This is a genomic window from Calyptranema fuscum S582 (genome assembly GCF_055793305.1).
The window spans coordinates 1-115,343 of sequence record NZ_JBSLYH010000018.1 but is presented as its reverse complement, the minus strand read 5'-3'; the positions used below and the strand labels follow the sequence as shown (position 1 = coordinate 115,343).

The 115,343-nt window shown below is 48.1% G+C and carries 96 protein-coding genes, 1 tRNA gene and 1 pseudogene (1 of these 98 running past the window's edge); 49 read left to right on the top strand and 49 right to left on the bottom strand.

Features of this window, described 5'->3' with window-relative positions; translation table 11 throughout:
- Positions 1 to 253, bottom strand: partial view of a D-glycero-alpha-D-manno-heptose-1,7-bisphosphate 7-phosphatase gene (locus ACR6Z4_RS14315; protein WP_479717966.1) — the start only. The gene continues 359 nt to the left of window position 1, outside the view; only the first 253 of its 612 coding nucleotides appear in the window; its start codon is at positions 251 to 253; its stop codon lies off the left edge, out of view.
- A gap of 102 nt (positions 254 to 355) precedes the next feature.
- Entirely contained in the window at positions 356 to 1,321 is a 966-nt protein-coding gene (locus ACR6Z4_RS14310; protein ID WP_479717965.1) for a glycosyltransferase family 9 protein, read from the bottom strand.
- A gap of 980 nt (positions 1,322 to 2,301) precedes the next feature.
- On the opposite strand from ACR6Z4_RS14310, the gene ACR6Z4_RS14305 reads away from it, so the two are divergent.
- From ACR6Z4_RS14305 to ACR6Z4_RS14285, 5 genes are all read left to right on the top strand, one after another.
- Entirely contained in the window at positions 2,302 to 3,453 is a 1,152-nt protein-coding gene (locus tag ACR6Z4_RS14305) for a DegT/DnrJ/EryC1/StrS family aminotransferase (RefSeq protein ID WP_479717964.1), read from the top strand.
- 10 nt (positions 3,454 to 3,463) lie between these two features.
- Positions 3,464 to 4,351, top strand: coding sequence for a cyanoexosortase B (gene crtB / locus ACR6Z4_RS14300; RefSeq protein WP_479717963.1), 888 nt, complete (start codon positions 3,464 to 3,466; stop codon positions 4,349 to 4,351).
- A 233-nt stretch (positions 4,352 to 4,584) separates the two neighbouring features.
- Entirely contained in the window at positions 4,585 to 5,322 is a 738-nt protein-coding gene (locus ACR6Z4_RS14295) for a cyanoexosortase B system-associated protein (RefSeq protein ID WP_479717962.1), read from the top strand.
- A 43-nt stretch (positions 5,323 to 5,365) separates the two neighbouring features.
- Positions 5,366 to 6,667, top strand: a complete 1,302-nt coding sequence (locus ACR6Z4_RS14290; RefSeq protein ID WP_479717961.1) for a polysaccharide biosynthesis/export family protein — start codon at positions 5,366 to 5,368, stop codon at positions 6,665 to 6,667.
- Between the two features lie 99 nt (positions 6,668 to 6,766).
- Positions 6,767 to 8,947 (top strand): GumC family protein, encoded by a 2,181-nt coding sequence (locus tag ACR6Z4_RS14285; RefSeq protein WP_479717960.1) that lies wholly within the window; start codon positions 6,767 to 6,769, stop codon positions 8,945 to 8,947.
- Positions 8,948 to 9,147: 200 nt separating this feature from the next.
- On the opposite strand, the gene ACR6Z4_RS14280 is transcribed toward ACR6Z4_RS14285, so the two are convergent.
- The gene (locus tag ACR6Z4_RS14280; protein ID WP_479717959.1) at positions 9,148 to 11,337 is read right to left on the bottom strand and encodes a protein kinase domain-containing protein; all 2,190 of its coding nucleotides are present in this window, start codon (positions 11,335 to 11,337) and stop codon (positions 9,148 to 9,150) included.
- A 434-nt stretch (positions 11,338 to 11,771) separates the two neighbouring features.
- Between ACR6Z4_RS14280 and ACR6Z4_RS14275 the strand changes: the two genes are divergently transcribed.
- From ACR6Z4_RS14275 to ACR6Z4_RS14225, 11 genes are all read left to right on the top strand, one after another.
- Positions 11,772 to 13,286, top strand: coding sequence for a sensor histidine kinase (locus ACR6Z4_RS14275; protein WP_479717958.1), 1,515 nt, complete (start codon positions 11,772 to 11,774; stop codon positions 13,284 to 13,286).
- A gap of 257 nt (positions 13,287 to 13,543) precedes the next feature.
- On the top strand, positions 13,544 to 14,848 hold the full coding sequence (locus tag ACR6Z4_RS14270; RefSeq protein ID WP_479717957.1) for a TAXI family TRAP transporter solute-binding subunit: 1,305 nt from the start codon (positions 13,544 to 13,546) through the stop codon (positions 14,846 to 14,848).
- Positions 14,849 to 15,059: 211 nt separating this feature from the next.
- Positions 15,060 to 15,389, top strand: coding sequence for a hypothetical protein (locus ACR6Z4_RS14265; protein WP_479717956.1), 330 nt, complete (start codon positions 15,060 to 15,062; stop codon positions 15,387 to 15,389).
- Between the two features lie 19 nt (positions 15,390 to 15,408).
- Positions 15,409 to 15,831 (top strand): hypothetical protein, encoded by a 423-nt coding sequence (locus ACR6Z4_RS14260; RefSeq protein ID WP_479717955.1) that lies wholly within the window; start codon positions 15,409 to 15,411, stop codon positions 15,829 to 15,831.
- Between the two features lie 67 nt (positions 15,832 to 15,898).
- Positions 15,899 to 16,210: a glutaredoxin 3 gene (gene grxC, locus ACR6Z4_RS14255; protein ID WP_479717954.1), complete on the top strand. Its 312-nt coding sequence runs from the start codon at positions 15,899 to 15,901 to the stop codon at positions 16,208 to 16,210.
- Positions 16,211 to 16,720 carry a tRNA adenosine(34) deaminase TadA gene (tadA, locus tag ACR6Z4_RS14250; protein ID WP_479717953.1) on the top strand — a complete coding sequence of 170 codons (510 nt, stop codon included), beginning with the start codon at positions 16,211 to 16,213 and terminating at the stop codon, positions 16,718 to 16,720.
- A gap of 173 nt (positions 16,721 to 16,893) precedes the next feature.
- Entirely contained in the window at positions 16,894 to 17,676 is a 783-nt protein-coding gene (locus ACR6Z4_RS14245) for a lysophospholipid acyltransferase family protein (RefSeq protein ID WP_479717952.1), read from the top strand.
- Positions 17,677 to 18,096: 420 nt separating this feature from the next.
- Positions 18,097 to 18,873 carry a hypothetical protein gene (locus tag ACR6Z4_RS14240; protein WP_479717951.1) on the top strand — a complete coding sequence of 259 codons (777 nt, stop codon included), beginning with the start codon at positions 18,097 to 18,099 and terminating at the stop codon, positions 18,871 to 18,873.
- 193 nt (positions 18,874 to 19,066) lie between these two features.
- Complete coding sequence (locus tag ACR6Z4_RS14235; RefSeq protein WP_479717950.1) at positions 19,067 to 19,660, top strand: hypothetical protein; 594 nt, start codon at positions 19,067 to 19,069, stop codon at positions 19,658 to 19,660.
- A 105-nt stretch (positions 19,661 to 19,765) separates the two neighbouring features.
- A protein-coding gene (prfB, locus tag ACR6Z4_RS14230; RefSeq protein WP_479717949.1) for a peptide chain release factor 2 occupies positions 19,766 to 20,894 on the top strand; the annotation gives its coding sequence in 2 pieces (ribosomal slippage) (positions 19,766 to 19,840 and positions 19,842 to 20,894; 1,128 coding nt in all).
- 9 nt (positions 20,895 to 20,903) lie between these two features.
- Positions 20,904 to 23,309, top strand: a complete 2,406-nt coding sequence (locus ACR6Z4_RS14225) for a single-stranded-DNA-specific exonuclease RecJ (RefSeq protein WP_479717948.1) — start codon at positions 20,904 to 20,906, stop codon at positions 23,307 to 23,309.
- A 428-nt stretch (positions 23,310 to 23,737) separates the two neighbouring features.
- Here the strand turns inward: ACR6Z4_RS14225 and ACR6Z4_RS14220 are convergent, their stop codons facing one another.
- The 10 genes from ACR6Z4_RS14220 to ACR6Z4_RS14175 form a co-directional block, all read right to left on the bottom strand.
- On the bottom strand, positions 23,738 to 24,091 hold the full coding sequence (locus ACR6Z4_RS14220; protein WP_479717947.1) for a thioredoxin family protein: 354 nt from the start codon (positions 24,089 to 24,091) through the stop codon (positions 23,738 to 23,740).
- Between the two features lie 49 nt (positions 24,092 to 24,140).
- Complete coding sequence (locus tag ACR6Z4_RS14215) at positions 24,141 to 24,854, bottom strand: NnrU family protein (protein WP_479717946.1); 714 nt, start codon at positions 24,852 to 24,854, stop codon at positions 24,141 to 24,143.
- Positions 24,855 to 25,114: 260 nt separating this feature from the next.
- Entirely contained in the window at positions 25,115 to 27,040 is a 1,926-nt protein-coding gene (locus tag ACR6Z4_RS14210) for a serine/threonine-protein kinase (RefSeq protein WP_479717945.1), read from the bottom strand.
- A 33-nt stretch (positions 27,041 to 27,073) separates the two neighbouring features.
- Positions 27,074 to 27,727: a V4R domain-containing protein gene (locus ACR6Z4_RS14205; protein WP_479717944.1), complete on the bottom strand. Its 654-nt coding sequence runs from the start codon at positions 27,725 to 27,727 to the stop codon at positions 27,074 to 27,076.
- A 68-nt stretch (positions 27,728 to 27,795) separates the two neighbouring features.
- Positions 27,796 to 28,284 (bottom strand): globin family protein, encoded by a 489-nt coding sequence (locus ACR6Z4_RS14200; RefSeq protein ID WP_479717943.1) that lies wholly within the window; start codon positions 28,282 to 28,284, stop codon positions 27,796 to 27,798.
- Positions 28,285 to 28,372: 88 nt separating this feature from the next.
- The gene (locus tag ACR6Z4_RS14195; protein WP_479717942.1) at positions 28,373 to 28,687 is read right to left on the bottom strand and encodes a hypothetical protein; all 315 of its coding nucleotides are present in this window, start codon (positions 28,685 to 28,687) and stop codon (positions 28,373 to 28,375) included.
- Positions 28,684 to 29,367 (bottom strand): V4R domain-containing protein, encoded by a 684-nt coding sequence (locus tag ACR6Z4_RS14190; protein WP_479717941.1) that lies wholly within the window; start codon positions 29,365 to 29,367, stop codon positions 28,684 to 28,686. Before ACR6Z4_RS14190 ends, ACR6Z4_RS14195 begins: the two co-directional genes overlap by 4 nt.
- A 1,336-nt stretch (positions 29,368 to 30,703) precedes the next feature.
- Positions 30,704 to 31,180: a globin family protein gene (locus tag ACR6Z4_RS14185; RefSeq protein ID WP_479717940.1), complete on the bottom strand. Its 477-nt coding sequence runs from the start codon at positions 31,178 to 31,180 to the stop codon at positions 30,704 to 30,706.
- Positions 31,181 to 31,750: 570 nt separating this feature from the next.
- Positions 31,751 to 32,236 carry a 2Fe-2S iron-sulfur cluster-binding protein gene (locus ACR6Z4_RS14180; RefSeq protein WP_479717939.1) on the bottom strand — a complete coding sequence of 162 codons (486 nt, stop codon included), beginning with the start codon at positions 32,234 to 32,236 and terminating at the stop codon, positions 31,751 to 31,753.
- A 20-nt stretch (positions 32,237 to 32,256) separates the two neighbouring features.
- Complete coding sequence (locus tag ACR6Z4_RS14175) at positions 32,257 to 33,213, bottom strand: hypothetical protein (protein ID WP_479717938.1); 957 nt, start codon at positions 33,211 to 33,213, stop codon at positions 32,257 to 32,259.
- Positions 33,214 to 33,656: 443 nt separating this feature from the next.
- On the opposite strand from ACR6Z4_RS14175, the gene ACR6Z4_RS14170 reads away from it, so the two are divergent.
- The 5 genes from ACR6Z4_RS14170 (at position 33,657) to ACR6Z4_RS14150 (ending at position 41,556) form a co-directional block, all read left to right on the top strand.
- Positions 33,657 to 34,658 carry a LysR substrate-binding domain-containing protein gene (locus ACR6Z4_RS14170; RefSeq protein WP_479717937.1) on the top strand — a complete coding sequence of 334 codons (1,002 nt, stop codon included), beginning with the start codon at positions 33,657 to 33,659 and terminating at the stop codon, positions 34,656 to 34,658.
- Positions 34,659 to 34,787: 129 nt separating this feature from the next.
- A complete protein-coding gene (locus tag ACR6Z4_RS14165; protein WP_479717936.1) occupies positions 34,788 to 36,350 on the top strand; it encodes a protein kinase domain-containing protein in 1,563 nt (520 codons plus the stop codon).
- Positions 36,351 to 36,442: 92 nt separating this feature from the next.
- Entirely contained in the window at positions 36,443 to 37,870 is a 1,428-nt protein-coding gene (locus ACR6Z4_RS14160; RefSeq protein ID WP_479717935.1) for an ABC transporter substrate-binding protein, read from the top strand.
- 133 nt (positions 37,871 to 38,003) lie between these two features.
- Complete coding sequence (locus tag ACR6Z4_RS14155; RefSeq protein WP_479717934.1) at positions 38,004 to 39,413, top strand: ABC transporter substrate-binding protein; 1,410 nt, start codon at positions 38,004 to 38,006, stop codon at positions 39,411 to 39,413.
- A 241-nt stretch (positions 39,414 to 39,654) separates the two neighbouring features.
- A complete protein-coding gene (locus ACR6Z4_RS14150) occupies positions 39,655 to 41,556 on the top strand; it encodes an alpha-amylase family glycosyl hydrolase (RefSeq protein ID WP_479717933.1) in 1,902 nt (633 codons plus the stop codon).
- Positions 41,557 to 41,883: 327 nt separating this feature from the next.
- Here ACR6Z4_RS14150 and ACR6Z4_RS14145 read toward each other — a convergent pair whose 3' ends face one another.
- Positions 41,884 to 42,579 carry a Crp/Fnr family transcriptional regulator gene (locus ACR6Z4_RS14145; protein WP_479717932.1) on the bottom strand — a complete coding sequence of 232 codons (696 nt, stop codon included), beginning with the start codon at positions 42,577 to 42,579 and terminating at the stop codon, positions 41,884 to 41,886.
- Between the two features lie 341 nt (positions 42,580 to 42,920).
- Here ACR6Z4_RS14145 and ACR6Z4_RS14140 point away from each other — a divergent pair, with 341 nt between their 5' ends.
- Genes ACR6Z4_RS14140 through ACR6Z4_RS14130 form a run of 3 tightly spaced genes read left to right on the top strand, consistent with a single transcriptional unit; the run spans position 42,921 to position 45,400 of the window.
- Positions 42,921 to 43,934 carry a DALR anticodon-binding domain-containing protein gene (locus tag ACR6Z4_RS14140; RefSeq protein WP_479717931.1) on the top strand — a complete coding sequence of 338 codons (1,014 nt, stop codon included), beginning with the start codon at positions 42,921 to 42,923 and terminating at the stop codon, positions 43,932 to 43,934.
- Between the two features lie 30 nt (positions 43,935 to 43,964).
- Positions 43,965 to 45,095, top strand: coding sequence for a WG repeat-containing protein (locus ACR6Z4_RS14135; protein WP_479717930.1), 1,131 nt, complete (start codon positions 43,965 to 43,967; stop codon positions 45,093 to 45,095).
- Positions 45,095 to 45,400 (top strand): hypothetical protein, encoded by a 306-nt coding sequence (locus ACR6Z4_RS14130; protein WP_479717929.1) that lies wholly within the window; start codon positions 45,095 to 45,097, stop codon positions 45,398 to 45,400. The genes ACR6Z4_RS14135 and ACR6Z4_RS14130 overlap by 1 nt, the downstream gene beginning before the upstream one ends.
- Here ACR6Z4_RS14130 and ACR6Z4_RS14125 read toward each other — a convergent pair.
- Positions 45,397 to 46,182, bottom strand: a complete 786-nt coding sequence (locus ACR6Z4_RS14125) for a TPM domain-containing protein (RefSeq protein WP_479717928.1) — start codon at positions 46,180 to 46,182, stop codon at positions 45,397 to 45,399. The genes ACR6Z4_RS14130 and ACR6Z4_RS14125 overlap by 4 nt on opposite strands.
- A 201-nt stretch (positions 46,183 to 46,383) precedes the next feature.
- On the bottom strand, positions 46,384 to 46,962 hold the full coding sequence (locus ACR6Z4_RS14120; protein WP_479717927.1) for a hypothetical protein: 579 nt from the start codon (positions 46,960 to 46,962) through the stop codon (positions 46,384 to 46,386).
- Between the two features lie 589 nt (positions 46,963 to 47,551).
- Here ACR6Z4_RS14120 and argC point away from each other — a divergent pair.
- Both argC and ACR6Z4_RS14110 read left to right on the top strand, forming a co-directional pair.
- A complete protein-coding gene (gene argC / locus ACR6Z4_RS14115) occupies positions 47,552 to 48,610 on the top strand; it encodes an N-acetyl-gamma-glutamyl-phosphate reductase (RefSeq protein ID WP_479717926.1) in 1,059 nt (352 codons plus the stop codon).
- Positions 48,611 to 48,829: 219 nt separating this feature from the next.
- Complete coding sequence (locus ACR6Z4_RS14110) at positions 48,830 to 50,581, top strand: multicopper oxidase family protein (protein WP_479717925.1); 1,752 nt, start codon at positions 48,830 to 48,832, stop codon at positions 50,579 to 50,581.
- A 235-nt stretch (positions 50,582 to 50,816) separates the two neighbouring features.
- Here ACR6Z4_RS14110 and ACR6Z4_RS14105 read toward each other — a convergent pair whose 3' ends face one another.
- A complete protein-coding gene (locus ACR6Z4_RS14105; protein ID WP_479717924.1) occupies positions 50,817 to 51,767 on the bottom strand; it encodes a GDP-L-fucose synthase family protein in 951 nt (316 codons plus the stop codon).
- A 53-nt stretch (positions 51,768 to 51,820) separates the two neighbouring features.
- The gene (gene gmd / locus ACR6Z4_RS14100; protein ID WP_479717923.1) at positions 51,821 to 52,900 is read right to left on the bottom strand and encodes a GDP-mannose 4,6-dehydratase; all 1,080 of its coding nucleotides are present in this window, start codon (positions 52,898 to 52,900) and stop codon (positions 51,821 to 51,823) included.
- A 717-nt stretch (positions 52,901 to 53,617) separates the two neighbouring features.
- Here gmd and acnB point away from each other — a divergent pair.
- Positions 53,618 to 56,245: a bifunctional aconitate hydratase 2/2-methylisocitrate dehydratase gene (acnB, locus tag ACR6Z4_RS14095; protein ID WP_479717922.1), complete on the top strand. Its 2,628-nt coding sequence runs from the start codon at positions 53,618 to 53,620 to the stop codon at positions 56,243 to 56,245.
- Positions 56,246 to 58,144: 1,899 nt separating this feature from the next.
- On the opposite strand, the gene ACR6Z4_RS14090 is transcribed toward acnB, so the two are convergent.
- From ACR6Z4_RS14090 to ACR6Z4_RS14075, 4 genes are all read right to left on the bottom strand, one after another.
- On the bottom strand, positions 58,145 to 60,127 hold the full coding sequence (locus ACR6Z4_RS14090; RefSeq protein WP_479717921.1) for a PatA/PatG family cyanobactin maturation protease: 1,983 nt from the start codon (positions 60,125 to 60,127) through the stop codon (positions 58,145 to 58,147).
- Between the two features lie 39 nt (positions 60,128 to 60,166).
- A complete protein-coding gene (locus tag ACR6Z4_RS14085; RefSeq protein WP_479717920.1) occupies positions 60,167 to 61,648 on the bottom strand; it encodes a serine hydrolase in 1,482 nt (493 codons plus the stop codon).
- A 56-nt stretch (positions 61,649 to 61,704) separates the two neighbouring features.
- Complete coding sequence (locus ACR6Z4_RS14080; protein WP_479717919.1) at positions 61,705 to 62,193, bottom strand: hypothetical protein; 489 nt, start codon at positions 62,191 to 62,193, stop codon at positions 61,705 to 61,707.
- A 322-nt stretch (positions 62,194 to 62,515) separates the two neighbouring features.
- Positions 62,516 to 63,409, bottom strand: a complete 894-nt coding sequence (locus tag ACR6Z4_RS14075; protein WP_479717918.1) for a helix-turn-helix domain-containing protein — start codon at positions 63,407 to 63,409, stop codon at positions 62,516 to 62,518.
- Positions 63,410 to 64,503: 1,094 nt separating this feature from the next.
- On the opposite strand from ACR6Z4_RS14075, the gene ACR6Z4_RS14070 reads away from it, so the two are divergent.
- Positions 64,504 to 64,842, top strand: coding sequence for a hypothetical protein (locus tag ACR6Z4_RS14070; RefSeq protein ID WP_479717917.1), 339 nt, complete (start codon positions 64,504 to 64,506; stop codon positions 64,840 to 64,842).
- 55 nt (positions 64,843 to 64,897) lie between these two features.
- Here the strand turns inward: ACR6Z4_RS14070 and ACR6Z4_RS14065 are convergent, their stop codons facing one another.
- The 8 genes from ACR6Z4_RS14065 to ACR6Z4_RS14030 form a co-directional block, all read right to left on the bottom strand.
- A complete protein-coding gene (locus ACR6Z4_RS14065) occupies positions 64,898 to 65,350 on the bottom strand; it encodes a DUF3592 domain-containing protein (protein ID WP_479717916.1) in 453 nt (150 codons plus the stop codon).
- Positions 65,351 to 65,912: 562 nt separating this feature from the next.
- Positions 65,913 to 66,398 carry a PIN domain-containing protein gene (locus tag ACR6Z4_RS14060; RefSeq protein ID WP_479717915.1) on the bottom strand — a complete coding sequence of 162 codons (486 nt, stop codon included), beginning with the start codon at positions 66,396 to 66,398 and terminating at the stop codon, positions 65,913 to 65,915.
- Entirely contained in the window at positions 66,395 to 66,640 is a 246-nt protein-coding gene (locus ACR6Z4_RS14055; RefSeq protein WP_479717914.1) for a UPF0175 family protein, read from the bottom strand. Before ACR6Z4_RS14055 ends, ACR6Z4_RS14060 begins: the two co-directional genes overlap by 4 nt.
- 314 nt (positions 66,641 to 66,954) lie before the next feature.
- Positions 66,955 to 67,170: a hypothetical protein gene (locus ACR6Z4_RS14050; RefSeq protein WP_479717913.1), complete on the bottom strand. Its 216-nt coding sequence runs from the start codon at positions 67,168 to 67,170 to the stop codon at positions 66,955 to 66,957.
- Between the two features lie 414 nt (positions 67,171 to 67,584).
- Positions 67,585 to 67,884 carry a hypothetical protein gene (locus ACR6Z4_RS14045; protein ID WP_479717912.1) on the bottom strand — a complete coding sequence of 100 codons (300 nt, stop codon included), beginning with the start codon at positions 67,882 to 67,884 and terminating at the stop codon, positions 67,585 to 67,587.
- 280 nt (positions 67,885 to 68,164) lie between these two features.
- Positions 68,165 to 68,326 carry a hypothetical protein gene (locus tag ACR6Z4_RS14040; RefSeq protein WP_479717911.1) on the bottom strand — a complete coding sequence of 54 codons (162 nt, stop codon included), beginning with the start codon at positions 68,324 to 68,326 and terminating at the stop codon, positions 68,165 to 68,167.
- A 14-nt stretch (positions 68,327 to 68,340) separates the two neighbouring features.
- Positions 68,341 to 69,345 carry a hypothetical protein gene (locus tag ACR6Z4_RS14035; RefSeq protein ID WP_479717910.1) on the bottom strand — a complete coding sequence of 335 codons (1,005 nt, stop codon included), beginning with the start codon at positions 69,343 to 69,345 and terminating at the stop codon, positions 68,341 to 68,343.
- A 261-nt stretch (positions 69,346 to 69,606) separates the two neighbouring features.
- A complete protein-coding gene (locus ACR6Z4_RS14030) occupies positions 69,607 to 70,335 on the bottom strand; it encodes an HNH endonuclease (protein WP_479717909.1) in 729 nt (242 codons plus the stop codon).
- Positions 70,336 to 70,875: 540 nt separating this feature from the next.
- On the opposite strand from ACR6Z4_RS14030, the gene ACR6Z4_RS14025 reads away from it, so the two are divergent.
- The 3 genes from ACR6Z4_RS14025 to ACR6Z4_RS14015 all read left to right on the top strand — a co-directional run bounded on the left by ACR6Z4_RS14025 (position 70,876) and on the right by ACR6Z4_RS14015 (position 73,599).
- Entirely contained in the window at positions 70,876 to 71,868 is a 993-nt protein-coding gene (locus ACR6Z4_RS14025; RefSeq protein ID WP_479717908.1) for an ABC transporter permease, read from the top strand.
- Positions 71,869 to 72,230: 362 nt separating this feature from the next.
- On the top strand, positions 72,231 to 73,253 hold the full coding sequence (locus tag ACR6Z4_RS14020; protein WP_479717907.1) for an aromatic ring-hydroxylating dioxygenase subunit alpha: 1,023 nt from the start codon (positions 72,231 to 72,233) through the stop codon (positions 73,251 to 73,253).
- Between the two features lie 103 nt (positions 73,254 to 73,356).
- The gene (locus ACR6Z4_RS14015; RefSeq protein ID WP_479717906.1) at positions 73,357 to 73,599 is read left to right on the top strand and encodes a lipopolysaccharide assembly protein LapA domain-containing protein; all 243 of its coding nucleotides are present in this window, start codon (positions 73,357 to 73,359) and stop codon (positions 73,597 to 73,599) included.
- A 161-nt stretch (positions 73,600 to 73,760) separates the two neighbouring features.
- Here the strand turns inward: ACR6Z4_RS14015 and ACR6Z4_RS14010 are convergent, their stop codons facing one another.
- The 3 genes from ACR6Z4_RS14010 to ACR6Z4_RS14000 all read right to left on the bottom strand — a co-directional run bounded on the left by ACR6Z4_RS14010 (position 73,761) and on the right by ACR6Z4_RS14000 (position 76,964).
- Complete coding sequence (locus ACR6Z4_RS14010) at positions 73,761 to 74,762, bottom strand: hypothetical protein (protein WP_479717905.1); 1,002 nt, start codon at positions 74,760 to 74,762, stop codon at positions 73,761 to 73,763.
- A 201-nt stretch (positions 74,763 to 74,963) separates the two neighbouring features.
- Positions 74,964 to 75,974, bottom strand: coding sequence for a hypothetical protein (locus ACR6Z4_RS14005; RefSeq protein ID WP_479717904.1), 1,011 nt, complete (start codon positions 75,972 to 75,974; stop codon positions 74,964 to 74,966).
- A 321-nt stretch (positions 75,975 to 76,295) separates the two neighbouring features.
- Positions 76,296 to 76,964 carry an Npun_F0813 family protein gene (locus ACR6Z4_RS14000; protein ID WP_479717903.1) on the bottom strand — a complete coding sequence of 223 codons (669 nt, stop codon included), beginning with the start codon at positions 76,962 to 76,964 and terminating at the stop codon, positions 76,296 to 76,298.
- Between the two features lie 224 nt (positions 76,965 to 77,188).
- Here ACR6Z4_RS14000 and ACR6Z4_RS13995 point away from each other — a divergent pair.
- Both ACR6Z4_RS13995 and ACR6Z4_RS13990 read left to right on the top strand, forming a co-directional pair.
- Positions 77,189 to 77,262: transfer RNA gene (locus ACR6Z4_RS13995), tRNA-Arg, on the top strand.
- 62 nt (positions 77,263 to 77,324) lie between these two features.
- Complete coding sequence (locus ACR6Z4_RS13990) at positions 77,325 to 77,921, top strand: DUF4126 domain-containing protein (protein ID WP_479717902.1); 597 nt, start codon at positions 77,325 to 77,327, stop codon at positions 77,919 to 77,921.
- 106 nt (positions 77,922 to 78,027) lie between these two features.
- Here ACR6Z4_RS13990 and ACR6Z4_RS13985 read toward each other — a convergent pair whose 3' ends face one another.
- From ACR6Z4_RS13985 to tmk, 3 genes are all read right to left on the bottom strand, one after another.
- Positions 78,028 to 78,975 (bottom strand): hypothetical protein, encoded by a 948-nt coding sequence (locus tag ACR6Z4_RS13985; protein ID WP_479717901.1) that lies wholly within the window; start codon positions 78,973 to 78,975, stop codon positions 78,028 to 78,030.
- 347 nt (positions 78,976 to 79,322) lie between these two features.
- The gene (gene holB, locus ACR6Z4_RS13980) at positions 79,323 to 80,273 is read right to left on the bottom strand and encodes a DNA polymerase III subunit delta' (protein WP_479717900.1); all 951 of its coding nucleotides are present in this window, start codon (positions 80,271 to 80,273) and stop codon (positions 79,323 to 79,325) included.
- A complete protein-coding gene (gene tmk / locus ACR6Z4_RS13975) occupies positions 80,243 to 80,929 on the bottom strand; it encodes a dTMP kinase (protein WP_479717899.1) in 687 nt (228 codons plus the stop codon). The genes holB and tmk overlap by 31 nt, the downstream gene beginning before the upstream one ends.
- A 645-nt stretch (positions 80,930 to 81,574) precedes the next feature.
- On the opposite strand from tmk, the gene ACR6Z4_RS13970 reads away from it, so the two are divergent.
- From ACR6Z4_RS13970 to ACR6Z4_RS13960, 3 genes are all read left to right on the top strand, one after another.
- On the top strand, positions 81,575 to 81,922 hold the full coding sequence (locus tag ACR6Z4_RS13970) for a hypothetical protein (RefSeq protein WP_479717898.1): 348 nt from the start codon (positions 81,575 to 81,577) through the stop codon (positions 81,920 to 81,922).
- 296 nt (positions 81,923 to 82,218) lie between these two features.
- On the top strand, positions 82,219 to 84,099 hold the full coding sequence (locus ACR6Z4_RS13965; protein WP_479717897.1) for an ATP-binding protein: 1,881 nt from the start codon (positions 82,219 to 82,221) through the stop codon (positions 84,097 to 84,099).
- A 373-nt stretch (positions 84,100 to 84,472) separates the two neighbouring features.
- Entirely contained in the window at positions 84,473 to 85,351 is an 879-nt protein-coding gene (locus ACR6Z4_RS13960) for a YihY/virulence factor BrkB family protein (RefSeq protein ID WP_479717896.1), read from the top strand.
- Positions 85,352 to 85,368: 17 nt separating this feature from the next.
- Here ACR6Z4_RS13960 and ACR6Z4_RS13955 read toward each other — a convergent pair whose 3' ends face one another.
- Together ACR6Z4_RS13955 and ACR6Z4_RS13950 are read right to left on the bottom strand one after the other, a co-directional pair.
- The gene (locus tag ACR6Z4_RS13955; RefSeq protein WP_479717895.1) at positions 85,369 to 85,539 is read right to left on the bottom strand and encodes a hypothetical protein; all 171 of its coding nucleotides are present in this window, start codon (positions 85,537 to 85,539) and stop codon (positions 85,369 to 85,371) included.
- Between the two features lie 8 nt (positions 85,540 to 85,547).
- Positions 85,548 to 85,889, bottom strand: a complete 342-nt coding sequence (locus ACR6Z4_RS13950; RefSeq protein ID WP_479717894.1) for a hypothetical protein — start codon at positions 85,887 to 85,889, stop codon at positions 85,548 to 85,550.
- A 548-nt stretch (positions 85,890 to 86,437) separates the two neighbouring features.
- Between ACR6Z4_RS13950 and ACR6Z4_RS13945 the strand changes: the two genes are divergently transcribed.
- Positions 86,438 to 87,721, top strand: coding sequence for a Glu/Leu/Phe/Val family dehydrogenase (locus ACR6Z4_RS13945; protein ID WP_479717893.1), 1,284 nt, complete (start codon positions 86,438 to 86,440; stop codon positions 87,719 to 87,721).
- A gap of 216 nt (positions 87,722 to 87,937) precedes the next feature.
- Here the strand turns inward: ACR6Z4_RS13945 and ACR6Z4_RS13940 are convergent, their stop codons facing one another.
- Complete coding sequence (locus ACR6Z4_RS13940; RefSeq protein ID WP_479717892.1) at positions 87,938 to 88,873, bottom strand: cation diffusion facilitator family transporter; 936 nt, start codon at positions 88,871 to 88,873, stop codon at positions 87,938 to 87,940.
- 590 nt (positions 88,874 to 89,463) lie between these two features.
- Here ACR6Z4_RS13940 and ACR6Z4_RS13935 point away from each other — a divergent pair.
- A complete protein-coding gene (locus ACR6Z4_RS13935; RefSeq protein ID WP_479717891.1) occupies positions 89,464 to 90,351 on the top strand; it encodes a Cof-type HAD-IIB family hydrolase in 888 nt (295 codons plus the stop codon).
- Positions 90,352 to 91,019: 668 nt separating this feature from the next.
- Here ACR6Z4_RS13935 and ACR6Z4_RS13930 read toward each other — a convergent pair.
- Complete coding sequence (locus ACR6Z4_RS13930; protein ID WP_479717890.1) at positions 91,020 to 92,432, bottom strand: Tudor-knot domain-containing protein; 1,413 nt, start codon at positions 92,430 to 92,432, stop codon at positions 91,020 to 91,022.
- A gap of 247 nt (positions 92,433 to 92,679) precedes the next feature.
- Positions 92,680 to 93,486, bottom strand: coding sequence for a hypothetical protein (locus ACR6Z4_RS13925; RefSeq protein ID WP_479717889.1), 807 nt, complete (start codon positions 93,484 to 93,486; stop codon positions 92,680 to 92,682).
- 717 nt (positions 93,487 to 94,203) lie between these two features.
- Between ACR6Z4_RS13925 and ACR6Z4_RS13920 the strand changes: the two genes are divergently transcribed.
- Together ACR6Z4_RS13920 and ACR6Z4_RS13915 are read left to right on the top strand one after the other, a co-directional pair.
- A complete protein-coding gene (locus tag ACR6Z4_RS13920) occupies positions 94,204 to 94,584 on the top strand; it encodes a DUF1304 domain-containing protein (RefSeq protein WP_479717888.1) in 381 nt (126 codons plus the stop codon).
- 312 nt (positions 94,585 to 94,896) lie between these two features.
- Complete coding sequence (locus ACR6Z4_RS13915; protein WP_479717887.1) at positions 94,897 to 95,649, top strand: glucose 1-dehydrogenase; 753 nt, start codon at positions 94,897 to 94,899, stop codon at positions 95,647 to 95,649.
- 283 nt (positions 95,650 to 95,932) lie between these two features.
- On the opposite strand, the pseudogene ACR6Z4_RS13910 reads toward ACR6Z4_RS13915, so the two are convergent.
- The 4 genes and pseudogenes from ACR6Z4_RS13910 to ACR6Z4_RS13895 all read right to left on the bottom strand — a co-directional run.
- Positions 95,933 to 96,097: pseudogene (locus tag ACR6Z4_RS13910) on the bottom strand (molybdopterin-dependent oxidoreductase); the annotation flags it as partial.
- Between the two features lie 217 nt (positions 96,098 to 96,314).
- Positions 96,315 to 96,623: a hypothetical protein gene (locus ACR6Z4_RS13905; RefSeq protein ID WP_479717886.1), complete on the bottom strand. Its 309-nt coding sequence runs from the start codon at positions 96,621 to 96,623 to the stop codon at positions 96,315 to 96,317.
- A 380-nt stretch (positions 96,624 to 97,003) separates the two neighbouring features.
- Positions 97,004 to 98,506 (bottom strand): S8 family peptidase, encoded by a 1,503-nt coding sequence (locus ACR6Z4_RS13900; protein ID WP_479717885.1) that lies wholly within the window; start codon positions 98,504 to 98,506, stop codon positions 97,004 to 97,006.
- A gap of 109 nt (positions 98,507 to 98,615) precedes the next feature.
- Positions 98,616 to 98,807, bottom strand: coding sequence for a hypothetical protein (locus ACR6Z4_RS13895; protein ID WP_479717884.1), 192 nt, complete (start codon positions 98,805 to 98,807; stop codon positions 98,616 to 98,618).
- Positions 98,808 to 99,299: 492 nt separating this feature from the next.
- Between ACR6Z4_RS13895 and ileS the strand changes: the two genes are divergently transcribed.
- Together ileS and ACR6Z4_RS13885 are read left to right on the top strand one after the other, a co-directional pair.
- Entirely contained in the window at positions 99,300 to 102,122 is a 2,823-nt protein-coding gene (gene ileS / locus ACR6Z4_RS13890; protein WP_479717981.1) for an isoleucine--tRNA ligase, read from the top strand.
- Between the two features lie 581 nt (positions 102,123 to 102,703).
- Complete coding sequence (locus tag ACR6Z4_RS13885; RefSeq protein WP_479717883.1) at positions 102,704 to 104,509, top strand: ABC transporter ATP-binding protein; 1,806 nt, start codon at positions 102,704 to 102,706, stop codon at positions 104,507 to 104,509.
- A gap of 199 nt (positions 104,510 to 104,708) precedes the next feature.
- On the opposite strand, the gene ACR6Z4_RS13880 is transcribed toward ACR6Z4_RS13885, so the two are convergent.
- On the bottom strand, positions 104,709 to 105,626 hold the full coding sequence (locus tag ACR6Z4_RS13880) for an NAD(+) kinase (protein WP_479717882.1): 918 nt from the start codon (positions 105,624 to 105,626) through the stop codon (positions 104,709 to 104,711).
- Between the two features lie 907 nt (positions 105,627 to 106,533).
- Between ACR6Z4_RS13880 and ACR6Z4_RS13875 the strand changes: the two genes are divergently transcribed.
- The 3 genes from ACR6Z4_RS13875 to ACR6Z4_RS13865 are packed head-to-tail and all read left to right on the top strand — an operon-like array spanning position 106,534 to position 108,379.
- A complete protein-coding gene (locus tag ACR6Z4_RS13875; RefSeq protein WP_479717881.1) occupies positions 106,534 to 107,328 on the top strand; it encodes an LmeA family phospholipid-binding protein in 795 nt (264 codons plus the stop codon).
- Between the two features lie 21 nt (positions 107,329 to 107,349).
- Positions 107,350 to 107,994, top strand: a complete 645-nt coding sequence (locus tag ACR6Z4_RS13870; protein ID WP_479717880.1) for a MotA/TolQ/ExbB proton channel family protein — start codon at positions 107,350 to 107,352, stop codon at positions 107,992 to 107,994.
- A complete protein-coding gene (locus ACR6Z4_RS13865; protein WP_479717879.1) occupies positions 107,978 to 108,379 on the top strand; it encodes an ExbD/TolR family protein in 402 nt (133 codons plus the stop codon). The genes ACR6Z4_RS13870 and ACR6Z4_RS13865 overlap by 17 nt, the downstream gene beginning before the upstream one ends.
- A 351-nt stretch (positions 108,380 to 108,730) precedes the next feature.
- Here the strand turns inward: ACR6Z4_RS13865 and ACR6Z4_RS13860 are convergent, their stop codons facing one another.
- A complete protein-coding gene (locus ACR6Z4_RS13860) occupies positions 108,731 to 109,420 on the bottom strand; it encodes a DUF305 domain-containing protein (RefSeq protein ID WP_479717878.1) in 690 nt (229 codons plus the stop codon).
- 160 nt (positions 109,421 to 109,580) lie between these two features.
- Here ACR6Z4_RS13860 and ACR6Z4_RS13855 point away from each other — a divergent pair, with 160 nt between their 5' ends.
- From ACR6Z4_RS13855 to ACR6Z4_RS13845, 3 genes are all read left to right on the top strand, one after another.
- Positions 109,581 to 109,814 (top strand): hypothetical protein, encoded by a 234-nt coding sequence (locus ACR6Z4_RS13855; RefSeq protein WP_479717877.1) that lies wholly within the window; start codon positions 109,581 to 109,583, stop codon positions 109,812 to 109,814.
- Between the two features lie 36 nt (positions 109,815 to 109,850).
- Entirely contained in the window at positions 109,851 to 111,287 is a 1,437-nt protein-coding gene (locus ACR6Z4_RS13850; protein WP_479717876.1) for a TldD/PmbA family protein, read from the top strand.
- Positions 111,288 to 111,353: 66 nt separating this feature from the next.
- Positions 111,354 to 112,694 (top strand): TldD/PmbA family protein, encoded by a 1,341-nt coding sequence (locus ACR6Z4_RS13845; RefSeq protein WP_479717875.1) that lies wholly within the window; start codon positions 111,354 to 111,356, stop codon positions 112,692 to 112,694.
- Positions 112,695 to 112,960: 266 nt separating this feature from the next.
- On the opposite strand, the gene ACR6Z4_RS13840 is transcribed toward ACR6Z4_RS13845, so the two are convergent.
- On the bottom strand, positions 112,961 to 113,476 hold the full coding sequence (locus ACR6Z4_RS13840) for a DUF1003 domain-containing protein (RefSeq protein WP_479717874.1): 516 nt from the start codon (positions 113,474 to 113,476) through the stop codon (positions 112,961 to 112,963).
- Positions 113,477 to 113,591: 115 nt separating this feature from the next.
- Here ACR6Z4_RS13840 and ACR6Z4_RS13835 point away from each other — a divergent pair, with 115 nt between their 5' ends.
- Positions 113,592 to 114,704 (top strand): AI-2E family transporter, encoded by a 1,113-nt coding sequence (locus ACR6Z4_RS13835; RefSeq protein WP_479717873.1) that lies wholly within the window; start codon positions 113,592 to 113,594, stop codon positions 114,702 to 114,704.
- A gap of 2 nt (positions 114,705 to 114,706) precedes the next feature.
- Here the strand turns inward: ACR6Z4_RS13835 and ACR6Z4_RS13830 are convergent.
- On the bottom strand, positions 114,707 to 115,343 hold a 637-nt coding region (locus tag ACR6Z4_RS13830), incomplete at its 5' end, for a thiamine pyrophosphate-dependent enzyme (protein ID WP_479717872.1).

Genomic DNA, 115,343 nt, shown 5'->3' with positions numbered 1-115,343 from the left:
CTTCAGATGCCAGCAACCCACTTAAACGTTGATGCAACGCTTCGACATGACTGAGAGGGTAATAGCCCCGAGCCGGTCCCGCTTGATTAGAAGCCAGACAACAGAAAATCCCCAGATCGTTTAACCGCCGAACCGCCTGCGCCGCTCCCGGCACCAGGTTTAAATCCTCGATCTGGTGAATATAGCCCGCTTCAATATTTAAAACACCGTCTCGGTCGAGAAATACCGCTGGCTTTCCCCCCCCATGCTTCATCGCTTGATCCTTTCAGTCTTAAAACTGGGTAAGCAAAAAGGTCGTCGCCATAGCCTTTCGCTTTAGATGAGTGGTCTGAACTTTCTCCCCAGACTTTCTTCTCTAACTTTCTCCCCAGACTTTGGCTAAAACGGTTTGGGGTGCAATGTCAGACATCTTGCCCGTGGGAGACTTGATACCCAGGAATTTATCGCTAGCAGGCAGCAGTTTTGCCGGGTCGGTCGGACCAAACAGCGCCAGAGTATAAACCTGAAGTGCCACTGCCAAGTGCATAGGAGCACTATCGGTGCAGATCATCAAATTAGCACCTGCAATCATGGCAGCCAGCTTGCCAATATCTGCGGGACTGATGATCTTAAGACTCGGACAAACTCGTAGCAATGCCGCCACAAATTCTTTGTCTTCCGGCCCCTGTACCACCACGATTGGCAGTTCAGGTTGCCGTTTTTGGAAATCTCGGATGATCTGTTGCCAATTTTCCACCGGATAGATCTTGTCAATGCCCTTGACTTGTGCCAATTGGCTCGATCCGCCATGAACAATGACATACCCACTACCTGCGATTCCCAGTTTTTTCTGCTCGGCGTCTGCCCAGTCTAGATCTGACTTAGGAATGCTAATGGATAAGTCGGGGCAAGGCGTCTGAATATCCAGACCCAGTAACAGGTCGTGATACATACTGGCAGCATATTGCTCAGTTTTTAAAGGAATGGGGTTTGTTAAAAACATGCTCCCCAAGCTGCCGCCATAACTGATTCGATAGGGAATACCCGTAAGCCAGAGTAATAGCCCTACTCCTGAGTTTTGCCCCAGAGACAGAGCAACATCGTAGGAGCGATCGCGCAAGATACCCAACAAATTTGCCCAATCTGCTGGACTGTTGCGATCTTTGAAGTTAAATCCAATGACATCATCAACCGACTTACAGACTCGATAAGCACCCTTAGCCCTCGGTTCTACAACAACATCTATTTCAGCTGCCGGATAGGTCAGCTTGAGATCGTCGAGAGTAGGGAAAAAAAGGATTTGGTCACCAATCCCACCAGGGACAAGAGCCACGACTCGCATAAAAAGTTTTTACACTTACGTTTATTGTCAGGATTAACGTAGCATCTTTTCGGAGTGTTAACTAACCCTCTGAGCGATTAAACTGCTGAAATGCCCGAAATCGACCCCTAATGAGATGGATGAAACGGTTTGTGGGCGCTTGCTACACGGTCGGATCAACGGGTTCAAGCAGCTCCCCTGATTCTCTCTACAAAAAGTATCAACTCCGTCACATTCATTATCAATTCAGAGTAATCGGCGTAGGCTTGCGGATTTTATCAATTCCACTTCGTTTTGGACGAGCGACGGCGGAGCCGTCGCTCGTCCAAAACGAATGACAGAGGAATTGATCGGCGATCCGATGTCGTCCTAAAAAAGTAACGATTTTTTGTGGCGAGGGCTTTTTGTGGCGAGGGCGTCGCCCTCGCCACAAAAAATCGTTACATAAATACCACTACCCGATCCGATAAGCGATTAAGACAGCGTGCAGGATTTTAACCATCGCGGCGGTTGTTCCCGGGCAAAGCCGTCCTTACGTTTTTAAAGATTTGATTAGGGCTAGGACGGTCTTGATCCGTAGAAAATTTAGCTGGTTGGCTGCCGGGGTTACTTTTCAAAACGCCCTCAAACCCTGAGAAAACCATCGGTGTCATGACGATTTTGTGTAAGCGATGGAGTTTTGTGGTCAAAAACGATACGGGTTATTGCCGCAGGGCTACGGACTCTTCTGGCATTGCCTGCTGGATTTGGTTTGATAGGTCTTTGGCGGGAAAGGGAATGCTAAGAAGAGAAAATTTTGTGAACAAAACTTTTTCTCCAGGTGTTGAGCCTATTCTTGCTTCATAGACTCTTCAACGTTTTACGGTGTTCAATTCACCTCTCCATCGACCATAAATAGTTTAGAAACCTTAACGTTTGACACCCTTAAACCCGTGCAAATCGCTACTACAGTCTCCCAAGTATCTTCAATGCATAGTTCTATCTCAAGGGCGATCCCCTTTATGGATCTCCAACTTATGCATCAGCCCATTCAAGCCGAACTGGAAAAAGCTGTCCTGTCTGTCATGCAACAGGGTGATTATGTATTGGGACAGGCTTTAGCAGAGTTTGAAACGGCGTTTGCTAACGTTTGTCATACCCAATATGGCATTGGGGTCGCTTCTGGTACAGATGCGATCGCTCTGGGGTTACAAGCTTGCGGCATTGGACCGGGTGATGAGGTAATTCTTCCTGCCAATACATTTGTAGCGACGCTCATCGGCGTTCTGCGATCGGGGGCAACTCCCGTATTTGTAGATTGCGATCCTAAAACCGCATTGCTCGACCTGATGGCAGCCGAAAAAGCGATCAACCCTCGAACCCGAGCCATTCTTCCAGTCCATCTCTATGGTCAGATGGTGTCTCCTCGGCAACTGCTCGATCTTGCCAGCACCTATGACTTGATGATTTTTGAAGATGCGGCTCAAGCCCATCTGGCAGAAAGAGATGGCTATCGGGCTGGTGCGGTTGGCACTGCTGCTGCGTTTAGCTTATATCCCAGCAAAAATCTGGGTGCCTTTGGCGATGGTGGCATTTTAGTCACCCGCGAATGGATCATCGATCAAACGATGCGATCGCTACGAAATTACGGTGCGCCTCGCAAGTATTACCATACCGACTACGGCACCAATAGCCGACTGGATACCGTGCAAGCGGCTATCTTAAACGTAAAATTGCCCTATCTGGCAAACTGGAATCGCGATCGCTACGACATTGCTCAACAGTATGATGCCTTACTAGAACCTCTCAGCCACCGGGGTATCGTCCCTCTAGAAAACCACAGTGATGCCGGACACGTCTATCACCTCTACGTCATTCGCCTGACCGAACAGTGCCCGATAGACCGCAACACCCTACAAGCTAAACTGGCAGAACAAGGCATTCAAACTGGCATTCATTACCCTACCCCCTGTCATCTGCAACCGGCGTTTCACCATCTCGGGCATCAACCCGGTGATTTTCCCCACTCAGAAGCACTCTGTCAGGAAATTCTCTCGTTGCCCATGTATCCGGGCTTGACCACGCCTCAAATTTCTCAAGTCGTTGCTGCGATTGAAACAATCGTTGCGTCAGCCCCGATTTCAGCGCAACAATCATACAATCTGTTGTCATAGGCTAACCATCATGGAAACAAGGCATCGGCTTACCCGAAACCTTGAACGTTATCTGCCAATAGGACTGGTAGCTGCACTATTGTTGCTGCTTTACGCGCCTTTAGTGATCTACTGGTACGATGGCTGGCTGAATAAATCTATTAGTATCGAGCACGAATATTTCAGCCATGGGCTAATCGGGTTACCGTTTGCGGCATATCTGGTGTGGCTCAACCGCAAAGAATGGTCAAAGTTGCCTGATCAGTCTCACTGGTCAGGCATTGCCATACTGATTGTTGGCATCCTTTGCTATCTCAGCAACTTAACCGATTTGCTGAACCTTTCACTTCCCCTTGTTTTGATCGGACTCTGTCTCTGGCTCAAAGGCATACCCGGTTTATCGCTTCAGGGCTTTGCACTGGTTTTAATCTTTTTTGCAACCCCGAATCAAATTCCCTATCTGATTGCGCCCTACACCTTACCCTTGCAGAGCTTCATTGCCAATATGGCGGGCTTTATCTTGCTGCAATTTGGCATGAACGTTCGGGTCGAGCACATTTATCTGTTTGTGAATGATCGGATTGTAGAGGTTGCCCCCTACTGTGCCGGATTGAAAATGCTATTTACCAGCTTTTATGTCGGGTTAATGCTGCTGTATTGGACAGGAAATTGGACATCTCGTAGCAAAACTATCCTGTTTTTTACTGGAATTGTTGCTGTTAGTGTTAGTGCCAATATTATTCGCAATACATTGCTGACCTTTTTTCATGGCACGGGTCGAGAAGCCGCATTCGATTGGTTGCACGAAGGCTGGGGAGGCGATGTCTATTCGGCACTAATGCTAGGGTTTTTAATGGTGCTGCTGAAATGGATTGAACGGCTGTTTAGTCCTAAACCCGAACTAGAACAAACGACCTGAGGAATGGGGGTAGTCCTAGAAATGTAATGATTTTCTGTAGCGCGGGCGTCGCCCGCGCCACAAAAAATCATTAGATGAATACCACTACCGAAGTGGGAAAGGATGACCCATTAAAATAAAAAACTAATTTTTGGTGTGAGAGTGGGGGCGCAGCCCCCACTCTCACACCAAAAACTACGAGTTTATTAATTTCGGTTTCTCACTGAAGTTCACTTACACAACGGTTAAATCCGATGGTGCCCCTGACTCAACCTTCTCGGCGATCGCAACTGATTAAAATTTGGATCGTTATTTTTATCCTGGCGATCGCCGCAGTTCATGCGATTCCAAACTACGTCACCGGGCAATGGCTCTGGGTCAATCCGCCGCAACTGGAAGCAACCTCCGAACTGCAAACCTTGCAAAAGCAAGGGTTAACGTTAGCAGGTTGGCAAAGTACGGATCATCGGATTGATGAAATTGGCGGTCATAAATGGTCTATCCAAACCCTCTCACCGGATATGCCCAATCCGCCGACCGATCTCCGAGGTCCCGTCATTTTAATGATGCGCCCGCAAACGTTCTACAAAGATCAGCCGCAGATAGACTGGACGGATGTGAATGGCATTGAGCACTGGACGGCGGATCATCACCAGACGCTGCAAATCTCCGTCCCCAGAGCAGATGCTGAGCCGGGGCAAACTAAAATTCGCGCCCAGTTTTTTAGAGGCTGGAACCAGAAACAAACCTATGCCGTCCTGCAATGGTATAGCTGGTCAACTGGGGGCAGTCCTTCCCCCGGAAATTGGTTTTGGTCAGACCAACTGACTCAACTCAGGTTTCGCCAACGAATGCCCTGGATTGCAGTCAGCATTTTACTGCCGATCAAACCCCTCGGAGACATCGAGTCCGTGCGACCCTTAGCAGAGTCTTTAGGGCAAACTGTTCAAGCTACTTTAATGCAGGGTCCGCTTAGGTTAGAGTCTACTTAATCCAAGCATTCAATCAACGGAGTTCGTCACTATTTCTAGTCTCATGATGAAAGCCCCCTCTCAGCTCCTGCGTCGGTTTCAGGCTATTTCTCTGATTCACCTGTATGCGATCGCCACCTATTTGCCGCTGGCGCTGTTGTTGTGGATTGCCCACTCAGCGACAACTCCCTCTGGTGCGATCGCCCAGACGCCTGAATCGTCTTACCCGCCGCCCACTGCCGATAGTCCACCTACGACTACCGAGCAATCCTTAGAAGATGCCAGGCAAAACCTCCTGACCCCGACCGGAGAAATCAGCCAACCCAGCCCCATACCGATTGAAACACCAGGATTTGATGTGAATTCTTCCTGGCAAGATCCGACGTTTAATAGCTATCGTCTGGGGCCCGGAGATACGGTCTTTTTTAATGTTAAACAATTTCCAGACCTGAGCTTTCAGGGGTCGCTCGACCTGCAAGGGAATGTGATTATCCCCCTGGCGGGTGTGCGTCGTCTTCAGGGGTTAACGATTCCAGAAGCAGAAAATTTAGTGCGCACAGAGCTGAATCGCTATGTGATTGACCCAGACGTCGAAGCGATTTTGACGGCTCAACGTCCTGTGCAAGTAACCGTTGCTGGGGAGGTTGCTGCTCCCGGTCTTTACGCCCTGCCCAATCCTCAAATTGCAGTGGCGATCGCCTCTGCCGGGGGCACTACTCGCTTAGCGGATCTCCGTGCCGTGAGAGTGCGTCGCTATCTTGATGACGGCTCAGTTGTGGAACGGAATATTGACCTGTATACGCCATTGCGAGAATCTAATTCCATTCCAGAAATTCGTTTGGAAAATGGTGATTCGGTGATTGTGACCAGTCTGGACGGGTTAGACGTAGACGATTACGATCGCAGCTTAATTGCGCGCACAACCCTGGCACAGCAGCAAATTACAATTCGTGTCTTAGATTATTCTGCGGGTACTGGCGGTGCCAGAGGATCCGCAACCTTAAGAAATATCGTTCTTCCTAACGGCAGCCGATTTTTAGATGCGCTAACCAATATTTCACCCAGTCTGGATAGAGCGGATATGGGTGATATTGCCTTAATCCGGTTTGACCCGATTTCAGGAAAAGCCATCACCCAGGAAGTTGATGGTCGTCATGCCCTGCGAGGCGACATGGCTGAGAATCCCCCCGTTGAGCATAATGATGTTATCGTGGTTGGGCGTAATCTCATCGCTCGTATTACCTACGCCCTCAATACATTTACCCAACCCTTCAGAGATGTGTTGGGCTTTGTTCTATTTTTTGATAGTTTGACAAATAGTGCCAGCGATTTGTTTAGACCATCCGGAGATGACGATAATGACTAGGCAACAGATAAATGAAGGATAAACCCTAATGTTTAGGTTCATCACTTCTGCTGTTGCAGCTTTAAATTTTGCAAACGATTAGCACTCTATTATGTAGTTATGGCTCCACCGTTTGTTAAGCGTTATTTAGTAGCTCTCGATCGACACAAATGGGCTGGAATAGCTGGGTTTGCCGTAGTTCTTGGTCTTTCTGGGGTTGCAGCCTTGCAACCCGCTCCTCCGGCCAGCTATCTGTCGCAAGCATTGCTGACCTATGCAACGCCTCCTGTCACCCTCTCTCAAACCGGAGCTGAGCTACAGCAACGTGGTCAGGGTCTGACCGCAGAAGCATTACTCTCCGATTACGTGATAGAGCTGGTTTCCAAAAAACTGGCGGAACAGCAGGTGCAAATTGATCCAAATCTTCTCCGGGTCAATGCCAAAGTAGTTGTTAACCCCGATCAAACCGAAGAGCAGCCTGGTTTTTATGTTTTAGTCAGCTATCAAGACTCAAACGATGAACGAGTGCAACTGGTTAATACACTACTGGTTGAGGCAATTATTGAGCAGAGTCGCCAATTTAATGCTCAACAGTTAGACAGAATTTTGACCAATTTGAATGAGCTATTGCCCAAGGTTGAAGGCGAACTGCGAGCCGCCGAACAAAATTTAGAACGCTATATCCGCACCGAGGGTCCCGCGATTCAAGCGGCTGAAGACGGCAATTTGCTAGGAGCCATTGCGGGTGGGCAAGAACAGCAGCGACAGATGATCTTAAGCATTCAAGGGATTGATGCTCAGATGCAAAGTTTGCAGGCGCGGTTGGGCTTATCGCCGGATCAAGCCTATGCCTCATCTGCATTGAGTGCTGACCCGATCGTGGCTGACTTACGCGCCCGGATTCACGAAAGTGAAACGCAAATGGCATTGCTGAGTCAGACCTTGCGCCCTGAACATCCCACGATGGTAGAGCTGAGAAACCAGCAACAGGCGTATGAGCAAATGTTGCAACAGCGAGTTGTCGAAGTGATTGGGGGTGGGCAGGCGGCTCCTTTGAATGCTGCGTCATCTATTCGGCAGGCCAGTAGTCTCGATCCGGCACGACAACAGCTGGCAGATACGCTGGTTAATCTGAAGACTCAACGCGACACGCTGGTCCAGCAACTATCTACCCTTCGATCTTCGGAACAGCAACTCCGGCAGGAATATTCTGGTTTACCCAATAAGCAACTCGATTTAGCCCGATTGCAACAGCAGGTTGCCCTAAAACAGTCGTTTTATGACCAGTTGCAAGCCCGCTTAACGGATGTCACGATCGCCCAAAATGAGACGGTTGGAAGCCTGGTCATGATTCAGGCACCCCGGACGGAGTTGGCGACCGAGCAGACCAGTAACCCGATTGTGATTTTGGTTGTCGGGGGCATTGTAGGCATTCTGGTTGGCGGCGGTTTGGTGCTGTTGCTCGATTCGTTGGATGCCACTTTCCACACCTTACCGGATTTGCAGAATGCTCTGAAACAGCAGGAAGTCCCGGTGTTGGGTCTGTTGCCCTTACTGCCCGTAACCGATGCAGATACGATTCCGGTGATTTTGGAACCCGATTCGCCTTATATGGAGCCTTACGAACGGTTCCGCAGTAATTTGCGACGGGCAGCGGTGGGGGGTAAGCCCCTGAAGTTGTTGTTGTTAACCAGTACGGTTAATAGTGAAGGGAAAACGGTTGCCGCTTACAATTTGGCGATCGCCTCTGCTAGAGCTGGTAAACGCACCCTGTTGATTGAGGCAGATTTGCGATCGCCATCCCAGGCAAAGGCATTAAAAGTCGCACCGGACCCCGAAAGCGCCATGGAACCTCTGCGTTATTACGGTCAGTTGAGCGATTGCATCCGTCTGGTTCCGGAAGTTGAGAATCTCTATGTGTTGCCCAGTCCGGGTGCCCAACGGCAAGCCTCAGCCATTTTAGAATCGAGCGAAATTCGACGATTATTGGACGATGTCCGAGGTCGGTTTGATCTGGTCTTGCTCGATACCCCTCCCTTAAGTCGATATAGCGACGCCTTGCTGTTGGAGCCGATGACGGATGGCATGATCTTGGTAACACGCCCTGGCTTTACCGAAGAAGGCTTACTCACCGAAGCGGTTGAGCAATTTGCCGAATCGGAGGATCTACAATTCCTGGGAGCCGTGATCAACGGAGCTGATATTGTCATTGAACAGAGAGAATTTGAAACCGAAGACGATCGCTTCCTGGTTGAAGACTTTGAAAGCCAGGAAGACCCTGATCGAGTCGGCATTTCATAAACATCTCATCAGACAGACCCGGCAGATATAGCAACCGTCGAGACGGTTAAATCAGGAAGTTATGTGAGAACCCGCGCTCCGCGCGGGTTCTCACATAACCTTTATCTTCATCAACCCCTCGACTGCTATAAACTCAGGGATTGGGGTTGGGAGTGCGGCGTCGCCGCACTCCCAACCCCAATCCCTACCTTTTTGTCATGTCAATCTTTAGCTTCGGGGGCTTCGGGATGAGCGGGGGCAATGGGTGCAGACGTGATATTGTCCACTGCCAGATTTAGTTGATACGAAATGGGATGAGACCCCGTAGCAACGATGACAAATTCATAAAATCCTGATTGCGTCAGTCTGCCAGACCAGACCAATTGTTGAGAATCTTCCAGAATCGCAGGCAATTGCGCCGTCGGACGAGGCAGATAAATAGAAAACTGGGCTTGCTTGGCATCAGTTTGCATATTGACCCGCATGATTTGCCCTTCCGACAAAGAGGCGATGTAGACTTTGCCCTCGCCTGGATTAAGGGTGCCACTGACCTGTGTACTAAATTGACCCTGAGCAAAAGTAATGGGTGCCAGCGTTTCACCCGCTTCGAGGGATTTGACGGTATCAAGGGCGATCGCCTGCCAGACCTGTCCGATCGGTTGGTCGATAAAAGTCTGGTTCCGGTATTGGGGAAACAGCTGAAAGAATCGTCCGTCTGTCAAATCATTCAACGAACGACTACCGACATATAAGCGATTGACACGGGTTTTCCAGGCTTCCCGATCCTGGGGGGTATAGCTTCCCAATTGACTCAGCGCTTCTGCGCTCAACTGTTGATCCAACGTATCCAGCCAGTCGCTGGCGATCGCATCCCACTTTTGCCGCCATTCTGCATCGTCTGGACTTGCTGTCAGCGTTCGTCCTTGTTGATCGGGATAGCGACTGTAAAAACTATCATTGGTCAGTTGTGTCAAAAATTTGGCGTCTACCCCCAACTCCTGATAACGTTTGACCAGTGCGGCTTTTCGTTCTTGCTCTTGTCGCGAAAAACTGTTTGTATCGCCGTTCGTGCCGTTACCGTCTGGGTCTACTCCTTGTCCAGATGAACCCAAGCTGGATAGCACGGGTATCCAGCGATCGCGAGTCCACCATATCGCACCGCTGACGGCACCACTGAGTAATATCACCATCACCCCGATCCACCAACCGGATGATCGGCGATGGGCGGGTGGGGTTGCTCTGGGTGCGTAAGCATTGGCAGCGGCAGCAGGTGAGACTGCCTTTGTGGGTAGAGCTGTGGATGGGTAGGGAGATGGATAGGCGGGTGCAGGAGGCGATGCAGGTGATCCTGCTTGAAAACCGGATGGTGCAGAGGACTGTAGAGGAGATGCCGTAGGCACGTAGTTGTTAGCGCCATTGAACGCCGCATACTGATCTGGCAGAGAGGGTGGTATCGACCCTGAAGAAGCCGGTTGGAGATTGAGCGATCGCATCACCTCTGCCGCAGATTGAAAGCGATCGCCCATATGCGGTGACAACATTCGTTCGATAGCCGCCCTGAGTGGTTGACTCAATAAGACCTGCGAGTACCACGCATGCGGTTGGCTGAGCAATTCTTGCGGCTCTTTGCCCGTCAGCAATACCAGTACCGTCATCGCTAAGGCATACAGGTCACTATGAGGAAACGCTTCGCCCAACTGCATTTGCTCGGCAGGGGCATAGCCTACTTTACCCAGTCGGGTTGCGGGAGTTGCGGCAACGTGACCCGGTTGGACAAATTCAGACGCGGCGATCGCGGCTACCTGTTTGACGCCACCAAAATCAATCAACACTGGCAATTGGTCAGACGTACGCCAGATCAAGTTGTCGGGGGCAATATCGCGATGAATGACGCCGACGGAGTGGATGTAGTGCAACACAGGCAACACATGACTCAAAAATTGCCGGATCTCCGCTTCTGTGAAGTAAAATCCTTGCTGCCGACGAGTTTCTAAAATTTGGCGATAGGTCTGTCCTTCGACATAATCCTGTACCAAAAACAGCCGTCCCTGATGATCGAAATTTGCCTGAAACATCTCTCGAAATTTAGGGATTTGTGGATGCTGTAGCCGATAAAGCACCCCGGCTTCTCGCTCAAATAATTCTTTTGCCTTCTGTAATGCCTGACTGCCCTGCACTTGAGGGGCAAATTCTTTCAACACACAGAATTCATTAAACCGATGCCGATCGGTTGCCAAATAGGTTTTGCCAAAGCCACCCTGCCCCAATTCTCGTTTCACTTCGTAGCGATCGCCCAATGTCATTCCTAGTTCAACCCGTTGACCGGCAGGCTCTAACTGCTCGCCACAGACAGCACAAAATCGGTAGTTGAGTTGGTTGGCATGACCTTTACGGCAATAGACAGATGGCATAAATGATGGGCGTCTCCTTAGCAAAGTCTGAAGGGTCAGTACTCGCGTTGCGAATACTAAATTTTGCAATATGGGGTGTGGGGACGCAGCCCCCATGCAGGGGTGTAACCCCTGCACCCCGTTGTAAAACTTTGAATCGAGTCTATCGGGGTGTTTCACGGGTCGGAGGCGAAGCCCCCGACCCATCCCAGAAATGCCCTGGATCGTCTGAGCGTGCGTAAATCCTGATGGTGTGCGGCAGATTGCACAGCACACCTGTAGAAAAACATACGCGATGAAAGCTGGCAGACTCCTAGCTTAGCTTGATCGATGGTGCGGATGCTGGAGTCACCCGATCGGGCAATTTCCGGCAGCTTGGCTTCCGTGCTTTATTGATCAGCAGTAGGGGTAACTATGTCCGGTTTAGATTGCTTTTGGCTGAAAAAACTTTATCTATGGCACCTTCAACTCGACGACCCGGATTGGCATATAAAGACGGATTGAAGCAAGTTGTCCGCCAAGGCAGCAAGTGGTTAGAGCGGTTTAAGAGCCCACCCGAATCGGCAGACTTTCGCGCATGGCGACACCAATTTTTGCGCGATCGCTTTCAAATTTGTTTGTGGATTGCGTTTCCGTGTTACTTCACCCTGGTGTTGCAAAACATCTATGAAATGTATCTACGGGCAGATGAATTCAACGAGCAAGTCACCCGCATGTTAGGGGACCCATCCTTTGCCGATCGCTGTCGAGACGTCTCAATGATCACCAATTGGGTCATTGGCATTTTGTTGATTGCCTGCTTTATTTTGCAAAAAACAGCCTGGGGCAAACGCTATCCAGCGCAGTCTTTTCTGTGTTTTTCCTGGTCTGTTACCCTGATCCCACAAATTATTGGGACACTCATGCAGTTGCCCACGATCGATCCATCAGGGTGGTCGCTGGTGTTTTTAGCGCAGGCAGCATTGATGCCAGTCAACTGGCGATTGCATTTGTTGTCGCAGGGAATCACACTTCTCTATTACGTGGGTGTGAATCCAGTTTTGGGTTTAACTCAGGTTGGTGATGTCCCGATTTACAATTCGGGCATTTTTATCTACCTGTTTTGGTTTTGTGCCATTTGTGATCTGGGAGTTTACATGTATGAACAACTCAAGCGGGCAGAATTTGAGTCGCAGCGGCAGTTAAAAGTATTTCTGCATTCGGTTTCTCACGATCTGCGAACACCCGTTATGGGCACATCTATCGTCCTGCAAAATTTATTGAAGACTCCGGATCCTAAAATTTCAATCGATCGATCTGTCCTGGAACGCTTACTGCAAGGCAGCGATCGCCAACTTACCTTGATCAATTCTTTACTAGAAGCCCACGATTGCGAAGTCCAAGCCTCTCACCTGCACTATCAACCATTGCCATTGCATACCCTGGTGACATCGGTATTAGCCGAACTCGGATCATTGCTCGACAAACACGACATTATTGTGATTAACCGGGTCAGTCCGGATTTGCCGTTGGTGTATGCCGATAGTGATCAACTGTGGCGCGTCTACTCCAATCTGATTACCAATGCGCTAAAACACAATCCTTCTGGGATTACGCTAACGTTAGATGCTGAGGTGATTTCAGCTTCACCCAAACGCGGGCAAGACGTTTTGGAGAAGCGATCGCCTCACCAATCTTTTCATCTCACTTCTGCTTCAGACGCTGAAAAGGGTGTCTGGTCTGCCTTACATCCTGCGACAAAACTCCTCCGCTGCACTGTTCAAGATAATGGCATTGGCATCGATCCTTACCAAAGCCAACACCTGTTTGAACTCTACAGTCGGGGCAAGCGTGCCCGCTATATGCCAGGAATCGGACTGGGGTTATACCTGTGTCGGCAAATTATTCAAGCTCATGGTGGACAGATCGATGTCATCAGTCGCCCCAATCAGGGGTCCACGTTTTGGTTTACCTTAAGGATCACAGATTAATTAACCTGTTGAGAGAGCGACAGCAGAGCCGTCGCTCTCTCAACAGCCAAATATAGTAATTGAAGGGTTAATTAGGACGGGGTGCAGGGGTGGAACCCCTGGCTGGGGGCGCAGCCCCCACACCCCCACTGTCCTAACCATCTACCCAATTGCTATAGAAACGGTATAAGGCTGGTGTAATCTACTTTCAAGCCTGACGACTCAATCCATAGGGCAGAATCTAGTAGAACCAAGGTAAAACCAAGGGCAAGATATTCATGCAGAGCAGGTTTACGCTTCCCCTAGTACTGCTCAGCGTTGTTGCAGCGATCGCCTTTGCGACCCTGTGGATGCGTGAGCAAAAGTATGTTTACCATCTCACCATTGCAACCGGCGGGAAGGATGGCGAATATTATGCCTTTGCCCAAGCCCTGGCTAAAGTGGTCACTCAGCATCATCCGCACATCCAGATCACGGTTAAGGAAACCAACGGCTCTTCAGACAATATGAAACTGTTGAGCCAGCAACAGGTAGACCTGGCGATCGTTCAAAGCGATACTCCCGTCACCCCTTCGGTCAGAGCTGTTGCCTTTCTCTTTCCCGAAGTGTTTCACCTCATTGCAACGTCCGACTCTGGAATTGAAACGATCGCGGATTTGCGAGGAAAACGGGTTGCCTTGATGCCCGAAGGCAGTGGTTCCTATGACTTATTTTGGATTTTGAGCCAGCACTATGGCATGACAGAAGCCGACTTTGAGCCTGTGCCATTGCCCCCAACCGAGGCTTACGACGCCTTGCGCCAAGGCAACGTTGATGCTCTATTTCGAGTCATTGCTTTGGGCAGTTCTTCTATTCAGGGACTCCTGCAATCTACCCAAGCCCAGTTGATCCCCATCGATCAGGTTGAAGCCATGCAACTGGTTTATCCCTATTTAGAGGCAACCCAAATTCCCAAGGGCACCTACGATGGCAGCGTTCCCCTTCCCGATCAAAATTTATCAGTTGTCGGGGTTCGAGCAATCTTAGTCACCCACGATGATGTCGATGAACAGGTGATCCACGACGTGACTCAAACCTTGTTTGAACTTCGTAACGAACTGGTGTCGATTTATCCCAGGGCTGCTCGCATCCATCTTCCCGAAGCCAATGAAAATTTAGGAATTCCACTCCACGCAGGTGCCAAAACCTATTACAACCAGGATCAACCTAACTTTTTAGTGGAATATTCCGAGCCGATCGGGTTGTTGTTATCCATGTCTGTCCTTTGTCTTTCCGGTATTTGGCAATTGCGACTGTGGCTGGTCGAAAATCAAAAAAACCGAGCAGATATGTATAACCTGGAAATTCTCGATTTATTAGAGCAAGTGCCAGCCATTGATAATTTGGAAGAACTGGAAGCCCTGCGACGCAAATTATTTGAAATCTTTCGCAAAGTTGTTGTCGATTTAGACAAAGATCGAATTTCACCGTCGTCTTTTCAATCGTTTACTTTTCCCTGGGAAGTCGCTTTAACCACTATTCGTCATCGAGAAATGATTTTGAAAAATACCACACTCATCCCTAGGAACGTATCGGAAACGTGATGAGACAGGTTAATGTTACTCATCTTTATATAGCAATCCTAAATCAGTTGTGAAAGCGCCCACCCGAAAGGCGAGTGCTTTCTAATAGCGGATCATTTTTACAAATTAAAGAGGAGTGCTGTATGTAGGCTCTAAGTCAGCTAATGGCTGCTAGAGCCATTGAGGATAAAGATATACTATAGGTGCAGCATGGCTTCAAGGGATTAAAGCAATGGAACCTAACCCGTCTGACAACAGTGCCAATCTCAGTTTTTTTGGGAGTGATGTTTCTCAACAGAACGTCTACAGTGCTTCGCAAGGGGTTAGCCGTGGGGATGTGCAATATGCTGCCACTGTTGAGACTCATATCCGTATTGAAATTGATCAAGAAGTCGCCAATCTGTTAAATTGGCTGGCAAAACAACAAGGTATTAGTCCTGAATTAGCGCTGAAAAAAGCGGTTGCAACGTCTGCCTATCTTCATGACATCACGACGAGCCAGGGAGGTAGACTTTTGGTTCATCGCAAAGATAATTCTATTGGTGAGCTTGTCTTGAAGTGAGTCTTCCAGTGATTGAGTCATGGTAATAGAACCTGAAGAACAAAGAATATCTCCCGAATCTTTGGAAGAACAGCGTGTTTTGATACTTCCAGATCAAGATAGGGTAAATCGTTTTGATCAAACGCAGAAAATAAATATTGAAAACCTCTTGCCGTCTCAAGTCGATACAGATATTAGATTAGAAGAAAGACAAGAGACAACGCGATCGCGGTTAGCTACATTTCTCATCAAAATACTAGCTGGAACATTAACGGCAAGTTTTGGATTAATTATCACTTTAACTATCATGTCAGGCTTTATAGATGAGAAAAAAATAGAATCCTTTGAAAAAACGAGTTCTTTAGTAAAAGATTTAATCACGTTTATATTAACGGCTCAAACAGGTTTAATTGGTACGGCTCTTGGGTTTTACTTTGGTTCTAGAGGCAGCAATGCAGATTAAATCAACGTAATATTTTGGTATAGACGATAGACATAAATCTGTAAAGCTAACGCAGGACATTATATTCATGCTGGACTTTTTGAATCCTCTTTTGGGTCGTCATCCTGAACAGGTAAAGGCAACTGTAGAAATCTACACCTGGCAAACCTGCCCCTATTGCATTCGTGCCAAGCTATTGCTGTGGTGGAAAGGGGTCAACTACACCGAATACAAAATCGATGGTGATGGTGCTGCCCGACTAAAGATGGCAGAACGGGCAAATGGACGACGAACCGTACCTCAAATTTTTATCAATAATCAACATCTAGGGGGGTGTGACGACCTCTATGCTTTAGACACCAAAGGCGGCTTAGATCCTTTGCTAATGCGATCGCCATAGATGCTCAAAATCCCTCCACCCCTGCTCAATACACCAGACTATTTGACTCATTACCACTGGATGAGTCGGGCGATCGCCCTTGCCCAGGCAGCCGGTGATGCAGGGGAAATTCCGGTGGGTGCTGTGATTGTCGGTGCCGATGGCACTCTGGTGGCGGAAGGTGAAAATCGGCGAGAGCGAGATCATGACCCGACTGCCCACGCCGAAATACGTGCGTTACAAGCGGCAGGGCGATCGCTCAAAACCTGGAAATTAAACCAATGCACGCTCTACGTCACTTTGGAACCCTGCCCTATGTGTGCCGGAGCCATCATTCAAGCTCGGGTTGGCACATTGGTCTATGGAGTGGACGATCCAAAAACTGGCACAATCCGAACGGTGTTGAACTTGCCCGATAGCGCCTGCTCAAACCATCGCCTACAGGTTTTGGGTGGAATTCTAGAATCCGCTTGTCGTCAGCAATTGCAGCTCTGGTTTGAACATCATCGCCAGCATAATAAACATTATTGAGCGGAAAACCATTCCCAAGACGATGCATATTTTGTAAAGTTATATGTATTTGTGCATACGTCAGACGATTCAGGACAGCGCTAGAACTGTCCTTAAGTAAGACGGCAGCTATCACGAAAAGGCTTATGTTAGATGCAATCAAGCAACTTCGATCAAGCCTTATGGTTGCCTTAATGTCCTTGAAAAAACCTGTAGAAACCGTGACTCTGAGTCAAACCCAATCGATTGATTCTCACCTGTCTTCCTGGTTGACACCTCTTGCCTATCCGCTGGCGTGCTGGGGTGTCCTTCCCTTTTACTTTCGTCGCATCGTGGTCAAAGGAAAAGAAAATTTACCAGCCACAGGTCCCATCATTTTGGCTCCGACTCATCGTTCGCGGTGGGATGGCTTGATGCTGGGATACGCCGCCGGACGTTGGGCGACCGGGCGCGATTTACGGTTTATGGTGACGTCAGACGAAGTCAAAGGCATTCAAGGGTGGTTTATTCGACAACTGGGTGGCTTCCCTGTTAATCCCAGACAACCAGCGATCGCCAGCCTGCGCCATGGAGTCGAGATCCTCCAGGATCAGCAAGCCCTGGTCATTTTTCCCGAAGGCGGGATCTTTCAAGACAACAAGCTACATCCGCTAAAGCAAGGCTTAGCCCGTCTCGCTCTGCAAGCCGAAGTCCTACAACCTGGCTTGGGCACAAAAATCGTACCGATTAGTTTGCGCTACAGTAACCCCTGGATTGGCTGGAGATGTGAGGTTGAGATCAGGATTGGTCAACCGTTATCGGCTTCTGACTACGCCGTAGGCTCTGCCAAACAAAAAGCACAACAGCTTACCAAAGACCTGGAAACTGCCATCAAAATCTTGGATGAGCAACAATTCTACGCAACCGAAAGTTCTACTTCTTCAGGCGTAGAAACGGTTGAAAGACAAAAGAATTTAGTTTTAACGCACCATCGTTGATCGATGTTTGTTCAACAACAGGTTGGCTTGAAATGCCATAGCGCGCGGCATTTAAACTGACCTGCCAGACCTCTTACAGATGCGTTTGGGTGGAGGCAAAGCTCCCGCCCAAACCAATTTCAAAAACTTAATTTGTAAGGGTCTATTGTTGTGAGCAATAGTCAAAAACTAGGCTTGCAAAATTTCACGACGTATATGGCGGTACCCGCTTGGGTTAATTACGGGGTGTAGGGGTGGAACTCTTATGCCCCGTAATTAATCAATTTGCATAGTGCTATTAAGGTGTTGTGAGAGAGTTGCCCTCCGCGCAACTCTCTCACAACACGCGTAATTTACTGATAGGCGAAGCACTATAGTTCTAAAAAATCATCACATAGATACCACTACCGTAGAGTATGGTTAAGGAGAAATTAAGCTAAGATGGCAACTCAACTGTCGTCAGCAGCAAGAGATGCCATGGAAACCTTTCATATCTCGGCTAAAAAAGTTGCCCGATTTCTGATTTCTATCGTGATCGTTCTGACAATCGCTAGTTTTGCTGCCAGTTTTGCTCACAATGTTTTAGGTATCACACTCAGGGGACTAGTATCTCGCCTTGATGTTGGTGTCGATTCTAGTTTACCAACTTGGTACTCTTCGATCACCTTACTTATTTGCGCCCTTCTACTCTTACTAATTGGCTTCATTGCCAGAAAAACCAAACAACCTTATATCGGCCATTGGTTCACTCTGTCTGCGCTCTTCACTTATATTTCTGTAGACGAAGTTGCAACCCTGCGTGAAACTTTTTTTCGGGCTTTAAAACCTATCATTCATACTGATGGTGTTTTTCAATACCGATGGACACTGTTTGCAATTCCCTTTGTGATTTTCTTTTCGCTGTCGTATCTAAAGTTCCTCACGCACCTTCCCAAAAAAATCAGACATCTGTTTATCTTGTCAGGCATCGTTTTTATTTTTGGGGCACTCGGCATGGAAATGATGGCTTCGTTAACCGACAGCCTCTATGGCACCCAAAATATGCTTTATGTAGCGATCACTGTGATCGAAGAGTTCTGTGAAATGGTTGGCATTGTGATCTTTATCTATACGCTGCTGTCCTATTTACAGATGCAAGGGATCCACGAAATCCGACTGTGCTTGACTCAGAATAGACAAAATCAGAGTTTGTTGAAAGATCGGGTGAGGCAGAATTAACTTCACATGGATAGAACAATTTCATAAAATCTGCGTATCGTTGTGATTTTGTAGTAGTTCTCACCAACCACCTATCTCACAACTGATTTAGAACTGCCATGTCTTTGGTTTGGTATTGTATGGATTAAGGCGATCGCAACTGTAAGCCTATGTTAGCCCTTATCTAAGCGCCAATCAGACACCAGTGGTTCTCATGAACGAGTATGAACTCAAACCTGTGTTGCGAAAGTCAGGGGAAGAGCCATTTCATCTGGATGGCATCCCTTCAGGGATAAACCTACTCGATTTTTGGCAATGGTCAAGTTCAGATCTCTTATCCAACTTATTAAGAGGACGATTGGCTGAGTTTCTTGTGGCGTCTGCTCTGGGAGTTGCCAATGGAACTCGGATTGAATGGGATGCGATCGATGTTATTTCCCCCAGTGGGGTCACGGTTGAAGTTAAATCTGCGGCATATGTGCAGTCATGGCCGGGAAAACCATCCCGCGTTGGCTTTGACATTCAGCAGAAGATGGCATGGGATTGGGCTACTAACAAGTTTGCTGGCAATCCAACCCGAGCAGCCGATGTGTACGTGTTTTGCCTGCTTGACCATCAACATTCAGAGAGCGTTGATCCACTAGATCTCAATCAATGGCGTTTCTTTGTGCTGGCGACGAAAGAGCTTGAAACTAAGCTGGGTCAGCAAAAACGACTCAGTTTTTCTACTCTTCAAACCCTCAATCATCAAGAAGTGAAGTATTTAGATTTGGCAGATGCTGTAGAGAGTGTAGCCAGAGACACATAGTCATTAGGACATAAACGTTGGAACGGAATATTGAGGTAGCTCACTGAGCATTAAGGCTACTATTGAAAATAGTATTTTTCTCGTTTTCTCAAGATTCCTAAAACTATGCTCGAAACGTTAGAGATTAAGCGCGAGGTAGAGGTGTTGTCTGACCGCCTGGGTAAAACCCAGGACTATCTTTGACCTGCCTGCCTTACACGCAAAAATTCACGACCTGGAACAAGTGGCAGCGCAGCCTGAATTTTGGAATGATCAGGGTGCGGCTCAAAAAACGCTCCAAGAATTAAATGATCTCAAGTCTCATGTGCAGCAGTTAGAACAGTGGCAAGCCAATCTAGATGATGCAAGAGCCATCCTGGAGTTACTGGAGTTAGAGAGTGATGAAGCATTGCTCCAGGAAGCTCAATCTAACCTTACCCACTTGAGTCATGAACTCGATCAGTGGGAGTTGCAACAGTTGTTATCGGGGCTTTATGACAAGGAAGGTGCGGTTTTAAGCATTAATGCTGGTGCGGGTGGAACGGATGCTCAAGACTGGGCAGAGATGCTGCTGCGGATGTATACGCGCTGGGCAGAAAGTCACGGTTATAAAGTCCATTTGATGGAGATCTCTGAGGGAGATGAGGCGGGTCTCAAATCGGCAACGATAGAAATTGATGGGCGGTATGCTTACGGCTATCTCAAAGCCGAAAAGGGAACCCATCGATTGGTACGCATTTCACCCTTTAATGCCAATGGCAAGCGGCAAACGAGCTTTGCCGGAGTAGAAGTGATGCCGATTTTAGATACCTCGGTGCAACTGGATATCCCTGAAAAAGATCTGGAAGTCACGACGACCCGTTCGGGTGGTAAAGGTGGACAAAACGTTAACAAGGTTGAGACGGCAGTCATTATTAAACATATTCCCACTGGAATTGCTGTGCGTTGCACCGAAGAGCGATCGCAATTACAAAATAAAGAAAAGGCGATGGCACGGCTGAAGGCAAAGCTGTTGATTATTGCTCAAGAGCAACGGGCGAAAGAAATTGCAGACATTCGCGGAGATATGGTGGATGCCGCCTGGGGCAACCAGATTCGCAACTATGTGTTTCATCCCTATCAGTTGGTCAAAGACCTGCGGACTGGAACCGAAACAACCGCGATCGCAGATGTGATGAATGGGGAATTAGATCCCTTTATCGAAGCCTGCCTGCGCCAGGAAAACCAAATGCTAGAAAATGGCACTACGGTGTAACCCAACGTCATGCCTGATCAACCTCCTCAATGGCAAATTAATGCAGCCGTTGACCTACCGGATTGGTTTATTCGGCTAGTTCAACAGGCAACGGGTGAAATGCCAGTGACTCATCTGGCGCAAATCCTTTGGCAGCGAGGCTTGCGAGATGCTGAAACTCTTCCTGGGTTCTTAAATCCTGAAGCCCACCATCCTACCAGTCCCTTTGCCTTTGGCGAAGAAATGGTGAAAGCTGTGGAACGACTGCGGCAGGCACGAGACCAAGGGCAACAGGTTGTGATCTGGGGTGATTTTGATGCCGATGGGGTGACGGCAACAGCCGTGTTATGGGAAGGATTGGGGCAATTTTTCTCGCAAAATCAGCAGTTGTTTTATCACATCCCCAATCGTCTGGTGGAATCTCATGGGTTGGCGATCGCCCACATTGACGCGATCGCTGCCCAGGGATGCAAGCTTATTGTCACCTGCGACACGGGCAGTACCAACCTCAAAGAAATCGAGCATGCCAATCGGTTAGGCATCGATCTGATCATCACGGATCACCATACGTTATTGGCAGAGCGTCCCCCCGTTTGCGCTTTGATTAACCCCCGTTCGTTGCTGCCCCATCCAGGGATGGCGATGCACCCGACGGGTGCATCGCCATCCCTGGAACCTGCATTGACCTCGTTCGCCCATCCTCTGGCAAATCTGTCGGGTGTGGCAGTCGCCTACAAGTTAGTCGAAGCGTTATACGCCACCTTGCCCGATGTGCCCGACCAACCGTTAGAAAACTTGCTGGATTTGGTTGCCATTGGGCTGATTGCAGATCTGGTCGAACTAACGGGCGATTGCCGATATCTGGCACAACGTGGCATTGAGCGATTGCAACACAATCAAACTCAGATTCCGCCCCCTCGTCCGGGTGTTTCTCGGTTACTGGAACTCTGCAAGCGCAGTGGCGATCGCCCTACCGATATTTCGTTTGGACTGGGACCCCGGATCAATGCAATTAGCCGGATTCATGGCGATGCCCGGTTTGGGGTTGAGTTATTGACCAGCAATGATGGCGATCGCTGTCGGCAACTGGCAGAAGAAACTGAATTAGCCAACACTCGCCGCAAAGCGTTACAAAAAGATGTAGCGCAGCAAGTCAAAGCGCGTCTGGCACAACTGGATTTATCGACGACCAGCGTCATTGTCTTGGCAGATCCACAATGGTCGGTTGGCGTGCTGGGTCTGGTTGCCGGACAAATTGCCCAAGACTATCAGCGACCTACCATTTTGTTGAGCAGCGAAGGAACTCTGGCGCGTGGGTCTGCCCGGTCTGTTAACCAGATTGATCTATATCAACTGGTCAAACATCAAGAACATCTATTGTGTAGCTTTGGCGGACACCCCTATGCGGCTGGGTTGAGTCTGTTGACTGATCAGATTCCGCTGTTTACTGAAGCGATTAATCGGCAACTGCGACAGCAACAATTGGCTTTTGGGATGTCGTCGGCTGGCGTCATTCGTGCCGATGTAGTTGTGTCGGTGGCAGACCTGGGGCAAGAGCTATTTCGGGAACTGAAGGTTTTAGAACCCTGTGGCATCGGCAATCCTCCGCCCCGATTGTTGATCCAAAATTGTTGGTTTAAAGAAGTCTGGAATCGCAACATTCAAGACTGGCGAGGTCGCAAAATTCGCTATATCAAAACGGAGTTTACCCTCTGGGATGAATCCAGCCCCGTTGGGTTTCCGGGGGTCTGGTGGGAGCATTACAAAGACGACATTCCAACCGGACGATGTGACGCGATCGCCGAACTCGACTACAACACCTATCACAAGCGCTATGAAATTCGTCTGATTGCGGTTCGTCCCTGCGATCAAAATTTGTCTGTAGCGTCTTCTGAGGCTGCCGACTGGATTCTAGACTGGCGCGGAAAAGAAACCGAGGTAGAAACGACCCTCTCTTACCCGGTTCTATGGCTCAAAACCTGCCCAACTAGCTGGGATGAACTTCAGGTCTGGTTTCGGTTAGCGTTACGAGAAGACAAATCCCTGGCGATCGCTTATCCTGCGCCAACTCATCCGCATCCGTTAGACCTCTGGCAACAATTAATTGGCATTGCCAAATACCTCAGCCGCACCCAACATTGTGCGACTCGCACCCAATTGTTGGAAAAATTAGACATTGGCGATCGCACTTTACAGATCGGCTTTAGAGGCTTGCAGCGGTTAGGATTTGAAATCACCTCATCGGATCAGGGCTTTCAATTTACCTGGAAAGCTCCCGCAGAAATGGCTCCAAACCCAGATCTACACCAGTCTGACTGGGAAACGGCAAGCCAAGCCTTTTTCTTAGCCGTCCAAGAAGAACAATTTCATCGCCAATATTTCTATGAAGTTCCCTTAGCCACGATTCAAGCGGCTGCCTATCAATTTACTCACTAAGGATCGCGGATTAAATAATTTCTATCAGTCAAGTTCTCTGTAGGGACGCACGGCAGTGCGCCCGTACCCAAGAATTTTAGGTTATCAAATCCACGATCCTAAACGACGTTGCATAGGCACACAGATTCAGCACCCTAATTCTTTAGAGGGCGACGGCGAAGCCGTTGCCCTCTAAAAATCAGCCATTACTAATAGGAGATTTCTGGGAATGCATCTACCCTTTGATCTGGGCTTCGACTTCGCTCAGCCCGCACACTCCGAGCGTCGAGCGAAGTCGAAACGCGGGAATTCAGGTATTTTCTTTCTCAGAAATCTCCTAAAGCTCTAGTGTTGCGAACACTAAAGTTTGCCCCATGGGGTATGGGGGCGCAGTCTTCATGCCGGGGTTTCACTCTGCACTCCCGGTGCAAACCGTTTAATGGAGTCTACTAGGCAGAACATTTCACTCGAAACGACTCAAGCACTAGCTGAAGGCTGTCGGCAGCAGACCGTAAATCATCCCGACTGCGAAAATCTTCAAGCCGATGAATTAGCGAACCCCCTTCAAACAGCAATAATGTCGGCAGGGTTTTTAACCGATACGTATTAGCCAGTTTAAGATTTTCATCAGCATTGATACTCACTACTTTGATGGGTTCGTTCACGTCGGTCTGAAGTTTCAGTAAGAAGGGATTCACAATCCGACAAATGCCGCACCAGGGTGCCCAAAAATTCACTACAACTGGTAGAGGAGAGTTCAGGACTTCGCTGGAGAAATTGCTTTCATCAACCGCTAAAACCATAGCCCTTTAATAACCTAATTTAAATTTTGATTTCTCATTTGGGATCATGCTACCAGGGTATGTTCCCTGTTGCACGAATTAAAATTGGGTGAACCCACCAAAGTAGACCGATAAATAGGGCGACACCTACATAGGAAGGGCGGGCAAACTCCCACACATCAAACGTTTGACGTCCCTGAAGGATCGCTAAAAAGGGAATCACAGAGGTGCAAGATTTCAAGTTTTCAAAGGATTCGCCATAGCGTGCAAGCAGTCGGCGATCGCCATGCCATACGCCAAACAAATGATGCAAAATCAACCCCACTGAAGTGACCACCATAAAACTTGTACCCAGCCACAATGTGTGGGCAATGCACCAGATAATTTGCCCGACCATTTGAGGATGTCGAGTGACTCGAATAATACCCGTTTCATAGAGATGCACCTCGGGTTTTTGGATGGCTGCAATCTCTAGCAAATTAAATGTTGCTGGATACAGAAAAATAAAGGAAATCACTGAGAGGCTCCAAACCACCGTCTCAATCCCGGCGATTCCCTGAACGTTCCAAAGGCGCGCACCATCATAACGATGGTTGATGAAATAAATAATCAGACCTGTCGCAAACGGGATGCTCACGAGTGCAAAAAAAACGCGGTACAGCCGTGCGCCAACCCACTGTTCTGCATATGGACGCAATGCGGCTAAGCCACTGTGAGCGATCGCAAACCCTACCAATAAACCCAACATGACAAAGTGGCTGGGCGTGAGCCAGGAATCAGTCATACATTAAAAAAATCTGAGAAACCTGGATATTAGCGTAAGGGGTAAGCGCAAAGGCGGCAAGGGCGATGCGAGAGAGCATGGCTAAATCCGGGTGTGAATTTGTCTGGGACACCTGCGGTGTCCCAGACAAATTCACACCCAAACCCAAGCTGGTGTAACGCTACGCTAAAAGTTTTACAACGGGGTGCAGGGGTGGAACCCCTGCGTGGGGGCGCAGCCCCCACCCCCCATGTGGCAACATTTAGTGGGCGCACCACTAGCTAAAACATCAAGTCCAGATCAAATTGCTTCAGGTCGAGGGTGTAGAGGCTACCGCGATCGCCATCCCAGGTGCTAATCAACAGACCTCGATGGTTGAAGGGTGCGATCGCCGTCATATTTTTTGGTCCACTAATCTGCCCGACGCGATGCCCAAATTCATCTAGCAGCACAATTTGACCCTGTGCATCTGCCAAGATAAACCCCCAACTCGTGGTTGCTAAAAACTTAGGAACAATGCCAACCCCCAGACGAGCAACCCGGTAAGGCTTCAGATCCAGCAATAAAACAGACTCTAAATCAGCCCGATCGGTTGCCAATAAGCGATATGGCATGGGCGTAGCTATAATCTGATCGAGATGCAACGGCAATGCCAGACTGCCAAAGCGATCGCCTCGACGGTTAAAGATTTCAAAGCGTGTGCTACATCCCGCATGTGCGTTTTCGCCCTGAGGGGTGCTGGACGCTCGGGGAATTTCACAGGCGATCGCTAAATGACGTGAGTCTGGTGCAATCAGCTGGATAATCCGAGAGATCTGCTTTTTGGATGCCAGCTCTATTTTTTCAGAACACAGGCTAACCGGATTTTTAGTGCTTTCTAACGGCAAAAACGAGAATTCTTCGGCGATTTCCACAGACGCCGGAACTGTTGCTAACCAGCGCCCCTTGCTGTCAATGGTGGCAATATAGTCTTGCTCAAACTCAGCGATCGCCTGTACACTCAGCTCATTTTCTAATTTCCGATGTTTGGCAATCAGATAGACGGCCCGCGATGTGATGGCAAAACACCCCTGAGGACGCAACAACAACGTTTGAATTGGAAATGGTAGCGTCACCGTTTTCTCGGCTTGCCATTCCAACTGGTTGGCGTCAGAAAAGCCCCCTAGCTGATTCAACTGAACACTAACATGGCTATTTCCGGCAGAATATAGTCCCATCCCTGGATGGCTGGGTTCCAACTGCGGCAAAAAATTCTCGGTTCGACTCGCGACTCCCATACAGGCGATCGCTTGCGGCAACGATTGTTGCTGTAGCGGCATAAACTCACAGGGTTTCAGTTGTACTGGTGGTTGCAGCAGCGGAGCCTGGAGAGTTTGCGTCGCCCCACCTACCTCAACCCCATCCCTATGCCACGCAGCTCGGATAGCGAGCAACATTTCTTCAGCCGATTTAAATCGTCGAGCTGACAACTTCTGTAAGGACGTCGTTAAAATCGGTCGCCATAGTTCAGGGATGGAGTCTGGTAACTTCAGCGGGCGATTGAGATGGGCAGACATGAGTTCAGACGGTGTCCCTGAAAACGGACGATAGCCCGTCATCAACTCAAACAACAAAATACCGACAGAGTAAATGTCAGACGAGATGGAATATTGACCGTAGAATCGCTCTGGAGCCATATAAGCAGGCGATCCAGTGTTGCCCGAATCTTGATACCCCATTTCTTGGCTGAGTTTGGCAATCCCAAAATCAGAAATGCGAGCGACCCAACCCTTTGGTTGCAGACTCAGCAAAATATTCTCGGGCTTAATATCGCAATGAACAATGCCCCGACTATGGGCATGTTGCAATCCTTCCAGAATATCCGTCACCAGCTTGATGCTATGCGGCAAGCTCAGACGGCAATCTCCTTCCATCAATCCGCGAAGCGTTCCCCCTTCGCAGTAGTCCATGACCAGATAACGCCCTGTGCGCGTGTGCTCCAGGGCATGACAAGTCACAATATTAGAATGTTGCAAGCTCAGTAAGAATCGTAACTCCCGCAGGAATTTGTGGGTTGGAAACCGTTGTTGTTCTAAGTTTTTGAGCGCTACCAAACGTCCAGTCTGACGATGAGCGGCACAATAAACTCGACCAAACTGCCCTTGCCCAACCAGTCCGAGGATACGATACTTCGAGCGCTTCAGTTCAGTGCCCAAATGCTTCGACACGATGATGACAAGCGGGTTTAGCTAGATGAATCTCTAACTGCAAAGTTGCTGCATGATGGCGTCATGTTCTAAATTGGTCACCATCGTTTCTGCCGGCTCTAACCGCTTGGGTAAACCTAAGACAAAACGGTTACAGTCTGCCCCCATAGATTCGCAGGTAGTTTGAACGCAGTGAAGCTCTCGACCTGTAAGCTGACTGAAGAAAGCGGTTAAAATTCCTGATTCCAAATGGCAGACGGGTTGATCTGTTTTGGGTGCATGTCTCGCAAACGGAGAATTCCAAATTTTAATCACCAAGAAGCCTCGATTTTGGTAGGTCTGATCGAGATCAATCTTGCCCCAACCATGAGTAATCCAACATTGCTGAAGAGCTTGCATAAACTCTACCATGCTCATATCAGCTAAAGAAATTCCGTAATAGTCTGAAATCTGTTCGCAAAACCGGGTGTAGAAGTTTTTACCCCACCAACGCCCGCAGTTAGATAACACCAAACGAGCTGCCTGACCCGTTTCTTTATCTAACCCTGAATAAATTGCCTGGATAAAGGTTTCAGGCAGTGCCAGAAGGCGATCGCCTTCTCGGTTTTCCAGCAACCCCATCTCCAGGTCACTGTGAACATAGGCATCAGTTGCAAAATAATTACCGGGGATGCGGTCATTCGTGAGCAAATCAGCAACGGAGATCATAGCGAATGTACCAAGGAAACTTTGATTTTAAATTCAGCAAAACGTTTGCTAATGAACTAATCAACTCATCAACCGATGGCTGACGGAGTCGCTTCTGTCTGACCCAACACCGTTGCCTGAGCCATCGTGAGCATGGGGCTGAAAAGACTCATTTGCTGGGGAGTAAAGTTCTGTTGCAGCTTTTGATCCAGCAAGCGGTAGAGAGCCGTGTCAACAACTTGGGTGTTGTAAACCTTGACGGTTTGTGCCAACCAGTTCAGCAGACGGTCTTGCACAAATTTTTCGTCATTCAACAGCATCCCCATGGAGCAGAACCGCAAGACTAACAGCGCATTTTTAATACTGCGTTCTAAGGTTTCTACTTTCTCTTGGGGCATTTCGGCCTGGAGTTGATCGGCAACCTGTTGCATGATGTCAATTTCACTGTCTCGGATCTTACGGTAGGTTTCTAGCCGTTCCGGAAGAGATTCGACATACTGACCTAAAAAAGCAAGCTCGTTGGCGTTGAGGTAGCGATTTTCTGCCTCGTCAAAAATAGTTTCAATTTGTGGGTGCATAGGGCAAAGTCCAGACGTAAACGACAGCAGTGGTAGGGTGCATACCTTAGGGCGAAAGCAGGTGCCAGAATCTTACAGGGCTACTGCTCTAAAACAAGTCAGAAAAGTCGTCTAAGGTGAATTTATCGACGCTAGGTGCCGATGAGGCAGGTACTTCAGGCACAGTTGGGACTGAAGCGATCGCCGCACCCTCCCAGTTGACCGATGAAAAGAATTGATGAACGGTCAGGATCAAGCTCAACGGTGCCCCTTCTGTTTGAGATGCGGTTAATTTCATCTCTTGCAATTCTGGTGGGTTATCGTCCCAATTAATTGCACTAAAAAATTTCTGCACGGAGAGCGTTAACCAGGGTTGGCTGTGGGGCTTCACCCCATTGGTTGAGTTGAGAGTCAGGCTGCTCATTTCAACATTTCTCCTGAACGCAACCGTTTTTCAATGTCTCTTGCGGTTGCTCCCTCATTCAACCAGAAGGACGCTGCATCAATCCGATCTTGCCCACCCAAGAGAAACTTGCAATAGGTTTCACCCATTGAATAGCACTGGATTTCAATGCAACTCAGTTGCTTTTTGACTAGCTCAGTAAAAAACCCAGCAAACAAGCCAGCGTAGATAAAGCAGACAGGCTTACCAACATCGCCCAGGGTGCGTGCAACCGCTGAGTCAAAGATGTTAATAAACATAAATCCTTGCTTGCGATCGCCCATATCCACTTCCCATCGTCCCCACCCTTGGGAGGTAAAGGGCCACCACCAGGTTTCTAAGAGAAACAGCAAATTGGTTTGCCGAACATTTCGTTCAAATTCTTGCTCAAACCACTTCTCAAAGAAAAAAGCATCCTTTTGCCCCCATTCACAGCCAATGGTGTACATGATGGCAGCCGAGGCATCACCGACCTCTTCTTCTAAGCCCTCGATCAAGCCAATAATGAAGTCTTCTGTGGTGAGCAAGTTATGGGCACCGTTCCAATCGACGATGGTGCCATTGTCGGGATCAAATTGAAAAAAGTCGCGAAACCCGTAATGGTTATGCTTTTTAGGATTTCTGAGTTTGATGTGGTTTTGAGCGGAAGTTGCAGTCACCATAAGTTCTTTGGACTCATTTCGATGATTTGGAGGAAATCTAAATACTGATTAAACCGATGTCACAGGTTGAGCTGTGATAGTTAAGCTTGAGCGCAATAAGCTGTGGTGATGCTTTACCCGGTATATAACTAGGCGCGACGCGTCTAGTGTAATGAATTCAAGCTTAAGCGGTACAAGGTGGATACAGGCTTAGGACAAAGACAATCGGTTGTTCTAAATTCTTACCTCTGTCTTCAGAGACTATTTAAGAAACAGCGTGTGCTTTTCCTGGTAAGAATTGTAAGCAACTCATAGAATCATCTCCCATCACTATGAATGTTCCCTAGAACTACACTGCCCTAACACTAATGTTTTGATTTCAGGAATCCAAAAAATATTTTGAGAAGTTTTTTAAAGCAAATGCAGTTAATTTCGATACACCCAAAATTGGGGTACGGAATCCTGATCTGTTGCTTGATAAAAATCTGATCGACTTTACCAATCACAGATCAGGTTCTGTGGAAAAAGCATAGCAGTTCAGAGAGTTTGCAGGGTAGAGAGCCAGATCACCTCGGAAGAAATACCCATCAGCAATTGGAATGAAAGATCTGATACCTGATTGAGTTTTTCTCATGACTAAGCTGAGCAAAGCATTGAGCATTCCTTGAGAATAACTTGTCCCAACAAAATGAGATCTCAGTGATCAATCTTTCTAAACCTATGAAAATGTTGATGGACGTTTAGAAATGCGCAAAGTAGAGTGCGATCGCTCAGCAAAAATTGGCTCAGATCGAAAATATCAGAGATTGGCGGATATCTCAGCACAACCCCCTATGAACCGCGCATTATTACACGCATTATTTCAAATGATTAAGCTCAACTGAAGCCGCACATCCAACCTAATTCCTGAATTCACTTAACTCCTTCATCGGGATTGACCCAATCCAGAACAGTTTTCGATTTCTTGACCTAAATTTCATAAAACGTAATGCAACAGCTCAATAGAGTGCCCATTTGAATACAGCTTTTTTCGGCATGAAATACAGCTTCAAAAAATTACGTGCCCTTTGAAACACAGACATAGCTTAGGATCCTCATAAAAATAACTTGAATAACTTTTTTGGGAGAGTGCGGCGGAGCCGCACTCTCCCAAAAAAGTTGTGGGTTTTAATTTTGTAAAGATCCTTAGGATCACAAATTCATTAAACCCCGGACGTTCATTTTTGGAAGCGCGGCGGAGCCGCACTTTCAAAAATAAATCTTCGGTTTTATTAAATCCACGATCCTTAGCAGGGGGCATTTTTTCCATTGGAAAAAATGCCCCCTGCTAAAATGCCCCTGAAATTGCGAGATACCCTTAGCTAGAAACGCCCAAATAACGGCGATTTAACTCCAAAATTGGGCAAAATAAGCCCGCTTGGATGGGAGTTAGCTGTTGTTTAACAACCTGTTGCATTAACTCATACGTGAGGTTGCAACTCTGCTGGGCATTAAATGCTCGCATAATGGTTTGAAACCAAGATAAAAAGCGTTCTTCCAGGGTCTTGGGGTCGTTGATCAGCATAGCAACGGCTGAATACCGTAAAACCCTTAATGTATCTCGCTTCCACTTGTTGGTTACATCTTCACTGCCATTCGACAGGAGCTTCGGATCAGCTGCCTTTAGCTTCGTCAAAACGGATTGCACAATTTCCGCTTCAGCACCTTGCAATTTTTGGTAGGTTTGCACTCTCAAATTGAACGACTGGAGATAGTTATCTAAAAATTGAAGTTCGTAATCGGTGGCATAACGACCATCTGTTTGCAAGCTAAGCTGCTCAATTTGACTCAACATGGATTAGGCTTCTCCTGGAAGTATGAACTTATGTTAACAATTCCCCTGCATTTGTTATTTATAGCAGTCGAGGGGTTGATTAGGACAAAGGTTGTGTGAGAACCTGCGCTCCGCGCAGGTTCTCACACAACCTCCTGATTTAACCGTCTCGACAGTTGCTATATATCTCATGTAGCGATCCTAAAACAGGGGTGAAAGCACCATAAATGACCCATTTCTGAAAGTACGAGTTCGATGCATTGCCAAAAATGGGGCATTGATTTTATTCATCTACCGATAGTGTTTCAAATCTGCTGTGTTTTTTTGGAAAGGCTCGCTCCGCGAGCCTTTCCAAAAAAACACAGCAGATCTAGTGCTTTGTCAAGTATTTTCTGACGGGTGAAGTGCCGCGCGAAGCGCGGCACTTCACCCGTTTTAACTGTTGATTTTTAATTGACAGACCACTAGTGTTGCAAACACGAAATTTTGCAACATGGGGGTTTGGGGGCTGCGCCCCCAAGAGGGGGTTTTTCCCCCTCCACCCCCTCTAAAACTTTTAAGGTGGTGTACTAGACATCGTCCATTTACGGATTAGGCTTCTGTGCTTTGAGCAAAGAATTCGCCGACTCGGAAACTGGGTGTTTCATTCAACTGCTTCAGCATTGAACGGGTGATGAGTTTACCTTCTTCTACCAGGACTTGACCTGTAATAGGGTGCAGTAAGTTTTGATCGGCTCGCCGCCCAATCAGAGCCTCAATATCTTGCAAAGAGTTGATATACATACCGGGAGGTAGTTCTACTACCACGCCGTTATCTAAGACGCGTGCCTGACATGCCAGGCGGGAGTTGAGTTTGCAAGATGTAATGACTTCCAGGGTTCGTTGCTCACGCCGATTGATGGCGGTTAACGCATCCATTCCTTCCATGACATACACATGGCAGGTGGCACACATCCCTCGTCCACCACATTCTCGCAACACATCTAAATCTTTATTGAGCAAAACAGAGAGCAAATTACCGTTGGTTTCGACAGAAGTCTCTTGAGCAATGGGTTCAAGTCGGACGATCTTTACCATGTGAAATCTAATCTCCTGCGTTAGTTAGGTTTTTCTGTCAGTAAAAGCATTTTTTGACGGTCATCGAGTGCTCTTTGCTCAATGATGCTAGGAAAGTCTCGGATCACTTTAGAGCAGCGTTGCACAAACGCGGCTATCCAGCTTTGTACCCATTGATGTTGCTCTAAGTTCAGCAATTGGGTTGCATTCGATGCTCCTGTGTCAACAAATGTAATTTGAGCCGATCGGTCGATTTGAAAACTATTCAGCCATTCCACTTCGGGTCGGGTCGATTTCCAATAGTTCGTGACGACTGTGGTTCCTAAATATTGGGTCGTGAACTGACTGAAATGGTTGAGCGCCGTCAACAGTTCTTTAATGCTGACCGGGTCGGGTGAAGGCGCAGTCGGCGGGATGCTAACCGTCTGGGGAGATGCAGTGGGTGGATTTTCAAGTGGTGAAACGGGCGCACTGCTTGCGGGATGGCGTTGAGCGCCGTTGTTCAAGTTATTCAGAACTGTGGCAGATGCAGGTTCTGTCGTTTGGGGAGTAGGCTGAAGTTTGGCTGGGTTGGGGTTTACCGTTGTTTCAGAACGACGTTTCCAATAGTTTTGATTGGATAGGGTAATGTTGCCTGCCAATAATCGGAAGGTGGCGATCGCATTGGCGGCATCGTCTTCTAGCTCGATTCTGAGTCGTTTGATTACCTTTTCATAATCGGCAATGACCAGTTCGCTACCCGTCAGCACGAGAAGAATGATGCTGCGATCGAGTTTGTAGATGTAGACTTGATGTCCGGCGAACTGGAATTCATAAAACTCGAAGCCAGTCGGCGTTGTTTCAACGACTTGCTGAATTCCTTGAGCTAAGGCTTCCCGTTGCTGGAAGTTGAGAGTTTGATCGACCCCATAAAAATAGGGGCGCGATCGCCCATCCATGAGGGCAACTCCCGCAATTCCTGGCAAATTCAAAAAATCCTGGACAACCTCCCGCTTCATAAGATGCTCTAATACTAAATTAATTACTTATTTCAGCAAGGCGGATGATGAAGGATTGTTGGGGGAAATCTGTCATCTTTGTAGTTTTATGTCGATCGGTCTTATCCTTCCACATCAAACTAATCAGCCCACATCGTTTGAGATATCTAAAACCTTGGTTACACGTTCCCATCTATCTAAAATCCAGTCATTAATAATGATTCTCCGTAAATTATGATTCTCCGTAGCCCAACTTACATAAATGTAATTTGCTAAGCCCTGTTTTTAGTCTCAATTGTTTTGAAAGATTACTAAACCTATGTTTTTGTTAACCTCACGCACAATTTAAACGACAAGATTCTCAGCCATGCTTTCTGTTAGGTTTTCACAGACTAGTTGCATCATCCCGGAACGTTTTCTCAGGCAATTTAATCGTTGAATGTTCTTTTTTAGATTTAGCACTTATGTCTGACCTTCCTTTCACTCTAGACCAGTTACGAATTCTTAAGGCGATCGCGGCTGAAGGAAGCTTCAAACGCGCCGCAGACAGTTTATACGTCTCGCAACCTGCCGTCAGCTTGCAGGTACAAAATCTAGAGCGTCAACTCGACGTTCCGTTGTTTGATCGGGGTGGTAGACGCGCCCAACTCACAGAGGCAGGATACCTGTTGTTGAGTTATGGGGATCGGATTTTGACCCTGTGTGAAGAAACCTGTCGGGCGATCGAAGATTTACAAAATCTTCAGGGTGGCACCCTGATTATCGGGGCAAGCCAAACCACCGGCACCTATTTGCTACCTCGGATGATTGGTTTGTTTAGACAACACTATCCTGAGGTTGCTGTACAACTCCATGTTCATTCGACTCGCCGTACAGCTTGGAGTGTAGCAAATGGGCAGATTGACCTGGCAATTATTGGCGGTGAAGTTCCTCCTGAATTACAAGACTCTTTAGAAATTATTCCCTATGCCGAGGACGAACTAGCACTTATTTTGCCTGTAATCCACGCTTTTGTGCGGCTTGGTACGGTTCAAAAAGACGATCTTTACAAGCTACAGTTTATCGCGCTCGATTCGCAATCTACGATTCGGAAAGTTATTGATCAGGTGTTAAGTCGTGCCGGAATTGAAACCCGACGGCTGAAGATTGAGATGGAACTTAACTCGATTGAAGCGATTAAAAATGCGGTGCAGGCTGGGTTAGGAGCCGCATTTGTTTCGGTTTCGGCGATTGAAAAAGAATTGCAAATGGGCGTTTTACATCGCTCTCGCATTGATGGCTTGGTCGTCAAACGAATGCTCTCTGTCATCGTCAATCCCAATCGCTATCGCTCGAAGGCTGCTCAGGCATTTATGGATAAAATCTTGCCGCAGTTTTCGACCTATAAGCCACCGGCACCGGATGCCGACCATGAGAAAAGCCATGAGCATGGGGCGGTTGAGTCGATTGAACCCCTGTCGTTGTAAGTAAAATGCCTTTAAACTGGGTGCAATTAGCGATCGCTCTTCGCTGCCTATAGTCTAGAGTCATTTTAAAATCGATATAATCCTTGCTTACAATGCTAAAGGCTAATTGCTAAAGGCTAGGCGTTGCCTATGGAAGTTTACTGTACTCGCCCAGGATGCCCACGACCTGTTAATCATTTTTCAGATCTTGATAACAACGCCACACTGAAAACAGTGCAGCAGAAGTTTTGTACGACCTGTGGGATGCCATTGATTTTGATCGGGCGCTATTTGCCGATCAGTTTACTGGGCAAGGGTGGCTTTGGAGCAGCATTTTTGGCACGCGATCGCTACACCCCTGGGATGCGCCAATGTGTTGTCAAGCAGTTTCAGCCGTCTGGAGATTTAAGTCCGGCACAACTAAAAGTTGCTCAAGAGCTATTTGAGCGAGAGGGCGAAGTGCTGGAAATTTTGGGCAACCGCCATCCAGAAATCCCAGATTTGTTAGCATTTTTTGAACTCGATGTGCCCACAACCCTTCCAGGCAAAACAGAGCAATTTTTCTACCTCGCCCAGGAATTTATTGACGGGGAGAATATGGAAGAAGAATTGGCTCATAAAGGGCGATTATCAGAAGCCGAAGTGCTTGAGGTGTTGACTGCGATTCTAAAAATTCTCAAGTTTGTCCATGACAACGGCTCAATTCATCGGGATATCAAGCCGTCTAATATCATGCGCCACCGCGATGGACGGATTTATCTGTTGGATTTTGGTGCGGTGAAGCAGATTGCGTCTGGGGCAGCCGGTGGCAATAAAGGATCTACAGGCATCTATTCGATGGGGTTTGCGCCTCCTGAACAGATGGCGGGGAATGTGGTTTATCCCGCCACCGATCTATACGCTCTGGGGGTGACTGCTATCACCTTGCTGACGGGTAAGCAACCCAATGAGTTATATGACCCCTATATCAATGGTTGGAACTGGCGGGCATTTGCGCAGGTGAGCGATCGCCTGGAAGGGGTTTTAAACCGAATGCTGTTAGCCTCCCCTAGCCAGCGCTTTCAATCTGCTGACGAGACCCTGGAAGCCCTTAAATCTCCAGTTAAACCACCGCCGCCACCGCCATCGCCATCCCCACCGCCACCGCCACCGCCATCGCCATCGCCCAGTCGTACCTCTGGTAAGCGTAAAGCCACGGCATCTGGTGCGGCGGCAGCTGCCCAACCCCAACCGGCTACTCCGGTGCCCAGTCCCCAGCCGCAGACGCAACCGCCTCAGCCTCAACCGATCACCCCGAACCCGCAAGCTCCCAATTTTCAACCTGTTCCAGCGCAAGCCAATCGACCCTCTTTTTCTACTCTGGAGATTTTGAGTGGTGCTGTGTTTACCGGGTTTGAGGGTGGGTTGCTAGCGATCGCCCTGGTCAGTTTTTTAGGAACACTGCTGGGGTCTGGCTTTTGGTTGCTTGTGATGGGGGCGTTGGTGTTTGCTCAAACCCAGCGCTGGATTGAGAAAGTTGATTTGATCATCATTGCCATTCTGTCGTTGATTGCCGCGATCGCCATTCAAAGTTTCAAAGGCTTTGCTATTTTGCAGGCGATCGCCAGCCCCATTCCTGCCATTATTTTCGTGGCAGTTTTAACGGGGTTGATTGCGATCATCATCACCATTTTGTTTCAACTGATTTATAGAATTCTCTCCAGGTTTCTGTGAGTTACCGGGGGATGCTAAAAAGGAAGGGATACCGATGGGCGACGGGCAAAGCCCATCGCCCATCCCCATCTTTTATCGTTTAGGGTACTCCTATGTCTCAGAAGAACGATACACCCGTTCTGATTTTGGCTCTGTTGATTACACTTGGGCTATTGGGTGGAGGTGCCTGGTGGTTTTTTAATCACTTCAATGTCGGCAATGTAGTTCCCTCAGGGTCATCGACTGGAACCTCTGGCAATGGGGGTGGATCGTTTTCATCCAATCCTCAGACGCTGCAATCACGCTTGAGCAGTGGGGATAATGTATTGGTGACAGACGGAGCCTCAGCCCAAAAACAAGCGGGTGTGGAAGCCTTTGCCGCCGGTAATTTTGATCAGGCGGTTACCAATCTGCAAGCGGCGTTGCAGGCAAACCGCAATGATCCAGAAGCGCTGATTTATCTCAACAATGCTCGGATTGGCAATGCAACGTCCTATGCGATCGCCGTTCCAGTGCCGATTGCCAATTCCCTCAATCCGGCGTTAGAAATTTTGCGGGGGGTAGCGCAAGCCCAGGATGAAATTAATCGGGCAGGTGGCATTAATGGTGTGCCATTGAAAGTACTGATTGTTAGTGATGATAATGATCCAGACGTCTGTAAACAAGTTGCCGCTGAACTGGTTCGGGATGCATCTGTGCTGGGAGTGATTGGGCATTTTGGCAGTGAGGCAACGCTGGCAGCGGCACCAATTTATCAGCAGGGTAAGTTGGTGATGATTTCGCCTACCAGTACGTCGATTCAGCTTTCGGGTGTGGGCAACTATATCTTTCGCACGGTGCCCAGCGATCGCTTTACGGCTAATACCCTGGCTCGCTATATGCTCAGCACGTTGCAAAAGCAAACTGCTGCAATATTTTTCAATTCGCAGAGCAGCTATAGCCAATCGCTCAAAGATGAATTTACAACGGCTCTGTATGGTGAAGGGGGGCAGATTGCGTCAGAGTTTGATATCAGTAGCAGCAACTTTGATGCAAACGCGGCGATCGCCCAGGCAAAACAACAAAATGCTCAGGTCTTGATCTTAGTGTCGAATACGGAAACCCTGGATCAAGCTCTTCAAGTCGTTGCCGTCAATCGGGGAGAATTACCGTTGTTAGGGGGTGATAGTTTGTATAACCCCAAACTCCTTCAGGTCGGTGGTGAAGCTGCGTTAAACATGGTGGTTGCCGTACCCTGGATTTTCCTGTCTAATCCTCAATCTCCCTATGCCCAAGCCTCTCGTCAACTCTGGGGCGGTGATGTCAATTGGCGCAGTGCCATGACATACGATGCGACCCAGGCTTTAATTGCTGGGATCAAGCAAAATCCGAGCCGTGACGGTATTGAACAAGCCTTGCACGCGCCGACTTTTTCAGTGAATGGTGGGACGGGTGCGATTCGATTTTTGCCCACAGGCGATCGCAATCAGGCAATGCAATTGGTCGTCGTGCAACCCGGTAATCGGTCGGGTTCTGGCTATGACTTTGTTCCCGTCCGTTAAGGACAATGGGCAATAGGATTGAGCTGGAATGCAGCAGCAGAAATGGGAGAGTGAGATGATGGGATGGCGAGCTGCAATTCCTAAATAGGAAGGCTCACTTTAAAGTTCAAATTTGGAATGTTGGTATAGTCCTATGGCTCAGAAGAACGATACGCCCGTTCTAATTTTAGCCCTGTTGATTACGCTGGGGTTGCTTGGTGGGGGTGCCTGGTGGTTTTTGAGCCACTTCAATGTGGGCAATGTTATACCAACGGGGACGTCGAGCACGGGATCGTCTTCATCCAATTCTCAAACCCTACAATCTCGATTTAGTAGTGGGAATAGTTTACTCGTTAGCGATGGAGCCTCAGCCCAAAAACAGGCAGGGGTGCAAGCGATCGCGTCGAGCAATTTTGATCAGGCTGTCAGCAGTTTAGAAGCATCATTACAAGCGAACCGTAATGATCCAGAGGCGTTGATTTATCTGAATAATGCTCGGATTGGCAATGCCAAGGCTTATGCGATCGCTGTTTCAGTGCCGATTGCCAATTCCCTTAATTCGGCGTTAGAAATTTTGCGGGGGGTGGCGCAAGCCCAGGATGAAATTAATCGGGCAGGTGGCATTAATGGCGTGCCATTGAAAGTCGTCATTGTCAGTGATGATAATGATCCAGATGTCTGTAAACAGGTTGCTGCTGAACTGGTTCGGGATGCATCTGTGCTGGGTGTGATCGGGCATTTTGGCAGTGATGCCACATTGGCAGCGGCACCGATTTATCAGCAGGGCAGAGTGGTGATGATTTCGCCCACCAGTACGTCAATCCAACTGTCGGGTTTGGGCAGTTATGTCTTTCGTACGGTGCCCAGCGATCGCTTTACAGCCAATACCCTGGCTCGCTATATGCTCAACACGTTGCAACAACAAAATGCAGCGATTTTTTTCAATTCTCAAAGTAGCTATAGCCAATCGCTGAAAGACGAGCTGACGACTGCGTTATATGGCGAAGGGGGGCAGGTTGTTGCAGAATTTGATGTGGGCAGTGGCAGTTTTGATGCCAATGATGCGATCGCCCAGGCAACGCAGCAAAATGCTCAAGTTTTAGTCCTCGCGTCCAATACAGCAACGCTGGATCAGGCACTTCAGGTAGTTGCCGTCAATCGCAGACAGTTGCCTTTGTTAGGGGGCGATAGTTTGTATAATCCCAAACTCCTTCAGGTTGGGGGTGAAGCGGCGTCAGAAATGGTCGTGGCTGTACCCTGGATTTTTCTTTCCAATCCCCAAGCTCCGTTTGCGCAAGCTTCGCGGCAGATGTGGGGCGGCGATGTCAACTGGCGCAGTGCGATGGCATATGATGCGGCACAGGCGTTGATTGCAGGAATTCGACAAGCTCCCAATCGAGACGGTATTGAGCAAGCATTACACGCACCGGGGTTTTCTGTAAATGGGGCAACGGGAGCCATTAAATTTTTACCCTCCGGCGATCGCAACCAAGCAATGCAACTGGTGATTGTACAACCGGGGAGTCGCTCTGGCTTTGGCTATGATTTTGTCCCTGTCCGGTAGAACGGGTTAAGCGATCGCGCTTCGCACCTGAATAGAGGATGGTTGTGGTGGGAGTGCCGCGCTTCGCGCGGCACTCCCACCACATTTCGTGGCTAGATTAAGCCATGCCAAAAGATGCCTGGATATCCTGCAAATCCTTACCCTGTCTACATCCTTAGATAGATTTTGATTGACGCGACCTGAGGGATCGGAGTTTACTGACCTTAGCTTGATTATTTGGTTGCAAAATCATTTCAAACCTATGGGTAATACTGCAAAAATTAATCCGAAAGCGATCGCTGAAGTTGCGGCTATCTCCGATAACACTCGCGAAGAACGCGATGAAATTGAATCGATTTACATTACGGATATTGAATTTCGTCAGGAAACGATCTACTTCGTTGTGGTCGATCGCTTTTATGACGGTGATCCTGACAATAGTCAGGGACCCAACCCCGAACTCTATGATCCAGACCGACAGGAATGGGGTAAATATTGGGGGGGCGACCTGCAAGGCATTATTGATAAGCTAGATTACTTACAAAATATGGGCGTTTCTGCCCTTTGGCTGACGCCTCTATTCGAACAAGTTGAATACTTAATTTTCGAAAGTGCCGCTATTCACGGCTATTGGACAAAAGACTTTAAGCGCATCAATCCCCGATTCATCGCCAAAGATGACGATCCATCCCTGTTCCGGGCTCAAGAAACAGTTTTCGATCGCCTGATTGCCGCACTCCACGAACGGGGGATGAAGCTGATTTTAGATATTGTTTGCAACCACAGTAGCCCTGCCGGAGAAGCGGGTATAAAAGGTGAGTTATACGACGATGGTACGTTGATTGCCAGTTTTGACGATGATGTCAACCATTGGTATCACCATTATGGGGATGTTACCGATTGGGAAGATGAATGGCAGGTACAAAATTGCGAACTCGCCGGACTTGCCACCTTCAACGAAAATAATCCGAAGTATCGTCACTACATCCAATCTGCGATCAAACAATGGTTGGATCGAGGTGTGGATGCTTTGCGAGTCGATACGGTCAAGCATATGCCCATTTGGTTTTGGCAAGAATTTACCTCAGAAATTCGCACCCACAAACCGGATGTCTTTATTTTCGGCGAATGGATTTATAACCATCCCAGCGACGGGCGTTCGGTCAGTTTTGCTAACCGTTCCGGCATGAGCTTGCTCGATTTTGGGCTATGTATGGCACTCCGGTCTGCCTTAGGCAAGGATGAGGAAAGTGGATTTCACCTGGTTCAAACAGTTTTAGATCAAGATTATTGTTACGACGGGGTCAACGAACTTGTTACCTTTGTTGACAACCATGATATGCATCGGTTTCAGTCGCTCAATCCCGATCCAGAGCGGTTGCGATTGGCGATCGACTTGATTATGACATCGCGTGGCATTCCCTGTATCTACTACGGCACCGAGCAATATCTGCACAACGATACGAATGCCGACGACAATATCTACGGCAACAACGATCCATACAATCGCCCCATGATGGAGCAGTGGGATACGGATACCCCGCTCTATCGCGATATCCGTTTGCTATCGGGGCTGCGTCGTCTTAATCCTGCGGTTTCTCTGGGCAGTCAGCAGTCGTGCTATCTCACCCCCAATGTTTACTGCTATATCCGGCGATATCGAGACTCCCGTTGTTTTGTGGCGATGAATAAAGGGGAACCCATCACGTTAGACCCCATGCCGGTGGATCTGCCCGATGGTGAATACACCTGTGTGTTAACCCGTCGCAAGGTCGAGGTAACGGCTGGACAACTGCACGATTTAGCGCTGGGGATGAATGAAATCTTGGTGCTGAGTCGGGTCGGCAAGCGGGTTAAAAGCAAAGTTACGGTGCGGGCACAGGTGAATGGAGTTGCCACACAACTGGGTGAACGCATGGTGGTGATTGGCGACTGTCCGGAGCTGGGCAATTGGGATTTAGGCAAAGCCTATCCGTTGGAATATATCAATTCCAATACCTGGTTTGGGGAAATTGCATTTGAGGAAAGTGCCGGTAAAGCGATCGCCTATAAGTACGCCATCATTCGTGAAGGCACAACACCCCTGCGCGAAAATCTGACCTGTCGCCGTTGGGTACTGGCAGACGAAGGTACGATTAAATGGCGCGACACCTGGGCAGCATAAAGTCGTAGATTAAAAACAAAAGACAGCGGCACAACGTGCCGCTGTCTTTTGTTTTTGAATTTATAGCAGTACGCATTGGGGGTTAGGACGGGGTGCAGGGGTAAAACCCCTGCGTGGGGGCGAAGCCCCCACATTCCTGCTTAACAAAGTTAGGGGTAATGGGTTGAAGAGCGGTGCGTAGCACCGCTTTTTAACACATCACGTTTAATACATCACTCAGGCACCCAATCAAAAGTTTGCAGGGGGTGGAGGGGATAAAACCTCCAATCCCCCATGTTGCAAAAATTAGTGTTTGCACGACTCGACATCATGGGTCTAGATCACGTCTTAGCGCTGCTGGATTCTCTGAGACTCAGCAGGTAAGCATAATAAATTGTCATCGTAAGAACGAATCAGACCTCGCTGTCGCAGCTTACCCATGAGGCGAGTGACGGTAACACGGGTGGACCCGATCGCACTGCCGATTTGGGCATGGGTTAGCATCCAGGGCAAGTAATAGCCTTCATCGCAAGGTTCGCCAAATTCTTCGATCAACAGGGTCAGGAAACCTAGCAGCCGATCGATGGTGCGCCGTTGACCCAACGTACTGAGCCATAGCAGTTTACGCTGATGCTGATAGCGGAACGCATCTAGCACTTCCCGGCGGAAATGAGGCCAATTGTCGAGATCATGCCAATAAAGCCAGATCACAGAGGTTTGCTCAACATGAGCCACACTTTGCAGTGTAAAAGGAGATTGTGCCACGATTTCAAATGGCTGACCAGCGCCAACAAATCCTAAAAACGCTTCTTCCGAATTAATCCGGGGTAGGCGAGAAGAGTTGCCAGAGGTAGCGCTCACTTGCGCTTCACCAACCAACCGCACCGCACCTCGCTGAACGAGATAAAGTAACCCCGGGCGAGCCGGAATCTTCTCGTCTTTGCCAAATGTTCGGCAGCGATAGTGCTCCTGTGCCCAATCGATAATCCTTTGCCACGTCAGAAATGGGCGAGCCGTCTCAGATTGTGAAGATACGGAGTACATAGGCAGGAGTTGTGGGAATCAGGAGAGATTTCAATGCTCTAGACTGAAGTTTGTGCTGATAAGCCTAGCTCAACTCCTACAGACTTAATCACCTAGCAGGGTAGAACCAGCTTAACTTCACATCCATCTATAAGGGTAGGGGAAATTACGGAGATTGGATCACTAACTTCATAAGTGGATTCATCAGGCTTATCGTATATTCCCGATGCCACTTTAGATTTTGAACAAGAACCTCCACAATGACTTCAGGGACAAACCGCTAGATTAAATGAAAGCCAGGTTTTAGTAAAAGCTGAGCCAAGCTGAACTCAATAGACTGTGAAAGAGCGATTTATGTTGCCGTGAATTTAAGCTTTTCTGAAATCCTACCGTTTTCTCTTCAATTCCGTTTACGTCAGCAGCTACAAAGTATTATTGATTCTCGACAAAAAAATACATTTAGTACGAATTTTAAAGGCTTTTCTAACGTCAATCTGTCTAACATAGACAGATTGCAATCGCTGCGTCAGATTCCATTCAATAAAGTGAAAGAGGTTGAGAAGGTTTGGTACGTATCTGCGATCGCGTTTCAGCTTGCTCAGATTGATCCTCGAAATTCAATGGAAATTGCTGAAGAAATCGTCGCTGATTTAATTAAACCGATTAACCTTACCCCCGATGCATTGCATGATCAAGACGCCATAGTTGAGGGCGACAAAATTTGGCAGCGGCTGCAACAACAGTCGGTAGTTTGGGTTAAACCACCGGGATGGATCGGTTGGCAATTAACTCCTGGTGGTGTCGCAGAATGGCTGCAACTGTTAATTGATCATTGCTTTAGCGCAAGCGATCGCCCCTTGTTTAACCCGCTTTATCCTATGTTTAATCCAGAAAATCACCGTCTCAGTGATCCTACTAATTCTCTATTCTTAATTCAGCATAGCCATGCTCGTTGTTGTTCGCTACTTCGTTTAGCAGATCGTGAACATTTAATTACATTGGCTTTCAGCCCGGATAAAACAGAGCCAGAATCGATCAGCTACCAGATTGTGGCACCCCACCCTATTCCCTGGCTTACGGATCAGACCCATAGCCACCTCACCCATGCTACGGAACACGCATTAATTGCCCATTTAGTCTCAACCTTAGATGGTCTTTGCTTTTTGCCAGATGCAGCATCGGTGTGGAAGTTGGCGCATACTCTCAGCCAGAGCTTTCAACGCTTTTACGCAGCCTGTCCCATGTTTGGAGACCGGAGCACGACAGATCATCGGGCGATCGCCCAATCTCGCCTGGGATTAGTGTTGGCAACGCAACGGGTACTGCGGTTCATCCTGGAAGATGTCATCGGGCAACCTGCGCCTACAGAATTGTGAACCGGCAAATCTAGTAAAAGGCAAAATCGAATGAAATCAAAATACCGCCTTATTTTGAGCTGTTGCATTGCTGGATGGACGTTTGCGGGTGCTGTCGCGCTTTTGCCCCCAGCGATCGCCCAAGTGGAGCCAGGGGCAACCGTAGAGTCAGGGGCAACCGTGGAGCCAGAAGCAACCACCGTTGAACTGCTGTCTGTCAGCGATTCCCTATACCCCGTCTTGATAGAAGGGAAAGTTGGCTATATCAACGCTACAGGCACGATTGTAATACCTCCTCAATTTGAGGTAGGTTATCTGTTTTCTGAACCTGATGCATTGCCCAATGGCTTACGGTTAGCTGCCGTTCAAATCGATGACAAGTGGGGTTATATTGACCCAACCGGGGCGATCGCCATTGCTCCCCAATTTGATGGCGCGGGTCCCTTTTCAGAAGGACTGGCAGTGGTTGCAATGGACGGCAAAACGGGCTACATCGACCACACCGGAACGGTGGTCATTCCCATTCAGCTGGATCCGGTATGGGCAGCTTTGCTAGAAAATTTTTCAGAAGGGTTAGCGGTCGTTCGAGTTGGCGATCGCTATGGCTATATGAATCCGCAAGGAGACCTGGTGATCCCGGCGCAGTTTGCCGCAGCGGGACCGTTTTCAGAAGGCCTGGCTTGGGTGGTGGTGGATGATCACGTCGGCTACATCGACCCGACGGGAACGATGGTGATTGCGCCTCAGTTTGATCTGGCTCCCGTTTTACCGGCGGGCAGCTTTTCAGAAGGCTTGGCTTGGGTCGTAGTGGGTGATCAGGTTGGCTATATCGACAAAACCGGAGCATTTGCGATCGCGCCCCAATACAATATCATTGCCACCTCGGACTTTTCGGAAGGCTTAGCGGCGATCGTTCCCACTCCAGGATATTTGCATGGCTATATTGATACCACTGGGAGCCTGATCATCTCACCCCAATATGATCTGGCAGGCGATTTTCATCAAGGCTTAGCCCCGGTGGTGATCGGTGATCATGGCGGTTACATCGACCCTACAGGAGCGCTGGTGATCGAAACCGAATCGACTAATCTGAGTATCTTTGTCGATGGGGTGGCATGGATTACAGGTGGACAAGAAAGTGCCTATATCGATCGCACTGGGCGACGGATTTGGAGTCCATAATGCTAATTTTGAAAGGATTCACCATTATTGGGGCGATCGCCGTTCTGCTGGGTGCTATCGTTCTCATCCCCCAAACCCTGATGTATTTGCACAACCCTCCTGCTGAACTGGTTTCTATTACGGGGTTGCTTTTAGAAATTTATATGGCAGTGTTGGCGATCGCGGCAGCTCTCGAAACGTTGCTCTGGCTCTGGCTGGCATTTGCAGAAAATTCTCTGCGACGAGAAAGATTGATATTGATGGGTTGTTTTACTGCATTAACGGTCGTAGCACTCGGATTGTTTTTGAAATTGCGCTGGGGTTAAAAATCACCCCCACCCCCACCATCACCGCCACTACTGCCACCCCCAAAATCACCGCCACTACCACCGCCACCGCCATCGTAGTGATTATGCCCATAGTGGGTGTTTGTGCTGCGCCCCGTTCCCAGCCATCGCCATTTCTTGGAATTGAGCATCATCCCGCCAATCACTAGCATGATGAAGAAAGCTAGACTGCCCGTATCGGTTGAATTCCCTTGATTTTCCAAGGGTTGGCTAGCTTGTGTTGCAGCCGTTGGGGATGTTCCTAATGCCCTGACTAAAGCCTGGGTGCCCGCTAATGTGCCGGCATCAAAGTGATTTTGCTTGAACTGTGGAGTAATTTGATAGTCAATAATCTCGCTAACCGCCGCATTCGAGAGGATTGGCTCAATGCCATAGCCTGTTTCGATCTCAACCCGGCGATCGCCAATTGAAACCAGAAACAATACTCCATTATCTGATTCATCTTTGCCAATTCCCCAGGTGTTAAACAGTTCCGTTGCAAATGCCTTCGGTGACGCGGATGGAGCGGTTTCCGGCACTGTTACCACGGCAATTTCGGTGCCATTGTCGGCTTCTAACTGCGTGATCATCTGATTTAATTGGGCTTCCGTTTCATCGGTCAGAATCCCTGCCATATCCGTAACCCATCCACCGTGGGTTTGCCGGGGATTGGGAACGTCCTGTACTGTTAATGCAGACACGGGTAGGGAAATAAGAGCAACTGCTAAACCGATGGCTCCAGTGGTAGCCATCCATCCATGTTGAAATAGAGATGTGTTCATAGCTTTACAGCGCTTCGCGCCTAGATAGATTACGTTTGTTGAGGGAGCTGTGCGGAGCGCGGCTCTCTTTCAACACCTTGTATTTTCCGAAACTGAGAATGGCTATAACTACTGGTGGATAAGCGATCGCCGGTTATGAGTGCGATCGCATCAAAATCATCACGTTGAGCCACCTTGCTACTAACTGGGACAGGTCTGATCCTATTGCGGTAACTCTGTCAGGCATCCAGCGCGTTGAAACTGCTCGATCATGTCTGGATGATAGTCGGCGTAATAGCTGGACGTTGCCGGATTATCAAAAGGGCGAGGGTTGGCATATTCATATCGCCCTGCCCGATCCTCTGAAACAAAAGTACTGACTAAAAAGCCACTGTCTAAAACAAACGTTAGATTTGTGTCGGTGTAAATTTTGCCATCCACAACCCTGCCCAAATAGAGGTCAGTTTCATCTAAATAGCTATCGATAATGCAAACTTCACCCTGGGTTGGGGTGGGAAAAATTATTAGATTTTCTTCGATCGCTGCCCAATCTCCCAGAAATGGGGCGATCGCCCCATCTACGTCAGACCAATCCTGCACCAGGGCATCCCGTTGCTGACGCTCCAGGGGACTACGGCGATCGCTATAAAAGCCCGTTTCCATCAAGTTAGGAATATCTTGCCGCAGGTCTTGAACCAGTCCCTCAATCTCCATGTCCGTTGGATAGCGCTGAGATTGGGCGATCGCAGGTAGCGGTAGCCATAACACAGCCAGGGTCAGGAACAAAAACTGGGGACGCATCAGATCAACCTATTATCCGGGGCTAATCTTCTACTTCATGTCCAATTCTAGAAATTTCGCATGCACTGAGGATCATGGATTTAATAACCTGAAATTCTTGGGTACGGGCGCACTGCCGTGCGTCCCTACAGAAAACTTGACTGATAGAAATTATTTAATCCGCGATCCTTAGGAATTTATTGTCCGGATGAACGCCGTCCGCCCCTTCAAACACTTTTGCGTGACATTTCGTATGACTTCTGCTTTAATCCCATTCCAAATCTGATTTTTGATACTACAATGCAGCTTATTTAGTACTCATTCAAAACAGCCCAGGTTTTGGAATTCAGCCCCCTCCAACGCGTTCGGATCTAGGTTTCAGCATCGGTCAATGGCGATCGCAGTTGATGAAACAATTCTAGTGAATGGGTCGAGTCTATGCCATTTGAAATGGCTATATCTTGGGTTGTGCTTCAATTTTGTTGTTAATTTTTTGCAAAGGCGCGCGAAGCGCGCCTTTGCAAAAAATTAACAACCGATCTAGAGCATCACCCTATCTTGTTTGTGTTTTCTGTTGATTGTTTCTATTGATTTTGGAAGGTTAAACATCATGGGTGATTCGGGACGCACGCCAGTGGGAATTGTGGGAGCGTCAGGTTATGGAGGAGTTCAGTTAGCCAGACTCTTACTGGATCACCCAAAACTGGAGCTAGCATATCTGGGTGGCGATAGTAGTGCAGGAAAGCAATTTTCTGAGCTTTATCCTCATCTTGTCGGTCAGATTTCACAAACGATTGAGCCAATTGATCTAGATGTCATTGGCGATCGCTGTCAGGTTGTTTTTCTTTCTTTACCTAACGGTCTGGCTTACAAAATGGCTCCACAGCTATTAGAAAAGGGCTGTAAGGTGCTGGATCTATCTGCCGACTATCGTTTTTTTGACCTGGAAACCTATGCTGCCTGGTATGGTGGCGATCGCACGGATCAGGCGATCGCCCGTACAGCTGTCTATGGGCTACCAGAGCTGTATCGCGATCGGATTGCCGATGCCCAGTTAGTCGGTTGTCCCGGTTGCCATTGCACGGCTGCATTGCTGGCGATTTCACCGTTATTGAAACAAGGCTTGATCATTCCCGAAAGTGCCATCATTGATTCTAAAACTGGAACTTCAGGGGGGGGACGACAAGCCAAAGTCAATATGTTGTTGTCCGAAGCCGATCAATCGGTCAGTGCCTACAATGTTGCCCGTCATCGTCACACGCCCGAAATCGAGCAAATTTGTAGTGACCTGGCAGGGCATGAAGTGTTGATTCAATTTACGCCTCACCTGATCCCGATGGTGCGGGGCATTTTGGCAACGGTGTATGCGACGCTGCGCGATCCCGGACTGGTGCGAGACGATTTATTGACCATCTACCAGGCGTTTTATCGCAATAGTCCCTGGGTGCGAATGTTGCCCAGTGGCACTTATCCGCAAACCAAGTGGGCAAATGGCACTAACCTTTGCTACATCGGCATTGAAGTGGATCCCCGTACCGATCGCGTGATTGTCATGTCAGCAATCGACAATTTGATGAAAGGGCAAGCATCACAGGCAATTCAATGCCTCAATCTGATGATGGGTTGGGATGAAACCTTGGGCTTACCCAAGCTGAGCTTCTATCCCTAAAGCTGATTAGGACAAAGGTTGTGTGAGAACCCGCGCGGAGCGCGGGTTCTCACAGTTGATAGATTGGTTCTACTCCTGACAAATTTTGCGTTTACCTCTGGTAGAGGCGCGAGCGATCGCATCTCTACCAGGAGTAAACGCTGTTTTTTTTGATCAGCTAATCATTCATTCTTAAATTTTCACTACTCAATAAAGCCAGAATTAGCAGAAGCGCTTAGAGTGGTGTCTGTATTCTTGCCCTCAAACCATGCCATTTTCTCTGATGTAAACAGCGATCGCCCTCAATTAGCTGAACTGGAGGATATACCCCATATGAACATGACCCGACGTGAGGCATTAAAACTAGGACTCATGGGTAGTGGCGCACTGCTTTCCCCTTTTGGATTTCCGGCGATCGCCCGGGCACAATCCAGCCCCTACGTTCCGCGTTTCCAGCAACCCTTCCAAATTCCTACCGTACTCCAGCCCGTTCGTAGTGATAATACCTTCGATTACTACGAAATCACGATGCAAAAGCAACAGGTCAACATTTTACCGGATCGACCGGGTACAGAAATTTGGGGTTACAACGGCAGCTTACCGGGACCCATGATCCGGCAACCCAAACGGCGACAGTCAATGGTGCGGTTTATCAACCAACTGGGCAGCAGTATTGAAAATGGGCAGGAAATTCCTTTAAAAACGTCTGTTCACTTGCATGGCATGGCATCTCTACCCCAATATGATGGCTATGCCGAAGACCTTACTCCACCGGGATATTACAAAGACTACTACTACCCCAACAACCGGGCAGCAACCCTGTGGTATCACGATCATGCCGTCCATCGCACCTCTCGCCACGTCTATATGGGGTTAGCAGGGTTGTATATTGTGGATTATGCGGCTGATGACCTTTGCAACCCCGCTGACTTAGATAATTTGCCGCAGGGAGACTACGATATTCCCTTAGTCATTCAAGACAAGCGCTTTGATCCTGATGGGCAGCTCGTTTTTGATGATCGCGGACATCGCGGCATTTATGAAGATGTGATTTTGGTGAATGGTGTTCCTTTTCCGCAAATGGAGGTGGCTCGGCGTAAGTATCGATTTCGAGTGTTAAACGGGTCTGCATCACGGACGTATGAATTAGCACTGAGTCGAGAAGCTGGACGGTTAACCATTGGTGACAAATTAACTGTGGTTGCCAGCGATGCTGGCTTGCTCAACGCCCCCGTCGAACTCAAGACGCCCTATAAGTCATTGCGGGTGGGGGTGGCAGAACGCTACGAATTTGTGATTGATTTTGCTGACTATCCCCCCGATACAAAATATGTTTATCTCAAGAATCTGGGGTTTGTTAATAATCTAGATGCTGAAGCTCAGGCAATTGTGCGGTTTAACTTAACGGGCGATCGCCCATCTGAGAATCCTCCCATTCCTGGCAAACTGGGTAAAGTTACCCCGATTCAAAGCTTGCTTTCCCAGGTCACTCGCACCCGTACCTTCCGGTTCGATCGCAACGGCGGCAGTTGGAAAATTAACAACCGCTTATGGGATCGAGGCTTTGTGGCTGCCGATCCGGGCTTATGCGATGTTGAAATTTGGGATCTGGTAAACACAGGCGGCTGGACGCATCCCGTTCACATTCATCTGGTTGACTTGCAAATTGTCAGTCGCAATGGGTCACCCCCCGCCCCCTACGAACGCGGCTGGAAAGATGTTTTTGTATTGAACGATTTTGAAACGGTGCGCGTCATTGCTAAATTTGGTCCCCATGTCGGCAAATACATGCTGCATTGCCATAACATCGTCCATGAAGACCACGACATGATGACCCAATTTAAAGTCGGTCAGGGCGGTCCCGAACCTACGTCAGTACCAGCAAAACCCCTACCTGCCCCTGCCATTGGTTCGACGCCGACGCCATCGCTAATTAGCACCACCGACTTTCCATCGAAGTGCTTTATTCCCGCTCCCGATGGGTGTCAGTAAGATACAGTGCAGCATAGTAATTTCCTGAAACGCTCACGCCGTGAGCGTTTCAGGAAATTACTGTCCAGTGATTGGCTAAGGATCGTGGATTTAATAAAATCGAAGATTTTATTAAATCCACGATCCTTAATTCATCTGTGGCACCTGCACCAAACGCCATACAGTAAATCAGCCATGCCTTTAAATGCAAGAAGGCGCGTCCTTTGGACGCGCCTTCTTGCTTATTGAATCGGTTTTAAGCCGCGTGCTGACGATACCAGTCGATGGTGTTCTTCAAGCCCTGCTTAAACTCGACCTCGGCAACAAAGCCAAATTTCTCTTTGGCCCGTTGGGTATCCAGACAACGACGAGGTTGACCGTTGGGTTGATCGGTTTGCCAGACCAACTCGCCTTCGTAGCCCATCAATTCACAAATCAGGGTAATCAGGTCTTTGATCGTAATTTCATAGCCTGTGCCCAAATTTACAGGTTCAGACTCGTCATAGAGCTGAGTACCCATGACGATGCCTCTAGCCGCATCGGTGGAATAGAGAAACTCACGAGTCGGGCTACCGTCTCCCCAGACTGGAATTTGCGCATCGCCGCGCAGCTGAGCCTCATGGACCTTACGGATAAGTGCCGGGATCACATGGGAGCTACGAGGATCAAAGTTATCTTCAGGCCCATACAAATTCACGGGCAGCAGATAGATGCCATCAAAATTGTATTGCTGCCGATAGGCTTGCAACTGCACCAATAACGCCTTTTTGGCAACCCCATAGGGGGCATTGGTTTCTTCTGGGTAGCCATTCCAAATGTCATCTTCCTTAAATGGAACTGGAGTAAATTTGGGGTACGCACAGATTGTGCCAACGCAGGTAAACTTTTTCACACCTGCTTCATAAGCAGCATGAATGAGTTGGGTTCCCATCATTAAGTTGTCGTAAAACAACTCAGCGGGTTTTTCTCGGTTGAGACCGATGCCACCGACATGGGCTGCCAGGTGGATGACGACATCTTGTTGGTCAACTGCCCGTTGACAAGCCTCCCACTGCCGCAAGTCATAGTCTTGCGATCGCGGTATGGTTATCTTAGCTGGGTCAGCTCCGGCTTGGCACAGTTGATCGACGACTTGACGACCAAGGAACCCGGCTCCGCCCGTGACCAAAATGCGCTGATTGGTTAGCTCTAACTTTGCTGAGGTCATGGCTTTAATTACGTTACCTGCGTGGGGTTAAGAGAATTCAATTCGCGAAAAGCTTACGGCATCACACCGCCTACCGCTTTGCGAACCGTGGCATAGTCTGAGGCAGATTGAGGCGTGTGACCATTCAAAGATGGTAATCCCAGCGCTTGCAAGTCAGCATCTACCATCAGTTGAACCAATTCGGGAAACGTTACAGAGGGTTCCCAACCGAGCTTTTGTTTTGCCTTAGTAGGATCGCCAATCAACAGATCGACTTCTGCCGGACGAAGATAGCGTTCATCAAATTCTACGTAGTCTTCCCAGTTCATGTTGACGTGACCAAACGCCAATTCTAGAAACTCTTTAACAGAGTAAGTTTCACCCGTAGCGACGACATAATCATCGGGTTCGGTTTGCTGAAGCATTAACCACATAGCGCGGACATAGTCTTTGGCAAAACCCCAGTCGCGTTTGGAGTCGAGATTGCCCATGTAGATTTTCTTTTGCTGTCCGGCGACGATGCGGGCAACGGCTCGGGTAATTTTGCGGGTCACAAACGTCTCACCCCGACGAGGAGACTCATGGTTAAACAAAATGCCGTTGCAAGCGAAGAGGTTATAGGATTCGCGATAGTTTACGGTTTGCCAGTGACCATAGACTTTGGCACAGGCATAGGGACTGCGGGGGTAAAACGGAGTCGTTTCTTTTTGAGGAATTTCCTGAACTTTACCAAACATTTCAGACGAGCCTGCCTGGTAAAACCGAACCTCAATGCCTGTCCGTTGTTGATAGTCGCGAATCGCTTCTAACAACCGTAAAACGCCCATTCCTACCGCATCGGCAGTATATTCAGGCGAATCAAAACTGACTCTGACGTGAGACTGTGCGCCTAGATTATAAATTTCAGTGGGCTTAACCTCTTCCAAAATTCGTCGTAGAGTGGTTCCATCAGTCAGATCCCCGTAGTGAAGGAAGAGACGAGCCTGCTCATTGTGGGGGTCTTCGTAGATGTGATCAATTCGGTCTGTATTGAATGTGGAGGTGCGACGGATAATACCGTGGACTTCGTAGCCTTTTTCTAATAAAAGCTCACTCAGATAAGAGCCGTCTTGACCCGTAATCCCAGTAATCAGGGCACATTTTTGCTGCGTCATCCTTATGTATTCCTTGTGAATCGACTTAGAAGAGGGTTAAGGCTGTGACCAGCCTATCACCAGAGACTATCTGACAATCGGGAAGAGTATTTGCAATTTGCAATCTCTCCAGTTCCAACTATAGCTATCCTATTCAGGATCATGAATTAATAAAATCGAGGGTTGATGTTTTACACCACAGCCACGCCGCAGTATTAACGATCAACAGTTGGTTTCTATTTAATTCAGGCCAGAATTGGAAGGTTTCGGCTTAGTGGGCGATCATTTTTGCGTCAGGCTATCCCTTAAAGAATTGATGAGACAAAACATTAGAGAAAATACTCAAATTAATTCAAAAGTTAGCCTGAAAAAACGGACAAAATGTAAAGGAAATGTATATTTCTCACAAAGAATCCGCATGATTCTTAAATGCACGCTGACTATACCCAGTAAGATTTCCTATGCCGTTGAACCGTAAACTGGGTTAATTGGCGATCGCCCTGCCCGGTTCAACCTACTAAACTTACCTGTCAATTGTGCATCACGTTACTGTAGAAGAGTAATGATTCTACGTAAGCTCATAAGACTTGGGCAAGGTTAACCATCAAATCCGTTAGATAATGACTCCTGGACAGAGATTGACTGGTCAGGAGTTGCACTGATGTGATTAAATTTCTTTGTCTCGTCAGTTGGTTGCGATCGCTATAGTGTGCTAGAGCCTGGAGAGGTGCTTTAAAAATGTTGGAGTCTTACCGTCAACATGTTGCAGAACGAGCGGCGTTAGGTATTCCGCCTCTGCCATTGACTGCTGAACAAACGGCTGATTTGTGTGAGTTATTGAAAGTGCCACCTCAGGGTGAAGAACAGGCATTGTTAGAATTGCTACGCGATCGCATTCCTCCGGGGGTAGACCAGGCCGCCTATGTTAAGGCAGGATTTTTGACGGCGATCGCCAAATCAGACGCAACCAGCCCGATTCTGACGCCGTTAGCTGCCGTTGAACTGTTGGGCACCATGATGGGGGGCTACAACGTCCACTCTTTGATTGAGTTGCTAAAGTCCCCAGACGCCTCTATTGCCCAAGCCGCCGTCGCTGCCCTCAGCAAGACATTGCTGGTCTACGATGCCTTTCATGATGTACAAGAACTGGCAGAGAGTGGCAATCGCTACGCCAACCAGGTTTTAAATTCCTGGGCAAATGCAGAGTGGTTTACCAGTCGGGCTAAACTGCCTGAAGCAATTACGGTAACAGTATTCAAGGTGCCCGGAGAAACCAACACCGACGACCTTTCCCCAGCACCCCATGCCACGACCCGACCCGATATTCCACTGCATGCGCTTGCAATGCTGGAATCTCGAATGCCAGGAGGGCTGGATATTATTGCTGAACTCAAGCACAAAGGTTATCCCATTGCCTATGTCGGCGACGTAGTGGGGACGGGATCATCCCGTAAATCGGCGATCAATTCCGTGCTCTGGTACATTGGCGAAGATATCCCCTGTGTGCCTAATAAACGCACTGGCGGCTTTATTTTGGGTGGCAAGATTGCCCCAATTTTCTTTAACACGGCTGAAGACTCTGGGGCATTGCCGATCGAATGCGATGTCACTCAGATGGAAACAGGCGATGTGATTACCATCTATCCCTACAAGGGCGAAATCACTAAAGTTGGGGCAGACGGTGACGCCGCCCAAGTAGTTGCAACCTTCCAACTCAAGCCCGACACAATTTTAGATGAAGTTCGAGCTGGGGGACGCATTCCACTATTGATCGGACGCACCCTTACCGACAAAACTCGGATTGCTCTGGGATTGGAACCCAGTACCCTATTTGTTCGCCCCCAAATGCCAGCAGATACAGGCAAAGGTTTCACACTGGCACAAAAGATGGTGGGCAAAGCCTGTGGGCTTCCTGGCGTTCGCCCCGGCACCTCCTGCGAACCCCTGATGACAACGGTGGGTTCCCAAGATACTACAGGTCCAATGACCCGCGATGAGTTGAAAGAACTGGCTTGCCTGGGCTTCAGTGCCGATCTGGTAATGCAGAGCTTCTGCCATACTGCCGCTTACCCCAAACCTGTAGACATTGCCACGCACCAGCAACTGCCCGACTTCATCACCTCTCGTGGTGGGGTTTCCCTGCGCCCTGGAGATGGCATTATTCACTCCTGGCTGAACCGGATGCTGTTACCCGACACCGTCGGTACCGGGGGCGATTCCCATACCCGCTTTCCATTGGGGATTTCATTCCCGGCTGGGTCTGGATTAGTTGCCTTTGCTGCTGCGCTGGGGGTAATGCCCTTGGATATGCCCGAATCGGTGTTGGTTCGCTTTAAGGGCACATTGCAGCCGGGTGTGACCCTGCGGGATGTGGTCAATGCCATCCCCTATGTTGCGATTCAGCAGGGCAAACTGACTGTTGCCAAAGAGAATAAGCAAAATGTCTACTCTGGCAAGATTATTGAAATGGAAGGCTTGCCCGATCTCAAGCTGGAGCAGGCGTTTGAACTGACGGATGCAACCGCAGAGCGATCGGCAGCAGGCTGCACAATCAAACTCAGCCCAGAAACGGTAGCTGAATATCTGCGCTCTAACGTGACCCTGTTGAAAAATATGGTGGCTCGCGGCTATGGCGATGCCCGTACGATTTTACGACGGGTTGCCAAGATGGAGCAGTGGTTAGCAAATCCAGTTCTGATGGCAGCCGATGCCGATGCTGAATATGCAGATATTATCGACGTCGATCTGGATCAGATTACAGAACCAATTGTGGCGGCACCTAATGATCCGGACAATATTAAGCTGATGTCGGACTGTGCTGGAGACCCGATCCATGAGGTATTTATTGGTTCGTGTATGACCAATATCGGGCATTATCGGGCAGCCGCAAAAGTGTTGGAAGGAGCCAGTTCTACAAAAGTGCGGTTGTGGATCTGTCCGCCGACCCGGATGGATGAAAAACAACTGCGGGAGGAAGGCTACTACGACATTTTTGAAGCGGCAGGAGCCCGAACAGAAATGCCGGGATGTTCGTTGTGTATGGGCAATCAGGCGCGCGTAGATGATGGTGTGACTGTGTTCTCAACCTCTACCCGCAACTTCAACAACCGTATGGGGAAAGGCGCACAGGTTTATCTCGGTTCCGCAGAACTAGCAGCCGTTTGTGCCCTCCTGGGTCGTATTCCTACCGTAGAGGAATATATGGAAATTGTGACCCAAAAGATCGATCCCTTTGCAGCCGATCTGTACCGTTACCTGAACTTCGATCAAATTCCTAATTTTGAAGACGAAGGTCGGGTGATCGCATTGGAAGATATGCCCCGGATTGAAGACATTTTGGGAATGCCAACGGCAGCGGTACATTAATCGGTAAGTTTGATTGCGATCGCCCCCCTTCAATTAGGAAGTACGGGCGATCGCATCCGCCAGTGGTATTCATGTGATGATTTTTTGTTGCGCGGGCGTCGCCCACGCAATAGAAAATCGTTACTTTTTTAGAACTACCGAAAAAGGGTATGAAAAAGTTTAGAGTCTTGGATTGATTGCTATCTTCTGCGCCATCATTTTGGGGTCAGTTGCGATCGCCTCAAACGACTTCACAGCGCATAGAATCGGGAGCATGTCAGTTTTGTAAGTTTCTGCATCCGCCCCCCTTCGGGAAGCAAGCTACATCCCCCAGCCCCTTGACGTTTAAGATGATCGCTTCTCCCAAGCTTGGGAGCGGGATTTGAAGCTTCGACGTGAGACTTCGGCATGAGTTCAGTCGAACAGTGAGAGCGCAACGATGCCATGCTCCCCTGACTAGATAGCGATCGCGCTAAATTAGATTGCATACATACCCTGAAAAATCTGCCCTCGTGTCAAAAAAGGAAATAAAGAATCACAACATGGACAATTAATTGGCGACACACAAAAACAGTTGGGTATGCAATTTGATGTAAACACATCGTCGATTCCATACTGTTGTGGTGTCATTTTTTTGTAGATTTCATGAATAGCTGTAGCGCTAAAACGGCTACAGCGGCTAACGTTGGTTGATTGATTTGGAAGCCTCATTCTATCCTCCATAGGCTTGAGATTGACGGGTTGTCCACCTTATACCAGTTCCCTATAACGATGCATATGGTTTTAGGTTGGGTTGCAGCTCGCTTCTGTATAGCAATACAACGTGAAACCCGACAATAGCGAACCCTGTTGGGGTACCCTGCGGGAAGCAAGCTACGGAATCTCAACCCAACCTAACGATTTTGCTCAAGTCACATTGAATTGGTATTAGGACAGGAACGTTTCTATTGATTGAGCAGATAAACCTCCACATTCAACAAATGAACTTTCCACCTTCCACACATCCAGCAGGGCATTCAAGGGCAACACAGTTAGGGGAAATACAATTACAACCGCTTAGCATCATCCTCAGTAAAATATGGTCTCCAGGTACAACTGATGAGGGTCTTGCAGGCATAGGGCGAACAGAAATTTGATCTATACCGCGAATTACGACCTGGCGAGATGCACTAGGATAGGAACCAGTTCTTCCTCTTGCAATAACTGTAGAACTGGAGAAGCGGTCACGTGAAATGTTTTCTGATTGATTTGGAAATCTCATTTCGGTTTTCTCCTAAAACTTCATCAAACGCCGAATATTACGGACGAGAGGAAACCCATGCTATGGGCAAGCAGCTTGCGAAGCAATTCATGGGATTACCTTCGGTGAATAAGAGACAAGACCAGTAGCAACGCCAGAAAGATTCAGTTAATGCAGCAGAGGGTAAAAATTGAATATCTCGCGAAGGGGCAATTCCTGTAAATTCATTCCCTGTCTTGCCTAACATCGATTTCATTAGACCCGGAGATTGATTGGGGAGCCTCATCTTTTAATATCCTCCCAAATAGGTTTGGTGAGTTGGTTTATTTTCAATCGGGTGAACAGCACCCAAATCCAGAGGTTGTTTCACCTAGTGTGACTGCACTGAGACAGTTGTTGACTATAAATCTAGCCATCCCTTTTCCTGTCCCTGAAATCTCGCACGAGCAAGTTTCACCGCAATCTTCTACAGGTAAACGTTCAGGAGACGTAAATCCCAAATGCCCAAATGAGAAAGGCACTAAGCGCGCAGAAGACTGAGCAGGATAGACACCGTGTATCACTACTGGTTGTACGGAGACACCACGGATTACGTTTACTGCTTGACTTGGAAGTTTCATTGTTTATTTCCTCCTACATTTAATAAACATTAAGGATGAACAAAAGTTACTCTGAATCTACTACCGCACAAACCACGATCGCACTCTCCCCACACTTACCGGACACACATCACTCACATCAACTGTGAAGCGATACACTTTTCGAGCTTGTTCAAACACTCGTCTGGGATTGAAAAAAGTTAGCTTGACATCCCAACACTCAGAACCAGGACGACCCAGTGGACTGCGTTCCACTTCAATGGTGTCGAGATCCATTTCATCTCGAATTGCAGACTCAAAAATTCGTTCGACATTCAGAGCATTCGTCGCTGAATAGTTGATGGCTCGTTCTTGAGGTGTGATACCAAGATTACGAAGCTCATAGTAAACTCGCTCTAAGAAATTCATTACAGACTCCGATCGCTCCCCATAAGCCTCTCGGGCTTGATCTGATGCAGACTCAGATGGAGGGCTGCCGCAAACGGCTTCAATCAGTGCGGTTGTTGTCCAGCTATACATACAACGCAGCGTCGGCAGAATCACAGGCACCACCTGCCCCGACATCAACATCACTTGCCCCACGATTACGCCGGGAACGGAAATGCGTTCAACTCCTTCTGTGATTTGCTCTCTGAGGAACTGAACTAACCGCTCATAAGCGCGATCGGCAAAGGCACCTTGGGGTTGGATCGCATAAATGGGCGTAGCATCCAGATTCAGCGTCCAAATGATAGTTGCTGCATCCCAACAATTTGCATTGAGATAGGCAAGTAGTTGTTGAACGTCTTGAGGATTTGCCCCTTCGCCCATGTGCTGTTGAACCGAATTTCGGCAGGCTTCTGTACCAAAGTCGTATCCCAACTGTCCTAATGCATAAACCAACTGTACAGATGTAGCATTGCCACCTCTACAACTACAATCTGCTGATTGTATTCCGCTGGCATCTACCTGTGCTAATGGAGTTGATGAAGGCTGAGGTTGCAGAGAGTGTGGCATCACTTTAGCCGGGAGGGGACTGTAGGCTGCTGCTTGAACCGCAGCATCTGGCTGATGGGCTAGAGGTGAGGATGGACTGACCTCCTCAATTGAGGTTGGTTGTTTTGCTGCTAATTCCAGGTTTTCATTCATGGTTTTTCCTTGTTGAGCAATCAATAACATGGCTCCTTTAACGTTGAGGCGACCTGCCAGAAGGCGACGGCAATCAGTCGCAGGTTGGGCATCACAGGCGATCGCACTTTTCAAAATGGCATCTCGTACGGCATGAGGATTGGGAGCTTGACCCCGTTTAACTTGCAAACTCAGGAGCAATGCTGCAATGCCAGAAACAATAGCCGTGGCATAACTCGTCCCGCTACTGGTTGTGATTTCGCCTCCCGGAACCGCTCCAGGAATGTTTTCACCCAGTGCCAAAATTCCTTGTGTACGGTACGACTCACCCCAATTGCTGAAATCTAGCGGCATTCCTGCCGCATTCATCGCACCCACTGTCAGAACCGAAGGCAACGCACCGGGAATATGCAAACAGTTGCAGCCATCATTGCCCGCCGCCGCTACAATCAGAATGTTTTGATCGGTGCAATAGCGAACGGCATTTGTGAGGAGTGGATCAGCTTCTCCGCTTGAAGTCAGTTGTCCGCCACTGATGTTGATAATGTGGGCACCGTGATTGGCAGCTAATAGGATAGCTCTGGCGAGATCCAATTGAGAACAAGGGGCGATCGCTCCTGAAAACGGGTCTTCGACCAATGCCGCTCTCTTGCTATCGGTAAAGATAGGCACCACCAAACCCTGACAGTGAGGAGCAAGACCTTTGAGCAAGCTGTGATGCTGACCCAGGATAATACTCGTAATCTGGGTACCATGCTGTGCGGCTGACCCGTGAGCGGACGAAGTTGGAACGAGTGGTTGCAGTTGCGTGAGTCTGGCATCTGCAAGACTGGGGTGAGATTGATCAACCCAACCATCCAAAACAGCAACACAAATTTGAGACTCTCCGACTGTTTCTGCCCAGAGATCTGGCAGTCCTGCAATTGCAGGAGTGGTGGCATTGATGACGACGGGCATAACGGATGACCTCCCGATCGTTGATGTTGCAAGGAGGTTTTATTGTTGCCAAACTGCCGCAAATACATGGTTGCGACTCCTTGCTGCGGCTGTAACCATCGTGAGCCTGTATCCTTCTTGATTGACCCACCGATCCAATTCATTCTGATAACTGGATGAACTCATGTCATGCCTCAGAACCTGGGGTCGATCGATATTGCCGTAGAAGATAGCAGAATACCGGATATCACCATTGTGGTTGTAGGTCTTGAGGTAAGAAATCTCTCGTTTTGCGCCTACTTGTTCGTCAACAAATGCTTGATACTGATCTTCTGTAAGGAACGATTTCACCGCCAATTCATCAACCATTTTCTTTTCGTAGAAGCCAGCATAGTGACGCTGCCCATCAATTGAGGTAACAGAAAGATTGACTGGAACAAAGCCTTGAGCCGTCAACGCATCAAACTTCTCCTGATGCTCGGTAGCCGTGAGACCATGATAGGCAGGCATATTGGTGCGATCGCCTTTGACCAGAATGACCGCATATCTGATCTGTCCTGATTGCACATAGCTGTCTACTTGCTTGAGCTTGTAGGAGCCATTTTCAACATGTTCATCAAACACCTCTTGATACTCTTTACCCGTCAAGCCGTGTCGTGCTAACCAACTTGTTTTAGAGGGGCGAAAGATCGCATTAACAAAGACTTCTTCTCCAACGTTGTAGAAGTTGATCCAGTCGGGCATACTGCCATGAGGAGATGATCCCGTTTTGTCGTCCCGATTTGCGTAACCTTTAGCATACTTGTCATCGGGCAATTCGCTCTCAGGGCGACAGGTTGGAGCGATCGCATTAAATGCCTGAGAGAAAATTTCTTCTCTCATGTATTTTTCATACAGTCTGAGATACTCAAGCCTGAGCGCTTTTGTGTATTCAAAATGGTCTAAGTTTTTGTTTTCCTGGTGAAACTGGGCGACTTGTTCTGGGTAGGCGATCGCTGCGACGAGAAGCCCCACTAAAACCATTCCATAGTTGTTGTAATCTCGCTCTCCAATGTTGTGTTCATCCACTCCTTTTTGCAGAATGAAATAAAAACCTATTCCATTCGCACTGTATTCTTCAGGAGGGTTGATACTATCTGAAGCAATACCAGATTTATGCTGAAGTAGCCTTCGGTACGTTACCTTCTCAAAGTTTTTACCCGCCAGAGTAGTTTCTCTCCACTTCAGCGGCAGTTTCTCCCAAATCGACATGTCTAGCTGGTCTTGAACACTGGCATGACTCAATTTGTGGCGATCAAACAAGTGCAGCAATGCAACAGCGGTCAGCACTTTGCTAACCGAACCAATGCCGCTAGAAATGTACGTTTTCATTGGCACATTTCCATCACCGGGCGCTTGTGCCCAGCCACCGGAGACTTTTGCCTGGATGTCCGCTTCGTTGGCAATTACAACCGCATAGCCTTTAACTCGCTCGGCGAGTTCTTGATGAATTTTTTCTTCAAATACAACTGCGTTGAATTTAACTTGAGTTTGAGTTGACATCGTCATAAATCCTTACGAGGGGGCTTTCGTAGATGACCGCTCTTGAAATGACGCATTCAAGCTGAAAATGGGTTTGCAAACAGAAGGACTGGAGTTAGATGATCCACAACTCCAAAGGTGTCCGAAAAAGGTTTAATGCTGGATGAAGAGACAGAGTCAGAAGATAGAGTTGCGATAGTTTCGGCAAAAATAGGTATTGGACGTGAGCGACCACTCAAGAGTGCTAGCGCGTCAATGCTCGTGGCGTTGTTGAAGGTCAGAATCAGCGTCCCTCGGATCTTGCCCTCAGCCTCAACGGAAGACGCTCTATCCTGTGAGGACATCGCTCCCACAATTGCTCCAACCGTCCCCAGCAGTTCATCTGTAGATCCATCAGTACTGTTGCGTGGAGTTCTTGTAACATCACCAAAACGAATACTCCACGCCAAACAGCCTTCTGCCGTTGTTGTCGGTTCTGGGAGCACTCCGAGCAGTTCATCAGAAATTTGGTCTGGGTGAACAGTAATATCGATGGTTCCGGTGTCTTGATTGAGAGTAATTTTCATTGGTTTAACCCTCGACCCAACTCTAAAACGATAAGTTGACTGTAGATCGCCCCAGAGATAAAGTCCTGCACGTTTGTGCGGTTAGTGCACAATCTTGTGGTGAGTTAAGTAACGTTTTATATAGAAATTGAATGCTTCATTAGAATGGAGTGCAGGGGTGGAACCCCTGTCCGGGGGCTGTGCCCCTGTCCTAAGGATCACAAACTAATTAACCTAGAATTTTATTGGAGAGAGCTATTGGAGAGAGCGACGGCGGAGCCGTCGCTCTCTCCAATAGAATTAGGTTTTATTCGATCCCCGATCCTGACCAACCCTTCGGCTGCTATAAATTCAAAAACGTTTTGGGAGTCACCCCAGTCAGGCGCTTAAAGTGACGGTGCAGGTGACTTTGATGGCTGAAACCACAGGCGATCGCCACGGCTGCAATACTCATGCCACCTTTTTGCAGCAATTGCTTGGCTCTGCCCACTCGTTGTTGAATCAAATACTGATGGGGGCTCAGTCCAGATGCTTGCTTAAACGCACGACAGAAATGATGCTGGCTCATTTGGGCGATCGCTGCCAATTCTTGCAAACTCAGTTCACGCTCTAAATAATCGTTGATATAGTCTGTAACCAATCTCAATTTGTATTGAGGCAGTCCACTGTTGCAGGGTATAGTTCGCTGGTTTTGGGTGGAGTAATGCTGTAAAAGATGGATAGCAAGAGTATTGGCGAGGGTTTCAGCATATAGGCGACTGCCATAGCCCTGCGATCGCAATTCTGCTTGCAGTGCCAGCCCAATCTGATAAACCAACCCATCTTGGAGGGCAAAGTGAGGAATCAACTCCACCTGCTCCCTTCCCAATAGTTCAATAGCATGTAAGTTTAATAAATCTGGCTTGAGGTTCAGGGAAAGGATTTGAAGCTCAGTATTCCAGCGAAACGAGTGACAACTGTAGAGAGGACAAATCACAGCCATCCCTTGAAAGTGAGTTACTGAACAAGATTTTCCTTCCACAATGCACTCTGCCTGGAGGCTTTGCCCCATATTGATGCTGACCACATAGTGATCAAGGCAAAATTCGGGTGTTTCCCCCGGAGGGAGACAAAATGCTTCTAGCGTAATAGTGCTCCATCCAGAGTTTGAGCTGGTGAGCGTGGGCACTTGTTCAAAAACCTCAGGCAAACACGTTGGGTGATTTGAATCAAGTTCCGGCGGCTGTTGGGTTGACATGACTCGCCCTCCTGTTTCTGAAGAGGCAGCTTGTTCAAGGTTTATCGTTCTATGCTGGTTCAGGCAGGACGATGAAGGGTTTCCTACAGCGCATTCCCTGAAGCATGCGTTAATGTTCGTCTCGTTAGCCACAGGCTTCATTGTGCAAATCGGAGATACAGTTTGCCACTACCCATGAGGGTACTTTTTAGACAAGCTGCTATGTGTAAATGTTTCCAAAAGACCGGAGCAATCGGGAGCCTTAAAGAAAGCACTTGCACAAACAATGAATTACGTAGATGACTACGCTTTATGTTACCAATGCTGAGCAAGTGATCAAGCTCCTTGAAATGGATTCAATACGTTCTATGGAATAGCTATTTGAAAGCCTGACAGTCTTGGTTAGAGAATTATTCACTCTCTAATAGATACCACCAAACGTTCGCCCTTAGAGACAGCTTGCGGCATCACTATTAATAGGCAATAGACAGAAAAATCCTGTCATGCAACGCAACGTGGCACGATTTGAGTGAGACGCTAACTTCTCTAGAATCTGTCTAAAAAGTTGTTTTTTTCGTGCGCGAAGCGCACGAAAAAAACAACTCTCTTAGCGAGTTTAAAACACGCCCTGGGTTTTGATTTGAATGCGATCGCGCCTTCGTTCAGTGCCCACAGAGAAAAGCAATGCTGGGTTTTCTGGCGTCAATCCAGCCTGTGATTGGCGATCTCACTGGAAATTCCAACCCTGTCGGTGGACTTATAATAACCCCACGGAGAAAACTGTTGCAGGAGCGTGATGACTCAGCACATTATTTCTGCTGTGCACTAGTACACCAACTTAAAAGTTTTAGAAGGGGTGGAGGGGGTTTTACCCCCTCTTGGGGGCGCAGCCCCCAAACCCCCATGTTGCAAAATTTCGTGTTTGCAACACTAGTTTTCATGGATTGTATACTTTTTAACAAGGATCGGGATTTCTCTTATTGCTTGCTCAGTCTACCCAACGTAAACACACCAAGAACAGAGAGTATATGAGACCAAGATTATGGATTGTAGCTTTTGGACTTCTTCTCTTCATCGAGCCTACCCGTGCTTACCCTAAGACGCAGCCCGACCTAATGGGTCGTCGTCTCACAGCGTCCGAAATAGATGCTCTAGGTTCTCCAGTCCAGTCGCCTTGCAGCAACAACCAACTCCCGCCCGACACTGAAGCCGAAACCTGTACAGTGCGCGGCCCCTACCAGGGCATCATCGCTGGCAAACGGGGAACCGAGGAGAGCTTATCCGATGCGCTAACCGCCTGCCGTGCCGACCCCTCTTGCCTTGGCGTGAGTTCTATTTGGTATACCCAAAGCCCTTGGTTTACCGTTACAGAAGCCTCTAACTTCGCGGTTGATACTGCATCCTATGGTTGTACCATCGTGCTCGATTGTAGGGAGCGGGAATGCCGCAGATGATATTCCGTTTCTTGAGAGTTTCAACTGAGGGGTGGTCTAGATCGTTAGAAATCCATCAAGGTGGATTGATGCCAACGAAAAGACAAAATGATAAATAAAATCCTCCTAACGCAGCAACCAGGATGCACAAAGGAAAAAACCAAAAATGAAAAAACGAAGCATCAAGTGCATCTTGCGGGTTTTTGGGATTGTATAAAATCTTAATTTTAGTTCCAATAGCTCTTAACGCCACATTCGCATCAGAGGGTATAGAGAATGGGGAAACAAAAGCAACCGTCTCGCCAGTTAGGGTCTGAAATTCTATCTCTTCACTAAACGTCCGATAACTAGAGATAGTGTTGCGAGTGATCTGATATCCAGTAATAACACCAGTCGTCCGAATCCCCTTGGTCGCCATTTTATAGTTTTTGTGGAGCATTGATATGGCAATATAGCCAAAAAAAGCGCTGACCAAAAGGAACACGATGCCGATAAGAATCTCGATCAAGCCGACTGAGTTTGCACCCATACAATATACCTAACTACAGAGAATAAAATTTTGTTTCGAGATACTTTCACATGTAATGCCTGACAGTCAAGCAAACGTGAAGCTTTTTTACATGATTAAGTCCTTACGCAGCCCAGAAGAGATGGAGGAAGTCATCCAGTTGTGCAAATCTGCACACTGATGAACCCTAAGCCCAAGGTGCCTAAGTCGCGATCACAGCGCTACCAAGCCAATTAGAAACCCTAAGCTGGGCGATCGCCTAACTTGAGGTCGGGGTGTGATGATGGGGGCAGCCTAACTTGTTATTAGACGGAAAAGTTCTGTTTACCTACCCTTTAGAGGGTCTTAGGCAGAAAAATTCTGTCCAAAAGCACAATTCAGCGATTTTTCTACCACTATATCTTTTTGACAGCTAATTTCTCTGCAAGTGTCAGCAAGTCTTCAAAATTCTGATGAGTTTGGTTTAACTCAACTTGTTTAGGGCGATCGCATTTTTATCGAGCAATCTTACTCATGGAAAGATACATTTGCTGATATCTAAATGATCGCAATGGGATGGCTGAGAGTATGACTGATAGACCATTTACTCATCTGCTGCATTCAAAACATCTGCATAGAGTTGGCTACTGATTCGGAAATTTGCTTGAGTGATTAAATCATCCATGATGGGTTTAACTGTCGCAATCAATTTTTGGCGTTTTGCGAACAGCAAAATACCTAGAACTCCGATGATCGTGACCCCAAAATCTTTTGCTGCTTGTTTACCTAACCGCTCATCGATGATTAATCGAGTCGCTTCAACTTCGATAGCCAGTGCAATCGCTTCAGCCTCTCCTACATTTACCTGAGTTCGTAACTCATTTACCAATTCTTGATTCTGTACAGAGCAAATCTCTAGCCAAGTTGCTGCTTGAACTGCTGTAATTACGGTTTCACCAGCCCTCTTATCCAATAATTCTTCGCTCACCGCAAGCGGAATCAGAATCTTGCCGTAAAGCTGATGGATTAGCTGAAGCTGCCCAACCTTAGCCAAATTTGAAATGGGAGATGTATTGCTGACAATGATCACTGCCAGTTTGATTCCTGCAAAGTCTTAAGATCTTCCTGAAACTCAGCAACATCATAATGGACGCAGATACGTCGATCAGCCAACAGTTTTTGAAATTGCGTCCGATGTAGCCCTAGTAACTCACTTGATTTTCCTAAACTAATTTTGTCTTGGCGAAATAACATCAGCACAATTTCCAGAAACAACTCGCTTTCTGATAGCCCACTGGCTTTGACAATGTCGTCTGAAATGACCAAACTCATGGTTATCTCTCCAACTTTTCGATGCTACTGCTCAGATCGTAGCAGCCAAACTAGCTTTAGCTTTAGCCTTGATAGCAGCAGTATATGATTCTGGGAATCGGCGAGTTTTAGCAATTTTTTAGATCTGGGGCGATCGCCCCTTCAATTAAGCATCATGGGCGATCGCATTTTTATCGACTAATCTCATCGATGAAAGATAGGGTTGCTTGCGTCAGGAATTGATATAAAGGCGATCGCTAACGTTCCAAATCACCGGCACAGACCCTCTTTACAACTCACCAATCGCTTGACAGTGTTCCAGGTGCATTGGGATGTTAGGTTTCGTGCTTTGATGTTTGAAACTCTATGATTTTAGAATACAAGCTACTGACTGATTCTTGAGCAAACAGCTGATCCTTGAGTTTCAAGTAATCTCCCTTACCAATATTGCACGCTGCCCAAAACCGAGCAACAGCAGACGCTTCCATATTAGCCAGCAAAATCTGAAACCCTTCTTGTAAAACTTGTTGCTCACTTTTAACTTGGATCATCGCTGCTTATCTCTAAAACAAAGCCAACTGGATTGATAACTTTCATCGTTAACCCTGAACACCGATTGATCAACCGCTTGTCACAGGTGATGAAATAGTCACTTTTAGCTACTTCAGTACAGATTATAAGACTGGTATCTAAATACACCCTTGTCATGCGATCGCTCGAAGCAAGACTGCTTAATTGTATTTTGCCGATCAGTTACACCGAATCGTTCCAGTCAGAAGCCTTCAAGAACTGTCCCAACCAGTAGCTAAAGAAGGCTAACGGCTCGATTGAGTGGCTACAAGTAACCTTAGATTCAACACCCAAGGTTCTCAGCAGTCCGCTCCAAGCGAATTGTTAGCCTGCGTACTTGGGCGACCGCCCCTACAACTGCTACTGGGTTGTAGAACTCTCATCGCATTCCAGAACTAAGGAACCCAAAGTGTAGAGGTGGCACTATCTAAACTACTTCCTTGAACAATATAGATACTGTACTGATCCTCGGGATATTTTTCTTGTAGCCGTAATTTCTTGACAAAGGCATCCGTACTTCCGTGTTCCATGATGACTTCTCTAACATCATTCAATGGAAAAGGCCAAAACACTTCACCAGTGACCTTATTAACAACCTTTATGCCGAACCCCATAATTAGTTCACTCCCTTGTGAAACTTGGAAAAACCATCCATTACGGATTTGCGAGAAGACCGCGATAATAACAGGCAACATTGAAGGACGCTCTCTGTCGCCAAGCTCTTAGCAGGCTAACTTGTTATTAGACGGAAAAATTTTATCTATCTCTCCTATATGAGATCTTAGGTGGAAAAATTCTGTCTATCTAACCGATACTGGATCTTAGACAGAAAAGATCCGCCTGAGAGCACAATCCAGCAATTTTTCTACCACTATATCTTTTTGACAGCTAATTTCTCTGCAAGTGTCAGCAAGTCTTCAAAATTCTGATGAGTTTGGTTTGACTCAACTTGTTTAGGGCGATCGCCCCCCTCAATTAAGCATCATGGGCGATCGCATTTTTATCGACTAATCTCATCGATGAAAGATAGCTTTGCTTGTGTCTGGAATTGATATAAAAGCGATCGCTAACGTTCCAAATCACCGGCACAGATCCTATTAGCAACTCACCAATCGCTTGACAGTGTTCCAGGTGCATTGGAATTGTTAGGTTTAGTTTGTGCCAAGTAGTTTCAGTGCCAGTGCTTTTGCTTTGTCTATTGGTAACTCTTTTTCTTCAATATGTTCACCGTGGCTTAGCTGATCACGGATTCTTTTCATCTCTAGGAAGCACTCTACATCACTCTCTTCAATCCTTTCCCAAGCAATTATTGAGCACCAATGGAACCGTTGTGATAAATTTTTCGAGTCCACAAATATTTTTTCAAAAAACTTTGTAGCTGGTTCTTTTACACGATCAGGCACATTGAAAGCTTCTTGCACGTTGTTACTGTAATTCAATGACTTATATGTACTGTGAGTGTATCTCTCTATAAATTGAAAGTAACCAAGGAATTTTTTCAATTTATCAGATTCATTAAGAGCTGCATAAAAATGCCTACACGTATCTTTAGTTAGAACAGGCAATAACCCTTTCGATTTTTCTAATGATGTGTTGATTTGTTCAAGACTTTTCGGAGAAGACACATCGAAGCTAGCGCTAGAAGTAATTTTTAGGTCAAAAAGTGTTTGCCCTTTGCTTGTGACACCGAAAATTCTGCGCTCTATTAGTACAAGATCGACTTGCCGTTCTAGCGTCGAAAGATGAACCGTTAAAGATGTCACGATACCCGGAATAGCTGCGTCTTCCCATTCCCTAATTTCTTTTTTGTCAAAAGCATCATAAGTATAAATACAGCCATCCTTTTCCTGTCTATATCCTCCTCGCAATTCCCTTGGAGAAGCTTCTCTAAAATAAAGTAAGAGGAAAGGCGGATTTACTTTCTTATCAGATAACCACTTCTCCTCATCTTCGACAAACACGTCCCCAACCAATATTTTTGAAGCTTTATTAATTGATTGAGCGATTACGACAGTACAACGATCTGCGATAGATACCACGTCTGACTGCTTTCCCTCGCAGTCTTGCTGAAATACCATTCCCCGCAATGAGTAAGCTCTAAGAATCCCAAAATGAACTTCTATCACATCAGTCACGGGATACTCAGTGTAACCCATAGTTTCAATTGCATATCTCGTGAGAGTCATTTCGTCTTCGTAATTTGTGATTTAACACCTAACTTGTTATTAGACGGAAAAATTCTGTCTATTTACCCTTTAGGGAATCTTAGGTGGAAAAATTCTGCATATCGACTCGCTTCACCCGCTGCTAGTAACCTTTCGTAATTACAAGAGACTCGATACAGTCGGTGTGCAAGTGGATTGTTATGCTATTCGTTATTACTCTCCTTTAAAGTAAAGCCTCCAGAAATAAATTACCTATTCAACTGCAAGTTTTCTACGTCCAAGACGGACTAAATCATCATAAGCAGAGCAAACCTCATTTGCCGCATTATGTACCTTTGTAATGGCTCCATAGTATATTTCAGGCTTAGTGTACTTAATATCAGGATAAACAGCTATTTTAGAGTTATGTATCCAGTTCTCGGTCGTAAAAACCACCTCACCAAGGATCGCTAAAAACTTCTCAACGGCATCTGTCAACTGAGACTCACGCACATCGAGATCCGAATCAATGAACTCAAATTCAGGATCTTTGCACTGTAATTTATATTGCCGCAAATCGTCGTGTCTTTCACTTAAGAATGGATCAGTATAAATGTGATTTCGTATGAAAGAGATTGAACCTCCTTTGCCCGGAAGGATTTCTCTTATCTTCAAAAATAATTTTCGATCCAGCTCAATACAATCTGGATGAACAATTACAAGATTTTTACTTCTTACCTTTTCATACCATCTATCTCTATGCTGTCTTAACTCAGATTCTGTATATTTTCGACCTTTCGGATGTTTAGGATCATAAGCTTTTACTTCCGCATGGCACTCAAGACAAAGAGGAGTACAATTTTCGTATGTATCTGAACCACCTTGCGCTTTTTGAATTATGTGATGTAGTTCTATTTTGAAACCACAAAACTTGTGACAGATACAGCAGCACCTACCGCAATCCAAAAGTGCTTTTTCTGCGACAGATTCGGGAAATGCCATTTAAACTTCTTCCGTCCACACTCAGTAAGGAAAACTGAAACTTATTTATAAATCTAGTATTTTTTCTGTTTTTTGTCAGAATTTCCTGAACTTAGGCTCATACTTGGGACTAGCAGCATAACTACCTAATGTAAGATCTTAGGCAGAATATTTTCTGTCTATCCAGCCGGTATTGAATCTTAGACAGAAAAATTCTGTATAAAAGCACAATCCAGTAATTTTTCTGTAACCATAGCTTTTTGACACTAATTCCTCTGTAAGTTTCAGCAAGTCTTCAGAATTCTGCTGAGTTTGGTTTGACTCAACTTGAAGAGGGCGATGTTTTACTCTATGTATCCTTCGTTATTAAAAGGGTGCGATCGCCAAAATCGACAAGGTTTCCAGCAGTTCGTTTAAAAAGTGATCGTTGAGTGAGATCGGGCTGAGAAAACCCCTTACACTCAGGGAAAAGCATTGCTTGTGTGCTGTTAATTTAGAACCTTTGAATTCACAGCAATAACGAGCCATGTTTATCAAAAAGCTTACCTACCGCACCTGTTTATGGACTCGTCCCAACTTATTGCGATTGTTTCAGTAGCGATCGCCACCTCGACCCCTTTGGTTTTTGCCTGCATTGGTGAAACGATTACCGAACGGGCAGGGGTAATTAACCTCTCCGCAGAAGGAACGATTTTGCTGTCTGCAATGGTGGGGTTTGCCGTGGCTAAGACCACCGAAGGGTTGGGTACAGTGCCCAGTCTGCTATTGGGGTTTGGGGCAGCCGCTATGGTGGGAGCGGCGATCGCTCTGATTGTTGCCTTTGGGACGTTGACGCTAAAACAATCGCAAGTGGCGATCGGATTTGTTTTGACCTTGTTGTGTGCTGATCTATCGTCGTTCTTGGGTAATCCGTTCGTCCGGATTCCAGGCCCTACGGTTCCCAGTTTCAGGCTGCCCATTTTGCAAGATCTGCCGTTGATCGGTCACTTGTTGTTTCAAAGTGATGTGCTGGTTTATGCCAGTTATGGGGTGATTGTAGCGACCTGGATTTTCTTTTATCGCACTCGTGCGGGGTTGATGCTACGGGCGATCGGTGAGCAACCAGCGGCAGCATTTGTCCGGGGGACAAATGTGGTGTTGATGCGCTATTTCTACACCATGTTGGGGGGTGCATTGATTGGCATTGCCGGGGCTGCTTTTGCTTTAGATTTCAAAGCGGGTTGGAGCCATCGCCATACGGCGGGTTATGGTTGGATCGCATTGGCGATCGTTATTTTTGGCGGCTGGAATCCGCTTCGGGTTGCGCTCAGTTGCTACTTATTTGGCATTTTGCAATCCCTGGCAAGTGTTGCCCAAAGCTCTATTCCGGGCGTTCCTACCCAGGTGTTTACGACTGCCCCGTTTGTGTTGATGATTTTGTTGTTGGTGTTGACGTCGAGTGAATGGCTAGAGCGCTTGCTGAAACTGTTGCCACCCAGCCTGAGTCGATTGCTATCACAAACCATCCGCAGTACCCCACCTGCTGCCTTGGGACGGGTGTTTCAGCAAGATTAGATTTGAAATCAGCCATGATCTAATTAATATAGGCGTCGTCAATGAGTTGTAAGATAAGCGGGTTATGAGAGGCGCATTCCGAAGGGGTGCGCCTCTCACAACCCATTTGGAGTAATCAATAACACAGCAAAGTCGTGCTATCTGTTATCCATTAAGAAGCACAAATTAAAAACAATCCGGACGTTTATTGAATCCACGATCCTACAGCGCTTTGCGCTTGAGTAAGCCATAGTTATTTTTGTGAGAGCCGTGCTCCGCGCGGCTCTCACAAAAATAACCTGGTTTTAAGCGATTGAAAATCGCTGTAAGAACAATCTATTGATTTAATTCGCGCTAGATCAGGGAGCATTGGAGAACGCAGTATGGTGCAACAAACTCACCGCCAAAGCACGCAACACCATGAGGCAACCACCCTTGATCCGGTTTTATTTAACGATTGGCATGTGGTAGGGCGATCGCAAGATTTGCAATCAGGGGCGATCGCCAAAGCTCGTCTGTTAGAAACCGATCTGGTGATCTGGCGCAGTCATCATGCTGATGTGTTTGCCTGGGCAGATCGCTGTCCCCATCGCAGTGTCAGGCTTTCGGGGGGCACAGTCGTCGAAGATACATTGGTCTGTCCCTATCACGGATTGGTGTTTAACACCGCTGGACAATGCATCGAAGCTCCATCCCATCCCGGCTATATCCCACCCAAGCAAGCCTGTGCCAAAACCTATCAGGTGCAGGAGCAGTATGGGTTGATCTATGTGTGTTTAGGAGAAACCAAGCAAGAGTTACCTGTCTTTCCAGAGTGGGCAGACCCCAGTTATCGCCGATGTTTAACGGGCCCCTATTCGTGTCAAACGAGTGGATTGCGGGCAATCGAAAATTTTCTAGATGTTTCCCATTTCCCCTTTGTTCATGCCGGTACGCTGGGTGATCCAGCGCGAACCGTTGTTGAAGCGTACGAGGTTTCAACCGATGAAACAGGAGTCTGGTTGCACGACATTCAAGTATGGCAACCCGATCCCGATGGACGAGGGCAAGGAGCCTTTGTCACGTATAACTACCGGGTCTTTCGTCCGTTAACGGCTTATTTGCGCAAAGAAACACCTGAAGGCAATTGTTTAGCGATTCTATTTCATGTCACGCCCATCACAGAAGAGGAGTGTATAGGCTGGATGTGGGTAGCAATGAATTACGCCCATGATAGTTCTGATGAAGCAATGCAACAGTTTCAAGATCACCTGATTTTGGAAGATTTTGATCAGTTGCAGGCTCATAACCCCAAACGCTTGCCGCTGGATCTAACCACAGAATTTCATCTGCCCTGCGATCGCGGTTCCCTGGCATACCGCAAATGGCTAAAAAAATTAGGATTAACTTATGGGGTTACCTTGTAATTCTGTTTGAGCGAGCGATGGCGGAGCCATCGCTCGCTCAAACAGAACCGGGTTTTATGAATTCATGATCCTTAGCGTTTTCTTAAATTGAAAGGTGGATGATATGACGAATGTCCTGTCCTCGGTGATTGTGGCAATTTGGATTGGGGCGATCGCCTTAATTTCGGTGCAAAATGCGAAACCTGTTTCTCTGCGGTTTTTAAATTTGCAGTCGGCACAAATTCCCTTTGGGTTGCTGCTGGGGTTTAGTGCCGCCGTCGGTGTTGTAGGGATGGGGTTGATTTTACCAATTCTTCAGGGAACCAGCCGAAATCAACGAGTAGTGGATGAATTGGAAGATCGTTGAATAAAAGGTATTGCTTAATCCTGCTATTAAATTGGGTGTAGATGCCGCACGGAGCGCGGCATCTACACCCAATTTAATAGCTCAAATCAGTAACGCCAAAACGTAAGCTCGCGCACTGCGCGAGCTTACGTTTTTGGAGATCGTATTGCAATCGACTGTACTTATAGCGAATAAATTTGTCCGTCGATTAAAAACCGTGTGATCCCTTTTGCCTGTAGGTAAGATCCAACTTTCGGGAGCATCTTGCCATCGGGCACTTTCACCACACGTTGCGATCGCCGCAAAAATCGTCGTGCAATCCGATGGTCGTCAAAGATGGGCAACGTCCGTTCCAAAATATCTTGTTCTGGAATTTGCCCTAAATCAGCAAAATCTTTGAGCGGTCGGGTAATCAATTCAGATGAGCGATCGACCACCAGATAAAAGGTGCGAGGGATAGAAGCTTCCGACAACGGCAAAATTTGGATCTTAGATTTGCCCTGCAATTGCAACTCTCGGATATCGCCCAAGCCTTCGTCATCGGCAGCAAAATCATCATCCAAATCGTCTAGATCATCATCTAAGTCGTCGTCATCTAGCGGTTCTTCATCTTCTAAGTCGTCAAAGTCTTCGCTGGGGTTGAGCAATTTTTCATGCAAAATATCATGAATGACACTGTCTTGTTCAACAAAAGACTCTGCTGAAGCGGGTTTTAGGACAGCAACAGACGCGTCTTCAACCTCTGCTGGAAATGCAGGAGAGTCTGGATCACCAGCCGCCTCATGCGACGAGGTCAACCGCTTCCGTACCTTCCGTTGAGGCGGGCTAACGGATCGAGTTTCAGAGGCGATCGCAGGTTTGAGTTTGACCGCCTTATCCAGCCCTTTGTCCAGATCTTCGTCTGGATCGTTGTCCAGATCTGACTCTTGCGATTCAAGTTCCATTGTCAACGCCATTTGTTCGTTGGCAGGCTCTGCTTTGTCTGGTATTTTTGCCCCTAATCCTCGCTTTTGCTGCATCAACGTCTCATATTCACCTGCGGGTAGCAATTGCCGTAGGATACGGCTAATCGTTGTGGTACTGACGCCATAACGATTTGCAATATCAGAAGTTGTCTCCTCGGGTTGGCGATAGAGATCAAGAATGGTTTTCTTATCAGACTCAGAGAGTTTTGAAGGAGACATGCTACAAGTTTCCCCAGTTACCGATATTGCTGATTAAGCTGACTAATCAGCCAATAAACCATAATAACCGCTACAACTGATGAGTTACAGCACTCGCTTGGCTTGTTTTAAGTTTTAGCCGTGAGAGCGACCGTGATCCCCACAAAACTCCAGGTCTGGTACAAAAAATAATCGCTGAGGCAGTGCGTCTCAGCCGTCTGTCTAAGCAGCGCGTCTACGACTGCCTCGGCGCGATCGCGTGGAAAGGTCAAATTCCAGGGCTGCTCCAATCGCAAACAGGCAACCACTGAAGATCCAAAATACTTCTGGCAGTGCTCCTGTCTGATAGTCCTCAATGTAATACGTGGCATAGTTAAACCACATATCTGCAATGTAATAGGAAAACGACGCAGACGCGATAAAACGCCACGACAAAGAGAACCGACCGCCCCAAAATGCCATGAGCAACGTGGTTGCCATGATCACCAAAACGATATCGCTGATGATATAGAGCCACTTAACCACCACTGCAAAAGGAAGCATTGCGTTTTCTACCGCAGTCACCCAGGCAGGCTCATTCACAGGAGCCTCTACAGCAGCTTCCGGCGAGGCTGCGGGAGATGGAGAGATGGCAGGAGCAGAAGGCGGTGCAGTCGCATCCGGGGAAGGCGATGGGACGGTTTGTTCAATCGCAGGCGGAAGTGTTGCAGCGGGTTCTTCTCCATTGTCTGGGGCAACGGTCAGGACGTAAGCTAAAACACTGCCAACGATAGCGATCCCGGCTACAACTACCCACTGAATTGGCGACAGATTAAGTTGCCTAGAAAGCACGGCGAGCAACATTCCCCAACCCAACAACAGGTACGTGAGAATGAAAAAAATATCTCCAGGAGAAATTTCTGGGTCTTTATGCAGCCCCAGTTCCCAATATGCCAGAAATAAATTGCCGATAAAGTAGGAAGACATGCCTAAACCAAACGCTAGCCAGACGGTTCGTCCACTAACGATCTGAGGACTTTGCCAGTTGCGAAAGCAAAGAATCCCGGCATATAAAAAGGCAAAGTTCTCTAGAAAATAGGTACTTTTGCTATACCACTCTGGACGATCCTGACCGGGTAGCGGCACACTGAACAATAAGAAAAATAAGAGCGCGATAATCGACCACGCGATGGCAGTTAAGACTAACGTCTGAGTTGTTATCTTAAATCCAGGATTAGAGGACTTTTTCTTCAACTTCTCCTCCTTTGAACAACTGGGAGATGGTAGGGGAGCAACGATCGCTAAACGATTGCTCCAAAAGACTTTTGATCTCACTGGGGGCGTTTGCAAAAGCCTTTGAAGTTGTTGTTGTGTGTCAGCAGCGCGCTGCGCTGCTGACACACAACAACAACTGACTCTAGAACATCACTCCAGAAGTGTACCCTCGTGGAAGCGCTGCTAAACGTTTTGCAAAACAATTTCTTCGCTAAAGCCCTTATCTTAGAACTGTTCAGCGATCGCCGAGTATTAATTTGAGCAAAGAACTCGATGATCATCTTAAAGTTTTTTAAAGAATTATTTCCAATCTTTACCTAGTGGTGACTGCTTTAACCAACCAACAAATTGGTTGCGATCGCCTGAAGGCATATCCTGCAAAGCTTCCATTACCCGTCCGGTAAAGCTGGCGTTGCCAAAATGCTGCTTCCCGATGCGATAGAGTTCCTGTAACAGTGTGTTGAGGTGGTGTTCTTGCCAGGGCGGAATTTGTAAGGACGCCAGGGGATCGACCGTTAATAGCTGATTAATCGCGTCAGGCGATTCGGTCTGGGGAAAGCGCCATTGCTGAAAAACCGCTGTAATTTCTTTTTGAAAACTCGTTGCCTGTTTTGCCCCTAAAAGATCTTCGATGTCGATGTACACCGCTTGGAGCAAAAGCAAGCAAGCCTGGATAAAGGGAGTGGAGAGCATGTCGCCGCTTTGATCGCCGCTGTCGGCAGTCAGTTGCTCCAGACGCACCTTACCCCAAACGCTGTATCGATCGGGTTCTTCCAATAAAACGCAAGCTTTACCCCGGTTATCGGTCAAATCACGCCAGAATGCTTTGGCATCTTCTTCCTGGGCAGCGCTAAATACACTAATCAGGCGAAATGTCTGTCCCTGATAGTGAAGGATCGGAATCTGCTGGTCTTTTTTGGGATGCTGAACATTTGAAATTTCGACATCCTGCCGTTTGAGGATAAACATGACGCTACCAAATTAACTCCTGTCCGGGGCGTTGGCTTTGGGCAATAATCTAGACTTATCAGAAAATTGCCTTCAGGGGGAGAAGCGTAATTATGACACCCGCCTTGATACTACTTCTTATAGAATTATCCATAGAAACAGTTTTGCTTCTATATTTTGCCCAAGATTAAGAAGTGAAGTAACCTCTTGTATAGGGGTTATGTCTTTACGACCCTGTTTGACAAGCTCCAGTAGCTCAGTGGATTAGAGCATCTGCCTTCTAAGCAGACGGTCGAAGGTTCGAATCCTTCCTGGGGCGTTGCCTTGGGTTATTACCTGCAACCATAAAACGATAGCTGCATCCCAGGGTGAATCGCTACTATGATTGAACTTTTAGCAGCACTCTCTTTAGCCGCAGCAGCGGGAATGAGAATTGCTTTGCCGCTGTTGTTAATTGGGTTGATCTATAGCGATAACTTATGGAGCAATGTTCCGTTACTTTCCCACGTGCCCCAACCCATCGTTTTAGGTGTGTTGGTAAGTTGGTCGTTGGTCGAGTTGTTGATTTCTAAAGAGCCGCTGGGTTTGAGATTTCTGCAACTGGTGCAGTTACTCTTCAGCCCAGTCGTCGGGGCGATCGCGGGGATCACGGTTGCCCGTACTGCTGCCGTAGGCGGTTGGTCGATTTGGATCATTGGCATCGTCTGCGGATTATTAGCACTTGTATTGCAACTGGTTCAGGTGGGTTGGTTTTATCGCTTGCAGGGGTTACCCGTCTGGGTCACGTTCCTTCAGGATTTTTTGTGCATTTCCCTTGTCCTGTTTGCGTTTGATGCGCCCAAACAAGGGGGCTTGATCGCCCTGTTGTTGCTCTGGTTAGCCATTCGCAGTTCCAAAGAGTGGCGACGCTGGTATGAAGACCAAAACTCGGCTGGGGATCGAAAAAATCCGCGCAGAGGCAAACGAGATCCGGATTAAAAAACGCTAAGGAGCAGGAATTCTATAAAACCTAATTCTTGTTGAGAGGGCGACGGCTCTGCCGTCGCCCTCTCAACAAGAACCCCAGGTTCATAAATCTGGACGGCTAAACGCTCTCTAAATCCTCTACCTGACCGCTGGCCAACCTGAACTGTCGGCACATAACTACAGGAGACTGGGAAACGCCCCGTAAAGGGCAGTTTTTTGTGCCACAGGTTTCACAGTTAGACTGGATCGGCAAAACCAGGTCTTGGCTGCTGTGGAGGCTGATCCCCTGGCTGATAAATCCTTGGGCTTCCAGATCGGATATTGAACCGCAAATCAAAAGAGCCTTGTCAATGCCGAAATGGGCTCTAGCATAATTAATTTTTTCTAGAGTTTCGCTGAAACTTTTCAGGCTGGGTGCAATTTCGACAATCACCTTTTGCTCTTTACTCTTAAAGCAGGTCGGTTTGGTTTGGGAAAAATGATCTTTGTATTGGATGGTGAAAGTGCCATCGGTGTAGCGAAGGGTTCGCAACATTCGCAAAAATGGGACGGAGAAATAACCAGCCTCGTCCAGTGAGTACCACCAGGTTTTGTGCCAGGCCTCGTAGGGCAAGTTTAAAATATCTTCGATTTGATGGGGTGAAAACCCTGCATGGGCGATCAGCGAGATCGTCTGGGCAATGGTCATCCCCTGACCCAAGGTATGCATTTCAGATTCGCAGCGGGTCAGATTAGAATTTCCAGGACGAGAAAAATGGCTCTGATGGGGTTGTGTGGCGTGGGGATCACTCTGAACGGGTTCGTCGGCTAAAACACATTGAATATCTTCAAATTGAATGATGCCGTCTACCATCTTTTTGGCAGTGAGGGGGATGCCAATGCTAGAGCTGATGCTGCCAATCCGGTGGGCATGTGCCAGTGGGGGTTGAGATCGGGCGAGTAGGGATGTGAGAACGTCTTCATCGGCGATCGCCAGGGCTATTTGCACCTGATCGTGAATCGACGTTACTCCTGGCACCGTTCTATCTTGCGGATACAGAGAATGAGTCAGTACGTTTTTAGGCATGGTGGACGCCTCACTACTTGATCTCTGTTGTAGTAAACCTGGGGTAAAAACTAACTGCGAAACATCAAAATTGTTAGTTGTTTAGGAAAGTCAATCTTGGATACAACAAACGCAACAACTGACGCCATTACTAACGCATCATCAAATCCCAGTTTGGGTGCGGCGTGGCGACGCCACGCCGCACCTAAACTAGGGTTGCGAACACTAAATTTTGCACCATGGGGAGTGGGGGTTCCATCCCTGCACCCCGTCCTTAATGAACCATTCAATTGCTAAAAGAGCACAAATTAAATAAAACCCAGACGTTTATTGTTGAAAGCGCGGCGTCGCCGCGCTTTCAACGATTCTTAACTCACCATAGTCATAAGCGTGACTTCCCAAACCAGCCGGGGTTGAACATAACTGAGCAAATATCGACGGGCAGTTTCGAGGGTTTGCAGGTAATCGCGTTGCCGATGGGTTTGCCAATACTTTTGTTGCAAGTATTGGATCAACCACAGTTGGGCTTCGGTATCAAGAGTCTGGTCAATTTTTTTTGCCAGTTCTAAAGCCTGCCGTAGAGAGCCAGGAAAGCGGCTGACTTCGGTCAGTAAGTCTGGAGGAATAGCCTGAAGTTGCTGCCATTGGGCGATCGCTTCGCCAGGGCTACCTTGAGCCAGGGTTAGAACGTCAGGATGTTGCAAGATCTCGCTATGCCCTGCCTCGGTCAACACCTGGGCGATCGCTTCAACACTGAGCCGCCGAAAGGGAATGCGCTGGCAACGAGACACCAGGGTTGGTAATAGCGACTCTAAACTCGGCGCAATCAAAATCAGTGTTGCCTGCCCCGGTTCTTCCAGGGTTTTTAACAAGGCGTTCGCTGCGCCATCTGCCATGGTTTCGGCATCTTCTAAAACCACAACCGAGCGCGGTGCGGCTAGCGGTGGACGCCCTAAAAACCGAGAGATGTCTCGAATTTGCTCTAAGCGAATTTGAGGCGGAGCTTTGCGTTTGAGTCCGTGTTCGGCAGCTTCTGTTGCCGATAACCGTTTGCCTTGATGCAGATAGGTGGGTTCAACCCACAGCAAATCGGGATGATTCCCCTGGCGGACACGCTGACGCAGATGTAAATCGGGAGCGCCAGACGGTTGTTTTGTCAGCAACAGCTCAGCAAAATGATAGGCAGCCAGCCGCCGCCCCACCCCAGATGCTCCAGCAAACAGATAAGCAGGGGAAATTCGGTTTTGGGCAATCACACGGGTCAGCAGTTCGACTGCCTGGGGTTGCCCTATGAGGTCTTCGAAGTAAGCGGATACCATTCCCTCAAGCGCTGTTGCAAAATAGTTTGAATGTGTTGACTCACCTGATCTTCACTGAGGCTAGCATCCACACGGACAATCCGTTGGGGATAAGCCTGGGCTAATTGGGTAAACCCCTGTTGTACCCGCTTGTGAAAGGCTAAGTCTGATTGTTCCATGCGATCGCGTTTGCCGCGTTGTAAGGTACGTGCCAAGCCTACTTCGGCATCGAGATCAAGCCACAGGGTTAAATCACTGGTCAGCCCTGCGGTAGCAATCTGGTTGAGTTGCTCAATTAAGCCCAAATCTAACCCACGTCCATAGCCCTGATAGGCGATCGTAGAGTCGGTATAGCGATCGCATAGAATCAACGTTCCTTTTGCCAATTGGGGTTTGAGCATGGCTTCTACATGCTGCGCCCGATCTGCCGCGTACAGTAACAATTCGGCACGGCTCTCAATCGGTTCTGCCGTTGTGGGATTTAATAATAACTGCCGCACGTCTTGCCCCACCTCTGTTCCACCCGGTTCGCGAGTCACGATCGCCTGGGGGATCAAAGACTGGTGTTGTAATGTTTGAAATAAATCGCTATTCAGCAGCCATGTGTGCGATCGCTGAATTTGAGTTGTTTTTCCACACCCTTCAACTCCCTCAAATACAATTAGTTTTCCTGGCATAGGTTAGGCACTTATAGCGATCCTAAAGCCGTTGTGAAAGCGCCCGCCCGAAGGGCGGGCGCTTTCACAACGGCTCATTTTCACGAATCTAATGGGATTGCTATAGCAATCCCAGATGGGTTATCAGAGGCGCACCTCGAAGGGGTGCGCCTCTGATAACCCGCTTATCTTACAACTCATTGAGAACTGCTATCAGCCTGTAAAGACAAAGAGAAACGAAAATTTGTTGAGCGACCGATTTCAACAAAAAGTTCGCCTCTCCAAGGCTATTCTTTTCCAAGTCCATGAACGGATGCAGTATATTTGTATAGAGTGCATCACATGGGGCAAAATCAGTACTATTTTCTAAGGAAACTCGATCAAAAAAGCGAGATCAAGATTCCCTATTGCTGTAGATATAAATTTGCCGTCAATTGACTAACTGCTAAAAAACATTTGAGAGAAAGTGTTTTAAATTGAGCGAAACACTTGAAAACTACTAGATTCTGGCAGGGGTTGTAGACTGAGTCTAGCAACTGCTAGAGTCGTCCTAGCAGGTTGCTGCTTATTCATTCTTATTAGTCATTACTAGACCTTGACTAAGATCCCGAAGTAAACTTCGGTAGAACCTAAAGATGACTTAATGTCGTATGTCCGGGGTTGCTTATGGCTCGCTATACTAGCTTATTCACGGTTGCAGTTTCTCTAGATCGATTGCGGCAATTGTTGACCGACATTCTAGAATCCTGCAATTTCAATGTCATTTATGCGACAGACGATTACTTAGTGGCACGCGAGGTGCCCGGTCGGGTTTCGTTTGCCAAGCTTGTGACAGTAGAAGTGTTGATCGACCGCTTTAGTGCAAACGACACCGAAGTGCGAATGAACTTTGTGATTAAAAATGAGGAATTGCCTCTGAATACAGATAATCATTGCCGGCGGATGTTTAATTTAGTCAATGGGGCGATTACCGACAACCGTCAATGGCATTTGATTGAGAGTGTGGCAGGCTAGCTGGCTATGGTGCACTGTTAGTTTTGACCGAAACGTATTTAAGCAAGAACAATTTATCTGTTCGATAGTATTGAAATGGTGGATGGAGATTTTGATAGTAAGGCTCACTCTCTTCCCGATAAGGAGTATCTATAATTCGTCTCAATGAGGGTTTACTGCGTTCAAGTAACCTTGCCTCAGCGGTATGGAGTTGTTAGAATTCAACCCCAAGGTCTGGGCAATTTGAGAGAGATCAGGCTCCTTATGCCGTTTTATGGGTAGCGACCGAATGTAGGGTTGTGGATGAGGGTAGAGTTGTGAGCGCAGCCGATTTAAATCGATCTCTCCAAGCCATTCAAGAGCATCTGGGTTTTCTTTTACAAGCCTCAACCGATTTACCCCAATCTCAAAAAATACTTTTAGCGGCAACGCTGGCACAAATCCAATCTACGTCGGTTGGGTTGCAAGTCAACTCAGCGTTCAACTTAGACCAAAGTGAGTTGCTGAACACGTTTGCAGCACCAGAGACTTCTGGTTCAAATATATTTCCCTGGCTAGAATTTATCCCTTGCTCTAGTTTGGTGACGGATAGTGACGGTTTCATCCTAAGCGCCAATGAACTGGTGGCTACGTTGCTGGATACATCCCTAGAAAATGTGCTGGGACAATCTCTAGTAAATTTTGCTGTCGATCAGGGACATCTGTTTGTCCCTGATCGCCTGACTCCTCTCTGTAACACAAACATGGCGACTGAGTTTGTCGCTCATTTCAAGACGGCTCTGGGCACTGTGCTTGAATGTGTTGTGCAATATCGTTCTGCGGTTGCTCCAGACCAACCGATGGCGGCAATTTTGTGGTTGATCCATCCGGTTACCGCCGATCCGCAAAAACGAAAATTACTTCAACAAGAAAATTCCAAGCTTTTAGAAGAGATCGAGAAACAGAACCAGCAGGTACAAAAAATTCTCGATTTTGAGTCCATGCTAAAGCGGGTTACGGATAAGGTGAGGGACTCGCTGGATGAAAGTCAAATTTTACAAACTGCCGTCAAGGAATTGACCCTGGTCTTGGATTTGGCAGGGTGTAATGCGGCGTTGTATGACCTGGATGAAGGGACGTCAACTATCCGCTATGAGTACACGGCTTCGATGCCTGCGTATCAGGGGCGCGTGGCTCAAATGGATCATTTTCCGGAGATTTATAGCCAACTGCATCAGGGATATTATTTCCAGTTTTGTTCGCTGGTTCCCAATCCTGTGCGAGGGCAGGTAGCGATGCTGGCTTGCCCGATTTTTGTTGATCCCCAATCCTATCAAGGGGTTGAGCAGCCCGTTTTAGGTGATTTGTGGCTGATCAATCACCCCGAACATGTGTTTAGTGACTCTGAAATTCGCCTGGTTGAACAAGTGGCAAACCAGTGTGCGATCGCCATTCGTCAAGCCCGACTGTATCAAGCCGCCCAGGTGCAAGTGCAAGAGCTAGAAAAATTAAACCGCATGAAGGACGAGTTCCTCAGCACCGTTTCTCATGAACTGCGCACCCCCATTGCCAACGTCAAAATGGCAATTCATATGCTAAAGCTCTCTTCTACCGAAGATCGGCGCAAAATCTACTTAGACATTTTGGAATCGGAGACGCTGAGAGAAGCCGATCTGATTGATGAATTGCTGGATTTACAGCGCTTAGAAGCGGTGTCGTTGCCTATGTGTGTGGATATGGCTCATGTGCATGAGTGGTTACCAGCCGTGATCGAGCCATTTCAGGTGCGGTTTGCCAATCGCCAGCAGGTATTACAGGTTAATTATTCGAGCCATCTTTTGCCCCTCGTCTCTGATTTAGGAATTTTGCAGCGAGTTCTTGCAGAACTTTTAAATAATGCGTGCAAATATACGGCAGAAGGGGGCGAAATTTTCTTGACCGTTCGTAGCGAAACTCTGCCCAGTGATCCCGATGTGGAGTCTGCGACCATCTTTACAATTCGTAATCAGTCAGATATTCCAGCGGACGACTTTCCCCACATTTTTGAGAAGTTTTATCGAGTCATTCAAGCCGATCGCTATAAGCAAGGGGGCACGGGCTTAGGGTTGGCACTGGTGCAAAAGCGGGTTGAGCAGTTGGGTGGCACGGTACGGGCTACTAGTAAAGAAGGATGGACAACGTTTACGGTTACCATTCCCAACCAGCTTCAGCTGGCTTAGGGTCGTGGACTGAATAAACCCAAACGTTTAAGGTTGAAAGCGCGACGTCGCCGCGCTTTCAACCTTAAACGTTTGGGTTTCCTTTACGGTGTGATCCCTGGAGAGGATCGGGAAAGGTATCGCGTTAGGCGATCGCATCCGGTCAGATGTCATCTGGAAAAGTGGGGCGCTGCTTTTTCCTATAACGCCCTCCTGGTTTTGAGTACGCAGTGCCACGATAGGAATCCATTCCGTTTGAGAAAGCAATAGCGGAGCCGTTGCTCTCTCATCGGTTTATCAGATTCTTGCGGGAGTTAGTAGCCATTCTGCTCTGAATTTGGCAAAGTGATGCAGGAGCTATTGCTAAATTCTGCTAACCCCTTATTTCACAATAATGATTCGGTTCATCCGTTTCTTTGGCTACATCAACTTCAGAACGATCAGGCAAACCATTGCCTGTATTGGTCGGCAGCGACTCCCCGGACTGGCTTCAGAGATGGCTTATAACGCTATGCTCGGCTTATTTCCGGCAATCTTGGCTGTCTTAACGGCGATTGGTCTTTTTCATCCTCTTAACCAAACGTTTCGCAGTTTGGCAAGTCGGTTGAGTGAGGTGGCTCCTAGAGAGGCATTGGTACTGATCGAAAATTTTGCCAACGAAATTACGACCAGTCGCGATAAAGGATTATTTTCACTGAGTTTTGCGATCGCTCTTTGGGCGTCGTCGGGGGCACTGGGGGCGGCAATGACAGCACTCGATCAAATTCATCAAATTCCACCCAAGCGACGGCGACCTTTCTGGAAAGCCAAAATTATCTCGATTTGCCTGACAATTGGCACTATTCTCTTGTTAATTTTGGCGTCTGCATTAGTGTTTATTAGCGATTGGGCAGTCCATCAGGTTGCCAGTCAGAGTGGCTCTTTGCAAACCACCTTGCTTGCGTTTTGGCGACTGTTTACCTGGCCGTTGGCATTGGGGATCGTGTCGTCTGCCTTTGCGTTTGTTTACCGATTTGGCCCCAGTCGCTGGAATCCGGGTAAGCCGATTATGCCGGGTGCGGTGTTGGCAGCCGTGTTTTGGGCATTGCTCTCCAACTTATTTCGCCTGTATGTGTCTAACTTTGCCGACTACAACCGTGCCTATGGGGCTGTAGGGGCAGTAATTGTATTGTTGCTGTGGTTGTATCTCAGTTCGCTGGTGTTGCTGATTGGCGACCAGTTAAACGTCACAGTGGGTGAAGCAATGCCCCACAGCAAAACCCGACGAACCTGAGCAGAGTGCCGTAGGATTTAGCGAACAGTTCGATAAAACAGGCTAAACACCCCGGCTCCAATGCTGAGGAAGAACAAAAACCAGATGATAAATCCGGGGAGAAAGGAGAGAAGACTCAACCCTCTCATGATCCAAATGACCAGGGTAACTCCCAAAATCGAGAGAAAAACAGTAGTGGTTGGTTTCATCGATCGTCCTAACGAGTTCTCATGCCCACAAGAATGCCCAGACCGATCGCCAGCAAGACGAGTGCCCATACTGCTAGACGGGTCAAGTTAGTAAAGACACCAAAGGATTGAAACAGCAACAGCAACGCCATGAATACCATGAGAATTCCGGCGCTATACAAAAAAATCCTTAGCCCCAAATTGGGCGATCGCCGTTGCGATTGATGTTGGACTTGCAGCTGCGCAACTTTACGTTCTAGCTGCTCCATGCGGCTGGTGAGATCGTCTGCTAAATACTTAACCCCCACTGCTGCCGATTCCCAATTTTCGTAAGATGGGTTTGGTTGATAACCGGGTCGTTGATCTTCCATGCCTAATGTATGAATGAACAGTTGGAGAAATTCCCTTTTTAGCCAGAATAGCAATTATTCAGAATATAGCGTTCACAAATCTCTATCCTCTCTGGCAACGGTACAGATTTTGTCCATTGTTCAGGATCACAAATTAATTAAACCCCGGACGTTTATTTTTGGAAGCACGGCTCCGCCGCGCTTTCAAAAATAAATCTTCGGTTTTATTAAATCCACGATCCTTAGCTGAGAGACCACTGGTGGCGTTGCTGATTTGAATTATGAAATTTAGTGTGGGTGCCGCGCGAAGCGCGGCACCCACACTAAGAATCGTGGATTAAATAAGATCGGATATTGAATCATTTGGAGGGGCGAACGGTCGTTCGCCCGTACAACAAATCATCGGAGTTATTTAATTCCCATTTCTAAGTTTGATTTTTGAGCGAGCAAGATTACGAAAAGCTAAATTTGGTAGTCTTTGCTACAGTTTGTTGGGCACCATGGGATTATAGCCCAGGGGATCACCGTTCACTTCAGTCGGGATCAACCCTGGTGAAGGAGCAATCAATATGTCTAAAACCCTTCTCTCTGATGCCAATCAGCGGTTGGAAAAGGCGATGAAGCATGTGGTTATATCCGATGATGTCGTGGAGCGTCTGCGGTATCCGAAGTCGAGTTTGAGTGTTTCGATTCCCGTGCGGATGGATAACGGGTCATTGCGGGTGTTCCAGGGCTATCGGGTGCGCTACGACGATAGTCGGGGTCCGACCAAGGGAGGGGTCAGATTTCATCCTAATGTGACGTTGGATGAAGTGCAGTCGCTAGCATTTTGGATGACGTTTAAGTGTGCCGTGATGAACCTGCCGTTTGGCGGGGCAAAGGGCGGGATCACGCTCAATCCCAAAGAGTTGTCTAAGTTTGAATTGGAGCGGTTGACGCGGGGATATGTAGATGCGATCGCCGATTTTATTGGACCTGATGTCGATATTCCTGCACCTGATGTTTATACCAACCCAATGATTATGGGTTGGATGATGGATCAGTACAGTACGATCCGACGACAATTTTCTCCCGCCGTCGTGACAGGTAAGCCGATTACCATGGGCGGCAGTTTGGGGCGAGAAACGGCAACAGCCATGGGAGCTTTTTTCTCGATCCGCACCATTATGGATAAAATGCGGCAGCGTCCGGCAGATACGACCGTGGCGATCCAGGGCTTTGGCAATGCCGGTGGCATTATGGCAGAGCTATTGTTTAAGGCGGGGTATCAAATCGTTGCGGTCAGCGATTCTCAGGGGGGGGTTTATTGCAAGCAAGGGTTAGATATTCCCAGCATTCGCCAGTTTAAAGAAGCCAGCCGCAGTATCAAAGCGGTGTATTGCGAAGGTACCGTTTGCAATATCGTTGAGCATACGGCGATTACGAACGAAGAGTTGCTGGAACTGAATGTAGATATTTTGATCCCGGCTGCGCTGGAAAACCAAATTACGGACGCGAATGCTGGCAACATCAAAGCCAAATACATTTTTGAGGTTGCCAATGGACCCATTACCTCCGATGCCGATGCCATTTTAGAAGCCATGGGGATTTTGGTCTTTCCCGATATTTTAGTGAATGCAGGGGGCGTCACTGTTAGCTATTTTGAGTGGGTGCAAAATCGCAATGGGTTGTACTGGAGTTTGGAAGAGGTGAACTCTCGACTAGAGAAAAATATGATGGAAGAGACAGAGAAAATCTGGGCGATCGCCCAAGATCTGTCAATTTCGCTGAGAACTGCGGCTTATGTGCATGCGCTCAATCGCCTGGGCGAAGCGATTCAAGCCAAAGGGACGCGAGATTATTACATCAATTAGAGACCATCGACTGTAGCGATGTGCAGGTTGATTCAGCAGTACGGTGTGGTGGGGCGCGGAGCGCCCCACCACACCATTTCTACCGTTAACGAACTTACACACCGATAGAGAGACCAGAACCTATAGCCATTCTCAATGGCGTGACGTACATATGGTTGAAAGAGCTGCGCGGAGCGCGGCTCTCTCGCATCCAGATTCCACAACGACGTCATCCGATTACATCTGTCTCTTGTAGGGGTAAGGGGGTCGGGGCGATCGCTTGACTTTGGGAATGTAAGGGTCGATGTGGATGATGGCATAGACTGGTCCGTAGCGTTCTCGAATCAGGTCTTCAACGCGTTTGGCGATCGCCTGTGCCATCGAGATAAATTCAGGATTTAAAACCAAATTCATTTCCACGATCATTTGCCGACCGACAATGCCTTTAGAGCGAATTCGATAGCAATGGTTGACCCCTTCTACCTCACAGGCAATGCGGTTTAAGATTTCCGGAGCGATCGCAATTTGTTGAATCAGCAAAGGCAACTGCCAATTTAACACCCGCCATAAACTCTTGATCCCAGACATTACCAAAAAAACAGCAATCACCGGATCAATCCAGTCATATCCGTGCCAGGTGCCAATCAACCCAACTAACATCAAAATTGTGAGCCAGCCATCTTGCAACACATGGTTGGCATTGAAACGCAACAGATGGCTTTGCAACATGCGCGCCTCATAGCGTTCAAACAAAACCATACAAAATTCGATAGCAACCACCACGCACAATAGTTGAATCAGGGGTAGATTAACCCGAGCAACGAAGGGAAATGGCTGCTCATTCATCACCGCAATAAACTGTTGGATAGCCACCACTGCCACACTAAAGCCAGTAAATCCCAGAAACGCGGTTATTAGCAAAGCGGCGATCGCTTCTCGTTTGCCATGCACCCAAACTTCTCGTCCGGGTTTCCAATGCAGAGACGTAGCCGCAATTAAGCTCAGCAATGTACTAAAGCTATCAATTAAGGTATGAAGCGACTCTGCCAATAAGCTCAGCGATTGGGTGGCAAAACCAGCCCACACTTTGACTGCCAGTACCAACAGGCTTAACCAGAGTGTGGCTAGCAACACGCGATAATTTGCACGACGACGATCCCTGATTTCGAGCATGATTTAAGACATACAATCCATGCGCCCGCTGATGCTATTGCGCAGTGTCCTAGTGATTAGGTGATGAGTAGTTTCTTTCACCTACGTAGCACGTAAATAGGGAAATAGGGCAGGGTACTTCACCCCTGAGGTACCCTGCCCCTTATGCACCTGTATTCATTAGCAGTCAAGCGTAGTAGCGATTTGAGACCTAAATTTTGCCCAAAAATTTCTTTTTAGGGATATGCCTACTGGCGTTGACCCTCACAACCCATCAGGGACTCGCAATCAAAATAAAATCCCGGTTTTAGTGAGGCGCGGCGAAGCCGCGCCTCACTAAAACCGGGATTTTACTCTAATTAATTTTTAGTTATTGCTGGCAAAGACGCGATTAATCCCAGGATGGTGAAGTGAATAACTCTCAAACGATAGTCATTCTCAAGGGCGCGATGTATGGGCTGTTATGTGAGAGCCTCGCAGAGCGAGGCTCTCACATAACAGCCAAAATTTATCGGGTGCAAAGCGCTGTAAACCTCCAGATTGGATTTAATGTGTGATCGATAGGAGATTGTTATAGTTTCTGTTGGTGAACTGCTATTAAAACGGAACTCATGGAAAATGATCAATTGACGGATGTGGCTTTAGACCAGGCTTTAGCTCAGCACCACAACGCTCGACCCTACAAAGATATTCGTTTACTCGTACTAGATATTGATGGGACGATTGCTGGAGAATCGAACCAAATTAACGCCACCGTCAAGCAAGCCATTCAAGCTGCCCAGGCAAAAGGCATTCAAGTGGCGATCGCCACAGGGCGGATGTATCAGTCGGCTTTGCGGTTTCACCAGGCGATCGGCTCAACGCTACCTCTGATGGCATATCAAGGAGCCATGATCAAAGACCCTGTGGATGGGCAGGTGCATCGACATTGGGCAATATCCTCCACATCAGCCAGCCAACTGCTGGATTATTTTGAACAACCAGAGCTGAAGCCGCTGCTCTCACTTCATTTTTATATTGATGACCAACTCTATGTGCGAGAAATTACTGACGAAACCCATGTGTATGCTGAGCGATCGGGCATTCAACCGATCGCTGTGGGCGATTTGCGTCGAGTTTTAGACCGGGAGCCAACAAAAATTCTGGCATTGAGTCATAACACCGATCTAATCGATCAACTATTGTCGAACTTACGTCAGCGATATACTCCGGCTGAACTGTATTTCACCAAATCGGTTTCAACTTTCTTTGAAGCCACCAATCCATTAGTTAATAAAGGAACTGCCGTTGCTTATTTAACAGAATCAATCTTAGGGTTTGAGGCTGCCAATGTGATGGCGATTGGTGACAATTTTAATGATGTTGAGATGCTGACCTATGCAGGCATCGGCGTAGCCATGGGTAATGCACCCGCAGACGTGCAAGCCATGGCAGATTGGGTAGCACCCGACGTTGAAGCTGATGGCGTAGCCGCCGCGATCGCCGAATTTTTGTTGTGATGGTGGTGAATCTGATGCTAGCAAAATGAATCACGATTCAACACATTCATATTATTTTACACCGGGTTAAAGTATGTGCAAAAACCATCCTCTTGCAAATTTTGCAAGAATTTCAAGTGATTCAGAAGCGGAAAAGCTACGGTGAACAATCACAACAGAATATCGGCGGGTGGATTTGAATCAGTGGCGAGATTGCGCATTCTAGTGTTGCAAACACGAAATTTTGCAACATGGGGGTTTGGGGGCTGCGCCCCCAACAAGAGGGGGTTTTACCCCTTCCACCCCCTCTAAAACTTTTAAGTTGATGTACTAGATTTCAAAGACCGTCAAGATAAATTGGGATGAAGCGATGGTATACGCTTTCAGGATCTAAAGATCACCCAATAGGGACGTAATAGTCTAATTAGTGTCGGCAATGATGTACTCGCCATACTTCAAAGCATTCGCCCCGATCAGCTAACATTTCGATAGTAGTGCTCATGTAGTAATTTTTTAGGACTGCCCGTTTTCATATGACGATGTGCCAAATTGAAAGCGGGAGCACAGCCCTCGAACCCCCGTCCTAACCAGCCCTTCGGCTACTATAACCACAAACAAGAGCCTCACAGTGTGAAGCTCTTGTTTGTGACTGGATCCTTATTGCTATTGAATTGACGTTTGTTTAAGGATTAACAAATCTCGTCTTTATCAACCCATTCATCCTGGGAAGAATCATAGTCAATGTAGTGAATAAAATACTGCTTACCCTGAATCTTTTGGATGGTGGCAGAGTACCACGCTTCTTCGTCGTCATCCCAACATTTAACTTTTTGCCCGACTGCAAAGCCGTGTTTATCAGCATCTTTGCGATCGCGGATGCGAAGGTCGTCTCCACTCAACCATTCGTCATCGGATGAGCCGTAGCCTACGTAATGAATCAGGAATTGATCACCATCAATTTTTTCGATGGTTGATTGATACCAATCTTCGTCATCCTCAGACCATGCCTCTACGGTTTGACCCACAGCATAGCCGGATGAGCTGGCATCCTTACCAGAACCTTTACCAGAATTCGGACTGGCATCCTTGCCAGGAGCTGGACTGGCATTAACCGGGGGCTGAGCTGCCTGACGGGCTTGCTCTGCCTGACGGGCTTGCTCTGCCTGACGGGCTTGCTCTGCTTGACGGGCTTGCTCTGCGGCAATATCGGCTTTGACCAGGGTGTGTGCTTCTAGAATCAGACTGCGGGCAACGGTTTGAAGACCTGTATGTTCGTAATAGTTAGTGGTCTGATCTAAAAATGCTGCCACGACGTCTAAATTATCATCGGCAAACTGGATAAAGTTGCCCAGATGACTGGAAATCGATTGGGGTGTGATCCCTGTTTTTGTGACTAGATTCCCCATCCAGCCTTGCATGGAGTTAAATCCCTGTCTGATAAAACCCAGCTTATCTGAGGGATTGTTGCCTGGGAGGAAGTTGCCCACTGCTAAAAATAGAGGATGTTGCGTAATCACGCTGACATCGGCACTGTTGATAATCTCTTGAATTTTGCTGAGAAAGTCAGGTCCCAAGGGCAATGTGCCATCCAAACAGACCAGAGCAATCATGCGCATCAAGGATGCATCTTTGTAGGTGTCTGCCAGTGATGCAGCAAACATCTGAGGGTTGGGTTGAGGTATACCATTGAGGTTGCAGAAGGCTATGATTTCTACGGCGATTTTTAGCACCAAATCAATGCTTTGAGTGGTGTCTGCTTTGGGTGTAATGTTGCTCAGGAATGAAAGGAATTGAATCTTTTCACCAACTTTGTTAGCCAGAGCTGCGGCTGCCATGGCGGTGTCTGCTTTATCAATGGTTTGATAGAGCTTGATGGCAGTCTGATAGCCTTTCTGTGGGTCACGGTAAAGTGCCTGAGCGCGATCGCTAATTTTTTGAATAACTGTATTGTCTGTCTCGCCTGTGATTGCACGAACGCTTTGATTGAAGCCGACGAGATTATCCCACTGACCTGGAACGACAAAATCAAGCGCCTTGAGGACTTTGACGGTAATATTGTCAGCCGGTAGCTCGTCAATCAGCTGAATGATGGATTTGTCCATGTACTAGTTCTCACCTGTTGATTGTCAGGAACAGGGATTCAACCCATGCCAAACGGTTGCTTTTGGACGCGACGCAGTGCTGTGCCCCCAAAGGCAACCGTCTAGATTGATTCAATCCACGCTTCCTAGAGTGCCCAATAACGGCTCTGAAGCGTCTCGATCCACATCAGGTTGACGAAAATAAATATTTTGAACAAATTAGTAACTCGGCATCCTGAAAACCCGGCTTACAGCAAATTGCAATTGTTTACTGGCAGTAGGCTGCGGTGCTTTGGGCAGACTGAACCGTTACTAAAGTTCCTTGACGGATGACAAATTCGCTTAAACCCACATCATCCGGTCGGTTTGGATCAAGCCGTTGCCAATCTGCTGAATTTCCCCAGTCATAGGTATATCCCAGTTGCGTCCAGGGATAGGCAGTACCCGAAGCAGGATAGCGACTGGAAAACTGATTGAAAAACCAATCTTGATAGGAACTTGAGATCGTTACAAACGGATTCAACGGAAATTCTAGTGTGGCTGCCTGGTCGGTAATCTCTGGATCGGGACTGGGACGGAAGAGATATCTGGGTTCCACCCACAATTCCACAACATATCTGGACTGTTCGGCTGAATCGGGCGGTAATCCTAAAAGCTGATTCAGTCGATAGGTCAGCGATACATCATTAGTGGGATGGTAAGTTTGACAGAAATTTTGCAAGTCGGGCGCTGCTGTTACCCATACATCAACTGGTAAGCGCATCAAGTGATCGACTCGACTGGCATACCCCGAATACGTTGTCCACACGGTCACTAAAACACGGCTTCTATCCCAACTTAAGTTGGGGTTGTACCAGATGATAGGCGTCAGGTTTTGATAAATTTCCTGGGGTTCCGCTAATCGGGCATCGTCGATGGCATCTAAGTAGGCTTGAGGTAAGGATGTTGAACTGGAACTTCCTGGTGTCTGAGCCAGAGCGGGAACACTCAGAACCGTTTCGGTGAGGCTAACTAGAACCACAACCCAGGAAAAAATAGAATGCTTACGGCGATCGCCTGCCTGATGGATACCCATAGAAATATGTGAGGTTTGAAAAAAAGTTTTGTTGATCTGACATGAAATGCAATTGTTATCTTATCGCTTACGATTTGCGTTTGGAGATAAGTTGCGATCGCCTTCTACCTAAATTCCTAATGCCTATTAGGTGACAGAGACAAAGATCTTGCAGTTCAATCAGTAGTAGAACCTCTGGATCACTTGTTAGGTCCCGATCGAAGAGTCATCTCAAAAGCTCCGGATTAAAACTACAGTCAAGATTCAAGGTATGACCTCATTTACCTCCCTCTGTGAAAAGTTTGATGCTTCCCAATCTTGGAAGTTGGTAGACCTAATTTAACAAGCTCATGGTCAATTTAATAACAGAACGACAGGAACTTGGAGGCTCATTGAGCTTTATAAATTTCTTGGCTCACTTGGCACACAAAATATTCCCTTTGGTTTTGTTGTCTCTGAGATCGTCAGTAAGGCTGTAGTGATTGTATTCCGAGGTGCACACAGATTTATAGAGTGGTTCAAAGATGCAAACATTCAGCTTGTTTCTTATGGAGACAGTATAGAGAAACATACTGGGAAACTAGTACAGCAAAACAAAAGTTTTGTAAGGGGTGAAGGGGTTCTACCCCTTCTTGGGGGCTTCGCCCCCAACCCCCATGCTGCAAAATTTGGTGTTTGCAACACTAGTAAGAGTCATTGGAAGCAGTGTTGATGGGTTTAAAATTAAGGAGATGAAGGATGAGAATCGCAGCCACTGTCGGGCTTGTATTTGTTGCTGTTATCCACATTGCTATCTCGGTAGCAGAAATATTTTTCTGGAAAACTCCATTAATCTATCAACGGCTTGACTTCACTGCTGAACTAGCAGATAAAGTTTATCCAATTGTCCAAAATGCAGGTTTGTATAATGGTTTCATCGCTGCTGGCTTAATTTGGGGAGCATTGGCTAAAAGAGATGCTCTGGCAATTCGAGTCTTTTTTCTAATCTGTGTCGTAATTGCGGGTGTTTTTGGAGCATTTACCCTAAGAGAGACTACTCTGGTACTTCAAACTCTTCCTGCATCTGTAGCACTGATCTTCGTTTGGTTGGCTTACCATCAATCCCAAATAAAGGATTAGGAACGCAGATTTATTAAAACCAAAGATTTACGGTTGGAATTGCGTCGTCGTTGCGATTCCAACCATAAATTTCTGGGCTTTACTTCATTTGCGATCTTTAAGTAAGCTTTGAAGTCAAAGTTAGAAACTGGCGCGACCTAACCCGGTTGGATCGGACTATCGAGAGACTTTGGTTGTGTTGGAACGGGTACTTGCAACTGCTCAATCGGCGTGTTATGCCGCTTCAGTTATCAGACAGGACAGTTTTAAAACGTTAGCTGAACTAGGATTAGCAGGGTAGTTGCAAAATGCTGTAGCCGAGGGGCGCAAAGTATGAGTTCAATGGCTGGTAAAGTTGCGATCGTGACGGGGGCAAGTTCGGGTATCGGTCGGGCAACGGCGATCGCATTTGGTAATGCTGGAGCGACGGTGGTGGTGGTGGCTCGTCGCGCAGACAAGGGAGAAGAAACGGTTGGACTTGTCAAAGAAGCCGGGGGTGACGCACTATTTGTGCAAGCCGATGTCACGAAAGCAGCTGATGTTGAAGCCATGGTCAAAAAGACCGTTGAAACCTACGGTCACCTTGACTATGCGTTTAACAATGCTGGTTCTGGAACATCGGGAAAAATTGCGGATCTGTCGGAAGCCGATTGGGAATTTGAGATTAATGCCAATCTCAAGTCCGTTTGGTTGTCGATGAAGTATGAAATTCCTGCCATGCAGCAAGCAGGAGGAGGTGCGATTGTTAACACGTCTTCTCAAGGTGCCCTTCTGGGTGTTGCCAACTATGGAGCCTACGGAGCCGCTAAGGCTGGAGTCATTGCTCTTTCGCGTGCCGCCGCCGCTGAGTATTCTGCTGACCGAATTCGGATCAATACGGTTAGCCCTGGCGCAGTGAAAACTGATTTATGGGCAGAAGCACCCCCTGAAATGCTGGATCAAGTTGCTGCTGGGATTCCATTAAAACGTATTGGTATACCAGAAGATATTGCTGAGGCGGTTGTTTGGTTGTGTTCCGATGGAGCTGCGTTTGTAACAGGTCATAACCTGGTTGTTGACGGTGGATTCACAGCAGTTCAGAAGTGAATGATTTTCGTAGGGTCACGGCATTGCCGTGACCCTACAGTGGTTGATTGGCGTATTGCAAATTCCTACATCATTCTCAATTTGAGCAATGCCGACTTTTTAGATAGGTGTGACAACGATTGTTTCTGGGAGATTGCCCCCGTTGAGGCTTGACGGTGCAGCGATCGCCAATGATCTTTTAGAGAAAATTTGATAGAAGAAATGGGCGATCGCCTATCCCATAAGTCGAATCAAGCAATTGTTTGAGGTTGTTTCTGCCACGCTGGAGTTGTAACCCACCAAATCATTCATAGCCCTGTTCTTCCCAATATTTTGTCTGGTTGGACAACTCAGCTATGAAAGCAACGCGCATTACCCATTTGCTTTGTTTGTAACCCAGTTTGATTGGCGCTGCCAGTCGCAGGGGTGCGCCATTATCAGGGGATAAAGCGGCACCATTTTTTTGATGCACTCTCTCAAAAAAGTTATTGCAGTTATGTTTATGAGGATCCTAAATCTTTACTACAGATCTGAAAGAGGGTTGGAGGCAGACAAAGTCTTCCTCCATGGAGCTACGCCCCATTAACCCTCATGGGTAGATCAAATTTAAAGAATTGGCATGAGATAGCCACTGATAGTCGTGCAGTTCGTTTGTCCTTTATAGGGAAGGACTAAACTACCGAACGTTACTGGGGTGATGGGCTAGACGATTCCATAGCATCAGGAGATGCTGCATCAGCAGGAGATTCCGTTGCATCAGGGGATGTTGCCGCATCAGGAGACTCCATGGCATCAGGAGATGCCGCATCAGCAGGAGATTCCATGGCATCAGCAGGAGATTCCGTTGCATCAGGAGATGTTGCTGCATCAGGAGACTCAATAGCATCTCCTGCCGGGCTGCTAGCAGGGGATGATTCACTAGCAGGTTCATTGGAGCAGGCTGTTAGGCTGGCAACTAGCATGAAACCGAGCACCGTACCAAGTTTCCAATTCATAATGATTCTTTACTCCCGATAACATTTGATTGGTTTAACAGGTCTAGTATGTAACAATTTGGCGACAATGTAACGGTTTGGTGACAATTCACTTCCCTGCCTGTCCACCCAATTAAAAATTTTGCAGAGGATAGAGGGGGCGTAGCCTCGATGTAGCCTCCTGTACCTCCTGTTTGTGGCGAAGCGAACTAAGGCTCGTGAATTTAGCTCAAGCGAAGATTTTTTTTGGCGGCGCGGCGTCGCCGCGCCGCCAAAAAAAACGTCCGGGTTGAATCTGTAGCACTGTGCAGGTTGATTCAATCCGGTCTGGTGGGGCGCGGAGCGGCTCACATCACCGTTTCTGGACTTAACGAACTTACACACCGCTGTAATTTGTGCGCCTAAGGTAACTTCAGTCCCTCTGGTTGGGCAGTCCTGCGCAAAAGCTGTTGAATCCGGTCGGGAGTGAGATGGGGATTGGCACTCAGCATCAGTGCGACAACCCCTGTCACATGAGGTGTTGCCATAGAAGTGCCCGACCAATTGAGACTTTCATAGCGTCCATCAAGCACTGTAGAGCGAATGTTGACCCCTGGAGCGACAAAAAAATCCATGGGGCGATCGCCTGCCGGATTAGAAAATTCGGCAACGGTCAGTCGGCGATCGATCGCACCCACTGCAATCCCCAGATGACGACGGCTATAGAAGGCTGGATCGATGGGCAGCACAGCACCATCTTCTTTCTCATTGCCCGATGCCATCACCACGACCACCCCCGCTCGACGCGCAAATTTCAGGGCTGCCAGGGTTTGGGGCATTGCTGGATCCCCAGGATTATTACCCAGACTCATATTGATGACATCTGCGCCATTTTGGACGGCATAGCGAATTCCGGCAGCAAGATTTGCATCGAATTTTGCCAGAGAGTTGTCATCTTTGCCCCCAATCACCCGAACGGGCATAATTTTGGCATTGTAAGCAATTCCAGTCACGCCAACGCCATTGTTCATCGCGGCGATCGCCCCGGCTACATGGGTGCCGTGAGCATCTAAATCCATAGGGTCATTGTTGCCACCCTCGACAAAATTCCAACCCCTAATATCATCGACAAAGCCATTGTGGTCATCGTCTAGCCCGTTATCCGCGATCTCATCTGCATTCACCCAGATATTTTGCTCCAGATCCGGGTGGGTATAGTCCACACCCGTGTCTAGCACCGCAACAACAACATCCTGTCCGGTATAGCCCTGTGCCCAAACCTCCGGTGCGTTGATCAAATCGAGATGCCAGCGATCGCCCTTACCATCAACAACCCCAGCAAACGTATTTTGACGAATAGATCGAGCAACCGCCGCTGCCGCATTAATTAGCCCATACCCATAATCGTAATCAAACGGATTGTGCGTCATGCTCAGGGTGTAGCCGCCCTCTTCCTCCGCCTTATAACTGGTGACTCGAATGCGATAACGGATGCCTGCTTTCGCAACGAACGGAATGCGAGAATTTGTGTTTTTCGGTCCCGCATCATCATTTTGAGCAACGATTTGCCCTGTCGCGTCATCAATAATTTGCAAATAGGCATCAAACCCAAGCGACTTAAGACTGATACTCAGCCGTCGATCTCGCTGAATCTCTGGCAGCCAATAATCATCCGCAAAATGTCTTCGTCGCAGCGGATTAAACGGATCTTCGCGGCTGAGACTGCCTCTAAGCCTCTGCCCCAGTCGAATAGGAGCAACGGCAGAATCTGAAAGCGTCCCAGTCATAGAAGCAGACAGAGCCTTTGCACCCGTAACCGCCTGGTCAACCGCTTTTAAGCCCAGAGAGCGATCGCCCCTACCTCTGCCAAAACGATCTCCATCAACACTTACTGCCCGCCGCCGCATCCCATACAGATCCGGCATCCGTAAACTATCCCTCTGCGGTTGAAGTGTAACAAAACGAGCCTGAACATCAGATTTGAGCGATTCAAGCGATTTCAGCAATTTGAGCATACCGAGCGGGTGACAGATGTTACATCCAGAATTCCCGAATCGCACCGCTGACTTGCGGTTGCAGCATAACCCTTACCTGCACCCCACAGCACCGTACGCGATCGCTTTTGGCCATGCGATCGCTTTTGACCATGCGATCGCCATGACGGCGTTCAGCCCCAAAAAGATTCAGAAATTCATTTCCTACCCAGCATCCCCGGTGCGAAGCCAATGCGAAGCGCGCCCTGCAACCCACCCGCCATCCCTTCGGAGGGGGTTTGGGGGAAGCGGGCATCCCCCAAAAAGGGGGTTTGGGGGATATCCCCCAAGCTTAAATTCTTGGTTGTCCTGAAAAGATAATGATTTTTCGTTGCGCGGGCGACGCCCGCGCAACGAAAAATCATTACATGCATACTGCTACCAAATTCTTAGGAGCCTGACAAAGTTAAAACCCACAACTTTTTTGGAAAAGTGCGGCGGAGCCGCACTTTCCCAAAAAAGTTATTCAAGGTATCTGTATGAGGATCCTTAAAGATGACAAATTCAATAAAACCCCGATGTTTATTGGACGTTTCTTGAAACTTTGCGCCCGAATAGAGTTCTGAACGATAATGGTTCGATACAATCCTTAAATGTCCCTGCGTTTTCCCGGATAGTGCCCGTGACAGTAACAGAACCTGGAAGCTACAAAGATACCGTCAATTTGCCCAAAACCAACTTTGATATGCGGGCAAACGCTACCAAGCGAGAGCCTGAGCTGCAACAGTTTTGGGAAGACCACGAAATTTACAAAAAATTGTCTGAAACCAATCCAGGCGAACCATTTGTGCTGCATGATGGACCCCCCTATGCCAACGGGGCACTGCACATGGGTCACGCGATGAATAAGACCCTAAAAGACATCATCAACAAATATCAACTGCTCAAAGGTCGCAAAGTTCGCTACATACCAGGATGGGACTGTCACGGCTTACCCATTGAGCTGAAGGTGCTTCAGGCAATGAAACCAGCCGAACGACAGGGCTTAACCCCGATCGAATTGCGACGCAAAGCCAAAACCTGGGCACTTGAGCAAGTCGATCAACAACGCAGTAGCTTCAAACGCTATGGCGTCTGGGGCGATTGGGATACACCGTACATGACCCTGAAACCCGACTACGAAGCCGCTCAGATCGGCGTTTTTGGGCAAATGGTGCTGAAAGGCTATATCTACCGGGGCTTAAAGTCAGTCCATTGGAGCCCAAGTTCGCGCACCGCATTAGCCGAAGCCGAATTGGAATATCCCGAAGGTCATACCTCTCGTAGCATCTACGTTGCCTTCCCAATGGTGAGCCTATGCGATAGTGCCGCTGCCCTATCGCCCTACCTGGCAGACTTAGGCGTGGCAATTTGGACGACAACCCCGTGGACGATCCCCGCAAACCTGGCAGTCGCTGTGAATGCAGAACTTACCTATGCCGTAGTAGAACTGGGTGAAAATGCCCCCGGCAAATTCCGCTATTGGCTGGTGGCCAAAGATCTGGTTGAGCGATTGGCAGACATGATGGCGACTTCGCTGACCGTTAAAGCCGAGATTTCAGGGAAGAATCTGGAATTTTCTACCTATCGGCATCCCCTGTTTGATCGAGAAAGCCCGATCGTGATTGGCGGTGATTACGTCACCACAGAATCAGGAACCGGCCTGGTGCATACCGCTCCTGGGCATGGGGAAGATGACTTTAATGTCGGTCAACGCTATGGCTTGCCCGTGCTTTCACCCGTCGATGAAGAAGGCAATTTTACCCAAGAAGCAGGTCCCTTTGCCGGATTAAACGTCCTGGGAGATGCTAACGCTGCCGTGATCAAAGCGCTGACAGAAGCCGAAGTCTTGCTCAAGCAAGAAGACTACGTTCACCGCTATCCCTACGACTGGCGCACGAAAAAGCCGACGATCTTCCGGGCAACCGAACAGTGGTTTGCTTCCGTCGAAGGATTTCGAGAACAAGCACTGAAGGCGATCGCTGATGTCCAATGGATTCCGGCACAGGGCGAAAACCGCATCACCCCAATGGTGGCAGATCGCTCCGACTGGTGCATCTCGCGCCAGCGCAGTTGGGGAGTACCGATTCCGGTGTTTTACGACGAAGCCAGCAACGAACCGTTGCTCAACGCCGAGACGATCGCCCATGTTCAGGCAATCTTTGCCGAGAAAGGATCGGATGCCTGGTGGGAACTGTCGGTCGAGGAGTTATTGCCCGAGAAATACCGCAACGACGGCAAAACCTACCGCAAAGGCACCGATACTATGGATGTGTGGTTTGACTCGGGTTCCTCCTGGGCAGCCGTTGCCCAGCAACGAGAAGGACTCCAGTACCCCGTCGATATGTACCTGGAAGGCTCTGACCAGCACCGAGGTTGGTTCCAATCTAGTTTGCTCACCAGTGTTGCCGTCAACGGTCATGCACCCTACAAAACCGTGCTGACCCACGGCTTTGCCCTGGACGAACAGGGCCGGAAGATGAGTAAATCGCTGGGGAACGTGGTTGATCCATCTATCGTAATCAACGGCGGCAAAAACCAGAAGGAAGAACCGCCCTACGGAGCCGATGTGCTGCGCTTGTGGGTATCGTCGGTCGATTATTCCTCAGACGTACCGATTGGCAAAAACATCCTCAAACAGCTTGCCGATGTTTACCGCAAGATCCGCAATACATCGCGGTTTTTGCTGGGCAATTTGCATGATTTTGATCCGGCACAGCACGCCGTTGCCTACGAGCAACTGCCCGAGCTAGATCGTTACATGCTGCACCGCATGACTGAAATTTTTGATGAAGTCACCGATGCGTTTGAGTCTTACCAGTTTTTCCGGTTTTTCCAAACGGTGCAAAATTTCTGCGTCGTCGATCTGTCCAATTTCTATCTAGATATTGCCAAAGATCGGCTGTATATCAGCTCTACAGATGCGTTGCGGCGACGCAGTTGTCAGACGGTTCTGGCGATCGCCATCGAAAATTTGGCAAAAGCGATCGCACCCGTGCTCTCTCACATGGCAGAAGATATCTGGCAACACTTACCCTACAAAACACCCTATCAATCGGTGTTTGAAGCGGGTTGGGTGACATTAGATGATCGCTGGAGACAGCCAGACCTTTCAACCCTGTGGGAGCAACTGCGACGGATTCGTCAGGAAGTCAACAAGGTACTGGAACGGGCACGAGTCGAAAAGGCGATCGGGGCTTCGCTAGAAGCCAAATTGATGCTCTATGTGGCTGATGATGCCACCCGTGCGAAACTAACGACCTTTAATCCGGCAAGCAGTCTCAGCGGCAATGGCGTTGATGAACTGCGTTACCTGTTCCTCACCTCCCAGGTCGAGGTATTGGATACACCTGCCGGACTGGCGGATCTGAAATATAGTATGCAGACCGATGCGCTGGGGATTGCCGTGGTCGATGCCGTCGGTAAAAAGTGCGATCGCTGCTGGAACTATTCTCTTCAGGTCGGCGAGTCGGCAGAGCATCCGCTGTTGTGCGAGCGCTGTATTCCGGCGCTAGATGGCAAGTTCTAAGTCTCTTTGAGGCGTGAATCCTGCCCGTCCGTAGGACGGGCAGGATTCACGCTTGTTCAATCATTGCCAAAATCTAACTTTAGGAAGAGGGTGCGATCGCCTACAGATGTCACAATTCCTGACGGATAGAAAGCGCCTTCCATCTATCCCTTCAGAGGCATTGCTTTTGGCAATGCCTCTTCTCATATTTAAACGACCCTAAGTGCTGTGCAGGTTGATTCAGTCCGGTGTTGTGGGGCGCGGAGCGCCCCACAACACCGCTTCTGCACTTAACAAACTGGCACACCGCGATAAATGACCCTGTGCGATCGCTTCACCCCATGTTCCATAAGACGTGATGAATCGTGTCTTTACAGCCAGGGGACATGCTAAGGAATGGGAATTAAATAACTCCGATGATTTGTTGCAGGGGCGAACGGTCGTTCGCCCCTGCAAACGATTCAATATTCGATCTTATTCAATCCACGATCCTAAAAATACAGAACTTATTGCTAGAACGTCCTTGAGACTACGCACAAGCACACAATTCTCCGGCAGAATTGGAACATGGTTCCGCTCGATAGGCGACACGTCAGGCAATAATGGCAAACCCGATCCTTGAAATTTCTAACGTATCCGTTGAATTTCCTACAGAAACCAGTCTAGTTAAGGCGTTACAGCATATTTCCCTGACGCTGATGGCTGGAGAAACGTTAGGAATTGTGGGGGAATCGGGATCGGGAAAGTCGGTGATGTCGCTGGCAATCATGGGGCTGTTACCTCAAACTGCCCGGATCAGTGGCGAAATTTTATTTCACAATCCTGATACGGACGCCGCTCCAGTCAATTTACTCAGCTTGCCTGCCGAATCAAAACGTAAGTTTCGGGGCGGGGTGATCTCGATGATCTTCCAAGAACCGATGACATCGTTAAATCCGGTGTTTACCTGTGGGCAACAGGTTGCCGAAGCGATCCGACTCCACAACGACGTTTCGCGGGACGAGGCAAACAAACGAGCCGTCGATTTATTTCGAGAAGTCAAACTGCCTGATCCCGAAGGCATGGTCAACCGTTATCCTCACCAACTCTCTGGCGGACAAATCCAGCGGGTAATGATTGCGATGGCATTAAGTGGTGATCCGGCGATTTTGATTGCCGATGAACCGACAACAGCGTTGGATGTAACGATTCAAGCCACCATTTTGCAGCTGTTGCAGGAAATTCGCGATCGCCGTCAGATGGCAATTTTATTTATCACCCATGACATGGGGGTCGTGTCGCAAATTGCCGATCGAGTGGTGGTCATGTATCGCGGACAAATCATGGAAATTGCCAACGCCTACGATTTGTTTGCCCGTCCTCAACATCCCTACACCAAAGGCTTACTCAACTGTCGCCCCCGTCCCGATCGCCAGCTCAAGCGCCTGCCAACTGTCGCGGATTTTATGCAAGTCAGCCAAACAGAGCAGGGTGAGATGCAAATTATTCCGCAACCCTTGGACGTGGTCGAGCGAAATCCCCTCTTTACGGAAGTTTCGCTGCAAGATCGAGAAGATCATGGGCGATCGCTGCTCCAGCAACCTCCGTTACTTTCTGTCAGCCATTTAGTTAAAGCGTTTCCGGTGCGCATCGGCTGGTTTGGGCGATCGTCTGATTTTAGAGCCGTGGATGATGTCAGTTTTGAGGTTTATCCCGGTGAAACGTTGGGTTTGGTGGGTGAATCTGGTTGCGGCAAATCGACGCTGAGTCGGGTGTTATTGCGATTAATCGAAGCGACGTCTGGAGATGTTCGTTTCGATGGCAAATCTATATTTCAGATGGATGCTGCCCAGTTGCGCCAGTTGCGCCAACAGATGCAAATCGTTTTTCAAAATCCGTTTGGCTCCATGGACGCCCGCCAAAGTATTGGCTCTGCGGTTATGGAACCCATGATCATTCATAACATTGGCATCTCTGCCCATGATCGACAACACCAGGCGATCGCTTTATTAGAGCGGGTAGGGTTGGATGCCACAGCATTTAACCGTTATCCTCATGAATTTTCTGGCGGGCAACGTCAGCGGATCTGCATCGCCCGGACTCTCGCCTGCCAGCCTCGCTTTATTATTTGTGACGAATCGGTTTCTGCCCTCGATGTCTCAGTTCAGGCGCAGGTGCTGAATTTATTGCGCGATTTGCAGCAAGACTTTGGCTTGACCTATATCTTTATTTCCCATGATCTGAACGTGGTCAAATTTGTTAGCGATCGCATTATGGTGATGAACCTGGGGCAGATCGAAGAAATTGGACCCGCCGACACCATCTACAACCATCCCACCCGCGACTATACCCGACAACTGATCCAGGCAATTCCTGCTGCCAACCTGGAAGAGATTGCCGAACGGCAAAAGCACCGCAGTTTGGCTTAGGATCGTGGATTTAATAAAACCGAAGATTTATTTTTGTCAGCGCGGCGGAGCCGCGCTGACAAAAATAAACTTCCGGGTTTTAATTAATTTGTGATTCTTAAGGATCGTGGATTAAATAAGATCGAATATCGAGTCGTTTGGAGGGGCGAACGGCCGTTCGCCCGTACAACACATCACCGGAGTTATTTAATTCCCATTCCTAAGGCAATTCTACAGAGCTGGGTTTAGCAATATGAGGCAACCCCCATCCCAATTTCTCTCTCAACACATGGAAAAATTCTGGCGGACGTAACCGGATAAACCGGGCTGCATAGGGCGATCGCTGCACCCGCAACTGATCATCCGGCAACACATAACACCCCGCATTGCCATCTACCACCATCACCAATCGATCGAGGTTCGCGGGATAAATAGTTACAGGCTCCGTATCAGGAAACACCAGTGCCCGTGAAGCCAGCGAATGCGGACAAATCGGCACCAATTGCAAGGCGGCTACCCCAGGTGCGACTACGGGACCCCCAGCCGATAGAGAATATGCCGTTGAACCCGTCGGGGTAGAAACAATCACCCCATCGGCAGCAATATCCACCAGCGAATGCTTACCAATTTCAATTTCAAAATGGCACATACTGGTCAACGGTTCCCGGTGCAGCACCATCTCATTCAGGCATAGCGCTTCCCAGACCGATACCCCGTCGCGAATCACCTGCACCGTCAGCATTGCTCGCTCTTCGAGGTTATAGTCGCCCATCACCAACGTTTCGATCAAGTGAGGCAATTGGGTCAAGTAGGTTTCGGTCAAAAACCCCATGTGCCCAGTATTGACCGTCAACAGCGGAATCGCGCAGGGCGCAACCTGTCGAAACGCGGATAGCACCGTGCCATCTCCACCCAAAACAATGGCAAAGCGCATATCTTGCTCAAAGCCAGGAGGAACCAACTGCTCAATTGGAGTATGGCAAATCGGGCGACTGGGCTGCGAGTAGCCAAGAATGCCACCCGCCCCTGTTGCCAAATAAACATCCCATCCAAGGGATTCCAACTTGTCCTGCATCTCTTTAGCAGCCTGACAAGCAGTTGGTTTAATGTCGTTGTAAATAATGCCAGCTTTGGGCACACTCAGCGTCCAGTACAGGTTTCAAAAACGTATAGAAAGCTCCGCTATCGTTGGGCGGAGATAAAAAACAGGCGATCGCTCTTTTTCCCGATGGATGAGAACGTCAGCAGTTCTTTAAAGATGCTCTTAACTATAGCTGTCCTCTTGCCAGAAACAAATAGGGCGAAGGGAAAAAACCCTGAGTTAGAGGATTGCTCTACCCGGTTGTTGACGGCTTAATATGTGAACGCGATAGTTAAAGCGGTTTAGCAATACTTTACCAACATCTTAACCTGGCAAGTTAAGATTTTTTTCTTACGCCTCAGACTGGTACACCAACTCAAAAGTTTTAGAGGGGGTGGAGGGGGTTTTACCCCCTCTTGGAGGCGCAGCCCCAAACCCCCATGTTGCAAAATTTCGGGTTTGCAACACTGGTGGTCTATCCATTAAAAAAAATGACGGTTAAAACGGGTAATGTGCCGCGCTTCGCGCAGCACATTACCCGTCAGAAAATACTTGACAAAGCACTAGAGCCACAACCGTGACGCTGTGCTGCAAAAATAAACGTTCGGGTTTTACTGAATTTATGGTCCTTAAGGATGAATTTTAGAGAAATAATGCCTATGACTTCTGATCAAATGGGCGAGTTTTATTAAGAAACAAATCATTTATGAGAGCTGCCCAGGGTACCTCAGGGCGATCGCTTACGCCCCTATAAAACGGCTCAAAATCTGGTTTTAGAATACTTGCGATTACTTAATCTAATCTAAATTCCAGCTCCAGCAAGGCATAATAACGATTGAGAGATGGGATAAAACTGAGTCGAATTAACCTAAATTTACTCAGAATTGTTGACGTTGCTGTTTTCTTCATATTTTGTTACAAATGGTGAAGACCAACATCAATGGCGTTTTTAACGAGTAATTACATGTTTGGTGGACTCACAGGCTCAACAAGTCAGACTGGAACCGATCTAGGAGAGCGTATGCTCAACGGGGTTGCCAGCCAATCGATTCGCCACTTGTTCACTCGCAGTGAGTCTGTGGATGTAGTAATTCGTTGCTACCCCTCCAGTAAGCTTCTGCAAGGCAGTGTCGATAGCTTCAAGATGCAGGGTCGTCGGCTCGTCATCCGCCGCGACTTTGAAGTCGAAGAAATGTCGTTTGAGACCGATGCGGTCTCAATTGACCCTGGATCGATCCTGGGCGGCAAAATTCGCTTGAAACAACCCACTCAAGCAGTTGCACAGGTTGTTTTGACCGAAGACAGTATCAACAAAGCGTTTAAGGCTGAGTTAGTACAAAATCGTCTGCAAAATGTAGACCTGGAGATGCTAACCAATCTCTCTGGCGGTGAACCTGTCTCGTTCCGGGATGTTTACCTGCAACTCTTGCCCGAAAACAAGGTCAAGATTTTGGCTAAAACCGATCTGCCCAATCGCGGTGACGTACCTATCAGTCTGAGTGCGACCATCACCGTGGAAAAACGCAGGCGGATTCAATTTAACAACCCAACGTTTGAAGCAACAGATGTTTCAGACGATGTTCGGAGCCTCTCGGAAACGCTGACACAAGCGTTTGCTGAGGTTTTGAATAATATGGTTGATTTAGACAAGTTCGATCTAGATGGGGTAATGTTGCGCCTCAATCGTCTAGAAACACAGGGTAAAAATCTGGTTTTTAGCGGTTATGCTCAAATAGAACATTTCCCAGGCAGCAATTGAGCTTTCTGAAACTCAATCTCTATGACCAATATGTTTGTTCTGGGTGGGGTGGTGATGTTCCCCCTACTCGGATTTTCTATTTTGGCATTTGCCCTGATTCTAGAACGCATCCTCTTCTGGTATCGGATCGTGCGGCAGCAAGATCACGTTGTGAGAGAAGTGTTGGTACTCTATCGGCGGAGTACCAAGGCTGCCTTTCAAAAGCTAGAACAAAACACTCACTTGCCGGTCGTTCGGATTTTTTTAGCCGCATTGGAACTGGAGCAGGCGACCCCCGAAGAGTTTCGGCTGGCACTGGAAACAGCTGCACAGGCAGAATTACCCCTGTTAAAGCGGTTTAACACTGTATTTGATACGATTATCAGCGTTGCCCCGTTGCTGGGTCTACTGGGTACGATTTTAGGACTGATCCATTCCTTCGCCTCGCTGAAAATTGGGGATTTGAGCAATACCCAGGGTCAAAATGTATCAGCCGGGATTAGCGAAGCTCTGATTTCGACGGCAACAGGGTTAGTGGTAGCCATTTCTACGTTGTTGTTCGCAAATACCTTTCGTGGCTTGTATCAGCGGCAGCTGGCTCTGTTACAAGAATATGGCGGACAGCTAGAGCTACTCTATCGTCGCCGCTACGAACTCAGGAGAATGCCCCATGCGCCTACCCAATGAACCGGATCTGCCGCCGCAAATCAACATCGTGCCGATGATTGATGTGATTTTTGCGATCCTGACGTTTTTCGTGATGTCGTCGCTATTTCTCACCCAATCTCAGGGTTTGCCGGTTAACTTGCCCACCGCCGTAACGTCCGAAAGTCAGCCTGAAAGTCAGTTGGTGGTGACGATCGACAGCCAGGGCAATTTAGCGCTTGACCAGGAGTCTGTTTCCGTAGAAATGCTGGTGGAACAGGTGCGATTGCAGCTTCAGGCAGGGGAAAATCCGCTGGTCATTATTAATGCTGATACGGCTGTGCCCCACGGCACTGTGGTAACGGTGATGGATCAACTCAAAACCTTACCGGGAATCAGAATGGCGATCGCCACCCAACGGCCCTAACAATCGCAACTATTGAGTAGTCCTGGAAATGTGATGATGTTTGGTGGCGCGGGCGTCGCCCGCACCACCAAAAATCACGCTAAAAAGTGCAGGGGCGATCGCCCCTGCACTTCTAGCTACACCAACTTAAAAGTTTTAGAGGGGGTGGAGGGGGTAAACCCCCCTCTTGGGGGCGCAGCCCCCAAACCCCCATGTTGCAAAATTTCGTGTTTGCAACACTAGGGAATGGGAATTAAATAACTCCGATGATTTGTTGTACGGGCGAACGGCCGTTCGCCCCTCCAAACGACCCAATATTCGATCTTATTTACTTCACGATCCTAGGCATAGATAGGGTTAAATTCCTGCTATCTATTGCGGCTGTAACCAGCTTCTCAGCTGCTGAATCTCTTTGTTTTGTTCATCAATAATGGTTTGCGCCAATTCCTTCAGTTCTGGATGATTTGCCTTGCGCAGGGCTTGCCTTGACATCAGCACCGCTTCCCGGTGGTGGGGCATCATCAGCCGCATAAACCGAGTATCAAAGCGATCGCCCGCTTTCCCCAGACGCTTTTGCATCATGGCAGCCGTCTTTTGTTCCGCAGACATGGCGATCGTTTCTTTAGTCTGAGTGCTGTAAATCATCGGCTCTGCACCGGCATCGGCATACCAGGTTTGCCGCAATTGTTTCAGTTGCTCAATTTCTGCTTGTTGTGCATCGATCAGCGACTGGGCATATTGCTTAACTTCTTCACGAGAGGCTTTAGTCAGTGCATCCTCTGCCATGGCGATCGCCCCTTCATGGTGCAAAATCATGGCGTCGATAAAGCGCAAGTCAAACTTTTCATCTGCTGGCCCCAACCGAGCTGCACTAGTTGTCTCAGAATCGTCTGCGGCAGATTCCGTGGTTTGGCTAGCAGGGTCTACGGCGGTGCTTTGCTCTGTTTTTGGAGGCTGACTACAAGCCGCCAAACTGATTGGGAGTGCAACCAGCGTGCTAATCAAAAGGGCACGAAGAACTCGACGATTCATATAACCAGTTAAGTATCTGTTAAAGGACATAGTAACGTTGACTTCCACAGTAGGTTCCAAAAAATGAGTATCGCACTGCTCCTGTCATGACGGATCAGTGGATCGAGACGTTTGCAGAAGTCTGCATTCGATCTTCCCCAGTCTAGGAAAAATTGCGTCACAATCGCACTTAAGTTTTCAGTCGAATTGCATGGCGATAGAGTTCCTCAAAGAGAAAATTAAACCGATCGCGATCGCCCTGTGCCATCCTCCTAAGGAGTGGGAATTAAATAACTCCGATGATTTGTTGTACGGGCGAATGGTCGTTCGCCCCTCCAAACGATTCAATATTCGATCTGATTTAATCCACGATCCTAACGAAAGATTAGTTACGCTTGACGGCATCTTGTCATGTCTTGGCTGTTGGTTGACGGACAATCGTTAAACTGTAAGGATAAATCATTTCCTTCCTGAGACACAGATGATTTCAGAACTCTCCAAGGCGATCGAGTCGTTAGATATAGCCGCCGATTGGGTGGGGTTGCGGGCTGTCCAAGAGTCGGCAAGTACGCGTCGGATGCGAGATGGGTTTCCCCAGAGTAATGGCAACTCCTTCAGCCAGGGGGTCATGGTTGAAGTCATGGTCAACGGGCAGATTGGCTATGCGGCTGTCAACTCATTCAATCTCGATAACATTCAAGCTGCCGCTAAGATTGCCCAACAACAGGCGATCGCCGCTAGCCAGTGGGCTATTTATCCTTTAACCCCGGCAGTGCGACCTAAAGTAGTAGGGCAATACATTTCCCCCTATGTGAAACCCCTTGATGCCCTTACGGCTGGAGAAATCAATGATTTACTGGTCAGACTATGCAAAGAACTGAAAGTCTCTGACCAGATTGTTCAGACCAATGCCACCGCTGTCACCAATGAAACAGAATCATGGTTTGTCAGCAGCAACGGCTCTGAAGTGTACCAGAAAATGCTGATGCTCCAGACGCACTTTGGTGTGACGGCTCAAGAGGGGTCACTGGTGCAACATCGGACGGACAACGGGTTTCGGGCACATTGCTATCAGGGGGGCTGGGAATTGTTTCCTCCTGCCAATCTCTGGGCAAAAGCTTGCCATGTGGGCGAACAAGCAATCGAACTATTGCATGCAGACGAATGCCCCAATACCACCACCACGCTGGTTTTAGCACCCGACCAGATGATGCTGCAAATTCATGAAAGTGTCGGGCATCCCTTAGAGCTAGACCGCATTTTGGGTGACGAACGCAACTATGCTGGGGGCAGTTTTGTTCGCCCCGGTGACTTTGGGCATCTGGCGTATGGCTCGCCGCTGATGAATATTACGTTTGACCCAACGGTGCCGGGAGAGTTTGCCAGCTATAGCTTCGACGATACGGGAGCGGCTGCAACCCCTGAATATGTGATCAAAGAAGGACTATTACAAAGAGGGTTGGGCAGTTTAGAAAGTCAGCAACGCACAGCCGTGCCCGGTGTGGCGTGTGCGCGGGCAGCATCGTGGAATCGTCCGCCGATTGACCGCATGGCAAACCTGAATTTGGAACCCGGCAACGATTCTCTAGATGCCATCATTGGCGATATTGAGCATGGGGTTTACATGGAAGCAAACCGCTCCTGGTCGATTGACGACCAGCGGTACAAGTTTCAGTTTGGCTGCGAATATGCGCTGTTAATCGAGCAAGGACGGATGACCAAAACGCTACGCAATCCCAACTACCGAGGGACAACGCCCCAATTTTGGCAGAGCTTGATTCGAGTGGGCGATCGCTCAACCTGGCAAATGTATGGCACGCCCTATTGCGGTAAGGGCGAACCCAATCAGGTGATTCGCGTTGGGCATGGCTCGCCGGTCTGCGCCTTTGCCAATGTAGAAGTCTTTGGTGGTGGTTAATGTTTAGAGCGGGTTGCCCCGACTATCACACGGTTCCACCCGTCTCATTTTAAAGGAATAGGCAGGATGAAGTCTGGAGAAGAATTAGAAGGTGTCTTTAATCAACTGGTAGCAACGCTGCTAGCCAACTTAAAGCCCGATGAAGCAATGACCTTAGAGCTGATTGGCGAACAAAGCCAATTCGTCCGCTTTAACCGGGCAAAGGTACGCCAGACCGGATGGGTTGCCGATGGTCAATTACACCTGACCGTCATGGTGGGGCAACGCAGCGCCTCCTGGGACTTTCCTTTTACGGGAGACTTTGATACTGATTGGCAACGCACCCAACAGGGGTTAGCCACAATTCGTCAGGAATTGCCCCAGTTACCAGACGATCCCTATCTGGTCTTACCGAGCGGTAATGCCACCAGCCGCGCCAGTCATTCTGGGCAACTATTAGCCCCTGAGGCTGCTGTTTCTGCCATTTTGCCCAGTGTGGCAGGGTTAGATTTCACCGGCATCTATGCGGCTGGAACCTTATTGCGTGCCTATGCCGATTCGCAGGGACAGCAGCACTGGTTTAAAACCGAGTCATTTTCGCTAGATTATTCCTTGTTCACACCAGAAGGACAAGCCGTCAAGGGCAGCTTTGCAGGTAGTGACTGGGATCAAGCCGTCTACACGGCGAAATTAGCAGACTCAAAGCAGCAACTCGAACGACTGGCGCAACCGGCGAAGATGGTGCCCAAAGGACAATACCGTACCTATTTGGCTCCAGCGGCGATCGCCGAAGTGTTAGCCATGTTTTCGTGGGGTGCCGTGAGTGAAGCCTCGATGCAACGGGGAGGCAGCGCTCTGGCAATGCTGCAACGCCAGGAAAAAACGCTGTCGCCCCAGTTTCACTTAAAGGAAAATTTTGCCTGGGGTTTAGTCCCCCGATTTAATGAACTGGGTGAAGTTGCACCGATGGAGTTGCCCTTGATCCAATCAGGGCTATTAGTCAACACGCTCATCAGTTCGCGTACGGCACGAGAATATGACAAAACCCCCAATGGTGCCTCAAGTGGCGAATACCTGCGATCGCCTGAAATTTCACCGGGTACATTGCCCACCGCAGACATTCTCAAAGCCCTCGATACCGGACTCTATGTTTCTAATCTGCATTACCTCAACTGGAGCGATCGCCCCAGCGGTCGGATCACAGGGATGACGCGCTATGCCTGTTTTTGGGTAGAGCAGGGCAACATTGTTGCCCCGATCGAAAATCTGCGGTTTGACGAAAGCCTCTATCAGTTCTTTGGCGATAATTTGTTAGCACTCACCGAGACACAAGACTTTATTCCGGAAGTGGGAACGTATGAAAATCGCCAATTGGGCGGCAGTTGGGTACCCGGAGTGTTGGTTGAAGACTTTACCTATACGTTGTAACGATCAGGGATTAAATAATTCCTATCAGTCAAGTGATCGGTAGGGGCGCACAGCGGTGCGCCCTTACCCAAGAATTATTGTTGCCGTCGCCCTTGGCAAGGAAGCCTACAGGAGGTTCTAATTTGGCGCAACGGCATAAACGACTGCTACAACACGATATGTATAGCGTTTTGCACCTGGATAGATGACGGTTTCTGTGGGAGAGCTGCGCTCTGCGCGGCTCTCCCGCAAAAACTGAATGGAGCATGGCTATCGTTTTTGAACTACTAATTGTTGGGCTGTGATAGCAAGTGTTCAATGCGCTCCATATTTTGCTGTTGCTGCCGTAACAGGGTAATGACTTGAGGAATTTCCTCTTCATGAAGCAAGTTAATTTTGTCTTGCAACAGCTCAATTTCTAATTCTGCTTTCATGTTGACTTCGTAATCATGCTTGGCATCCTGCCGATCGATCGCAGACTGCCGGTTCTGGCTCATCATAATAATCGGCGCAGAGTAAGCAGCTTGAAAAGACAGCATCAAATTCAGCAAGATAAACGGGTATGGATCCCAATGCTGAATGTAAGCCGTGATATTGAGAATCACCCAGGCAATCAAAATAATAGTTTGGATAATGATGAAATTCCAAGACCCAATCGTGGCAGCAACTTTGTCTGAAATGCGATCGCCTAAGGTTGCAGGTGGGCTGGGCGGGTTCTGGGCGGGTTTGCGTTCTCGCAACCTGAGTAACAGTTGATATTCATCGTGACTAACACGGGCGCGTAGGGGTCTTTGGGGAATCATGGTCAACATCTCTCGCCGGGGTTGAGGATCTTCAACAACTTATACCGCAGGCAATTGCCTAAAATCGTCCTTGAAGGCAATTAACACCAGTAAAGGGTTTGGATTTAAGGAAAGGATGAATGATTTGAAATCGTTACCTGAGCAACGGATTACTCTATCTATATCAAGCGTGTTGGTGGTGCTGGCAAGTTTGCTGGCACTGGTTGCGGTGTGGCAACTGCGCAGTTTGATTTTGCTGATTATGATTTCGGTGATTTTAGCGGCAACCTTTGCCCCCGTCGTCAATTGGGCAGAACGCTGGCGAATTCCTCGCTGGCTGACCGTGATTTTGGTGTACCTGGGTTTGATTGCTGGCATTGTCGGCTTCAGCATCTTAATTGGTCCCACAGCCTTTACCCAACTGGAAAAGCTGATTCGCCAGTTGCCCCTGTTCATCAAAGATCTGACACTTGTGATCGAAGATTGGCTATTGACGTTAAACAACACTCGCCCAGAATTGGTCAGTCAAGTCGAGCAGGTGTTGAATGTGCAGGCATTAACGACATGGGTTGCCCGTTCGACGCAACAACTTTTACTCAAATCTTTTAGTCTGACGACAGGCATTGTCGGGGGTGCCTTTAGCCTGGTGTTAGGGCTATTTATTTCAGGCTATATGTTGGTAGATAGCCGTACCTTGCTGAGAAGTTTAGTGCGTTTGTTTCCCACACCGTGGGATGAGCGGCTGGCTGCCCAAATTGCACCGATGAGCTATCGCATTGGCAGCTATATCCGGGGCAGAGTAGTAGTTTCGGCAATTTTAGGTGTAATCATCACATCGAGTCTGAGTTTTTTAGGATTGTCAGAATTTGCCCTGGCACTGGGGGCGATCGCCGGAGTCACCAACCTGATTCCGTTTGTCGGACCCGTCTTGGGGGCTGTGCCTGCCCTCGTCGTGGCTCTATCGCAAAGTTGGTGGACACTGTTGTGGGTGTTAATCCTGTTCGCCATCATCCAAAATCTAGAAACCTATATTCTCGACCCGTTATTGGTGGGGTCTTCGGTCGGCTTACATCCGTTGTATCAGTTGTTGGCAGTGCTGGGAGGTACTCAGCTTTTGGGCATTATTGGCGCGTTGATTGTGCCGCCGTGGGTGGCGGGTGCTGCCGTTTTGTTAGAAAACCTCTATCTCGAACCCAAATCTCGATCTGAAAACCAGGCGGCGATCGGCAAACGTCCACCCAGCGGATGACCTCACAGAAATGTCTTGCGATTTTGAGCATCGGCTTTGCGATCGGTCAACAGTTCCAATATCCGGATGCCAGTTTCGGGTAAGGGATTTAGCCGTTGTTGCAATTGCTCCCAGTTAGTAATCCGTTCATGCTCAATCCCATAGGTCTGACATAACGCTACAAAATCAACGCTTTGCGGAGTCGCAAAAAATTCCTCAAACGGTGGATCAAATTGGGCGATCGCCAGCATTTCAAAAATTCCACCGCCATCATTATTAATCAACACAATAGTCAAATGTCCCTCTAGCTTGTGGCGCAACAAAAATCCGTTGGTGTCATGTAACAGGGCTAAGTCACCTGTAAGCAACACCGTACTTTGATGCTGATGGGCAATTCCCAATGCCGTCGAAAGTGTGCCATCAATGCCATTGGCACCTCGATTGAAATAGGGACAAATAGCTCGATTTCCCGGTTGCCAAAACCATTCCATATCTCGGACTGGTGTGCTGTTCGCGACAAACAGGGGGGTTCCAGTTGGCAAGCATTGAGACAGCAGCCATGCAACTTTGCCTTCAAATAAGGCGGTGGTGTGGCTGAGGCTTTGGTCGAGCGTCTGACGAAATTGGGCTTCGAGGTTGAGCCAGTGGGTGAGGTAGGGG

Coding starts and splice junctions, on each gene's coding strand:
- ACR6Z4_RS14310 (WP_479717965.1), bottom strand. CDS start 1,321: ATGCGAGTCGTGGCTCTTGTCCCTGGTGGGATTGGTGACCAAATCCTT.
- ACR6Z4_RS14305 (WP_479717964.1), top strand. CDS start 2,302: ATGGATCTCCAACTTATGCATCAGCCCATTCAAGCCGAACTGGAAAAA.
- crtB (WP_479717963.1), top strand. CDS start 3,464: ATGGAAACAAGGCATCGGCTTACCCGAAACCTTGAACGTTATCTGCCA.
- ACR6Z4_RS14295 (WP_479717962.1), top strand. CDS start 4,585: ATGGTGCCCCTGACTCAACCTTCTCGGCGATCGCAACTGATTAAAATT.
- ACR6Z4_RS14290 (WP_479717961.1), top strand. CDS start 5,366: ATGATGAAAGCCCCCTCTCAGCTCCTGCGTCGGTTTCAGGCTATTTCT.
- ACR6Z4_RS14285 (WP_479717960.1), top strand. CDS start 6,767: ATGGCTCCACCGTTTGTTAAGCGTTATTTAGTAGCTCTCGATCGACAC.
- ACR6Z4_RS14280 (WP_479717959.1), bottom strand. CDS start 11,337: ATGCCATCTGTCTATTGCCGTAAAGGTCATGCCAACCAACTCAACTAC.
- ACR6Z4_RS14275 (WP_479717958.1), top strand. CDS start 11,772: ATGGCACCTTCAACTCGACGACCCGGATTGGCATATAAAGACGGATTG.
- ACR6Z4_RS14270 (WP_479717957.1), top strand. CDS start 13,544: ATGCAGAGCAGGTTTACGCTTCCCCTAGTACTGCTCAGCGTTGTTGCA.
- ACR6Z4_RS14265 (WP_479717956.1), top strand. CDS start 15,060: ATGGAACCTAACCCGTCTGACAACAGTGCCAATCTCAGTTTTTTTGGG.
- ACR6Z4_RS14260 (WP_479717955.1), top strand. CDS start 15,409: ATGGTAATAGAACCTGAAGAACAAAGAATATCTCCCGAATCTTTGGAA.
- grxC (WP_479717954.1), top strand. CDS start 15,899: ATGCTGGACTTTTTGAATCCTCTTTTGGGTCGTCATCCTGAACAGGTA.
- tadA (WP_479717953.1), top strand. CDS start 16,211: ATGCTCAAAATCCCTCCACCCCTGCTCAATACACCAGACTATTTGACT.
- ACR6Z4_RS14245 (WP_479717952.1), top strand. CDS start 16,894: ATGTCCTTGAAAAAACCTGTAGAAACCGTGACTCTGAGTCAAACCCAA.
- ACR6Z4_RS14240 (WP_479717951.1), top strand. CDS start 18,097: ATGGCAACTCAACTGTCGTCAGCAGCAAGAGATGCCATGGAAACCTTT.
- ACR6Z4_RS14235 (WP_479717950.1), top strand. CDS start 19,067: ATGAACGAGTATGAACTCAAACCTGTGTTGCGAAAGTCAGGGGAAGAG.
- ACR6Z4_RS14225 (WP_479717948.1), top strand. CDS start 20,904: ATGCCTGATCAACCTCCTCAATGGCAAATTAATGCAGCCGTTGACCTA.
- ACR6Z4_RS14220 (WP_479717947.1), bottom strand. CDS start 24,091: ATGGTTTTAGCGGTTGATGAAAGCAATTTCTCCAGCGAAGTCCTGAAC.
- ACR6Z4_RS14215 (WP_479717946.1), bottom strand. CDS start 24,854: ATGACTGATTCCTGGCTCACGCCCAGCCACTTTGTCATGTTGGGTTTA.
- ACR6Z4_RS14205 (WP_479717944.1), bottom strand. CDS start 27,727: ATGATCTCCGTTGCTGATTTGCTCACGAATGACCGCATCCCCGGTAAT.
- ACR6Z4_RS14200 (WP_479717943.1), bottom strand. CDS start 28,284: ATGCACCCACAAATTGAAACTATTTTTGACGAGGCAGAAAATCGCTAC.
- ACR6Z4_RS14195 (WP_479717942.1), bottom strand. CDS start 28,687: ATGAGCAGCCTGACTCTCAACTCAACCAATGGGGTGAAGCCCCACAGC.
- ACR6Z4_RS14190 (WP_479717941.1), bottom strand. CDS start 29,367: ATGGTGACTGCAACTTCCGCTCAAAACCACATCAAACTCAGAAATCCT.
- ACR6Z4_RS14185 (WP_479717940.1), bottom strand. CDS start 31,180: ATGTTGAGTCAAATTGAGCAGCTTAGCTTGCAAACAGATGGTCGTTAT.
- ACR6Z4_RS14180 (WP_479717939.1), bottom strand. CDS start 32,236: ATGGTAAAGATCGTCCGACTTGAACCCATTGCTCAAGAGACTTCTGTC.
- ACR6Z4_RS14175 (WP_479717938.1), bottom strand. CDS start 33,213: ATGAAGCGGGAGGTTGTCCAGGATTTTTTGAATTTGCCAGGAATTGCG.
- ACR6Z4_RS14170 (WP_479717937.1), top strand. CDS start 33,657: ATGTCTGACCTTCCTTTCACTCTAGACCAGTTACGAATTCTTAAGGCG.
- ACR6Z4_RS14165 (WP_479717936.1), top strand. CDS start 34,788: ATGGAAGTTTACTGTACTCGCCCAGGATGCCCACGACCTGTTAATCAT.
- ACR6Z4_RS14160 (WP_479717935.1), top strand. CDS start 36,443: ATGTCTCAGAAGAACGATACACCCGTTCTGATTTTGGCTCTGTTGATT.
- ACR6Z4_RS14155 (WP_479717934.1), top strand. CDS start 38,004: ATGGCTCAGAAGAACGATACGCCCGTTCTAATTTTAGCCCTGTTGATT.
- ACR6Z4_RS14150 (WP_479717933.1), top strand. CDS start 39,655: ATGGGTAATACTGCAAAAATTAATCCGAAAGCGATCGCTGAAGTTGCG.
- ACR6Z4_RS14145 (WP_479717932.1), bottom strand. CDS start 42,579: ATGTACTCCGTATCTTCACAATCTGAGACGGCTCGCCCATTTCTGACG.
- ACR6Z4_RS14135 (WP_479717930.1), top strand. CDS start 43,965: ATGAAATCAAAATACCGCCTTATTTTGAGCTGTTGCATTGCTGGATGG.
- ACR6Z4_RS14130 (WP_479717929.1), top strand. CDS start 45,095: ATGCTAATTTTGAAAGGATTCACCATTATTGGGGCGATCGCCGTTCTG.
- ACR6Z4_RS14125 (WP_479717928.1), bottom strand. CDS start 46,182: ATGAACACATCTCTATTTCAACATGGATGGATGGCTACCACTGGAGCC.
- ACR6Z4_RS14120 (WP_479717927.1), bottom strand. CDS start 46,962: ATGCGTCCCCAGTTTTTGTTCCTGACCCTGGCTGTGTTATGGCTACCG.
- argC (WP_479717926.1), top strand. CDS start 47,552: ATGGGTGATTCGGGACGCACGCCAGTGGGAATTGTGGGAGCGTCAGGT.
- ACR6Z4_RS14105 (WP_479717924.1), bottom strand. CDS start 51,767: ATGACCTCAGCAAAGTTAGAGCTAACCAATCAGCGCATTTTGGTCACG.
- gmd (WP_479717923.1), bottom strand. CDS start 52,900: ATGACGCAGCAAAAATGTGCCCTGATTACTGGGATTACGGGTCAAGAC.
- acnB (WP_479717922.1), top strand. CDS start 53,618: ATGTTGGAGTCTTACCGTCAACATGTTGCAGAACGAGCGGCGTTAGGT.
- ACR6Z4_RS14090 (WP_479717921.1), bottom strand. CDS start 60,127: ATGCCCGTCGTCATCAATGCCACCACTCCTGCAATTGCAGGACTGCCA.
- ACR6Z4_RS14085 (WP_479717920.1), bottom strand. CDS start 61,648: ATGTCAACTCAAACTCAAGTTAAATTCAACGCAGTTGTATTTGAAGAA.
- ACR6Z4_RS14080 (WP_479717919.1), bottom strand. CDS start 62,193: ATGAAAATTACTCTCAATCAAGACACCGGAACCATCGATATTACTGTT.
- ACR6Z4_RS14075 (WP_479717918.1), bottom strand. CDS start 63,409: ATGTCAACCCAACAGCCGCCGGAACTTGATTCAAATCACCCAACGTGT.
- ACR6Z4_RS14070 (WP_479717917.1), top strand. CDS start 64,504: ATGGGTCGTCGTCTCACAGCGTCCGAAATAGATGCTCTAGGTTCTCCA.
- ACR6Z4_RS14065 (WP_479717916.1), bottom strand. CDS start 65,350: ATGGGTGCAAACTCAGTCGGCTTGATCGAGATTCTTATCGGCATCGTG.
- ACR6Z4_RS14055 (WP_479717914.1), bottom strand. CDS start 66,640: ATGAGTTTGGTCATTTCAGACGACATTGTCAAAGCCAGTGGGCTATCA.
- ACR6Z4_RS14050 (WP_479717913.1), bottom strand. CDS start 67,170: ATGATCCAAGTTAAAAGTGAGCAACAAGTTTTACAAGAAGGGTTTCAG.
- ACR6Z4_RS14045 (WP_479717912.1), bottom strand. CDS start 67,884: ATGTTGCCTGTTATTATCGCGGTCTTCTCGCAAATCCGTAATGGATGG.
- ACR6Z4_RS14040 (WP_479717911.1), bottom strand. CDS start 68,326: ATGCACCTGGAACACTGTCAAGCGATTGGTGAGTTGCTAATAGGATCT.
- ACR6Z4_RS14035 (WP_479717910.1), bottom strand. CDS start 69,345: ATGGGTTACACTGAGTATCCCGTGACTGATGTGATAGAAGTTCATTTT.
- ACR6Z4_RS14030 (WP_479717909.1), bottom strand. CDS start 70,335: ATGGCATTTCCCGAATCTGTCGCAGAAAAAGCACTTTTGGATTGCGGT.
- ACR6Z4_RS14025 (WP_479717908.1), top strand. CDS start 70,876: ATGGACTCGTCCCAACTTATTGCGATTGTTTCAGTAGCGATCGCCACC.
- ACR6Z4_RS14020 (WP_479717907.1), top strand. CDS start 72,231: ATGGTGCAACAAACTCACCGCCAAAGCACGCAACACCATGAGGCAACC.
- ACR6Z4_RS14015 (WP_479717906.1), top strand. CDS start 73,357: ATGACGAATGTCCTGTCCTCGGTGATTGTGGCAATTTGGATTGGGGCG.
- ACR6Z4_RS14010 (WP_479717905.1), bottom strand. CDS start 74,762: ATGTCTCCTTCAAAACTCTCTGAGTCTGATAAGAAAACCATTCTTGAT.
- ACR6Z4_RS14000 (WP_479717903.1), bottom strand. CDS start 76,964: ATGTTTATCCTCAAACGGCAGGATGTCGAAATTTCAAATGTTCAGCAT.
- ACR6Z4_RS13990 (WP_479717902.1), top strand. CDS start 77,325: ATGATTGAACTTTTAGCAGCACTCTCTTTAGCCGCAGCAGCGGGAATG.
- ACR6Z4_RS13985 (WP_479717901.1), bottom strand. CDS start 78,975: ATGCCTAAAAACGTACTGACTCATTCTCTGTATCCGCAAGATAGAACG.
- holB (WP_479717900.1), bottom strand. CDS start 80,273: ATGGTATCCGCTTACTTCGAAGACCTCATAGGGCAACCCCAGGCAGTC.
- tmk (WP_479717899.1), bottom strand. CDS start 80,929: ATGCCAGGAAAACTAATTGTATTTGAGGGAGTTGAAGGGTGTGGAAAA.
- ACR6Z4_RS13970 (WP_479717898.1), top strand. CDS start 81,575: ATGGCTCGCTATACTAGCTTATTCACGGTTGCAGTTTCTCTAGATCGA.
- ACR6Z4_RS13960 (WP_479717896.1), top strand. CDS start 84,473: ATGATTCGGTTCATCCGTTTCTTTGGCTACATCAACTTCAGAACGATC.
- ACR6Z4_RS13955 (WP_479717895.1), bottom strand. CDS start 85,539: ATGAAACCAACCACTACTGTTTTTCTCTCGATTTTGGGAGTTACCCTG.
- ACR6Z4_RS13950 (WP_479717894.1), bottom strand. CDS start 85,889: ATGGAAGATCAACGACCCGGTTATCAACCAAACCCATCTTACGAAAAT.
- ACR6Z4_RS13945 (WP_479717893.1), top strand. CDS start 86,438: ATGTCTAAAACCCTTCTCTCTGATGCCAATCAGCGGTTGGAAAAGGCG.
- ACR6Z4_RS13940 (WP_479717892.1), bottom strand. CDS start 88,873: ATGCTCGAAATCAGGGATCGTCGTCGTGCAAATTATCGCGTGTTGCTA.
- ACR6Z4_RS13935 (WP_479717891.1), top strand. CDS start 89,464: ATGGAAAATGATCAATTGACGGATGTGGCTTTAGACCAGGCTTTAGCT.
- ACR6Z4_RS13930 (WP_479717890.1), bottom strand. CDS start 92,432: ATGGACAAATCCATCATTCAGCTGATTGACGAGCTACCGGCTGACAAT.
- ACR6Z4_RS13925 (WP_479717889.1), bottom strand. CDS start 93,486: ATGGGTATCCATCAGGCAGGCGATCGCCGTAAGCATTCTATTTTTTCC.
- ACR6Z4_RS13920 (WP_479717888.1), top strand. CDS start 94,204: ATGAGAATCGCAGCCACTGTCGGGCTTGTATTTGTTGCTGTTATCCAC.
- ACR6Z4_RS13915 (WP_479717887.1), top strand. CDS start 94,897: ATGAGTTCAATGGCTGGTAAAGTTGCGATCGTGACGGGGGCAAGTTCG.
- ACR6Z4_RS13905 (WP_479717886.1), bottom strand. CDS start 96,623: ATGAATTGGAAACTTGGTACGGTGCTCGGTTTCATGCTAGTTGCCAGC.
- ACR6Z4_RS13900 (WP_479717885.1), bottom strand. CDS start 98,506: ATGCCGGATCTGTATGGGATGCGGCGGCGGGCAGTAAGTGTTGATGGA.
- ileS (WP_479717981.1), top strand. CDS start 99,300: ATGCGGGCAAACGCTACCAAGCGAGAGCCTGAGCTGCAACAGTTTTGG.
- ACR6Z4_RS13885 (WP_479717883.1), top strand. CDS start 102,704: ATGGCAAACCCGATCCTTGAAATTTCTAACGTATCCGTTGAATTTCCT.
- ACR6Z4_RS13875 (WP_479717881.1), top strand. CDS start 106,534: ATGTTTGGTGGACTCACAGGCTCAACAAGTCAGACTGGAACCGATCTA.
- ACR6Z4_RS13870 (WP_479717880.1), top strand. CDS start 107,350: ATGACCAATATGTTTGTTCTGGGTGGGGTGGTGATGTTCCCCCTACTC.
- ACR6Z4_RS13865 (WP_479717879.1), top strand. CDS start 107,978: ATGCGCCTACCCAATGAACCGGATCTGCCGCCGCAAATCAACATCGTG.
- ACR6Z4_RS13860 (WP_479717878.1), bottom strand. CDS start 109,420: ATGTCCTTTAACAGATACTTAACTGGTTATATGAATCGTCGAGTTCTT.
- ACR6Z4_RS13855 (WP_479717877.1), top strand. CDS start 109,581: ATGGCGATAGAGTTCCTCAAAGAGAAAATTAAACCGATCGCGATCGCC.
- ACR6Z4_RS13850 (WP_479717876.1), top strand. CDS start 109,851: ATGATTTCAGAACTCTCCAAGGCGATCGAGTCGTTAGATATAGCCGCC.
- ACR6Z4_RS13845 (WP_479717875.1), top strand. CDS start 111,354: ATGAAGTCTGGAGAAGAATTAGAAGGTGTCTTTAATCAACTGGTAGCA.
- ACR6Z4_RS13840 (WP_479717874.1), bottom strand. CDS start 113,476: ATGATTCCCCAAAGACCCCTACGCGCCCGTGTTAGTCACGATGAATAT.
- ACR6Z4_RS13835 (WP_479717873.1), top strand. CDS start 113,592: ATGAATGATTTGAAATCGTTACCTGAGCAACGGATTACTCTATCTATA.